The 115,343-nt window shown below is 40.5% G+C and carries 99 protein-coding genes and 1 other annotated feature (2 of these 100 running past the window's edge); of the genes, 51 read left to right on the forward strand and 48 right to left on the reverse strand.

Annotation, left to right across the window (positions count from 1 at the left end; genetic code table 11):
* The 3 genes in view from MTF64_RS02305 to MTF64_RS02315 are tightly spaced (at most 44 nt apart) and all read right to left on the reverse strand, a layout consistent with a single transcriptional unit that may run on beyond the window.
* Window positions 1-463: the 5' portion of a response regulator gene (locus MTF64_RS02305; protein ID WP_248450381.1), read on the reverse strand. The gene continues 65 nt to the left of window position 1, outside the view; only the first 463 of its 528 coding nucleotides appear in the window; its start codon is at window positions 461-463; the stop codon falls past the left edge of the window.
* A complete protein-coding gene (locus MTF64_RS02310; RefSeq protein ID WP_248450525.1) occupies window positions 460-1,701 on the reverse strand; it encodes an ATP-binding protein in 1,242 nt (413 codons plus the stop codon). Before MTF64_RS02310 ends, MTF64_RS02305 begins: the two co-directional genes overlap by 4 nt.
* Before the next feature lie 44 nt (window positions 1,702-1,745).
* Complete coding sequence (locus tag MTF64_RS02315) at window positions 1,746-2,150, reverse strand: nuclear transport factor 2 family protein (RefSeq protein WP_004588774.1); 405 nt, start codon at window positions 2,148-2,150, stop codon at window positions 1,746-1,748.
* A gap of 368 nt (window positions 2,151-2,518) precedes the next feature.
* Between MTF64_RS02315 and MTF64_RS02320 the strand changes: the two genes are divergently transcribed.
* Complete coding sequence (locus tag MTF64_RS02320; RefSeq protein WP_248450382.1) at window positions 2,519-3,598, forward strand: ketoacyl-ACP synthase III; 1,080 nt, start codon at window positions 2,519-2,521, stop codon at window positions 3,596-3,598.
* Window positions 3,599-3,680: 82 nt separating this feature from the next.
* Window positions 3,681-4,067 (forward strand): VOC family protein, encoded by a 387-nt coding sequence (locus MTF64_RS02325; protein WP_248450384.1) that lies wholly within the window; start codon window positions 3,681-3,683, stop codon window positions 4,065-4,067.
* Between the two features lie 17 nt (window positions 4,068-4,084).
* Here the strand turns inward: MTF64_RS02325 and MTF64_RS02330 are convergent, their stop codons facing one another.
* Together MTF64_RS02330 and MTF64_RS02335 are read right to left on the reverse strand one after the other, a co-directional pair.
* Window positions 4,085-5,446 (reverse strand): leucyl aminopeptidase family protein, encoded by a 1,362-nt coding sequence (locus tag MTF64_RS02330; RefSeq protein ID WP_126009088.1) that lies wholly within the window; start codon window positions 5,444-5,446, stop codon window positions 4,085-4,087.
* 82 nt (window positions 5,447-5,528) lie between these two features.
* Window positions 5,529-5,951, reverse strand: a complete 423-nt coding sequence (locus MTF64_RS02335; RefSeq protein WP_024031949.1) for a hypothetical protein — start codon at window positions 5,949-5,951, stop codon at window positions 5,529-5,531.
* Between the two features lie 104 nt (window positions 5,952-6,055).
* On the opposite strand from MTF64_RS02335, the gene MTF64_RS02340 reads away from it, so the two are divergent.
* The 3 genes from MTF64_RS02340 (at window position 6,056) to MTF64_RS02350 (ending at window position 10,642) form a co-directional block, all read left to right on the forward strand.
* Entirely contained in the window at window positions 6,056-6,223 is a 168-nt protein-coding gene (locus MTF64_RS02340; protein WP_096042878.1) for an oxidoreductase-like domain-containing protein, read from the forward strand.
* 325 nt (window positions 6,224-6,548) lie between these two features.
* Window positions 6,549-9,128 (forward strand): TonB-dependent receptor, encoded by a 2,580-nt coding sequence (locus MTF64_RS02345; RefSeq protein ID WP_024031950.1) that lies wholly within the window; start codon window positions 6,549-6,551, stop codon window positions 9,126-9,128.
* A gap of 86 nt (window positions 9,129-9,214) precedes the next feature.
* On the forward strand, window positions 9,215-10,642 hold the full coding sequence (locus MTF64_RS02350; RefSeq protein ID WP_248450386.1) for a sulfotransferase: 1,428 nt from the start codon (window positions 9,215-9,217) through the stop codon (window positions 10,640-10,642).
* A gap of 10 nt (window positions 10,643-10,652) precedes the next feature.
* On the opposite strand, the gene MTF64_RS02355 is transcribed toward MTF64_RS02350, so the two are convergent.
* Window positions 10,653-11,555, reverse strand: a complete 903-nt coding sequence (locus tag MTF64_RS02355; protein ID WP_248450388.1) for an alpha/beta fold hydrolase — start codon at window positions 11,553-11,555, stop codon at window positions 10,653-10,655.
* Window positions 11,556-11,683: 128 nt separating this feature from the next.
* On the opposite strand from MTF64_RS02355, the gene rlmF reads away from it, so the two are divergent.
* Together rlmF and ltaE are read left to right on the forward strand one after the other, a co-directional pair.
* Complete coding sequence (gene rlmF / locus MTF64_RS02360; protein WP_248450390.1) at window positions 11,684-12,616, forward strand: 23S rRNA (adenine(1618)-N(6))-methyltransferase RlmF; 933 nt, start codon at window positions 11,684-11,686, stop codon at window positions 12,614-12,616.
* Window positions 12,617-12,665: 49 nt separating this feature from the next.
* Window positions 12,666-13,670: a low-specificity L-threonine aldolase gene (ltaE, locus tag MTF64_RS02365; RefSeq protein WP_248450392.1), complete on the forward strand. Its 1,005-nt coding sequence runs from the start codon at window positions 12,666-12,668 to the stop codon at window positions 13,668-13,670.
* Here ltaE and MTF64_RS02370 read toward each other — a convergent pair.
* The 6 genes from MTF64_RS02370 to MTF64_RS02395 all read right to left on the reverse strand — a co-directional run bounded on the left by MTF64_RS02370 (window position 13,653) and on the right by MTF64_RS02395 (window position 22,405).
* Complete coding sequence (locus MTF64_RS02370; protein ID WP_248450394.1) at window positions 13,653-14,237, reverse strand: thymidine kinase; 585 nt, start codon at window positions 14,235-14,237, stop codon at window positions 13,653-13,655. The two genes, ltaE and MTF64_RS02370, sit on opposite strands and share 18 nt — an antisense overlap.
* A gap of 101 nt (window positions 14,238-14,338) precedes the next feature.
* Window positions 14,339-15,133 carry a hypothetical protein gene (locus tag MTF64_RS02375; RefSeq protein ID WP_055253902.1) on the reverse strand — a complete coding sequence of 265 codons (795 nt, stop codon included), beginning with the start codon at window positions 15,131-15,133 and terminating at the stop codon, window positions 14,339-14,341.
* A gap of 67 nt (window positions 15,134-15,200) precedes the next feature.
* Window positions 15,201-15,671: a methylated-DNA--[protein]-cysteine S-methyltransferase gene (locus MTF64_RS02380; protein WP_121638410.1), complete on the reverse strand. Its 471-nt coding sequence runs from the start codon at window positions 15,669-15,671 to the stop codon at window positions 15,201-15,203.
* On the reverse strand, window positions 15,668-17,023 hold the full coding sequence (locus MTF64_RS02385; RefSeq protein ID WP_121638409.1) for an AlkA N-terminal domain-containing protein: 1,356 nt from the start codon (window positions 17,021-17,023) through the stop codon (window positions 15,668-15,670). The genes MTF64_RS02380 and MTF64_RS02385 overlap by 4 nt, the downstream gene beginning before the upstream one ends.
* A 128-nt stretch (window positions 17,024-17,151) precedes the next feature.
* Entirely contained in the window at window positions 17,152-17,637 is a 486-nt protein-coding gene (locus tag MTF64_RS02390; RefSeq protein ID WP_054981801.1) for a GNAT family N-acetyltransferase, read from the reverse strand.
* A 10-nt stretch (window positions 17,638-17,647) separates the two neighbouring features.
* On the reverse strand, window positions 17,648-22,405 hold the full coding sequence (locus tag MTF64_RS02395; protein ID WP_248450396.1) for a PAS domain-containing protein: 4,758 nt from the start codon (window positions 22,403-22,405) through the stop codon (window positions 17,648-17,650).
* Between the two features lie 422 nt (window positions 22,406-22,827).
* On the opposite strand from MTF64_RS02395, the gene MTF64_RS02400 reads away from it, so the two are divergent.
* From MTF64_RS02400 to bfr (MTF64_RS02410), 3 genes are all read left to right on the forward strand, one after another.
* Complete coding sequence (locus MTF64_RS02400) at window positions 22,828-23,898, forward strand: PepSY-associated TM helix domain-containing protein (RefSeq protein ID WP_248450398.1); 1,071 nt, start codon at window positions 22,828-22,830, stop codon at window positions 23,896-23,898.
* 166 nt (window positions 23,899-24,064) lie between these two features.
* On the forward strand, window positions 24,065-24,538 hold the full coding sequence (gene bfr / locus MTF64_RS02405; RefSeq protein ID WP_024031963.1) for a bacterioferritin: 474 nt from the start codon (window positions 24,065-24,067) through the stop codon (window positions 24,536-24,538).
* Between the two features lie 12 nt (window positions 24,539-24,550).
* Window positions 24,551-25,015 (forward strand): bacterioferritin, encoded by a 465-nt coding sequence (gene bfr, locus MTF64_RS02410; RefSeq protein WP_004588793.1) that lies wholly within the window; start codon window positions 24,551-24,553, stop codon window positions 25,013-25,015.
* A 71-nt stretch (window positions 25,016-25,086) separates the two neighbouring features.
* Here the strand turns inward: bfr (MTF64_RS02410) and MTF64_RS02415 are convergent, their stop codons facing one another.
* Both MTF64_RS02415 and MTF64_RS02420 read right to left on the reverse strand, forming a co-directional pair.
* Window positions 25,087-25,281 carry a (2Fe-2S)-binding protein gene (locus tag MTF64_RS02415; protein WP_004588794.1) on the reverse strand — a complete coding sequence of 65 codons (195 nt, stop codon included), beginning with the start codon at window positions 25,279-25,281 and terminating at the stop codon, window positions 25,087-25,089.
* 811 nt (window positions 25,282-26,092) lie between these two features.
* Window positions 26,093-26,767, reverse strand: coding sequence for a hypothetical protein (locus MTF64_RS02420; protein ID WP_013463096.1), 675 nt, complete (start codon window positions 26,765-26,767; stop codon window positions 26,093-26,095).
* Window positions 26,768-27,187: 420 nt separating this feature from the next.
* Here MTF64_RS02420 and MTF64_RS02425 point away from each other — a divergent pair.
* The 3 genes from MTF64_RS02425 (at window position 27,188) to MTF64_RS02435 (ending at window position 29,638) form a co-directional block, all read left to right on the forward strand.
* A protein-coding gene (locus MTF64_RS02425) for an IS3 family transposase (protein WP_223230517.1) occupies window positions 27,188-28,407 on the forward strand; the annotation gives its coding sequence in 2 pieces (ribosomal slippage) (window positions 27,188-27,476 and window positions 27,476-28,407; 1,221 coding nt in all).
* Window positions 27,466-27,582: a sequence feature (AL1L pseudoknot), on the forward strand. Its footprint overlaps the gene before it by 117 nt.
* Before the next feature lie 172 nt (window positions 28,408-28,579).
* On the forward strand, window positions 28,580-28,960 hold the full coding sequence (locus MTF64_RS02430; protein WP_024606317.1) for a hypothetical protein: 381 nt from the start codon (window positions 28,580-28,582) through the stop codon (window positions 28,958-28,960).
* Window positions 28,961-29,200: 240 nt separating this feature from the next.
* On the forward strand, window positions 29,201-29,638 hold the full coding sequence (locus MTF64_RS02435; protein WP_013463093.1) for a hypothetical protein: 438 nt from the start codon (window positions 29,201-29,203) through the stop codon (window positions 29,636-29,638).
* A gap of 43 nt (window positions 29,639-29,681) precedes the next feature.
* On the opposite strand, the gene MTF64_RS02440 is transcribed toward MTF64_RS02435, so the two are convergent.
* The 8 genes from MTF64_RS02440 to MTF64_RS02475 form a co-directional block, all read right to left on the reverse strand.
* Window positions 29,682-30,194 carry a YolA family protein gene (locus MTF64_RS02440; protein ID WP_082423038.1) on the reverse strand — a complete coding sequence of 171 codons (513 nt, stop codon included), beginning with the start codon at window positions 30,192-30,194 and terminating at the stop codon, window positions 29,682-29,684.
* A gap of 123 nt (window positions 30,195-30,317) precedes the next feature.
* On the reverse strand, window positions 30,318-30,881 hold the full coding sequence (locus tag MTF64_RS02445; RefSeq protein WP_096042863.1) for a hypothetical protein: 564 nt from the start codon (window positions 30,879-30,881) through the stop codon (window positions 30,318-30,320).
* 146 nt (window positions 30,882-31,027) lie between these two features.
* Complete coding sequence (locus MTF64_RS02450; protein WP_096042862.1) at window positions 31,028-31,447, reverse strand: DUF4262 domain-containing protein; 420 nt, start codon at window positions 31,445-31,447, stop codon at window positions 31,028-31,030.
* Between the two features lie 114 nt (window positions 31,448-31,561).
* Window positions 31,562-32,047, reverse strand: coding sequence for a hypothetical protein (locus MTF64_RS02455; RefSeq protein WP_029772839.1), 486 nt, complete (start codon window positions 32,045-32,047; stop codon window positions 31,562-31,564).
* Window positions 32,048-32,154: 107 nt separating this feature from the next.
* Complete coding sequence (locus MTF64_RS02460) at window positions 32,155-32,550, reverse strand: hypothetical protein (protein WP_096042861.1); 396 nt, start codon at window positions 32,548-32,550, stop codon at window positions 32,155-32,157.
* Between the two features lie 774 nt (window positions 32,551-33,324).
* Window positions 33,325-33,843 (reverse strand): DUF6436 domain-containing protein, encoded by a 519-nt coding sequence (locus MTF64_RS02465; RefSeq protein WP_096042860.1) that lies wholly within the window; start codon window positions 33,841-33,843, stop codon window positions 33,325-33,327.
* On the reverse strand, window positions 33,827-35,293 hold the full coding sequence (locus MTF64_RS02470; RefSeq protein WP_248450400.1) for a methyl-accepting chemotaxis protein: 1,467 nt from the start codon (window positions 35,291-35,293) through the stop codon (window positions 33,827-33,829). The genes MTF64_RS02465 and MTF64_RS02470 overlap by 17 nt, the downstream gene beginning before the upstream one ends.
* A gap of 106 nt (window positions 35,294-35,399) precedes the next feature.
* The gene (locus MTF64_RS02475; protein ID WP_096042859.1) at window positions 35,400-35,954 is read right to left on the reverse strand and encodes a hydrolase; all 555 of its coding nucleotides are present in this window, start codon (window positions 35,952-35,954) and stop codon (window positions 35,400-35,402) included.
* 133 nt (window positions 35,955-36,087) lie between these two features.
* On the opposite strand from MTF64_RS02475, the gene MTF64_RS02480 reads away from it, so the two are divergent.
* Window positions 36,088-40,623 (forward strand): EAL domain-containing protein, encoded by a 4,536-nt coding sequence (locus tag MTF64_RS02480; RefSeq protein ID WP_167381773.1) that lies wholly within the window; start codon window positions 36,088-36,090, stop codon window positions 40,621-40,623.
* Here MTF64_RS02480 and MTF64_RS02485 read toward each other — a convergent pair.
* The gene (locus tag MTF64_RS02485) at window positions 40,620-41,516 is read right to left on the reverse strand and encodes a cation diffusion facilitator family transporter (RefSeq protein WP_248450402.1); all 897 of its coding nucleotides are present in this window, start codon (window positions 41,514-41,516) and stop codon (window positions 40,620-40,622) included. The genes MTF64_RS02480 and MTF64_RS02485 overlap by 4 nt on opposite strands.
* 198 nt (window positions 41,517-41,714) lie before the next feature.
* Between MTF64_RS02485 and MTF64_RS02490 the strand changes: the two genes are divergently transcribed.
* The 3 genes from MTF64_RS02490 (at window position 41,715) to MTF64_RS02500 (ending at window position 44,713) form a co-directional block, all read left to right on the forward strand.
* Entirely contained in the window at window positions 41,715-43,166 is a 1,452-nt protein-coding gene (locus MTF64_RS02490; RefSeq protein WP_096042857.1) for a diguanylate cyclase, read from the forward strand.
* Between the two features lie 106 nt (window positions 43,167-43,272).
* The gene (locus MTF64_RS02495; RefSeq protein ID WP_029774439.1) at window positions 43,273-44,229 is read left to right on the forward strand and encodes an SPFH domain-containing protein; all 957 of its coding nucleotides are present in this window, start codon (window positions 43,273-43,275) and stop codon (window positions 44,227-44,229) included.
* Between the two features lie 28 nt (window positions 44,230-44,257).
* Window positions 44,258-44,713: an NfeD family protein gene (locus MTF64_RS02500; protein ID WP_029774440.1), complete on the forward strand. Its 456-nt coding sequence runs from the start codon at window positions 44,258-44,260 to the stop codon at window positions 44,711-44,713.
* Between the two features lie 4 nt (window positions 44,714-44,717).
* Here MTF64_RS02500 and MTF64_RS02505 read toward each other — a convergent pair whose 3' ends face one another.
* Complete coding sequence (locus tag MTF64_RS02505; RefSeq protein WP_248450403.1) at window positions 44,718-45,590, reverse strand: SMP-30/gluconolactonase/LRE family protein; 873 nt, start codon at window positions 45,588-45,590, stop codon at window positions 44,718-44,720.
* Window positions 45,591-45,944: 354 nt separating this feature from the next.
* Between MTF64_RS02505 and MTF64_RS02510 the strand changes: the two genes are divergently transcribed.
* Window positions 45,945-46,781 carry a patatin family protein gene (locus tag MTF64_RS02510; RefSeq protein WP_138578589.1) on the forward strand — a complete coding sequence of 279 codons (837 nt, stop codon included), beginning with the start codon at window positions 45,945-45,947 and terminating at the stop codon, window positions 46,779-46,781.
* Here the strand turns inward: MTF64_RS02510 and MTF64_RS02515 are convergent.
* From MTF64_RS02515 to MTF64_RS02525, 3 genes are read right to left on the reverse strand one after another with little or no spacing between them, the layout of a single operon-like run.
* The gene (locus MTF64_RS02515; protein ID WP_248450404.1) at window positions 46,778-47,014 is read right to left on the reverse strand and encodes a hypothetical protein; all 237 of its coding nucleotides are present in this window, start codon (window positions 47,012-47,014) and stop codon (window positions 46,778-46,780) included. The two genes, MTF64_RS02510 and MTF64_RS02515, sit on opposite strands and share 4 nt — an antisense overlap.
* Entirely contained in the window at window positions 47,011-48,606 is a 1,596-nt protein-coding gene (locus MTF64_RS02520; RefSeq protein ID WP_248450406.1) for a PepSY-associated TM helix domain-containing protein, read from the reverse strand. Before MTF64_RS02520 ends, MTF64_RS02515 begins: the two co-directional genes overlap by 4 nt.
* Window positions 48,603-48,890, reverse strand: a complete 288-nt coding sequence (locus MTF64_RS02525) for a hypothetical protein (RefSeq protein ID WP_029774445.1) — start codon at window positions 48,888-48,890, stop codon at window positions 48,603-48,605. Before MTF64_RS02525 ends, MTF64_RS02520 begins: the two co-directional genes overlap by 4 nt.
* Before the next feature lie 448 nt (window positions 48,891-49,338).
* Here MTF64_RS02525 and MTF64_RS02530 point away from each other — a divergent pair, with 448 nt between their 5' ends.
* The 3 genes from MTF64_RS02530 (at window position 49,339) to MTF64_RS02540 (ending at window position 52,037) form a co-directional block, all read left to right on the forward strand.
* Entirely contained in the window at window positions 49,339-49,560 is a 222-nt protein-coding gene (locus MTF64_RS02530) for a hypothetical protein (RefSeq protein ID WP_024032720.1), read from the forward strand.
* 180 nt (window positions 49,561-49,740) lie between these two features.
* Window positions 49,741-51,768, forward strand: coding sequence for an ATP-binding protein (locus MTF64_RS02535; protein WP_248450408.1), 2,028 nt, complete (start codon window positions 49,741-49,743; stop codon window positions 51,766-51,768).
* A 17-nt stretch (window positions 51,769-51,785) separates the two neighbouring features.
* Window positions 51,786-52,037, forward strand: a complete 252-nt coding sequence (locus tag MTF64_RS02540) for a hypothetical protein (RefSeq protein WP_248450410.1) — start codon at window positions 51,786-51,788, stop codon at window positions 52,035-52,037.
* Between the two features lie 111 nt (window positions 52,038-52,148).
* Here MTF64_RS02540 and ahpF read toward each other — a convergent pair whose 3' ends face one another.
* Together ahpF and ahpC are read right to left on the reverse strand one after the other, a co-directional pair.
* On the reverse strand, window positions 52,149-53,732 hold the full coding sequence (ahpF, locus tag MTF64_RS02545; protein ID WP_248450412.1) for an alkyl hydroperoxide reductase subunit F: 1,584 nt from the start codon (window positions 53,730-53,732) through the stop codon (window positions 52,149-52,151).
* A gap of 156 nt (window positions 53,733-53,888) precedes the next feature.
* Complete coding sequence (gene ahpC / locus MTF64_RS02550) at window positions 53,889-54,458, reverse strand: alkyl hydroperoxide reductase subunit C (RefSeq protein WP_004587118.1); 570 nt, start codon at window positions 54,456-54,458, stop codon at window positions 53,889-53,891.
* Between the two features lie 254 nt (window positions 54,459-54,712).
* Between ahpC and MTF64_RS02555 the strand changes: the two genes are divergently transcribed.
* The 3 genes from MTF64_RS02555 to MTF64_RS02565 all read left to right on the forward strand — a co-directional run bounded on the left by MTF64_RS02555 (window position 54,713) and on the right by MTF64_RS02565 (window position 56,426).
* Entirely contained in the window at window positions 54,713-55,132 is a 420-nt protein-coding gene (locus tag MTF64_RS02555; RefSeq protein ID WP_054981772.1) for a DUF3429 domain-containing protein, read from the forward strand.
* A 67-nt stretch (window positions 55,133-55,199) separates the two neighbouring features.
* On the forward strand, window positions 55,200-55,598 hold the full coding sequence (locus MTF64_RS02560; protein ID WP_029774450.1) for a hypothetical protein: 399 nt from the start codon (window positions 55,200-55,202) through the stop codon (window positions 55,596-55,598).
* A gap of 3 nt (window positions 55,599-55,601) precedes the next feature.
* Window positions 55,602-56,426, forward strand: coding sequence for a class I SAM-dependent methyltransferase (locus MTF64_RS02565; RefSeq protein ID WP_248450414.1), 825 nt, complete (start codon window positions 55,602-55,604; stop codon window positions 56,424-56,426).
* On the opposite strand, the gene MTF64_RS02570 is transcribed toward MTF64_RS02565, so the two are convergent.
* Window positions 56,421-58,031, reverse strand: a complete 1,611-nt coding sequence (locus tag MTF64_RS02570) for a GMC family oxidoreductase N-terminal domain-containing protein (RefSeq protein ID WP_248450416.1) — start codon at window positions 58,029-58,031, stop codon at window positions 56,421-56,423. The two genes, MTF64_RS02565 and MTF64_RS02570, sit on opposite strands and share 6 nt — an antisense overlap.
* A 176-nt stretch (window positions 58,032-58,207) precedes the next feature.
* On the opposite strand from MTF64_RS02570, the gene MTF64_RS02575 reads away from it, so the two are divergent.
* The 4 genes from MTF64_RS02575 (at window position 58,208) to MTF64_RS02590 (ending at window position 62,853) form a co-directional block, all read left to right on the forward strand.
* Complete coding sequence (locus MTF64_RS02575) at window positions 58,208-59,224, forward strand: AraC family transcriptional regulator (protein ID WP_248450417.1); 1,017 nt, start codon at window positions 58,208-58,210, stop codon at window positions 59,222-59,224.
* Between the two features lie 288 nt (window positions 59,225-59,512).
* Complete coding sequence (locus tag MTF64_RS02580; RefSeq protein ID WP_248450419.1) at window positions 59,513-60,514, forward strand: Gfo/Idh/MocA family oxidoreductase; 1,002 nt, start codon at window positions 59,513-59,515, stop codon at window positions 60,512-60,514.
* Between the two features lie 512 nt (window positions 60,515-61,026).
* A complete protein-coding gene (locus MTF64_RS02585) occupies window positions 61,027-61,776 on the forward strand; it encodes a FadR/GntR family transcriptional regulator (RefSeq protein WP_248450421.1) in 750 nt (249 codons plus the stop codon).
* A gap of 219 nt (window positions 61,777-61,995) precedes the next feature.
* On the forward strand, window positions 61,996-62,853 hold the full coding sequence (locus MTF64_RS02590; RefSeq protein ID WP_055253837.1) for a DMT family transporter: 858 nt from the start codon (window positions 61,996-61,998) through the stop codon (window positions 62,851-62,853).
* A gap of 75 nt (window positions 62,854-62,928) precedes the next feature.
* Here MTF64_RS02590 and MTF64_RS02595 read toward each other — a convergent pair whose 3' ends face one another.
* A complete protein-coding gene (locus MTF64_RS02595) occupies window positions 62,929-64,107 on the reverse strand; it encodes an MFS transporter (protein WP_248450422.1) in 1,179 nt (392 codons plus the stop codon).
* Between the two features lie 79 nt (window positions 64,108-64,186).
* Window positions 64,187-65,281, reverse strand: a complete 1,095-nt coding sequence (locus MTF64_RS02600; protein ID WP_248450423.1) for an NADH:flavin oxidoreductase/NADH oxidase — start codon at window positions 65,279-65,281, stop codon at window positions 64,187-64,189.
* A gap of 415 nt (window positions 65,282-65,696) precedes the next feature.
* On the opposite strand from MTF64_RS02600, the gene MTF64_RS02605 reads away from it, so the two are divergent.
* From MTF64_RS02605 to MTF64_RS02630, 6 genes are all read left to right on the forward strand, one after another.
* Window positions 65,697-68,114, forward strand: coding sequence for a TonB-dependent receptor (locus MTF64_RS02605; protein ID WP_248450424.1), 2,418 nt, complete (start codon window positions 65,697-65,699; stop codon window positions 68,112-68,114).
* Between the two features lie 85 nt (window positions 68,115-68,199).
* Window positions 68,200-69,783, forward strand: a complete 1,584-nt coding sequence (locus MTF64_RS02610; protein WP_248450426.1) for a sulfotransferase — start codon at window positions 68,200-68,202, stop codon at window positions 69,781-69,783.
* 324 nt (window positions 69,784-70,107) lie between these two features.
* Window positions 70,108-71,355 carry a hypothetical protein gene (locus MTF64_RS02615; RefSeq protein WP_248450428.1) on the forward strand — a complete coding sequence of 416 codons (1,248 nt, stop codon included), beginning with the start codon at window positions 70,108-70,110 and terminating at the stop codon, window positions 71,353-71,355.
* A 288-nt stretch (window positions 71,356-71,643) separates the two neighbouring features.
* On the forward strand, window positions 71,644-73,497 hold the full coding sequence (locus MTF64_RS02620; protein ID WP_248450430.1) for a CIA30 family protein: 1,854 nt from the start codon (window positions 71,644-71,646) through the stop codon (window positions 73,495-73,497).
* 27 nt (window positions 73,498-73,524) lie between these two features.
* Window positions 73,525-74,565, forward strand: coding sequence for a histidine kinase (locus tag MTF64_RS02625; protein ID WP_348984469.1), 1,041 nt, complete (start codon window positions 73,525-73,527; stop codon window positions 74,563-74,565).
* A complete protein-coding gene (locus MTF64_RS02630; RefSeq protein ID WP_248450432.1) occupies window positions 74,562-75,350 on the forward strand; it encodes a LytTR family transcriptional regulator DNA-binding domain-containing protein in 789 nt (262 codons plus the stop codon). Before MTF64_RS02625 ends, MTF64_RS02630 begins: the two co-directional genes overlap by 4 nt.
* A 16-nt stretch (window positions 75,351-75,366) precedes the next feature.
* Here MTF64_RS02630 and MTF64_RS02635 read toward each other — a convergent pair whose 3' ends face one another.
* Complete coding sequence (locus MTF64_RS02635; RefSeq protein WP_248450433.1) at window positions 75,367-75,777, reverse strand: hypothetical protein; 411 nt, start codon at window positions 75,775-75,777, stop codon at window positions 75,367-75,369.
* A gap of 192 nt (window positions 75,778-75,969) precedes the next feature.
* On the opposite strand from MTF64_RS02635, the gene uvrA reads away from it, so the two are divergent.
* Window positions 75,970-78,531: an excinuclease ABC subunit UvrA gene (gene uvrA, locus MTF64_RS02640; RefSeq protein ID WP_248450435.1), complete on the forward strand. Its 2,562-nt coding sequence runs from the start codon at window positions 75,970-75,972 to the stop codon at window positions 78,529-78,531.
* Here uvrA and MTF64_RS02645 read toward each other — a convergent pair.
* The 3 genes from MTF64_RS02645 to MTF64_RS02655 all read right to left on the reverse strand — a co-directional run bounded on the left by MTF64_RS02645 (window position 78,528) and on the right by MTF64_RS02655 (window position 82,244).
* Window positions 78,528-79,019 carry a DUF2798 domain-containing protein gene (locus MTF64_RS02645; RefSeq protein ID WP_248450437.1) on the reverse strand — a complete coding sequence of 164 codons (492 nt, stop codon included), beginning with the start codon at window positions 79,017-79,019 and terminating at the stop codon, window positions 78,528-78,530. The genes uvrA and MTF64_RS02645 overlap by 4 nt on opposite strands.
* A gap of 76 nt (window positions 79,020-79,095) precedes the next feature.
* Window positions 79,096-79,713 (reverse strand): LysE family translocator, encoded by a 618-nt coding sequence (locus tag MTF64_RS02650; protein WP_248450439.1) that lies wholly within the window; start codon window positions 79,711-79,713, stop codon window positions 79,096-79,098.
* Between the two features lie 68 nt (window positions 79,714-79,781).
* Window positions 79,782-82,244, reverse strand: a complete 2,463-nt coding sequence (locus tag MTF64_RS02655; RefSeq protein WP_248450441.1) for a prolyl oligopeptidase family serine peptidase — start codon at window positions 82,242-82,244, stop codon at window positions 79,782-79,784.
* A gap of 165 nt (window positions 82,245-82,409) precedes the next feature.
* Between MTF64_RS02655 and MTF64_RS02660 the strand changes: the two genes are divergently transcribed.
* The 3 genes from MTF64_RS02660 (at window position 82,410) to MTF64_RS02670 (ending at window position 85,950) form a co-directional block, all read left to right on the forward strand.
* Complete coding sequence (locus MTF64_RS02660) at window positions 82,410-83,387, forward strand: LacI family DNA-binding transcriptional regulator (RefSeq protein WP_248450443.1); 978 nt, start codon at window positions 82,410-82,412, stop codon at window positions 83,385-83,387.
* Entirely contained in the window at window positions 83,387-84,616 is a 1,230-nt protein-coding gene (locus MTF64_RS02665) for a glycosyltransferase (RefSeq protein ID WP_248450445.1), read from the forward strand. Before MTF64_RS02660 ends, MTF64_RS02665 begins: the two co-directional genes overlap by 1 nt.
* Window positions 84,617-84,723: 107 nt before the next feature.
* Window positions 84,724-85,950, forward strand: a complete 1,227-nt coding sequence (locus MTF64_RS02670) for a threonine/serine exporter family protein (protein WP_248450447.1) — start codon at window positions 84,724-84,726, stop codon at window positions 85,948-85,950.
* Between the two features lie 56 nt (window positions 85,951-86,006).
* On the opposite strand, the gene MTF64_RS02675 is transcribed toward MTF64_RS02670, so the two are convergent.
* The 3 genes from MTF64_RS02675 to MTF64_RS02685 form a co-directional block, all read right to left on the reverse strand.
* Window positions 86,007-87,065, reverse strand: a complete 1,059-nt coding sequence (locus tag MTF64_RS02675) for an alcohol dehydrogenase family protein (protein WP_248450449.1) — start codon at window positions 87,063-87,065, stop codon at window positions 86,007-86,009.
* An 11-nt stretch (window positions 87,066-87,076) separates the two neighbouring features.
* On the reverse strand, window positions 87,077-87,583 hold the full coding sequence (locus tag MTF64_RS02680) for a TetR/AcrR family transcriptional regulator (protein WP_039972541.1): 507 nt from the start codon (window positions 87,581-87,583) through the stop codon (window positions 87,077-87,079).
* A 419-nt stretch (window positions 87,584-88,002) separates the two neighbouring features.
* Window positions 88,003-88,998 carry a transposase gene (locus MTF64_RS02685; RefSeq protein WP_248450451.1) on the reverse strand — a complete coding sequence of 332 codons (996 nt, stop codon included), beginning with the start codon at window positions 88,996-88,998 and terminating at the stop codon, window positions 88,003-88,005.
* Window positions 88,999-89,265: 267 nt separating this feature from the next.
* Here MTF64_RS02685 and MTF64_RS02690 point away from each other — a divergent pair, with 267 nt between their 5' ends.
* Window positions 89,266-91,173 carry a tetratricopeptide repeat-containing diguanylate cyclase gene (locus MTF64_RS02690; RefSeq protein WP_248450453.1) on the forward strand — a complete coding sequence of 636 codons (1,908 nt, stop codon included), beginning with the start codon at window positions 89,266-89,268 and terminating at the stop codon, window positions 91,171-91,173.
* Window positions 91,174-91,183: 10 nt separating this feature from the next.
* Here the strand turns inward: MTF64_RS02690 and MTF64_RS02695 are convergent, their stop codons facing one another.
* The 3 genes from MTF64_RS02695 to MTF64_RS02705 all read right to left on the reverse strand — a co-directional run bounded on the left by MTF64_RS02695 (window position 91,184) and on the right by MTF64_RS02705 (window position 91,994).
* Complete coding sequence (locus MTF64_RS02695) at window positions 91,184-91,402, reverse strand: DUF6500 family protein (protein WP_248450455.1); 219 nt, start codon at window positions 91,400-91,402, stop codon at window positions 91,184-91,186.
* A gap of 26 nt (window positions 91,403-91,428) precedes the next feature.
* Complete coding sequence (locus MTF64_RS02700; protein WP_248450457.1) at window positions 91,429-91,686, reverse strand: hypothetical protein; 258 nt, start codon at window positions 91,684-91,686, stop codon at window positions 91,429-91,431.
* A 68-nt stretch (window positions 91,687-91,754) separates the two neighbouring features.
* Window positions 91,755-91,994 (reverse strand): hypothetical protein, encoded by a 240-nt coding sequence (locus MTF64_RS02705; RefSeq protein ID WP_248450458.1) that lies wholly within the window; start codon window positions 91,992-91,994, stop codon window positions 91,755-91,757.
* Window positions 91,995-92,310: 316 nt separating this feature from the next.
* Here MTF64_RS02705 and MTF64_RS02710 point away from each other — a divergent pair, with 316 nt between their 5' ends.
* Entirely contained in the window at window positions 92,311-92,736 is a 426-nt protein-coding gene (locus MTF64_RS02710) for a hemerythrin domain-containing protein (protein ID WP_004589589.1), read from the forward strand.
* Window positions 92,737-92,821: 85 nt separating this feature from the next.
* On the opposite strand, the gene MTF64_RS02715 is transcribed toward MTF64_RS02710, so the two are convergent.
* Entirely contained in the window at window positions 92,822-93,235 is a 414-nt protein-coding gene (locus MTF64_RS02715) for a hypothetical protein (RefSeq protein WP_248450460.1), read from the reverse strand.
* 347 nt (window positions 93,236-93,582) lie between these two features.
* Between MTF64_RS02715 and MTF64_RS02720 the strand changes: the two genes are divergently transcribed.
* The 10 genes from MTF64_RS02720 (at window position 93,583) to MTF64_RS02765 (ending at window position 110,314) form a co-directional block, all read left to right on the forward strand.
* The gene (locus MTF64_RS02720; protein WP_248450462.1) at window positions 93,583-95,937 is read left to right on the forward strand and encodes a TonB-dependent receptor; all 2,355 of its coding nucleotides are present in this window, start codon (window positions 93,583-93,585) and stop codon (window positions 95,935-95,937) included.
* A gap of 16 nt (window positions 95,938-95,953) precedes the next feature.
* A complete protein-coding gene (locus tag MTF64_RS02725) occupies window positions 95,954-98,107 on the forward strand; it encodes a bifunctional TVP38/TMEM64 family protein/FAD-dependent oxidoreductase (RefSeq protein ID WP_248450464.1) in 2,154 nt (717 codons plus the stop codon).
* Between the two features lies 1 nt (window position 98,108).
* Window positions 98,109-98,927: a DUF547 domain-containing protein gene (locus MTF64_RS02730; protein ID WP_248450466.1), complete on the forward strand. Its 819-nt coding sequence runs from the start codon at window positions 98,109-98,111 to the stop codon at window positions 98,925-98,927.
* The gene (locus MTF64_RS02735) at window positions 98,914-100,191 is read left to right on the forward strand and encodes an ABC transporter substrate-binding protein (RefSeq protein ID WP_248450468.1); all 1,278 of its coding nucleotides are present in this window, start codon (window positions 98,914-98,916) and stop codon (window positions 100,189-100,191) included. The genes MTF64_RS02730 and MTF64_RS02735 overlap by 14 nt, the downstream gene beginning before the upstream one ends.
* Window positions 100,188-101,942 carry an ABC transporter permease subunit gene (locus MTF64_RS02740; RefSeq protein WP_248450470.1) on the forward strand — a complete coding sequence of 585 codons (1,755 nt, stop codon included), beginning with the start codon at window positions 100,188-100,190 and terminating at the stop codon, window positions 101,940-101,942. The genes MTF64_RS02735 and MTF64_RS02740 overlap by 4 nt, the downstream gene beginning before the upstream one ends.
* A 22-nt stretch (window positions 101,943-101,964) precedes the next feature.
* Window positions 101,965-102,603, forward strand: a complete 639-nt coding sequence (locus MTF64_RS02745; RefSeq protein WP_248450472.1) for an ATP-binding cassette domain-containing protein — start codon at window positions 101,965-101,967, stop codon at window positions 102,601-102,603.
* Between the two features lie 27 nt (window positions 102,604-102,630).
* Complete coding sequence (locus tag MTF64_RS02750) at window positions 102,631-103,275, forward strand: CDP-alcohol phosphatidyltransferase family protein (RefSeq protein WP_248450474.1); 645 nt, start codon at window positions 102,631-102,633, stop codon at window positions 103,273-103,275.
* Window positions 103,268-104,059, forward strand: a complete 792-nt coding sequence (locus MTF64_RS02755) for a sterol desaturase family protein (protein ID WP_248450476.1) — start codon at window positions 103,268-103,270, stop codon at window positions 104,057-104,059. Before MTF64_RS02750 ends, MTF64_RS02755 begins: the two co-directional genes overlap by 8 nt.
* A 594-nt stretch (window positions 104,060-104,653) precedes the next feature.
* Window positions 104,654-107,314 carry a glycoside hydrolase family 16 protein gene (locus tag MTF64_RS02760; RefSeq protein ID WP_248450478.1) on the forward strand — a complete coding sequence of 887 codons (2,661 nt, stop codon included), beginning with the start codon at window positions 104,654-104,656 and terminating at the stop codon, window positions 107,312-107,314.
* Between the two features lie 66 nt (window positions 107,315-107,380).
* Window positions 107,381-110,314 carry a TonB-dependent receptor gene (locus tag MTF64_RS02765; RefSeq protein ID WP_248450480.1) on the forward strand — a complete coding sequence of 978 codons (2,934 nt, stop codon included), beginning with the start codon at window positions 107,381-107,383 and terminating at the stop codon, window positions 110,312-110,314.
* 52 nt (window positions 110,315-110,366) lie between these two features.
* Here the strand turns inward: MTF64_RS02765 and MTF64_RS19875 are convergent, their stop codons facing one another.
* Both MTF64_RS19875 and MTF64_RS02770 read right to left on the reverse strand, forming a co-directional pair.
* Window positions 110,367-110,495, reverse strand: a complete 129-nt coding sequence (locus MTF64_RS19875) for a hypothetical protein (RefSeq protein ID WP_282446947.1) — start codon at window positions 110,493-110,495, stop codon at window positions 110,367-110,369.
* A 291-nt stretch (window positions 110,496-110,786) separates the two neighbouring features.
* Complete coding sequence (locus MTF64_RS02770; RefSeq protein WP_248450482.1) at window positions 110,787-111,797, reverse strand: alpha/beta hydrolase; 1,011 nt, start codon at window positions 111,795-111,797, stop codon at window positions 110,787-110,789.
* 265 nt (window positions 111,798-112,062) lie between these two features.
* Here MTF64_RS02770 and MTF64_RS02775 point away from each other — a divergent pair, with 265 nt between their 5' ends.
* On the forward strand, window positions 112,063-112,224 hold the full coding sequence (locus MTF64_RS02775) for a hypothetical protein (RefSeq protein ID WP_248450484.1): 162 nt from the start codon (window positions 112,063-112,065) through the stop codon (window positions 112,222-112,224).
* 52 nt (window positions 112,225-112,276) lie between these two features.
* On the opposite strand, the gene MTF64_RS02780 is transcribed toward MTF64_RS02775, so the two are convergent.
* The 3 genes from MTF64_RS02780 to MTF64_RS02790 form a co-directional block, all read right to left on the reverse strand.
* Window positions 112,277-113,749 carry a S41 family peptidase gene (locus MTF64_RS02780; RefSeq protein ID WP_248450486.1) on the reverse strand — a complete coding sequence of 491 codons (1,473 nt, stop codon included), beginning with the start codon at window positions 113,747-113,749 and terminating at the stop codon, window positions 112,277-112,279.
* A 229-nt stretch (window positions 113,750-113,978) separates the two neighbouring features.
* A complete protein-coding gene (locus MTF64_RS02785) occupies window positions 113,979-114,491 on the reverse strand; it encodes a YetF domain-containing protein (RefSeq protein ID WP_121638353.1) in 513 nt (170 codons plus the stop codon).
* Window positions 114,492-115,084: 593 nt separating this feature from the next.
* Window positions 115,085-115,343, reverse strand: the 3' portion of a protein-coding gene (locus MTF64_RS02790) for a hypothetical protein (protein ID WP_248450488.1). It continues 107 nt past the right edge of the window; the window shows 259 of its 366 coding nt (coding positions 108-366); the start codon falls outside the window, past its right edge; it ends in the stop codon at window positions 115,085-115,087.

Raw genomic sequence — 115,343 nt, forward strand, 5'->3', positions numbered from 1 at the left:
GCGCAGTGGCCGACACATTACCGTTATTACTATGTAGCACTTGCTGAATATGCTCCCACTCTAAACGCTCTGGTGACATAACTGGTGTGGCAACATCACTAACATTTTGTGTATTTAAATCTGCGTTTAGGGCCTTTAATAACGTGGCCATATCAACGGGTTTAGTAAGGTAGTCGTTAGCGCCTAAACGCATGGCCTCTACTGCGGTGGCAATGCTTGCAAACCCTGTTAATAATACAATATACGCCTGCGGTAATAAGCAGCGAAGTGGCTTAATTAAGGCAAGGCCGTTATCGTCACCTAGTTTCATATCGAGCAAAATAAAATCTGGTAAGTGTTTATGTGCACTGAGTAATGCATCACTTTGGTTATGCGCAACTTCACAACTAAAGCCTTGCTTTGTTAAACGCCGAGCAAGTGTACTGGCAAGGTTTATATCGTCTTCAATTATAAGTAATTTCATGTAAGTGATTGCTCATTATTTGCTATGGCTAATTTTACTTTAGCCACTGCCCCGCCACCAGCGTGATTATACAAAGTTAACGAGCCGTTTAGTCGCTCAAACGTTACATTAGAAAGTAAAACCGCAAGCCCCATACCTTGGCTGCTAGGCATAAGTTGCCCGCCAAGCTCTGCTAATTGTGATTGGCTAAAACCGCTACCAAAATCACGAATTAGCAAATATATACATTCACTGTGTTGATTATCTTGCTGCCAGCTTAGCTCTAACTGGGTTTGGTTATTTTTTTGATTAGCAATGCATGCATTTTGTAGCAAATTAAGTATGGCGGGCAATAGCATTGCATCACTTTTTAAGGTGGCTGCTATTGGCTCACTTAACCAATTAATGTGCTGATCAGGGTGTTGCAGTAATAATGTATCGATGATCTGCGTTTGTAGCTGGTTTACTTTAATGTGTTCGGTGGTATTTTTATTACGAAGCTGAGCAGAGAGCTTTCTAAAGTCATTTAATTGCCTAGCACATTGCTTGAGCGGTGTTTGCATTTGCACCACGACAGGGTTATTTGGCTGCTCTTCTAAAAGCTCTTCAAATAGTAATTGTAAGTTAGCGATAGGACTGGCTAGTTGATGGGTTATTTGCGCAGCTGCGCCATCTAGGGTTACCAGTTGCTCGTTGCGCAATTGCTGCTCGCGAGCTTTAGCTATTGTGCGCTCTCGCTCCTTTAATGCTCGGCTCATAGCACCAATAACCAAAGCGATAACACTTGCACTTAAAACAAAGTTAACCCACATGCCTATAAAATGCCCGCTCATATTCATTTGATGCATACTGTGATCGGGCATCCTAATGAGTAAAAAGCTATAAGCGGCAATTGCCAGTACGGCGATATAAGCGAGTCCTTTTTCACGAAGGGTGACCGCTGCAATCATGATAGGTAGCAATAATAGCGATACAAACGCATTGGTTGCGCCGCCACTTAATGAGAGCAAAATAGTTAAAAACAGGACATCCGCAGTGAGCTGCATTAACATCCCTATAGGGCGCGCTTGGCTAACATTTCGATAGGCGAATACGCTTACTAATTGAAATATCGCCTCTATGGCTATTACCACTAATAAAGGGAGTAACGCTATTTGGTGTTCTAATAAAAAATACACGCTTAGTACAGCAATTAACTGCACAGCAATAGCACCACTTCGCAGCATTAAAAGGCGGCTAATGGTCGGGTCGGTTTGCATAAACAAGGTGTGATATACCTATAAAATTTAATACGTTAAAAAAGTTAATCTTCATCCATTGATATAGTAAACAGCGCGCACGGGGTCCCTTGATGAAACACCATTTTCCATTGTTCATTACTTTTACGCCAAAGCGACATACGTAAGGAGTAATTAAACTCACTTCGGGCTGAGCGCCTATAAGCCGCTTGGTAACTAATTTGTGCAACATCATCGCTAAGCATTCGCCCTTTAAAGTGCTGATTATAAAACTGCGGAACAACCTCGGTAGGTAAACGTGTGAGTACGTGCTGCTTATCAAATACGGTGCCATTAGCTGCAATTTCAATAAACTCATCATCAAGTAAGGCATTTAATGCATGGCTTGATTGACGAACATCAGGGTCGAGCAACTGTCGTTCGGCCTCTATCAAGTGATTAAACAACGACACTTTTATTTTATTGCTCATGGGCTTCCTTATTATGTATGCAATTGCCACGTGTTTATGTGTTTATACGTTAAACGGGCAGTAATTAATAATATCGGCTTACTTTAATGCACTCAAGCTAACAGCTTGAACGCAGTGCCATAAACGCAAGCCACTTACGTTGAAGTAAAGCCGCAAAATCATGCACTATTCAATTATATGCTGTTTAACACATCACTACGTATAGTTTTAATACTTGCTTACTCTTTAAACAAGCTTTACGTTAAATTGCCCACAATTACTATTATTTACGAGACAAAACAGGTTAATAACTTCTCTTAAAGGGCAATTTTTGATATAACTCACCCATTAGCAATACACGTCAGACCACCTTTTTAAGAGAACACACTATGGCCTACGCACATATTACTGGTTGGGGTAAATGTATTCCACCAGCAAGCATTAGCAACGATGAAATTAGCGAAATAGTTGATACCAACGATGAGTGGATCACCACACGTACTGGTATTAAATCTCGTAGGGTTAGCCATGTAAGCACTGCAGAACTTGCAACCGTTGCCGCAAAGCACGCCATCGATTGTGCAGGGATTGACGCAAAAGATATCGATTTAGTTATTTTAGCAACGTGTACCCCTTCTACTGTAGTGGCCAATACCGCCTCTTTAGTACAGAAAAACATTGGTGCTACCGGCGCTGCAGCTATGGATACCAATGCTGCGTGTTCTGGTTTTTTATATGCTCTTCAGGCAGCTACCGCTCAAATTCAGGCGGGTATGATTAAAAAAGCCGTGGTTATTGCTGCAGAGCGCATGACCTGGTATGTAAACTGGTCACGCCGTGACAGCGCTGTATTATTTGGTGATGGTGCAGGCGCAGTAGTACTCGAAGCCGCAGACACACCAGCAGGCCTACTTGGTACTAAAACCGGTTGCGACAGCGAAGACAGAGACATTTTGCATATCACCAACTTTGGTAGTGATTTAAATAAATATGAGCCAATTGGCCCATCGGACTTACTGTTTGAAGGCCGTGAAATTTTCAAACGTGCCGTTAAAGGTATGAGCGAAGCGTGTGATGATGTATTAACGCAAGCCAACCTAAGCCTTGATGACATTAACGTATTAGTGCCACACCAAGCTAACTTACGTATTATTCAAGCAATTCAGCATCGTTTAAAAGTGCCGGATGAAAAAGTAATGGTAAACATTGCTGACTACGGTAATACCTCAGCCGCTACAATTGCAATTGCGTTATGTGAAGCCGTAGAGCAAGGCTTAATTAAGCCGCATTCAAATATTATGTCGGCAGCGTTTGGCGCAGGTTTAACGTGGGCAGCAAGCTATATAAAATGGGGCGAGCGTGTAACGCCGATTAAAGTAAGTGATGCAACTTTGCCACCGTGTGAGCTAACGGGCCTTGAGCTTGTAGCCCCCGCAGTTAAAGCCTGCAAAGACGCTGAGCCTAGCTAAACGTTTTTAAGCACATAAAAATTAAACGCACTTTTTAGTGCGTTTTTGTTTTTTAGAAGAACAAACTCATGGAGCTAATTACATGGAGCTATTAGGGATTCATCATGCTGCTATTATTTGCAGTGATTACGCCCGCTCTAAGCACTTTTATAGTAACGTACTTAAACTTAAAGTTATTAACGAGTATTTTAGGGCCGCGCGTAATTCGTATAAATTAGATTTAGCGATGCCTGATGGCAGCCAAATAGAGTTATTTTCGTTTGATGGAGCACCTGCAAGACCAAGCTACCCAGAAGCGCAAGGCTTAAGGCATTTAGCATTTAAAGTTAAAAACGTTGCCCAAGCAAAGCAGTATTTAGAGTCACAAAATATAACTGTGGAAGAGATAAGAGTGGATGAAATAACCGGCAAAAAATTCACCTTTTTTGCCGATCCAGATAACTTACCGCTTGAGTTATACGAGGTATAACCCTCGTATAACAAGGTTTATTTAAAGCGGCTTTGCAAGTAATTAAATACCGCACGAATACCTAACGCTTCGCCGCCGGTTGGGCGCCCAGGTAAAGCACGTAAATTCCACGCCATTACATCAAAATGTACCCAGGGTGTGGTTGGCTCTACAAACTCTTTTAAATAAAGCGCCGCGGTAATTGCACCACCAAATGGTGTGCTGGCACAGTTTGCCATATCGGCTACATCGCTCTTTAAAAAGCTTTTGTACTGATCAAATAAAGGCAATTGCCATACAGGGTCGCTTACATCCATACCGGCATCAATAATACCATTTGCTACATCGCGCTCTGTTGAGAAAAAGCCCGGCAGCTCAGTACCTAAAGCAACACGACAAGCACCGGTAAGGGTCGCAAAGTCAATAATTAGCTCAGGGTTATCGTTTTGTGCCTCGCTAAGCGCATCACACAATACTAAACGCCCTTCTGCGTCGGTATTGTCTATTTCTACCATAATGCCTTTACGCGTTTTAATTACATCACCTGGGCGAAATGCATTTCGCGATACCGCGTTTTCAACCGCAGGCACTAAAACACGCAGTCTAATTGGTAAATTAGCCGCCATAATTAGCTGCGCTAAAGCAATAACGTGCGCTGCCCCGCCCATGTCTTTTTTCATGTTACGCATGCCCGAGCTTGGTTTTAAATCAAGCCCGCCAGAGTCAAAACATACCCCTTTACCAACTAAGGTAATAAGTGGTGCGTTTTCATCGCCCCATTTTAAATCAAGTAATCGCGGTTTGTTTTCGCTGGCGCGCCCGACCATATGTATTGTTGGGTAATTTTGCTCAAGTAGCTCATCGCCAATCCACTGGGTAAATTCGCCGTTGTAATTATTGGCTAAATCTTCCATTACTTGCGATAAATGCTGCGGCATCATATCTACCGCAGGTGTGTTTACTAAATCACGCGCTAAATAAATGGCATCGGCTTGTTGCTTAATACGCTGATACAGCGCTTCATCGGCAATGGCTAATTGTGCTTTGGCCGTTGGTTTTTCTTTATATTCACTAAATTCATAGCCGCCTAACACAAAACCAAGCGCGACTTGCTCTATAAAGGCATCATCGCCTTGAATTTGATACGTGCCCAGGGGTAATTTATTGGCAAGCTCGCCTGCGGCCCAAAAATCATCTTGGCTTTGTAATAAACAATAAACGTGGCTTAGCTCACCGGTTTGCGCGTCAGGCACAAGCGCTAAACCTTGCTTTTCAAAGCCGCTATTTGTTAACCATGTTTGGATAAAAGCCGGTTGTTGTGATTGCCAGTCAGTTAACTCGTTTTTAAGAATAAAAGATAAAGGAATACCAGAAGAAGTATGACGAAGTAATGCACTCATTGAAAAGCTCATATAATAAAAAATGGTAGCTCAAAGCATACCAATAAGACCGGCTAAAAGGTATAGCTAATTTTAGCCAGATTTATTCTTTATTTGGCGCTTTAGTGTGTTGTTTTAAATCCTCTTTAACTATTTCAGCGTCTAGTTCTTTAACTGGTTTATTAATGTTAAACGAGCTGGGTAATACATCTACACCTACCATTCTGCCTAGCTTTACAACCAATGGAATAGTAATAGGGGCAAACGGCAGTACGGCAAATACACCTAATCCAAGCCCTTTTAAAATATCTACAAACTGCTCATTAGCACGCTTTAACTCTTCTTTGCTGGTTTGCCCTTGCGTGTAACGCCTATAAATGGTGAGCATTTCTATGGTTTCTTGCCTTTCTTGCGCAAGAGCAATTTTTAGCGCCACCATTGCACGACGAAAGCGAAGCTGTTGGCGCTTTTTACTAATTTTAACTACCCGCCAAGGCGCACGGTGAATAACTTTATATAATCGCATACCCTTTATTTTCACACATAAAGGGTTTTACACAAGAATAATTTACTTAATACGCCCTATACTTTACTCTTTTGCACCATAACAGTGCTCAAAAGCTCATTTTTATGCAAAACAAACAAATAATAGTACTCCTCAAACCCCAAAAACCACAGCCTGATGAATGCTGCGGCGGTGGTAGCTGTAGCCCTTGCGTGTGGGACGAATACAGACAAAAATATCGTGACTGGCAAGCGCAAAACACACCACCTGCCTCACCAAAAGAAACAAGTTGATAACATCCACTTACCCACTTCGCGCATTAAATCTTCGAAAAAGCGTTAAAATCGCACTTTATTAGTTCAAATTAGTTACATACTGCACCATTGTTGCAAATATATTTTATTTTGAACTTTTTGTTATTAAAGAGTTAATTATTAATTGCCCTGAAAGTTTTTTATGTATAGTCTGTACATAGGACTTCACATGAGGTGGGCTTTTAGCTTTAAGAAGTCGAGTAGGTTGACTTTTTATCCCCATGTGAACACGTCCAAAATTATAAATAAGTAATGTTAATTACTGCATTACGTACAAAATATATTCTAACTGGGGAAAATTAGAATGAAACTTAAAAGCAATGCGCTAAATCAAGCAATTAAATTTGCATTAGCAACAACAACCACCGCAGGTTTGTTTATTTCAGGTTCTGCTGTTGCAGCAGAAGAAAGTGAAACTAAAGTTAATAAAAATGTTGAAAAAATTGCCGTAGTGGGTACTCGCTCAGCGCCACGCTCTATTGGTGATTCACCGGTTCCTATTGATATTATTGGCGGTGAAGAGCTAGAAAAGTCTGGTAACACAGACATGCTAGAGCTACTTAAAGGCTCTGTTCCTTCTTTTAATGTTCACCAAAACCCAATCAGTGATGCCGCATCACTAGTACGTCCAGCTAACTTACGTGGCTTACCTTCAGACAGCACATTAATTCTTTTAAACGGTAAACGCCGTCACCGTGCTTCTGTTATTGCATTTTTAGGTGGTGGTATTAACGATGGTGCACAAGGCGCTGATATTTCAGTTATTCCTAGCATTGCACTTAAGCAAGTAGAAGTACTACGTGATGGCGCAGCAGCACAATACGGCTCAGATGCAATCGCAGGTGTAATGAACTTCCAACTTAAAGATGCCTCTGAAGGCGGTAAACTTGAAGTACGCCATGGTCAATACTACGAAGGCGACGGTGATACCACACAGATATCGGGTAACGTAGGCTTACCATTTACAGACAACGGTTTTGCTAACTTAAGTTTTCAATATAAAACAGCAGATGCGACAAGTCGCTCAGAGCAACGCCCTGATGCAGCCGCACTTTCTGCTGCAGGCGTACCAGAAGTGTCTTCGCTTGCGCAAGTTTGGGGTGCCCCAGAGGTTGATGACGACATTTCAATTTTTGGTAACTTTGGTTTAGAACTAACAAACGATTCAGAATTTTATATGTTTGGTAACTACTCTGAGCGTGATGTACGTGGTGGTTTTTACTACCGTAACCCGCACACTCGCCCAGGTGTATACTCAAACGATGGCGGTGAAACACTGCTTGTTGCCGATTTAACAGAAGACATGAGCGGTAACTGTCCAACTATCGCAATTGATGACAACGTACTAGATAACCCAGACTACATTAGCGGTGTTGCTAATAATCCTGATTGTTTTGCATTTAACGAAACCATTCCTGGCGGTTTTACACCTAACTTTGGTGGCAACATCACAGATACCTCTTTAACTATTGGTACAAAGGGTATGTTTACGGGTGGTTTCCTTAAAGATGCATTTTACGATTTAAGTGGTACGGTGGGTTTAAACGAATCTCGCTACTTTATTTACGACACGGTTAATGCGTCATTAGGTGCAGACAGCCCACGTGATTTTAGCCCAGGTAAATATGAGCAACTAGAGAAAAACTTTAACTTTGACCTTTCTAAAGGCTTTGATTTTGACCTAGCGTACGATGTAAATATTGCCGGTGGTTTAGAATGGCACGAAGAAACATTTACTGTAATTTCGGGTGATGAAGCATCATTCACTGCAGGTCCTTTAACTGAGCAAGGTTTTGGTATTGGCTCTAATGGTTTCCCTGGTTTCAAACCTTCTGATGCAGGCGAATATACACGCCGTAACTACGCAGCTTATGTAGATATTGAGGCACCATTTACAGAAGAATTCTTAATGGGCCTTGCGGTACGTTTTGAAGATTACGACAGCTTTGGTACAACAACAAACTACAAAGTAATGGCGCAGTACCACGTAACTGAAGATCTAAATATTCGTGGCTCAGTAAGCACAGGTTTCCGCGCTCCAACTGTTGGCCAAGCGAACGTAAGTAACGTACAAACAAACTTAAGTGATGGTGTATTACAAGATTCAGCACTTTTACCACCAACAAACCCAATTGCAGTGCAATTAGGTGGTACAGAGCTTGAGCCAGAAGAATCGCAAAGTTACACACTAGGTGCGGTTTACACTATTGGGGATTTATTTGTAACACTTGATTACTACAACATTGAAGTTGATGACCGTATCAGCCAATCAGAAAAAATTGTACTGAGCCAAGATGATAAAGACACGTTAGAAGCAGCAGGCGTACCAAATGCGCAAAGCTATGCACAAGTAAGCTTTTTCACAAATGACTTTGATACAACAACGCAAGGTATTGACTTAGTAGCAAACTACACAGCTGACATGCTAGGCGGAAGCTCTACATTTAGCCTTGCTTACAACTGGAATGAAACTGAGGTAACTAAGTTCAGCGACATTACCGGTGAGTTTAAAGTTAAGCGTTTAGAAGAAGATTTACCTAACCACCGTGCAACGCTTACTTGGGCACAGCAGTGGGAATCTTTTTCAATGTTTACCCGTGCTAATTACTACGGCGAATACCAAGGTGTTCACGTAGATTACGATGCAACAGCAAAAACAGCTGATGCAGCCGTGACCATTGACGCTGAAATAACGTACTTCTTAAATGAGTCTATTAGTTTCTCGGTAGGTGCACAAAACATCTTTGACCAAGACGCTGAAAAACTTGATTTTGAAGACCGTACGGGTATCCCTAACAATAACTGGGGCGGCCAATACTACGAAACGTCTCCATACGGTATTAACGGTGGCTTCTACTACGCGAAAGCAACCTATACTTTCTAATATTTTTTCATGATAAACCAAGGCGAAATGTTAAGACATTTCGCCTTTTTTATTTTATATTAATTAAAAAACAATAATGCCTCATCATGCTAATTAAAAAAGCCAATCAATTACTACAAGAAAATAAACTCAAAGAAGCCGAGTTTCATTTTAAAGCAATTTTAAATAGTAACCCGCAAAGCGGCGAAGCATTATTTGGTTTAGGCAGGATAGCACTTAGGTTAGAGCGCTTTGATGCAGCGGTATACTTATTACAAAAAGCATGCGAACGTTTACCCCATATGCTTGAGCCACTGCACGCCCTTGCCGATGCATTTAACGGTGTTAATTCCCCTAATGATGCGCTTAAAGTACTCGAATATGCTAAAAGCCTCGCAAGCCATAACCCAGAGCCTCATTATTATTTAGCTCAGCATTATTTAAGCTACGGCGAATTAGACAAAGCACACACCACATTTGCGCATGCGCTAAGCATGGGGCTTTACCCCGTAACTGCCTATATTTTATTTGAACTAGTACAATTAGGCCGTTTCAATAAAGAACATAATTATGTGAGCAACCTGCACCACTTTTTAACGCAAACGAATAACGTGCGTTTAAAAATGGTGTGTTACTACGCGTTAGGTAAAAGCTACGACAAACTAGAAGATACAGAGCAAGCATTTAACTACTATGTGCTTGCCAACAAACTTCAAAAAAAGCTTACTCACTTTAAAACCAGTGACTTAGTGCCTTTTTATGAAACAATTATAACGCATAATACACAACAGCTAATTGAATCTGCCGATCACACTTTTACCGGCACTATTACGCCTGTGTTTATTATTGGTATGCCCCGCAGCGGCTCAACCTTACTTGAGCAAATGATGGCCAGCCACTCACAGTTTGCCACATTAGGTGAAAACACCAGTATCGCTAACCAAGTGGTGGCATTTATAGAGCAGCAAACGCAAACCCCTTACCCGCAATGCTTAAGCGCACTTAGTAACGATTTAATCGCAAAAGCTCGCAATATTTATATTGAAGAATTAAAAAAAGCACAGCCTATACGCCCTTTCATTATTAATAAGCTACCGAGTAACTATCAGTCTATTGGCTTAATTTACTTGCTGTTCCCCAATGCTAAATTTATTAATTTAAGTAGGGATTTTAACGCCACTGCTTTTTCGGTGTTTAGTAACTATTTTGCCGAAAATGAGCCGTACTTTTGTGATTTAAAAGAATTTAAACTTTACCATTCGTTGTATGCAAAATTAATGGATCATTGGCGCAGCCTGCCCTCATTACCGCTATACGATATTCATTATGAGCAAATAGTTGCCGAGCCTGAGTCGCAGCTAAGTGCTTTATTTTCGTTTTTAGGGTGTGAGTATGAACCGCAATGCTTAGCATTTTATAAGCGTAAGGCTGCTGTTAGCACATTAAGCAAACAAGCCATTAGGCAGCCAATTAATACACAGGCACTCGCGCATTGGGAGCGCTATAAAACACCGCTTTTAAAACAATTTGAATGAGCCTAATTGCCTAACTGTGCTCGTTAAACCAGCTTACAACATCTTTAAATTGCTCATCCCGTGCCTGAGGGTGAGTTAGCATATTAATATGATCGTAATCCACACTATGACCATGGCGCTTGCCATAAATTTTAAGGGTTTGTTTTCCAGGTCCGGACTCTGCCATAAACTTTTTAATATCAATAGGCTGCGCAAGAGCCTTATCGTTTACAGCGCCAATATGCAGTGTAGGAGGCACCTGCACTTTAGCTAAGGCTTTTGCATAGTCAAAACCATCATCGCTATCTATCCATGGCCTTTTTTTAGCCCACTGCATGCTTTGATAATGCGACTTTTGCGATTCGTTATCGCTGCCCCACTTATAGCCTTTAGCGTTTAAGTATCCCTGTTTTTTAGCCAATATGGGCGCCATAAAGTACCAAATTACATTTGCTTGTAGTAACTTTTTAGGGTGATTGTTAAACAAAGAGCGTTTAGAGCCAAAATAAGCACACGCTTTAACCTCTTTTAAATACTCAGGAAAACGCGCAAAAACGCTATTCATTAAAACGCCCCCCCAAGAGTGAGCAACCCAATAGTCTGGCCTTTTACCCTCAAATTGTTCAATGTAATTAATAAAGGCGGGGATATCTTCTACTATTGCCTCTGTTTGACCATATTTAGCCTGCGGCGAAATAAGCGGCTTGCTCTCTCCACGTCCGCGCAGGTCTGCTACATAACAGCAGTAGCCTTGCTCAGCCAAATAAGGGGCTAGCCCTTTATTGCTATGAGTATAAAAAATTTTGCCATTTTCTACTGCGCCGTGCATAAAAAACACCACGGGGCCCGCTTGCTTGTCGTTTGCTATACGGCGTAAATGTAGCGTTTGCTGATTGCCTAGTTGAACAAAATGGGAGTGCTGTGTAATTGCCACAAATTTTCCTTTATTATTTTTAGCCACTCATCCTACCAGTACAGCTGTTAATTCTAAAGTAAATGGTTGCACTTTTTAGTGGGGCATTTGATACAATTACGCCATTATTTAATTGCTAAATTAATGCTATGAAATCAAAACAAGTCTCTAACAAGCTCCACCCACGCAATCAACATTTACATGGCTACGATTTAGACATGCTATGCGATAAGCACGATGCGTTAACCCCTTTCATCATCGTCACCCCTGCGGGGAGTAAGAGCATTGACTTTACCAATAACACAGCAGTAAAAACGCTTAATCAAGCGCTTTTAAAAGCGCATTATAAAATAGATTTTTGGGATATTCCTGAGCATAATCTTTGCCCTGCTATTCCTGGTCGCGTTGATTACATTCATTACTTGGCAGACTTATTAAGCGACGACAACCAACAAAATATTCCAACTGGCAGGCAAATTAAGGTGCTCGATATTGGCACAGGGGCCAATTTGGTCTACCCGTTAACGGGTAATCATGAATACAACTGGCACTTTACTGGTAGCGACATCGATGCAAATTCTATAAAAATAGCGAAGCAAATCGCCCAATTTAATGGTTTAAAAATAACCCTAAAACACCAAAAAAACGCATCATCTATTTTTGAAAACATTATAAATAAAAAAGATTTATTTCATTTAACCCTGTGTAACCCCCCGTTTCACGCAAGCGCAGAAGAGGCCAATAAAGGGTCGCAGCGCAAATGGAAAAACTTAGGAAAATCGCCTAAAAACACCCTTAATTTTGGCGGGCAAAATAATGAGCTATGGTGCGAGGGCGGCGAAGCACAGTTTATTAGCAATATGATTGCTCAAAGTGAGCAATTTGCAGAGCAAGTAATATGGTTTACTTCCTTGGTTTCAAAAAAAGAAACACTTAAAGTGTTAGAAAATAAATTAAGCACCCTCCCTATTGCCGAATATAAAATTATAGACATGGCACAAGGGCAAAAAGTAAGTCGCTTTATTGCCTGGAGTTATTTTGATAAAGCCACGCGTGAACAAATTTTTGAAGAGCTTGTTTAAACCCATAAAAACAATAAAGCCTGTAGTACTTAATAAAGGAATAACAACCATGATAGATTTTCGCTCAGACACGGTTACTAAACCTTCAAAAGCCATGCGCGATGTAATGTATAGCGCGCCAGTAGGCGATGATGTGTACGGGGATGATCCTAGCGTAAACCAGCTAGAAGCCTATGCAAGTGAGCGTTTTAGCTTTGAAGCCGCACTTTATTGTAGCTCTGGCACGCAAGCTAATTTACTTGCGCTTATGGCTCATTGCGAACGCGGAGATGAATATATTTGCGGGCAAAATGCCCATAACTATAAATTTGAAGGCGGTGGCGCTGCAGTATTAGGCTCTATTCAACCACAACCGATTGAGAATGAACCCGATGGCAGCCTCTGTTTTGATAAAATTGCCGCAGCAATAAAACCAGACGATAGCCATTTTGCCAACACCCGCTTACTTAGCCTTGAAAACACCATAGGCGGAAAAGTGCTCCCCCTTAGCTACTTAGCCAAAGCACGTCATTTTGTGAATGAGCACTCGTTAGCTCTGCACTTAGATGGCGCACGTGCATTTAATGCAGCAGTTGAATTAAACGTTGATATTACAGATATTACCCAGCACTTTGACTCTGTTTCAATTTGCTTATCAAAAGGGCTAGGTGCTCCCGTTGGCTCGCTATTACTAGGCACAAAGGCGCTTATCAAAAAAGCACGGCGCTGGAGAAAAGTACTCGGTGGTGGTATGCGCCAAGCCGGAATGCTGGCAGCCGCGGGGCAATACGCACTTAAAAATAACGTCTCTCGCTTAAAAGACGATCACGCTAATGCGCGTTATTTAGCAAGTAAGCTTAACGAACTCAATGGGTTTAGCGTTGATATGAATAACACCACCAACATGGTGTATGCGCGCTATTCAAGTGAGTTAAATATAACGCATATTAGCGAGCAATTAGCACAACAAGGCATATTAATTAGCCCAAGCAAACAGCTTAGGCTAGTCACTCATCTTGATATAAACCAAGATGATATAGATACTTTTATACGAGCCTTAGCTGCCCATATTTAACTCAGCCTTATAGTGCTTGCGGCACACCGACACATAACGGTCGTTGCCGCCAATTTCTACTTGGTTACCATCGGCAATGGCATTGCCGTTTTCATCTGTACGCAATACATGATTGGCTTTACGGCCGCAATGGCACACTGTTTTAAGCTCAACCAGTTTATCGGCCCATGCTAGCAAGTACTGAGAGCCAATAAATAACTCACCTCTAAAGTCGCTTCGCAGGCCATAACACAATACCGGAATACCAAGTTCATCAACCACATCAGTCAGCTGCATAACTTGTTCTTTAGATAAAAACTGGCATTCGTCAACCAATACACAGTGGCGCTTTTTTTCGTTTTGCAGATTTTGGATCAGCTCAAAAACATTTTTAGACGAATCAAATATATGCGCATCAGCTTGCAGTCCGATACGAGACGATACTTTTCCTACACCAGAGCGGTTATCAATTGCAGCCGTTAAAATAACTGGCTCCATACCGCGCTCACGATAGTTAAACGCAGATTGTAATAAGGTGGTTGATTTACCCGCATTCATCGCAGAGTAGTAAAAGTATAATTGAGCCATTGCCGTGCCTTAAGATAAAAAGTGCGCTTATGCTACCTTAATATGCGATTAATACCAATTTCATATCGCTATTTTAGTTAATAAGCGCTTTGATTTTCTTATTACTCAACAGCTTGCAAGTATTTTATATAAATTTGTGCACTGTCAAAGCGCGCTAACCATTGCCATATCTCTTTACTAAGCTGGCTATTTTGCTGGTAAAACTGCTTTGAAAAAATTAAATAACCGTCGGTTGTTTCATAAGGTGGGTAAAGGGGTTTTACATCGCTCCCTTTATGTTGATAGCTCGACACTTTTAAGTCATCTACTTGGCATAAATCAACACTTGCCTGTACCACTCCTTTATCAAGTAATTCAAAAGCTTTGTCTTTTGAAAAAGTATTATGGATGTAAAAAGGCTCTTCTTTTAGCGCGCTGTTTAAGCCATAGCCATTAGGAATGGCGATAGTGAACGCTTTATTTTGAAATACTTCACGTGTTTGCCATTGTTTATGAAAACGAGCTCGCCCTATTAAGCAGCTACTAAAACGACTCACTGCAAATTTTTCTAGCAACACCCCTTTTTCGTTTGTAGGGTACACAGCAAAACGTTCACGTCCATCACGATAGCTGGCAATAACGGCATTAACTCGGTTAAGCTCTAAATCGTTTAAGCATCTGCGCCATGGTTTTCTAACAAATGAAATAGCCACATTGGGTATATCGGCATCCAGTTGCTTTAAAATTTCAATTGAGGCGCCAGGGTTATCTATAGGTACCTCTTGCCCAATGCCCAAAAACATAGGTGCAACGTCTTTATCTTCGTAGCAAAATATAAGCGTTTGAGGGTTAGCAAACACTGCTGAAGAAAACATCAAACCAAATATAAATAAATAATTTAAGCTGCTGATACTCATAATAATTTTTATTAGTAAATAATGTAAATTGTAGCTTGTGATAACAAAGCTGCCAGTGCTGTAACAGTTAAATTATTCCTTCATGCTTTAGTAGCCAACTTTTTCTCTCAAGGCCACCAGCGTACCCAGTAAGCTTTGAGTTTGCACCAATAATTCGATGGCATGGCACAATAATACTAATGGGGTTTTTGCCATTTGCAGCCCCGACTGCTCTTACCGCCTTAGGGTTATTTAATTGTTTAGCTATATCGCCGTAGGTCATGGTTTTGCCAAAAGGGACGCTGAGCAACGCTTGCCACACACCATTTTGAAAAGGCGTACCTTGCGTATCTAATGGCACATTAAAGGTTTTGCGCTGACCATTAAAGTATTCGTTTAATTGCTTTACGCAGATTAAAACCGCTTCATTTGTTACTTGCGCAACGGGTGTATGGGCATAGTGTGTTTTTGGGTAAAAACCAACATAGCTCACCCCGTTTTCAGTCGCTTGAATAATAACATCGTCAATTGGGCTCGAAATTGCGGTCTGTATAATCATGAAAGTTGCTGCCATAGTTGAAACGTTAAGTACGAGCGAAATGGAGCGCTCAGCTCTGGGTTAAATTGCTTAGCATTGATCAGCGCCTTTTTTACCCCGAGATCGCCGGCTAATAGTATATCTGGGTTACTTTGCCCGCGCAGTTTAGCGTAGTTAACAGTCCATGGGCCTATGCCTTTTATATCGAGCCAATTATCCAAAACCCTGTTATCGGGGTTATCAGCGCAGTACTTAGATAAATTTTTTAATGCATTTTTGCGCGATTGCGGCATTTTAAAAAATTCAAAGTCGCATGTCGCTAATTCCTCAGGCTGTGGAAAATACACTTTATCTGCGTGTTTGTCGCCTCGTTCTGCGACCAGCTTTGTTACTAAAGTGTGCGCAGCCCCCACGCTAACTTGTTGGCCCAGTACAGCGCGGATCCCCGCTTCAAAGCTTGACCATATCCCAGGTAAGCGTAGCCCTTCACTTAATGTAAATGCCCCATTAATACTGTTTTTTAAGTGGCTTTCAATAGGGTTTATATCGGCATCTACATCAAGTACACGGCGTATATTATTAATTACTTTTTGTAAGTGCTCGGTATTATTTATTACTATTTCAACTTTAAAATGGTTATTTTGCGCCTTAAAGTGCGCATTAAAATAACCTACCGCCCCTTTTAGCTTAAATGTTCGCCCGTAACTGGTTGGGGTTATCCACTCCATAGGCTCTATTAACCGCTTTGACAAAAAGCTGTGCAAAGCCTGCCAATTGTAAGGAGGTCTAAAAGGGAGTGTTAATACAATCACTGGGGTTGCCTCTTTTTTTGATTTTCTGAGCTTTGATGGCGCTATATTTAATTGTTGTAAAAAAGCATCGTTAAAACGTCGCACACTTTTAAACCCAGCGGCAAATGCAATATCGGTTATAGGTAATGTGGTCTCTTGAATGAGCTTTTTAGCAAACTGACATTGGTTAAATAACCGATACTGAGTAACAGACACACCAAAGTGCTGATTAAATATACGTCGCAAATATCGACTGGTAATACCCAAACGAGTAGCTAGCATTTCGCAATTACAGCTATCACCTAAATCAATTAACTGCTTAGCTCTGAGCGCGGTCGTTTTTACCCCCTGCCAAGCAGCGCTGCCCGGAGCGCTATCGGGCCTGCAGCGTATGCACGGTCTAAAGCCTGCTTGCGCTGCGTTGTGCGCATATTGATAATACACCACATTTTTTTCTTGAGCGGTGGGCGCGGGGCAAATTGGCCGACAATAAATACCGGTGCTTTTTACCGCAACGTAAAATAAGCCATCAAATCGTGCATCGCGGCTTTGCCGTGCTTTTTGCCAATACTGATTATTCATGTAGGGTCTTAATCAATAAAACGTACCTCAGCATAACAATTTTTAAAGCAGATACTGGCCGTTTTCGGCACTCATCTGCTTTTAAAAAAGTATTATACCAACCCACTTAATTAAGCGTTTTAGTATCACTATTGCTCTGCAAAATCGAGCAAGTCTTGGCCTGCTAGGCGGTAGATTATCCATTCGTTTTGGGCTTTTGCCCCAATGCTATTATAAAAATCTATAGCGGGTTGATTCCAATCCAGTACTACCCACTCAAAACGTCCACAGTCGTTTTTTATGGCTTTATTAGCAAGGTGTTTCATTATTAGTTTGCCTGCACCATTGCCACGGCTATCGGGGCTTACGTATAAATCTTCCAGATATAAGCCATTTTTACCCAGCCAGGTAGAGTAATTATAAAAATACACAGCAAAACCAATAGGCTCATCATCTTCAAGGCAAATAACACTGTGTGCTGTTGCCCCCTCACTAAACAGCGTTTTTATAATTGCCTGCTCATCTGTTTTTACTGCATCGGGTTCTTTTTCGTAAATGGCCAGTTCGGTAATAAACTGTAAAATGGTTGGCGCATCGCTTTTTTTAGCGTCGCGTATTTGTATTTGCTTACTCATGTTATTAATCCTAAAAGTACTGCTCTATTTTTTCTTTTAAAATATCAAGCTGAATGGGTTTAGTTAAGTAATCGTCCATACCGGCATTAATACAACGTTCTTTATCTGAGTCCATTGCATTGGCGGTTAGGGCAATTATCTTTATTGCTTTGTGCTCATCCCCTGCCATACCGTCTCGTATATTAGCGGTGGCGTCAAAGCCATCCATTACCGGCATTTGGCAATCCATTAACACTAAATCAAAATACCCTTCGTTATGCTCGCTTAAGGTATTTATGGCTGCTTGACCATTTTGCGCCAGTATTACTTCGCAATTTAGCTTTTTAAGCATCAGTGTAGAAACATGCTGATTAACGGGGTTATCCTCAACTAATAAAATTTTTGCAGGTGTGTCTGATTTTTCTTTTCTGAGTGACGAAATATACCCTGGGGTCACCAAAGGAAGGGGCTCGGTGCTGTCTGAGCTTGTAATAACCGATAACGCAGAAATTAAATCGGCGGTTGTAACCGGCTTAGGAAAATAAGCCTGAAAACCAATTTTTGAGTAGCGCTGAGCGCCTTCCATACCTGCAATACTGGTCATCATTACTAATGGCATGGCTTTATAGTCATCATGTGCTTTAAGCACTTTACACAGCTCCATTCCATCCATTTCTGGCATTTGCATGTCTAGCACGGCAATATCAAACATAGGCTGATCATTTTCTATGCGCTGTGCACATAGTTCAAGCGCCTGTTTTGCACTACTAGCAAGCGTAACATTAGCCCCCCAATGCCCTAATTGCTGAGAGATAACTAAGCGGTTTGTCTCGTTATCATCAACCACTAATACATTTAACGAACTCATATTTATATTAGGGATAGTACGTTCTTTTTCGATGCCTTCAGCCACTTGCATGGTTGCAGTAAATTCGCTGCCTTTGCCAGGTTCGCTCGCCAGTGAAATTTTACCATTCATTAGCTCACATAACTGTTTACATATAGCAAGCCCCAGCCCCGTGCCTCCGTATTCTCGCGTGGTAGATGCATCCACTTGCGAAAAAGGGGTAAATAATTGCTGTTGTTTTGCTTCGGTTATGCCTATTCCTGAGTCTTTTACTTTTATATTTAGCAGTAGGTCTTGGTCGGTTTTTTCTATAGATGCGCTCACCACCACTTCACCCTGACTGGTAAATTTAACCGCATTACTAATTAAGTTGGTTACCACTTGGCGTATGCGCCCGGGGTCGCCCATTAAATGTGAAGACTCCAAGGAGACTAAATCTAAAATAATCTCAATGCCTTTTTCTTGTGCGGTAAAGGCCTGTGCCTCGGCTATTTCGCCAATTAAGTCGCGCGCATTAAAATGTATATGCTCAAGCTCAACTTTGCCTGCTTCCGCCTTAGAAAAATCTAAAATATCGTTAATAACGCCAAGTAAAGAATGAGCACTGCTTTTAGCAATAGCGACCTTTTTTTCTATTGGTTTACTTAATGGCTCTAACTCTACCAGCTCTAACATACCTAGTACGCCATTCATCGGTGTACGAATTTCGTGGCTCATGGTTGCTAAAAACTGGCTTTTTGCTACAGCAGCATCTTGTGCTTGCACTAAAGCAATCTTTAGCTTTTCAGCGGTTTCTTTACGCTTTTGCGAGACCAAGGTACTACCGACTAACGTAGCCAAAGAGCGCAAGTAGGTTTCTTCGCTTTGCGTCCAAATGTGCTTAGCCCCTACAGTTTCTGCGCATAAAATACCTAAATTTCCATCGCCTGATGAAATAACCGCATCCAGCATCGACTGAATATTTAATGGTTGAGTATAACTTTGCGTAAATTCCATGGTTGCTTTATGCGTATATACATCTTCAATTGCCACTAGGTTTTGCTCAAAAATAGCCTCATAGTAGCTTGGAAAATCAGCCTTTTTAAGAACGCCGTCAAAATCTACAAATCCATCTTGTCGAGTATATAAACCATGGCACGCCATTTCGTCGCACTGCTTGTTAAGTATCCAAATAGAGGCACGCTCAACATTTAATACCTCTACCATCGACTTTATCGTCAGCTTTTTAACTTGCGCAACGTCGCTATTTTGTACCTCAGGCGAAACCGTTAATGACGCTAAATTTTTGTTATAGGCGTTTGCTTTTTCGCTTTCTAACTCTAGGCGTTTATGTGCATCAATACTTTGGAACGAGCCAAAGACACGCACACATTTGCCGTCTTTAAACTCTGCCTGCCCCATCGACTTAACCCAGCGCTCTTTACCGGTATAAGTTAAAATTATCAGCTCAACACTCCAGCTTTCGCCTAAAGTCACCGCACATTCAAACAACGTGCTAATTTTATCGCGGTGCTCTCCTGGCTTATAAAAGTTAATGGCAGTATCAATGCTAGGTTCAAACCCGTCGGGAACTTCGTGTATTACTTTTACTTCGTCTGACCAATACATGGTTTGGTTTTCAAGGTTTATTTCCCATGCGCCAATTTGGCCTTGTTTACTCATTGCTTCAAGCAGGTATTGTTGGCGGGTAATTTCTACTTGAGTATTATGGCGCTCAGTAATGTCTAAAATAAAGCCATCTAAATAAAGAACTTCGTTGTCATCGCCATAAATTGCTTGGCCTTTTTCGTGTACCCAACGAATACTGCCATCATTTCTTTTTACTCTGTATTCAATAGACCAAGGCAGTTTTTGTGCAATACAGGTACTTACTTGCAGCTCAACATCTTGATCGCCATCGTGAATAATAGCGGCAAAGCTTAGTGTTTTATTATTAATAAAGTCATCAGGCGTATAACCTGTTATGTCTTTTACTTGGTCACTCATGTACAACATGGTCCAAGCTTTATCGAACTTACATCGATAAATAACCCCTGGAATATTTTCCACCAAAGAAGCAAAGCGATCGCGGCTATACTGTAGCTCAGACTCTATTTGCTTGCGCTCGGTAATATCTAAATGTGTTCCAATCATGCGACGAGGCGACCCATCTAGGTTCCTGTCGACTACTTTTGCAGTATCAAGTACCCAAACCCAGTGGCCATCTTTGTGTTTCATTCGCGCTTCGCTGACATAGTAATCAGTGTCACCATTAAAGTGCGCTTTTAACTTTTGCTCTGAAACAACCAAATCATCGGGGTGTGCAAACTTATACCAAGTATTAATAGTGGTAGGTTCTAACTCGCTGAGTTTATAGCCTATTATTTCTGCCCAGCGATTATTAAAAGTCACTTTGCTGGTATCTATAAACCAATCCCATATTCCTACGGCGGTGGTATCTATGACTAACTGAAGCTGGGTTTTGTGCTGCTCAAGTTCAAGCTCTTGTAATTTTAATGGCGTGACATCAGTACGAATGGCTATATAGCTTTGCGGTTTTCCGTGCTCATCAAAAAATGGCGCTATGGTGGTGTCTACCCAATAAAAGCCACCATGTTTTGCTTTATTACATATTTGGCCGTTCCATACTTCACCCCGTTTAAGGGTTTTATACATGCTTTTAAAAAAGCCTTTGTCGTGCCTTCCTGAATTAAGTAAACGGTGATTTTGACCTATAAGCTCATGTTCTTCATAGCCGCTAATTTCACAAAACTTCTTATTTACAAAGGTGATGGTGCCCGCTAAATCTGTTACCGCTACAATGGCATGCTCATCAAGGGCACTTTTTTGCTCATCCAATTGTTTAAACGCAGTTTGCAAAGCAGAGCGCTGCTTTTGCAATATGCTCTGCTGCTCTTCTTTAAATGCCACCATTTTTTGAAGATCTACTGATAATCTATTTAACTCGTGGCTATCAGTTAAAGTAGGTACCTTTACTTTCTCGCCATCGGTAATTCGGGCCATTACTGAGGTAAGCTGAATTAAAGGCTTAGATAAGCGCCGGCTAAACCACCACGCTGCGCATAAAATGAGAAGTAAAGAAACTGCATTTGTAAAAATAGCCAACTGCTTATAATAAGTAGAGTCTTTGAGCATAATGTGCAAAGGTTTTGCTGCTAAAAGTTGCCACCCTTGCACACCTAAAAAATTTAAATCACTAATATATGCATGGTATGTCGTGCCGTTGGCACTGGCGTAATCAAACACTTGCTTACTGGTGAGTGCCGTTTGCGAAAAAACAGGCGCCTCATCTGCATTTGTTACTGAAGAGCGCTCTATTTTATTATTATGTAGTACAAAAAAACTCACTTCGTTGTGCATGTTGTGAATGGTGTTTAAGCTTTTTAAAAGGCCATTAATATTTACTTCTGTGAGAATTACACCCTCTAGTTGTTGCGTCGAATTAAGCAAAGGCATAGCCACAATATTAAACTGTTTGCCATTTAACATAACAGAGCCAAAAGCGGCTGGCGTTGAGGTATTAACCGAATTTATAAGCGTACTAAGCTCACCTTTGTTTATCTGCCCGTAAGGCGAGATAATGGGCTGCTTAAGTGCCGATGCAGCGATAATTTCTATACTGTTTACAAAGTCATATTGATTAACAAAATGATTTATTAATTTGCTTTGTTCAAGCGGGAAGTTAGAAAGCTGATTTTTAAAGGTATATAAATCAGTAAGGTGATCATCAAACCATAAATTAGCAAACTCTGAGGCGATAGAGCTTAATTCATGAAGCTCTGCATTTGCATTTTTTTGCAAGGTATTATTAACGTGCTGTAAGCTAAACCAGGTCAGCAAGCAAAGTGGAACAATAGCAATAACTAAAAAAGTAATGATCAGCTTACTACGCACAGACTGAGCTGTGCCATTTAGCAGCCCATACTTTTTTCCTTCAACCATGCTATATATCCAATAACTGTAATTGTTTTATTTATTACCTATATTAATGCACTAAAACCTAAAAGACGCAAGTTTTAGCCCGCAAAGCGTTTAAAATACATCACATAATTACAGTTTAAACATCAATAAGTTGCAATTAAAATTTACACGTAAAAATAAGCAAGAACGCAAACCGTGCATATTTTAATTTTTAGCTGGTATTTATTTCATTATTATAAAAATTAAAGCGCATTACTCATACGAACTTTTACTGACTTAAAGCCACTAAATTTTTAAACTTTATTTAAGGGTCTAAAGCTTAGCGTGCTGTTCGCGGTTTTATATACAGTAGTTTGCTTACACAAAGGGTCACATTTTATAAATTGATAAACACCTGTTCTATCACTTACAATCGCTGTAACTGCTTATTATAGAGATTACTTTTGAAAATCTGGTTACGTCGAATTCACTTATACCTTGCCTTACTAAGTGGCCTTTTTTTGTTAATACTCAGTATTAGCGGCGCCATTTTACTTTATGCAAATGACATACAATATTATATTCAGCCCGATAAATGGCAAGTAGAACCACAAACCAAAACGCTTAGCCACGCAGAGTTAATCCGCGCAGTACAGCAGCAAACAGATAAAAAAATCACCCGCTTTATGCCCCTTAGTAACCCTAATGCCAGCTGGCAATTTAGATTAGGTGATGGCAGTAACGCCAGTGTGAACCCGTATACAGGCAAAGTAATTTTTCAATACCAAACAAATGACACGCTGTATGGTTTTACCCTTGCTTTGCATCGCTGGCTATTATTTGAAACAGACTCTGGTGAAAAACCGCTAAAAAACGTGGTCTCTGTATGCGCCCTATTATTAATAATAAATGTGTTAGTGGGTTTTTATTTATGGGTAAAGCCTAAAAACCGCCTAAAACGACTGGCGATTAAACCTAAAGCCAAATTTAAAGTACTTATGTATCAGCTACACACCGTGATGGGTGTTTATGTTTTATTACCGCTATTGCTTATAGCCTTTACAGGTATCACCTTTAATTGGAAAAGCGCGACCAAAACATTAGTAGAAACCGTGGCATTTTCTCAAGTACAAAATAGGCCTAAAGCGCCCACAGTGATAGCAAAATCAACAGCAAGTATTAACTACGACCAAGCAATAAATAAAGCCCTTGATGTATTTCCTGAGGGGATTTTGTATCGTATTTACTTACCTAAAAAGCACAATGACCCAATCGCTTTACGCCTACAAAACCCAGGAGAAAGCCATGCTTATAGCTGGGTGTGGGTAAATCCATACAACGCTAAAGTGCTTAGCGCGTATGATGCCAGTAAAGCAAATGCAGTCACCCATGTATGGAACTTTAAATATGTGTTTCATACTGGCGCATTTGCAGGGCCGATTGTAAAATTTGTATGGCTTTTAATATCACTGTCGTTAGCATTTTTTATACTCAGTGGTGTTTATTTATGGTGTAAACGGCACAAGTGGGTATAGCATTACCCGTTAAATGAAAATGCAAAACTGTACATAAACCAAGCAATAACGCAAACTTAAATAAGAATCAAAACCAATTGTAAATTAATGATTTTTATAGAAAAACTTGCAAAATACGCAAATTTAACTACACTGTGCACAATTAAAATAGTTAAGGTGATTTATCATGAAAGGTAATCAAAAAGTAATCGATGCATTTAATACTTTGCTAGCCAATGAGTTAGCCGCAATTGACCAGTATTTTATTCATTCACGCATGTATGATGACTGGGGTTTAGATAAATTATATGTACGCCTTAACCATGAAATGGAAGAAGAAAAAGATCATGCTGATTGGCTAATCAAACGCATCTTGTTCTTAGAAGGCGTGCCTAACATGACTAAACGCCGTGACCTTTTAATTGGTAACGATGTAAAAAGCATGATGCAAAACGACTTAACATTGGAGCTTGAAGTAGTTGCATGTGTTAAAGAGGTAATTGCTATTTGTGAAGAGCAGCAAGATTATCAGTCTCGCGAAGTGTTAGAAAAGCTATTATTTGATACCGAAGAAGATCACGTTTATTGGTTAGAGCAACAACTTGGTCTAATTGATAAAATTGGTACGCAAAACTACCACCAAGCACAAATGGGCGAGTAAGGAGCATAAAGTATGAAAGGCGATAAAGACGTTATAGCAGCTTTAAATAAAGTACTCGCTAATGAGCTTGTGGGTATTAACCAATACTTTTTGCATGCCCGCATGTTTAAAGATTTTGGTTTTAGCCAGCTTGATAAAGCAGACTACAAAGTTTCAATTCAAAAAATGAAAAACGCCGATCGTTTAATCGAACGTATTTTATTTTTAGAAGGCTTACCTAACTTACAAGACCTAGGCCGTTTACGCATTGGCGAAAACAGCGAAGAAATGATTGCCGCAAATATGAGCTTTGAGCTTGATACAATTGATGATTTGCGCAGTGCAATTAAATTAGCTGAAAACAAAAAAGATTATATTAGCCGTGAAGCACTCGACAATATTTTGAACGAGCAGGAAGAACAAATTGACTGGCTAGAAACCCAGCAATTACTTATTCAAAATACGGGGCTTGAAAATTACTTACAGTCTCAACTGTAAGGTAAATTTAGGTCATAAAAAAAGCAGCTTTATAAGCTGCTTTTTTTGTATTTGAATTTTGTAATAACGAATTAAGCGACTTGATCGGTAATATCTGCAATCTCAATAAGTTTGCGATTTAGGATCTTTTTAGTACAACAACAACACTTACCGCATTGGCTGCCTACTTTAAGCTCTTTAGTTAATTCACGCATGGTAGTTGCACCATCGTCAATTGTTTGCTCAATTTTTTTATCAGTCACCCCGTGACAAAGACAAATATACATGAATACAAACTACTCTCAATTTCATTTAGTAGGTGCATATTAATCTAAACAATAATGGTTATCAATTGTTTGTGGGATAAAAATTAGTTATTTTTAAAAAAAATGATCAGTGCCACTTAAATCGAGAATTCACGGCGCGTTGAGAACTTATTGATTTATAATGAAATATGGCACTTAAATTGAGATTTATTAACTAAATTACACTCTAAAAATAATTATGTTTTTTTTAGGTAAATTTCACAAACAACGAGAAATCGCTTACAAACATCTATTAAAGTAAGTGCTTTGAAGTGATAATTTGACTATCTATTATACGAAAACTAATCGGGTTTACTTCAAGGTAAAGTTTATTTAGGCCGATGCTTTGCGGAGTAGCAACAGCGCATCTTTATTTTTCATCACATAAAGAACTTCTATTCTTGCTCAGTTATAGCCGTGGATTGCATCACTCAATAATTACCGGCGGTCTGCTCTGTGCCATAAGCTGACTATCAGCCGTAACTCGTTTCTGCCCCAAAACGTGTTAAAGCAATTATTCTATAGGTCGGCTTTGAGCGATAACCGGACACTGAAAAAGTTAAATTTATTCCTGTGTTTTAAGTAGAAATCTAATTTTGTCCAATAACATTATTAAACGCCGTTTTGGGGCAAAATAACATGCTTAATTCCTAGCTGTTTTAATTACTTGTTTACAAAGGTAATTATTGGTGAAATTATCAGGGTATGTAATATACGCCGTTTCGGTGTGTTATAAACCACCAAAATGGTGTTCAATAAGCTGTTAGCTGTTTTGCTATGTTCTAGGCTTTTTTCAAATAAAAACATCGACTTTCTTTTTGTCGGTTAACAATAAAGCAGCCTTTTCTTGATATAAATCAAAAGTATCGTCTGATATAAATTTATCAAACGTATTAATTATTTCTTTCATGTAAGAGGCTCTTACTTGATAAGTCTGACGTTCAGGATATTCTTTAGCAAGTCCATCTAATTTCTCTGAACTATTAGAAAAATACTCCATAACATTAATTTTTTTATCAGGATCTACATCCCCTCCACCATAAGAAAGGATCCTAAGTTTAGACTCTAAACTATTCATATCTTCTCTTTTTTTGGATATTATGGGGTTTCCTGACTTACCTAATCTAACTGGTTCATCACTATCGTATTTTTGTGTGTATTCTCGTTCCATTTCATTCACATTTTTAACAATACTATGAAGTTCTTTTATACTCATATTAGAAAAGTTGAGCTCTTCTTTTTTAAATACTTTTTCATATGCACTTCCCTCAATTAATGATGAATCAAAAGCATTATTGTCTTTTTTTTCTTTAACTTTAGGATCAAGGTGAGTTGTGTTTATATTAATTTTTAAGCCACTTTCGCTTGTTTTAGTAGAAAAGCTTTTTATTTTTTCATCATCACTGTTTGTAAAAATAGATATTTTACTTTCAAATAGAGTAGGTAGTAGATTGGTGCTGATTTTCATAAAAATCCTTTTTCATATGTCGTTTTCTTTTATCGACATAATTTTATAAAACTTAAGCTTTTATTTTAGATTGTTTTCTATTAACGACTCATAGGGCTGAGTCGTTAATAGAAAGTTTAACTAGCCACCAGATCTTACTTCATAAGTAATTCCACCATAAGTAGATCCAGTTGTTGTTTTATTTTCAACTTCCCAATAATAAGTGCCTGCATTAAAGATAGAAGTGGAAACTGCTACGCTATATCCGCCAGCAACTCTATCTCCATTGCTATCAACCAAAGTCACTTTGAAATCATGTCCGTCATAGTTTCTTAAAATTGCAAAACCGTATCTACGGCAATTACCACCATCATAAGTAAAGCTTGCAATATGAATCGCCCCGTGTTTGCCAGAGACTCAATAACTTGAGAAACTGGAACTATGAAAAAATCAAATCGCTATACATCAGAATTTCGTGAACGTGCAATTAGGCTTGTTACCACACAACAGCATGAATACCCTTCTCTTTGGGCTGCGCTAGTATCGATTTCAGATAAACTGGGATGTACCCCAGAAACACTTAGAGCATGGGTCAAGAAATCTCAAGCTCAACCGTCTAAACCCTCTTCTAATACGCAATCAACTGAAGAACGCCTTGCCGTCTTAGAGCGCGAGAATAAAGAGCTCAAGCGAACGAATGATATCCTGAGGCAAGCTGCCGCTTTTTTCGCCCAAGCGGAGCTCGACCGCAAACAGAAGTAATAGTGGATTTTATTGATGCTTGCAGAGAGCATTACGGTGTCGAGTCAATTTGCAAGGAATTGCCGATTGCACCATCAACGTATTATTCTCATAAACAGATACAAAGAGAGCCTGAGCGACTGTCTAACCGCAAAAAGCGTGATGCTGAGCTGATAATACTCATTCGCGAAGTGTGGGAGGATAATATGTCAGTTTATGGTGCAAGAAAAATATGGAAGCAGCTACAGCTTGACGACCATCAAGTCGCCCGCTGTACAGTCGAACGATTGATGCGAGTTATGGGAATTCAAGGTGTTCGTCGGGGTAAAGCACATAAGACAACGATACCTGACGAGCAACAAGATAAGCCACTTGATTTAGTTAATCGTCAATTTACTGCTGAGCAGCCAAATCAACTTTGGGTAGCTGACATCACCTATGTTGCCACATGGAGTGGGTTTGTTTATGTCGCTTTCGTGATAGATGTTTTTTCACGATACATTGTAGGTTGGCGTGTATCAACGACAATGCACACAGAGCTTATTCTTGATGCGTTAGAGCAAGCTATTTGGCATCGTGGCAACCCCGAAGGGTTAATTCACCACAGCGACAGAGGCAGCCAATATTTGTCTATACGATACACTGAGCGACTTGCTGAAGCTGGAATTCAAGCGTCTGTAGGCAGTGTGGGTGACTCTTATGACAATGCATTGGCTGAAACAATAAATGGATTATTTAAAACAGAGATTATTCGCAGAAATGGCCCGTGGAAGAATGTTGATGCTGTTGAATACGCAACGTTAGAGTGGGTCAATTGGTTTAATAATCAACGCTTATTATCTTCAATTGGGTATATTTCACCAGCTCAATATGAAACAGACTACTATGATAATTTAAACGAGTCAGGTAAAGTGGCCTGACTTAAACAAACTGGTCTCCGATGAACTCGGGGCGATTCATTTGTATACATTCGACAGCGTGCCTATTATCTCATTTTGTCATACACAGTTTTCATCTAAAATAACCTGTTGCGCCTTTAAAAATAGGCGTATACGCTTTGTTTACACCCGTATACATCAGAGGTATTTTAGAATGGCTATTCTAAGCATCCGAATTGACGATAAATTAAAAGAGTCTTTAAGTAGTGAGGCGCAAAAGGAAGGTATTTCTTTATCTGAATATGTGAAGAAATCACTGGAAATTAAGAGCGTTGATACTCATATACTAGCAACAGAGAAAAACTTAAAAAGCTCTGTTGATAGTATTAAAGATTTAGCGCTCGTCTCTCAGGAGACTGTACACGAAGTTGAACTAAATATTCAGCGGCTAAATGAATCGCTTAAAAATGCAAATCACTTAAAAGAAATCAAAAAATTGAAATGGATATTGATTTCTATATCCCTCATCTTTGTATCAATCTCGATCCCAATATTTCACTTTAATATTGCTTATTTCAAAACCTTCTTTTATTAGGCTTTATCCTGAATAATTTAAGGCCTATGAGCCAAGCCTATTAGTAAATATTCCAGTTACCGGAAAGCCTTTGCCGTCCAACACCTCTGTATTAAGCTTTTCACTTTACGATGAATTACCTTCAACAACTTAATTTAAATAAACTTTTTAAAGGCGTTTTCAAAAGACTATAAGTGTATAATTATGGCGCAGGTTTTGCAGTTAATATCACTCATACGATCATACTAAGGAAAAGAACCTATGCGAGTTGATGCAAACGTACATTATTTTAATGGGAACCAGCGTACCAAGCCTTCAACAGAGGCCTCAACGTCATTTTCGGCTGCATTAACAGCAGCACAAACAGACAATGATAAGACTGACAGCAGCACAAAACAGGCGGATTTCACTAGTATGACCCGGCAAGAAATGCGGGACTGGGCCAACACTCAAATCCGCAATGGAGAAATGTCTCTCGATGACGGCAGGCCTTTCATGGCTATGACTATGAAAATACCCGTAAATGGAGGCGAACTGGCAGGTGCACACAGTGATGAAACACGATATAACTTCATTCAAAAAACGCGTGATGGCATCCAAGGCGCACTGTCACGCAATGACGAGACTACTTTGAAGATGTTAGAATCAGCTATGTCTATCATGCAAGACAAAAGTACTGGTGTTAACATTCGTATTTAGAAATATAAAAAGGCCAGAATGTCTGGCCTACATCATTAATAAATCAAAGAATACTGATCTGGACTGACATAGTATTCCATGGCGAATTAGTCGAAGTATTTTGGTATTTGAATAATCCGTTTTGATGACCATCGACATTGTATTCATTGAGGAAACCCACGACAGTTTGCCCAGCGGTACAAGGCCATGTGTAATTACTACCAGTCACACAAACAGGCGTACTTGAGTACATTGTGGAACTCGGAAGTAACCCACCGTTCATCCAAGCAATATGATTATAACCATAACCAATTTCTAAAACAGCAGTACGCAGCTGCTCTCCCCCATGATCACATGCAGTTGTTGTCATACCAACAGTGGACTCCCACCCACAATCAGTTGAACCAACAGCATATACCCACATTGAAGATAGCGGCGGAGCTGATGCTCGAGCCATTAATTCAGACTCCATGCGGATGTTTTTGATTTCGGCAGGAGCTGGAGCATTCTGACTAGTGAGTACAGGAAGGGAGGTAATTACTTGTTGACTGCGCGGAACTTCCTCAGCATAACTCATATTACTTACACCAGTTGCTATGACTACAGATAGGAGGCTAAGTAATGGTTGGCTAAAATTGTGTAGCGAAACGAAACGTAGCCAACTGTTACGTTTCTTTGCGAATTTTCTTGTTAGGCTAAACTACTGCGGTTGAGCCATAACAACTTTAATAAATCGCAAAGCGAATGGTTTTATACATGCGTGAGCAAACAATGAAATTGCTCCTATTATTAATATGCCTATAAGTGGAATTATTGCGCCAGTAAAAATTATTGAACCACATACATAGCCAAAAATACATTCCGATCTGTATATGGGGAGGAACAACCCGACTACTAGCAAGCCTAAAGACAAGTATATTGCAACGTTTTCGTAGCCGACACTAAAGCTGAATGACTGTACAAAACTTAAAATCAGCATGCCGAAAAAACCAATAAGTATTCCGCTTGAAATTTTTTCTTTTACTGGTGAATCACCAGATTGAAAAATTGTACGTTTTTCTATGCGCGCTATAGAAAGCCACGCTAAGAATGGGAGAATTAATAGCCCCCACCAGTTTGATATTGCAGGATAATCAGAATGGTGCATTAAGTGATGGCTCAATATTCCACCATTTAAATGCTCCCACCACAGGTGTCCACCTACGAATAATACGGTAATTGCAATCACGTAGTATTTCAATTTTTTTAACTGATTTTCAGTCATGTTTATCCTCGGAGTACGATGGTCGAAATATATAGCCTAACTTTTAAATAAGGGGCGCAGGCATGTGGGGCATAATGGCGAAGCCGCCCCGCATGTATGCGTCCCAGCGAACGAAGTGAGTGACTTAATTTTTTTGTTATACGCAATCACAATAAGACCTCTTGAGCGGTGTTACTTTCTTCTTGAAATTTACCTTCTTTATCAGGCCAAATACATTGAAGAGCGTCAAACTTTTCAATGCTATAAATACTAACAGCCGCCCTTAAGTATTCCTCTTTGTTGAGTTCGCTAATTTTACTAAATTTGACCGGATAGCCTTTTATAACTTCTTCACTTGATTGGTTATTGGTAAATCGTTGACCGTTCTTGATTAACTGTCCAATATCGTTGATAAGCGAGTGCATCAATGAGGTATCCAACCCAGATATGATGATTTCAGGATGATCAAGCGTTTCAGTAAAACCTATTGAATATGAAAAGCTCGGAGCATCCTTGCTAAAAACAGAAAGAACATGCCAACCATGTTTCTTAATGTCATCTTCTACTTTTTCCATTACATCTGACATATTCACAGATTCCTAGTTTGCGTATAACGCCTCAATCAAAGGCAAAAAATAGTTGGTTAAAATTAGCGACGCAGGAGCAAAACCAACTGTTTTTTGTCCCGCTGAATTGACTTGTTAGAGGCACGGATCTTCAGAGCTTAAAATCTCTGCGTACCACTTTTCTTTGTAGAGAGCTTCAATTGCACCACACTCGAGTTCATCATTTAAATAAACAGGAAATTTTTCCCAGTAACTAATTTCAAGACCTCCACCAGATACTGCAATACCTCTCCTGTTTATCAATATACTCGCAACAAAATTTCCATCATCGAATGTATGCGCAACAGCTAGAACAACACCAAGGCTTGTTATCTTACTTTGTATTTCTTTTATTTTGGTTTCTTGAGACGAACTGTTTTCACAGTTTTGACTGATATATTTCATTGAGCCGAGTTCAACTCTACGTAAACATTTGTCGCTCTTAAATAATTCAACGATAGAAGTTATTTCAGTTTCATTTACCTTAAACCAGTCATCAACATCACTGATTTCCATATCAACACCTTCTGTACCACATCCTGATAGCAAGAATAGGGCTAGAAAAATGGTTGCTAACTTCATAGTGCCTCTAACTTTTAAATAAGGGGCGCAGGCATGTGGGGCATAATGGCGAAGCCGCCCCACGTGTATGCGTCCCAGCGAACGAAGTGAGTGACTTAATTTTTTTGTTAGGTGCCATAATACCGCCGAACTTCATTGAATGAAAAAAGATAGACCGCAGCGGCAACAGGAACAATTAAGAAAAATACTAATGCGTAAAAATCTCTTTCTTCTACCGCTGGCATAGAAACTGCGATAGCTAAGGCGAAGCAATAGAAATGTCGAGAGTATTTTTGTTTTAAAAGAATCGATACGCCAGAGAGTGGTACTAAAAGACCGATTATAATTAACGGCACGCCAAAACCACGCTTCCATATTTCATTAAATTCTAGAACTTCACCATTGTACGTGAAAGTACCAAACATTCCGGGAACCGTGGCTTTCAAAAAAAGAAATATAAAGAAAATTGCCATTCCCGTTAAAAATTTTAAAACAGGCGGCATTTCTTTAAATGATGCATACATACTTTGGCACCTAACAATTTAATAGTGCGCTCATCGCGCATATTTGTGCCGACTTAACGCTCATTTATCTACTTTATTTAGTTTTAACAAATAACCTAAAGCATTACTACCACTAAGTTTTTTAAAGCTTTAAAGTAAAGTTTAATAGAACAATATGCGCGCGTCGCTTATTTTCATGAATATACGCGCAAAGAGCAGTTTGACCAACCAAGTAACTACGATTTTTAGCCAACCTCAACGTCTGCTGATCGCTCAAATAAGACCCCGAAAAGTGGCCCATATAGCTATCTAGGTTAACGCTTTCAAAAAACAGAAGTATATTTCCGATAACTACCTTTGAAGTCCTAGAAACGGAAGTTTACTTCCGTTTTGTAAGTTTATAAGCTGGTGTCTAGTGAAAGCTGGGAAGTCCAGTGATAATTTTGCTAGTTGTCTAAACCCATGTGCTAATAGTTAAAGCATGAGCAAACATTGATACAGTTCAAATGCTATTTAGTAATTGAGCAGGACGCTTTCAAGAAAGCAGGAAAATAAGCGGCTAGAGTTAAATAAGCGTTATTATAGAAATAACTATATTTAAGTACTTTTAAATTTCACTTGCTGTGATTTTACTAACAGTAGGATTCATCAAAATTTGTTGTTTATAACCGTATTCTAAAACCGTATATGTAGCGCTTACTCGTATTTGAGCCACAAACCTACCAGTCTAATATTCTTAATATTATGCAGGTGGCGTTTTTAATACCTATAAAAGGCTAATCAGTAATAGCGCTATTAAGCAGTGCAGTAACAACCACTGGTTTTATTAAGTAACAGTTCGCTGTTAAATCCAGCTACAAGATTATTTATAACCGTTTCAACAAAACCACTGCCCTGCGCGCAGCCAAGCCCTTGAGAAAGTGGGCCGGCATAAACAAAGTCACCTTTATCGTTAATCACCACGGCAGCTGGTGTAGCAGGGAGCAGTATTTGTAAAGAGGCTGTTTGCTCAATATTGATAAGCGTAATATTTTGCGCTTTAGAAAACGCAGCCAACTGTTTTAAATGGGGCTGGGCTTGCTTGTTGCAGCCACAGTCAGGGTCAGTAACGATAATCAACGAATTATGCTTTGCTGCTGTAAACCCTATGTGTTGTTTAAATTTAGTAAACCACCCTGGTTGCTCAAGCACGCCATAACTGTCAAAAACGCGCAACTGATTATATTGATAATAAACTAAACCAGAAACCGTCAATACTAACCACAGAGCAATCACTGCACTCGTTTTAATAGATGAGTTACTTAAATTTAGCAATGCTTTGCTCTAATACCGCAATACTTACGTCGATCATTTGTACTTTAGCGGTTAGCTTTTCTACCACTTTGGTATCTTGATATTGGCTTTGCTGCATTTGTTCTGTGCTTGAGGCTATTTGTTTTGTGTTTACAGCTTGCTCAGCAACAACTTGCGCTACAGAGTGACTACTCTGGCTGACAGCTTTTATTTGCTCACTCATGGCGCTTATGTTTTCTTTCATGGTGGTGCTGATATGCGTTAAATCAACAACAAAATCGACACACTGGCTCATAGATTGGGTTGACGTTTTACTGTTTGTAACTAAATCTTTTAATGTTAAAGCAATTTTATCTGTCGTGGCTTTACTGCTTGTAGCAAGCGTTCTGACTTCATCGGCTACAACTGCAAACCCGCGGCCATGCTCACCCGCTCTTGCGGCTTCAATGGCCGCATTAAGCGCAAGTAAGTTAGTTTGCTCTGCAATGCCTGATATTTCATTTAACAACCCTGATATTACATCGCCAGCGGCCACTAAATGATTTATTTGCTCTTCTGTATGATTAAGTAAATTAAGTAGCTCCGTGCTTTTAGTGTCTGTTTGCATAACGTCATTTAAGGCGCTATTGGCAGCTTGAGTAATGTTATCTACTTGCTGCTTTAATACTTCGCTTTCATGCTCAACTAAGCTAAAACCCTGTGCAACTTGAGCACCAGAGTCAGCTATATCATTAGTTTGTTGCTTTCTTTGCTCTGCCCCGCTTGCTAGCTCATCGTGTACGTTTATTAATTGCTGCGAATTTTGCTGCAGTGAAAGAGACTGCGTTTGCACTTGTCTAATTACATCTGATAAATAACCCAATAAAGTATTAAAGCCCGCTACTGCATTGCTATTTTTATCATCGGCCCTAAGCGAAAGCTGTATATGCTCAGGGTCTTGCATAATGGCTTCGGTCGCTTTGGTTAAAGACACGCCAGCTCTGCGCTCTTGTTGTAGTGTTTTAGCAATATAGCCTGCTACAAACACTTCTACTATTGCATAACCGGCATGTATAAGCACCGTAGTAAACGCCAGTCTGTCAGGGTCAAATACATAAAAACCGGTGTTTTGTGTTTGTAAAAAGTAAAAGCTTAAATGATGAACGGCCACAAAAATAATGGCCGTAATAAACACCTGCCACTGTACAAACATAATCAACATGGCCATTAAGATGAATATTTCGAAGTGTATTTCTATTAACCCAAAGGCTTGTTGTATGTGCAAAAAAGAAAACATCATAATTGCCGCAGCAACAACATGACCTGTAATTGGGTTATTTTTCTGAGTTTTAAGTAACCATATAGGCATTAAACTTAAAGGTAGGCCGACTATGAATGCTTGTGTAAGTGTCCCAAAGTACAAGCCTAGGGCGATAGACTCTACAAACAAAAAAATGAATATTATGGTGAATAAACGACTTACACTATTCATAAATACCTTTAATTATTAAAATTTTTTTAAACAAAATCAGGGGTTGTACGTATTAGCTAATAATTACGACCACATTTAATTATCAATATAGCCTAGCTTGCCAACTTTACTTAATAATTGATAAAACCGCTTTAAACTCAGGTAATGCTGCGTTTTTTGTCCACTGAAAAATGATACTTTCTACGCTTGTAATTATTGCCCCTGCCTGTTGTAACTGCTCTAGAGCTAGCGATTTATGCATCGTATTTCGTGAACCCACAGCATCTGCCGCTACATGCACCTCAAATCCTTGGGCTATTAAATCTAAGCAGGTTTGTAACACACATACATGCGCCTCTGTGCCTATTACTATAATTTGTGAACGCGTAAGCTTTGTAAACACAGCATTAAATGCAGGCTCATTACACGCACTAAAATGTGTTTTTTCAACAGTCTGTGCGTTTATAAGGGTGTTTTTTAAAAGCCTGTTTGTACCACCAAGCCCTTGAGGATATTGCTCAGTCACTATGCTAGGAATTTTAAAAAGGGCGCTTACTTTGGCAATTTTTATTGCCCACTCTAGTAAATCAGAAAATTCGCTAATAGCGGGAGAAAGCTTATCTTGAATATCTATCACTAATAACACGCTGTTATTTGCAGATAAATTTTTGTGACTAACCATAACACCCCGTTTTTAAGTAATTATAATTAGTAAGCGTAGCTTAAATGGTTATAAATAACTAAACTAGTGCTTTAATTTAGTTGTTATAAGTTGTAATCCACATTTTAAAAAATGTGCTATATTTAACTTTTATATGTATATCCCCTGCCCTAGAGCGAGTTTATTAGTGCGATTGAGTATTTTGTTTTTTCTCTTCACCACTGTATGTTTTCTTTGTATTACTAGCGTATCGGCCTCCACAAATTATGCTCAACAACTACAACGAATATCTACCGATGAAGGTTTATCCCAAAATTACGTAACTAAAATTTTGCAAGACGATTTAGGTTATATTTGGATAGCTACAGCGCAAGGGCTTAATCGATTTGACGGCTACACGGTAACCCCTTTTGATGGCGGATTTACCCTTAACGAAAACTTCATCACTACACTATTTAAAACGCATGCAGGCAATATAATTGTTTCTACTGAGCTTGCCGGTGCCTATTTAGTTAATCCAAAAACGTTAACTACTCGTAATATATTTTCGGGCAATCTTGCAGGTAATACAGCTAGTTTCGCTTCTATTGAAGCGATAGCCCAACACCAAGATACCTTTTACCTTGCCATTTTAAACAACGTGTATTCACTTAACTCTAAAACAAATTCACTTACTTTAGAGTTTACTATAGGCAATGAAAACAGCGTGGTGCGCGCATTAAAATATTACAAAAACACGCTATTTATAGGCACACAAACGGGTTTATTTAGCTACGACCTAAAAACAGAGTCATTAACCCCTCTTAATTTACATACTCCCGATAAACAAACAGTCGATAACAGTAATGTTAAGTTTTTATCTGTAGACCCCGCGCTAGGATTATTAGTTGGCACCGTTGAGGGCATGTACGCGTTAAGTTTAAATAGCTCAGCAGGAGCAGCTGCAGATAAAAGCACTAAAAGCGTGATTGCTGATTACAATATTTGGGATTACAGCAATACACCCTATGGCGAATTTATTGCCACAGAGCATGGCTTGTTCGAATTTAACCGAGAAAAGGGCACCACTGAGTTAATTCTTAGCTTTGATCAAAGTAAATTTAATATTACCGAAAATACTATTAACGATTTAATGGTCGACTCAAGTGGCGTGTTTTGGCTGGCGTCCCGCACTCAAGGCGTGCTTACTTGGTCAATAAACACACGGCGCTTTAACAAAATCACCCTACCCGAAAACAACTATATAAACAGTATTTACCAAGACGATGATTTAACTATGTGGTACGGCACCGACAATGGCCTTGCTCATGTAAATGCTAAACACAAAACAACCTACTACCTTACTTCGCAAGACCCTAAAGCGGTTTATGGTGAATACGCTATTTTTGCAATTAATAAAGCGCATTTAGATTCCACTTCGCGGTATTTATGGCTAACGGGGTACTACAATTTAATTTTATTTGACAAAGAAACAGGCACAGCCGTTGCTAAAAAAGATTTAAATAACGCACTGTCTGAAGGTGCGGTTATTTATGGTTTGTCTGAGGTAGCCCCCGACACATTCGCTTTTTATAATGATCACAGTTTTTATGTTTATAATGGTAAAACAGGCTTAACGCGCGAAATTAACGGGTTAAAACAACATGTAAACCCTTTAGAGGCCTATACTTTTCATCGACCTTTTGATGATTACCCAAATGAATTTGTATTAAGTACAACTACCCACTTCTACCGGTTTAACGAGCAAACAAACACCCTTACCACTATTTATAAAACCAGCAAAAAAGACAGCCAAAATTACCACACAGTCGAAAACTGGTTAACCGATAAAAATAACATTTTATGGTTAGCAACAACCAGCGAAGGCCTAGTGGGTATTGATGCGCAGAGCTTTGAAAAAAAGCACCACTTTAACGTAAGTAACGCCTTAAAAACGCAGTCTATTTATTCGCTTATTAGCGATGAGTATGACTATTTATGGTTTAGCAGTAAAAATGGTTTGTACCGCTTAAATACCGATACGTTAAGACTGCGAGTTTTTACGGTAAAAGATGGTTTATCGGTTAATTTATTTAGCACTTTAGGGGCAATTACGCTTAAAAATAACACTGTAATGTTTGGCAGCAGTTATGGTGCGATTTCGTTTAACCCCGCTGAGTTTTTACAGCAAAGCACGCAAACAGCAACCTCAATAACCGATATTACATTAATGTCGCGCGATTTAGACTATCAGCCAAATCAGTTTGCCACCTCTGCATTGCAATTAACACATGAAGATATGGGTTTGGAGGTCAGCTTTTCTAATTTTGATTTTCAAAATAGCGCGGAAACACGTTACAAAATTACGCTTCAAGGACCTACTTCGCTAGAGTATGATGATTTAAAAGCAAACAAAATATTTTTTACAAAGCTCCCACCAGGTAATTATCAATTAAAGGCCAGCGCGTATAATTTTAATAGTGCGACTGAATCAAAGCCAGCGCTGTTAAATTTTAATGTGGCATACGCGCCGTGGAAGTCTCCTTATGCGTATGCGGCTTATATTTTAATTATTATAACTGTGCTGTGTTTACTGTTTTGGCAATACAGAAGCAGACAACTAGCCATAGCTAATGCGCAAAAAGCGACAATACACTCGCAAAAACAAACGGAGCTTGCGCTCAGTAACAATAAAAGTGGCATTTGGGATTACCATTACAACGACGATTCGGTAAATACAAACCGAGGGAGTGAGCTTGGGTATACTAATTTGCCAAACCGTATTCCATTAAAACATTATTTAGCTTTAATTCACCCTGAAGACAAACCTCGGGTTATTTCGCACTGGTTAAATTTTACCAAACAAAAAAAGCATGAGCATTGGCAAGCAACTTACCGGTTAAAGCATAAGCTTGGCCATTGGTTGTGGTATCAAGATTTAGGGCAAATTATTTATGACGAACAAACAAATAAACCGGTATCTGTATCTGGCATATATACCAACATAACAGAGCAACGTGCCAATGAGCAGCAAGCCAACATTTTAGGTGAGGCGTTTGGGCAAATAAACGACTGGCTGCTTATTTTAGATAATAATTTGGTGCCGGTTTCTGCAAATAACAGTTTTATAAAAACCTTTTCGCAAACTCATAAACATCCGCTTAGCTTAAAAGTGTTTGTTAATGCGATAGGTAAAACACAATGTAAAAGCTATGCCAGCACATTAAAAAGCTTAACAGCAAAACAAAATTGGCGAACTGATGCCGTTATTAAAACTGCAACTAACCCGCACCACCCCATACATATAAGTGCCACTGCAATCGCTAAAGATACACATAGCATAAGTTACTATGTGATTGTTATTTCGGATTTAACCGAGCAAAAAAAGGCAGAAGACGAGCTGCGTTATTTAGCCAACTTCGATCCCCTTACACAATTGCCTAACCGCAGTTTAATGCATCAAAAAATTGGTAAATCGATTAAAAAAGCTCATCAGCAGCTCACTCAAAGCGCTTTACTATTTATAGATTTAGACAAATTTAAACCGGTAAACGACACATTTGGTCACGCAGTGGGAGATCAACTACTGTGTAATATTACCCAAAGAGTGAGCGCTATGTTGCCAAGTAATGCCACACTTGGCCGCCAAAGCGGTGACGAATTTTTAGTGCTTATTGATAACGTAGAAGACATAGCCGCACTTAATAACATAGTCAAAAGTATCAGCTCAGAACTTGCCAATAAGGTCATTATCGAAGATTTTTCTATTAATATATCAGCCAGTATTGGCGTGGCTTTATACCCATTTGATGCCAGCTCGACCGATTTACTGATCAGAAACGCCGATGTAGCCATGATGCATGCAAAGCAAGCAGGCAGAAACGGGTTTAAGTTTTTTAACGACTCGATGAACGAGCAAATAAAACAAAAGCTCATCCTCGAAAACGATTTAAAAGACGCCGCGAAAGATAATCTATTATTTAATCACTACCAACCCATAATAGACACGCACGCACAAACAATAAATGGGGTTGAGTTACTTATGCGCTGGGAAAATAACGGCCAATTTGTCTCGCCGGCATTATTTATCCCTATTGCTGAAGAAACAGGCCTGATAGAAGCATTAACTGAGCAAGCTTTAGAGCGCGCGCTAACTGAGCTAGCCCCTACATTGGCCAGCAACCCATTGTTTTATATTTCACTTAACTTGTCGCCAAAGCACATTTTAAGGACGAATATAGCAACCAAGCTGACCAATATATTAAAACAGCATCAAATGAGCCCAGTGCAACTGCGCCTAGAAATAACAGAAAACATACTGCTAGAAGACAAGCAAAAAGCCGCAAAGCAACTACAAAAGTTAAAATCGGCTGGTTTTAAGCTGTTACTCGATGATTTTGGCACCGGCTACTCATCACTTACTTATTTGAGCCAGTTCCCTATTGATGTCATTAAAATAGATCAAAGCTTTGTGAATAGTATTGGGATTGATAAAAGTGATGAGTCGATCATCAAAACCATTTACACTTTGGCTCAAAACTTAGAGCTTTATTGCATAGCCGAAGGCGTTGAAACTAAGCAACAAAAAGCCTTTTTAGAAGGGTTAGGTTGTCATGTTTTACAAGGTTATTATTTTGCAAAACCAATGCGTGCAGAGCAATTACAAAACCCCGAAACACATGAGCATATTCACACTTTAATAAAAAGTTAGCTATGAATATGCTGGCATTCGTGGCTTTCTATTTGCAGTACGCTGCTTTTAACATTAAAACGCGCAGCGAGGAGTTTTTCTATTTTTAAGCGGCAGGCTTCATCGTGCTTTTCAATTGTACAATGCTCTTTTAACACCACGTGAGCGCCGACAATAATATCGCTGTCTTTGCGCGACACCGTCACATTATGTACGTTATGCACATGCTTTAAATCGGTAATTGACTGCTCAATATCCTTCACTTTAGGCAACTTAGCGTTATTAAAGAACAGCCCTTTAATACAGCTCGTGATCACTTTACCACCGGTAAATAACACAAACGAGGCAATTAGCATGCTCGATAAAATATCAATAATGCTCCAGCCCGTAAAATAAATAAGTACGCCAGCTATAAACGTAGAAATGGTCGATATAATGTCAAAAAACGAATGTAAAAATACAGCGTACACATTAATGCTTGCTTTGCGGCCTTTATAAAGTACCCACGCCGCAGCACCATGAAATAAAAACCCTACAGAGGCAATACTCGACATTAAAAAGCTGTTTATTGCTAAATCATGGCCATCGTTATGATGGGAAATTCTCTCTACACCTTCATATAAAATAACGGAGCTTATCGCCAAATACAGTAAACCATTAATTAAACCACCAATGAGCTCAGCGCGTTGATAGCCATCGTTATAGGTTTTAGCAAAATGAATTGCTAAGCTTGAGGCAATAAGGGCAATAAATAGCGAGCTATTATGCACAAATAAATGCCCTGCATCGGCAAGTACAGCAAGCGAATTAGCGTAATAAGCGCCAATTACCTGAATTACCATAAATGAACATGTTATCGCTAAAGCGATAAGTAACCGACGACGAGACGCCTGGTGTGTAGTGATTTCTGTCATGAAATGCTTGAAAAACCTATACTTAAAATGCAAATAAGCCGTCAGGTGGCTTAGAGTAGAAAAGGGTAATGATATACAGTAGCAATTGTAATACGAAGCCCTCTTAAACGCACTAAAAACTTAGCAAAATAGCTAAAGTTGTACTAAATAACATAGTAGGAACAATTAAATTGTATGTAAAATCAACGGGAGCAATGAGTGGGCTTAAAACCAATCGAAGATATGTGGAGTACTATAAAGCTTATTCCGTTTGCCGTTGTACTTTATGATGCTAAAACACAAGCCTATAAAGCAAACATTCAAGCGCAGAGTATATTTGATTTACCCTCACAGCCAACTTTAAAAGATGCAGACTTTAAGCACCTCACGCTAAGTAGTCCAGAAAGTAAAAAACAATTTACTGTTGATCAATTGTTTGAAAAATACTTAGTTATAAATACTAACTGCCACGTATTTTTACAAAAACAAACGCAAGGCCTATTACTAAACGCCAAACTTGCCTCGCTAAATAGTCACTTATACATTGCTACGTTTGAGATAATTGAACACAACGAAGATGCGCAATATAACTTTGATAAAATTATTTCAAAAATTTCTACCGACTTAATAGATATTCAAATTGACGATATTGATACTCATATAGAGTTTGCGCTTAAAGCCATTGGCACTGTATGCCATGCCGATAGAAGCTACTTATTTAAATTTTCTGAAGATGGTAAATCAATGCGCAACACCCATGAATGGGTTAACCAAGGTATTCAGCCATTTAAAGATCAACTACAGCACATACCAAAAAACTCACTCCCCTACTTTGCTAATTTAATGGGCACCACACACTTATTTAAAGTAAATGATGTTGCCAGCCTCCCAGTAAAAGCGACTAAAGAAAAACAAGAACTTGAGCGTGAAGGTATTCAATCGGTACTGTGTATTGGCCTTCGCTACGATAAGGAGCTAGTAGGCTTTATTGGTTGTGATTGTGTAAAGCAAAAACGTGAGTGGACAGACTTAGACTTAATTAGGTTAAAACTAGTAGGTGAAATAATCGCTAATGCGTTTAAAAACTTAAACTACAAGCAAGAGCTTCAGCATATTCAACAACAGCTAATTACCGCAAATCAAAAGCTTAACCACCTTGTAAATACTGACAGCCTCACCACAATTGCAAATAGACGTTGTTTTGACAAAGCACTAGAGAGCGAAATTAAACGCTGCGCACGTGCAAAGCAGCCCGTTAGCTTAATTATGTGCGATATAGATTTCTTTAAAAATTACAACGACAGCTACGGCCATCAACAAGGCGATGAAGCCTTAGTTAAGGTGGCAGCAGCGCTTAAGTCGCGATGCCGACGCGAAAGCGATTTAGCCGCGCGCTATGGCGGTGAAGAATTTGCCGTCATTTTACCGGCAACTAATGAGCAAGACTGCCAACAATTTACCCGCTTAATTCAACAAGCAATTAAAGCGGCAGGCATAAAACACAATAATTCTACCGTAAGTGAGTACTTAACATTAAGTATCGGTTTTTATTCAGCCACGCCTGATAAAAATAGCACGCCACAGTGCTTTATAAGTAAAGCCGATCAAGCACTCTATACCGCAAAAGAAACAGGCCGTAATAAGGTATGCCAATTTAAACCCACTCACTAAAAGCTTGTTTTTGTGGTGCATAAATTCAAGTAGTGATAGTCTATACACGCTGAAATTATAAACAATACAACAACTCAGCAACTCCACTCTCATAAGGAATTTTTAAATGGATCCAATCAATCAAATACTAAATATGGTATTTACTGTTGAAGCATTTTTACTTGTTTTTGTAATTGTACTTCTAAAAAGTAGTGTTAAGTTTGTACCTCAAAACCGAGCATGGTTAATAGAGCGCTTTGGAAAATACCAATCAACTAAAGAAGCCGGCCTCAATTTTATTGTGCCATTTATAGACCGCATCGCTGCAGACCGTAGTTTGAAAGAACAAGCTCAAGATGTTCCCTCACAGTCAGCCATCACAAAAGATAATATCTCCCTAATTGTTGACGGTGTATTGTACTTTCGAGTACTTGACCCTTACAAAGCAACATACGGCGTGGATGACTATGTATTTGCTGTTACTCAATTATCGCAAACAACTATGCGTTCAGAGTTAGGTAAAATGGAACTAGATAAAACATTTGAAGAACGTGACTTATTAAATACCAACATTGTGGCAGCTATTAACCAAGCAGCTGAGCCATGGGGTATACAGGTTTTACGCTATGAAATAAAAGATATTGTGCCGCCTCAATCAGTTATGGAAGCAATGGAAGCACAAATGAAAGCTGAGCGTGTAAAACGCGCGCAAATATTAGAATCCGAAGGTGACAGACAAGCAAATATTAATGTTGCAGAGGGTAAAAAGCAGGCGCAGGTACTTGCCGCAGAAGCAGAAAAAGCAGAACAAATACTCAGAGCAGAAGGTGAAGCAAAAGCCATTATTGCGGTAGCTGAAGCACAAGCAGATGCTCTGCGTGAAGTAGGTGCAGCAGCAGATACAGAACAAGGACAAAAAGCTATCCAATTAGACCTTGCAACTAAGGCTATCGCTGCAAAAGAGGCCATAGCTAAAGAGTCATCGGTCGTTTTACTTCCCGATAACGCCACCGATGCTAGCTCGCTCGTAGCGCAAGGTATGTCTATTATCAATACATTAAATAAAACGCAAAAGCTGCAATAAAGCCTATTAGCTTAATTTAGGAGAATATATGGACCTAATTTCGCAAAACTTACCACAAGCTTTAATGGTTATAGGTATTATTGCATTAATAATAGAAGTCACCGTTTTAGGGCTATCTACTATTATTCTGCTTTTCTTGGGGTTGTCTTTGCTAACTTCTGGGCTGTTAATGGTTGCAGGAGTACTACCCGAAACTATTACAGCGGCACTTTGGAGCAATACCATCATTACCGCTGTTTTGGCACTACTTTTATGGAAACCCATGAAACGTATGCAAGAAAATGTAGATTCTAAGCAAATAAATAGCGATTTCGCCGATCTTACTTTTGTATTAGCAAAAGATGTTTCAGATAAAGAAATAACAACACATCAATATTCAGGCATAAGCTGGCAACTCAAAAGCACACAACCCATTAGTGCTGGCACCAAAGTAATAGTGGTTAAAAAAGAGGTAGGTGTTATGTGGGTTGCCCCTGCCCCGTAACGTTTTATATTATTACGGGCGGCTCTAGCTGCCCGTTTTTTATACCTGATATTTCAAATACATTACCTTGTAATGACTGGTTAGTTTTTACATTACTGTCATCTGCAGAAGTTACAAATAGCCACTGTGCGTTATTGCCACCAAACGCAACGCTTGTAGGTTTTGTTGCAGCAAGCGACAGTGTGTTTAAAACCTCCCCATCTGGCGATAAACACATAACGCAGCCCATATCCCATACCGCAAGCCATAAGTTGCCAAGGGCATCAATCACACAGCCATCTGGGTCTACTTGGGTATTTTTAAATTGATAAAAAACTTGGGCGGGTAATATAGGCTCGCCGCTGTCTGGGTTTACATTTAAAGTAAAAATACAGCTGGCTTTTGAGTCGCAGTAATAAGCACGTGAGCGCGCTTTATCAAAACATAACCCGTTGGGAATGGTTAAACCTTGCACCACGCAATTAAGCGAATTTTGATAAAAACGGTAAATCTTACCTTCGCCTGAGCGGGCGTTTGTATCCATAGTGCTTAGCCAAAACCCACCCCAAGGGTCTGCCCGACCATCGTTAGAGCGCCGTGTGGACTGGGTATTTTCTAAAAATGTGAGCGTTTGGCGCACCCCAGAAGCTATATGGTATTTATATATACCCGTACTGGTGCCAATAATAAGGTGTGCTTTATCAAGCCACGCTAAAGCCGAAACCGTATCTTGCATTTCAACTTGTGTTAGTGAGTCAGGCTTTGTTAAACACTTACTTAGCAGGAGATTTTTTTCTATATCTACCCAAAATAGCGTTTCAAGCAAAGGGTGCCAAAGCGGGCTTTCACCTAACTTATTTTGCAAGTTACTAAATACGGTCACACTTGAGTCAGTCATAAATAACGATTCTTTAATATTAACAAAGCCTTGTATTAATAAATACTTTATCAGAAATACCCAACACTTACGATTAAACAAAACATATTAGCAACTAAATGCTTTTGCTAAGCCAAACAGTGCACTAATACCAAATAGCTTAATTAAGTGATTTAGTTTTAAATACTAAACCATGTTGATTACAGGATAAAAGCTTCGTTATTGCTCTGTTTATATCAAAATTTTTAGCGCCGTTAGCGCCAAGTTTAATCCCTTAAGTGAATTAAGTAATGTGGCAAATGGGTATAATTATTTCAGCATTTTATCGCGCTTTACTTGGTTAGTTGGTAATATCATCAAAAGGGAGGTAATAGTATGATTAATAATAACAATAAACATTCTTTAGTGGTTGAGGGAGGTGCAATGCGCGGTATTTTTGCCGCCGGAGTGCTGGATGAGTTTTTAGCGCAGCGCTATCAACCTTTTACTAATTACTTTGGGGTTTCTGCTGGCGCTACCAATATAGCCGCTTATTTATGCCAACAACCTAAACGTAACTACCATGTTATTACCGATTTTTCGTGTCGGCCTGAATTTATTAACTTAGCGCGCTTTATCAAAGGCGGCCACTTATTTGATTTAGATTGGCTGTGGCAAGCAACCATTAAAGAGATCCCCCTCAATACAGAAGCCTTTGCAAAGGCGGCTCACGAATTTTATATCGTCTCTACAGCTATCACCACAGGGCAGCCCCATTACCTCAAAGCAAGTAGTGATGCGATGGTAGAGCAACTTAAGGCATCGTGCGCGATTCCAATTGCGTATCGTAACTACCCTATAATTAATGATATTGCGATGACCGATGGCGGCGTAGCAGACTCTATTCCCGTAATAAAAGCATACGAAATGGGCGCTCAAGAAATAACCGTGGTGCTTTCTCAGCCACTAGGCTATAGAAAAAAGCCAAGTAAATCGCAGTGGTTAACTAAAAAACTTTATAAAAACTACCCTGCTTTAGTAAAAAGCACGATTAACAGAGCGCATGTTTATAACAGCAGCATAGATTTTATTAATAATCCGCCTGAAGATTGCAAAATCAATATTATTGCTCCACCGCCTCAATTTAGAGTGGGCCGTACAACCAAAAATGTTAAACGCCTTAACGATGGGTACAAAATGGGAATTGATACAGCCAAAGCCTTTTTAAGCTAAGTGTGTTGTTTCCCTTTAGATAGCGCAACCAGTATGCCCATTACAGTAAACGCTGCAATGGTGCATACAATCCCCGCTAGCACAGCGTAAACATGTATAAAGCACGCTAAGGCAATAGCTATTAAAGCACTACAATACAGCCACTTATAGGCTACTTTGCAGTGCTTACTTCTCATTAATAATAAAGCGGCCAGTAAACACGCTAGTGCAATAACTATCATAACAGTGTTCATGCTGCTTTTACCTCTGCAATTGCTATGGCATCAGGTTTTGTTTTTAAGTATCCCCATAAAAACGCCAGTCCAACAATTAAAAAGCTAATATCTGTAAATGCCACTAGGGTACTGTTTGCGTTAATAATATTATTAACGCCCAATATACTATTAAGTGGTAAAACACTTATTAAGAATAAGGCGCAAAGCAACAAGGTTGCTCTAAAGTAGTTTTTATAGTTTTGCCAAAATGCTGCAATTACTAGCCATACTAACCACGCATAAAAAAATACCGGCCCAAAGTATGCATTGTGCTCAACACCAGCCACGGCATAGTTTAAAAGTACTTGCACAGGGAATAACACACAACAAGCAAGCACTAAACCACCGCAACTGCCTATAATAAAGCGGTTCCACCTTGCATACGCGCCAGCGCTAAGCGTTGGTGTGCTGCCTCTGGTACGCTTTGCTAACCACATCATCATGCCTGAAAGTGGCATTAAGGCACATGCTAAGCCAAGCATTACCCAAAGTAACTTGACAAATAAGCCAGCAAAATTACCAAAATGGAGTGGGAAGAGTATTTCAATAATTTTAATTGATACCCCAGCTATATCGCCAAAACTACTCATTGAAGTGATGTACTCCCCTTGCCCATTGTAATGCAATAACTGAGAAGCCACGGCTTCGCCTCCTAAAAGGCGTAAATACACTTGTGCGTTAGCATCGTTATGCGCCATTACCGTGGCATCTAAAATAACTGCATGTGGGTAGCGTTGCTGCGCATCACTTAAAATAGCGGTTATGTTAGTTGGCTGATTTACATAACTAATTATTGGCTCAGGAATAGCTGTAAAAGTTTCTATCAACTTATCTTGGTCGCCTCCAAAGCTAACAAAGGCTGCTGCAGGTAGTAAAATTACGGTTGCGAGCCCTAAAAATGCGCCGCTAAAGCCAATTACAATATTAAAAATACTGCCCCAAATGCCCATTACTTTGTGGCCGTCACTTATGGTTACATCAAAGCCTTTAAGCCACCTAAAGGTGAACAGCTCTTTAATTAATTTACGATGTATAAATAAGCCAGTTACCGTACTTACTAATAATGTTAAACCTAAAAACCCAGTTAAAATAAGCCCTATAGGTCGCCCTAAATGTAAGTCAGCGTGAAACTCACCAATGTAGCTGGCTGCATCTGTTTTTCTATTGGCATAATATTGCTTACTGGGGCCATAGTAGGTATTTACCAACGCTAAGCTTGCTGGGTCAAATTCAAATGCCCGAAGTACTTCTTGCTGGTAATTTTCATCACCATGGTGCGATTCAAATACTAAAGCCAGTAAGTGAAAATTATGCCCTGTTGGCATAAACACATGAATGTTTTCACCAAACTCTTTGGGCACTTGAGCGTGGTATGTATTAACTAATGTGCTTATTTCGCTATTAGGAATATGTTGAGTTTGCTGCAGTGATTGGTTGGCCCAAATTTTTAGCTCAGGCCTGGCAAGTACTGCTAACGCGCCGGTAAATGCCACAACAAACAATAAAACGGCGGTTACTACGCCCACCCAACTATGTAATAAAAATAGCTTTTTTAAAGTAATTGATTTCATCCTTGCCCCTGCATTAATGCAAAATAACTTAAAATTCCATGCACTAAACACAAAGTGATCATGAGTAAAAATGGCTGCCATGCTTTTTCGCTAATGTAGGCATATATAAAAAGCCCAACCCAAATAATTGGAAACAGTAAAATAGGCAGTAAAATTTGTTCACTCATTTGTAAGGGCAAATAGGTAGTCATCCCGGTGATCATCACCGTAGCGGTTACCAATGCCAATACGCACGCCATTAAATGGCGACGCTTTGTAGCGCTAAAGGTTTTTTTATTATTCATTTTTAGCTCATTTAATAAATAGCAGGCGCGCACATCTGCACATGCAAATAACAACTATTTGCATTATATTGCGCATTTGTAAATTTATGCAACATATTATCGTTACTTAATAAGCTAACAAGCTCCTTTTTATTCGCACAATCAATGCCTGTTTATTTATAAAATTACATTTTTTGAGCATACTTGGTATTTAGGTAGGCAAATATGATGAGCTAAAACTGTTTTTAAATAATCCCAAAAACAACTGCGTTATCATACTGATCAGTGCTTAACTGCTTAGCCCATTAAAATAAGGACTAAACAGGCAAATTTTTAACTTTAACAGTCAACAAACTCTATAATTATTGTTATTTTGTTAAGGCATATGCAAAAAGCTAATTGTCCCTAGGCAGGCTCTTTTAGCAGCTGTTAAACAAATCACTATACATTGAGAAAATGAGAGAAATTTATGAGCGATAAAATCAATCCAGACGCGTTACACGCACTAAAAATTGCATTTACTTACATGCCGCAAGCAATTGAAGTAACAAAGTACGAATATGGCGAGCGCTATCAAACTGTGCTTGATCATATTGAAGCCGTGCGCGAAGTGTTGCTTATAAACGATGTAGATCCAGAAGAAGTAGGCGGCGACATAAACCCAGAATACACGCCTAATTCTACCTATTAATGGGAAAAGTTTGCTAATTGAGCAAAACAATTAAGTTCGCGTGTTGATAGCCTAACACCCATTACTCAATATATTGCTCAACGGTTTACGCCTGTTGGTATAAACTGTTAAAAACATATAAATAAATGTGCCTATCTGCCGATACGCATAACGATATAAAATACAATTAAGGTAATTGCGGTGAACTTTTTAAGGCGTTTTCACGATATAGTCTCAGACCAAACTCTGGATTTTAATTCTAAAATTAAAAACCTACTCGCGTTTGGCCTAGAAGTGTTCAGCCTTGATGTAGCAATAATTAGTAAAATTGATGCTAATACGTACACAGTATTACATGCTATAACACCCGATAACGCCTTATTACCCGGTACACAATTTGAGCTAGATGGCACCTATTGCGTCCATACGTTATCTGCGGGCTCGGCGCTTTCGTTTCATAAAGCTTCACAAAGTACGATTGCAACTCACCCTTGTTACATAAATTTTCAACTTGAGTCCTACATTGGCGCACCTATAAAAGTAGCCGATAAAACCTTTGGCACTGTTAACTTTTCATCACCTAACGAGTCAACTGCATTTAGCGACGAAGCCTACGATTACATTGAGCTATTTGCTCAGTGGTTAGGATCTGAATTTGCAAAAATAGACACTAAAGAGCAACTTTTAAAAAATAGCTACACCCTGTCAAAGCTCGAAAACATCGCGAATATCGGCACTTGGGAGGTCGATTTAATCGAGAACAAAGTTTATTGGAGTAAGCAAACTAAACGCATTCATCAGGTAGCCGATGACTATCAGCCAATAGTTGATAACGCGATTGAGTTTTACAAAGAGGGCGCCAGCAGAGAAGCCATAAATAAAGCGGTAGAAAACGCCATAAACAAAGGTGAAAAATGGGATTTAGAGCTTGAGGTTATTACTGCACAAAACCAAGAAATTTGGATTTCGACTTTTGGAGAAGCCGAGTTTCACGAAGGTAATTGCATAAGGCTATTTGGTACATTTCAAGACATTACCGAATCAATCTTACTTAGAGAAGCGCTAAAAAAGAAAAAAGCCGAAGCAGAGCATATGTTAGAAGATAGAAGTATGCTATTTGCTAAAATTAGCCACGAGTTACGCACCCCCCTAAATGGCATAACCGGCATGCTCACCACCCTAATAGATGAAAAAGACACTGAAAAACGAGACGAAAAAATAAAAATAGCGCTACGCAGCGCTGATATTTTACTAAACATTATCAACGAAGTACTCGATTTTTCTAAAATTAATCATGGTGAATTAAAACTAGAGCCAACCGACGTACTGCTTAAAACCATATTTAGTGATTTAGCCTCTTTATATACCCCGTTATTTAAAGAAACCCATGTTGAATTAATCATAGATAATACAATTGATGATAGCTGCTGGGCCTTTTGCGACAGTACACGCCTGAGCCAAATTACCTCTAACTTATTAAGTAACGCATTAAAATTTACCGAGCAAGGCCATGTAAAACTTAAAACACAGCTCATAAATAATAACGATGCGCTATCTCTTGGTATCACTGTTTCTGACACTGGTCGCGGAATGACCCCTGCCTTTTTAGAGTCTTTATTTTCGCCGTTTACACAAGAGGTTGACGCTAAAAATAATAAAGGGGGCACAGGGCTTGGCCTAGCAATTATAAAAGAGCTTGTAGAATACATGGGCGGCACAATAAAGGTGACAAGTGAGCTACAAAAAGGCTCAACGTTTAGCATTAATATTCCGCTAGAGCTTGGTAAAGAGCAAGTAATAGACGATATTAAATCAAAAATTGAGTTAAACAGCCATTCGCTCAGTGTACTTATTGTTGATGACAACGATATAAACCGCCGTGTGCTTGATGCCTCTCTTGATAAGTTAAACGTAAAAGCCGACTGTGCCATTGATGGCCAAGACGCTATTTTTAAGTGTAAGCAAAAGCATTACGACCTTATTTTCATGGATTGCATTATGCCAATCCTGGATGGTTTTGAAGCCACTAAAACGCTGAGAGCGCAACGTATTTGCCCTAGCGAAAGCACCTACATTGTAGCGCTAACTGCTAATACATCGTCGCAAGATAAACTAGCTTGCCAGCAAGCAGGCATGGATATGTTTGTCTCTAAGCCGTTTAAGCTGCCGCACATAGAAAAAGCGCTTTCTAATGCCTTAGAACATACAGCTAAAGTAAATTCGCTTTAATTTAGTAAGGACATACTATGAGAAATATAATAAGAACATTACTTTTTACTGTACTGTGTTTAGCCATATTTAAAGGCATTTCTACAGGGCAATGGGGTTCATCAATAATCGTTGTTATTGTATCAAGCGTATTGCTATTAGTTACGTTTATCAGTGGTAAGGCATCACAAGGCCGTTCAACTTATACAAGCACTGACTCTTCAATTTATGCTAGTAATAACTCACACTCTAATAACGATTGCGGTGGGGATTCTGGTGGCTGTGATTAATAGAGATATTGTTATAAGCATTAAAAAAGCCGCCTTTGGAGAGGGCGGCTTGGGTTAACAAACAGCTTTTGGGTGTACCTATTGCTGTTACATCAAGAGAAGGTTTGCCTATTAAGCTGCATTTTGGTCTTGGTTGCTTTGCTCGCTATGGCGAATTAAGTAATCAAACGCCCCTAAGCTTGCTGTTGCACCACTACCCATTGCAATAATGATTTGCTTAAACGGCGTATTTGTCGCGTCACCCGCACCGTAAACGCCCGGTAATGAGGTTGCGCCTTTAGCGTCAATTTCTATCTCGCCAAACTTGCTTAGTGTAAGGTCGCTCTCTTTTAACCATTCGGTATTAGGGATCAAACCTATTTGTACAAAAATACCTGCAAGTGCTAATGATTTTTCCTCACCTGTTACACGGTCAGTGTAATTAAGTCCGGTTACTTTTTTACCATCGCCTACTACTTCAGTGGTTTGCGCATTTTTAATAATAGTGATGTTGCTTAAGCTATTCGCTTTACGAATAAGGACTTCGTCAGCGCGCAGCGTATCAGCAAACTCAAGTACCGTTACATGCTCTACAATGTTAGCTAAGTCGATAGCCGCCTCTATACCCGAGTTACCACCACCAATAACAGCCACAGGCTTACCCTTAAATAGCGGACCATCACAGTGTGGGCAGTAAGCTACGCCATGGCCGCGATATTCTTGCTCACCAGGTACGTTCATTTCACGCCAGCGTGCACCGGTTGCTAAAACAAGCGATTTAGCTTTTAAAGTAGCCCCGTTTTCAAGGGTAATTTCATAACCATTACTACCGCGACCAAGCCCTGCTGCGCGTTGGTTATGCATTACATCTACATCGTATTCTTTAACATGCTCTTCAAGCTGAGCAACAAGCTTTGGACCTTCAGTGGCTTTAATCGAAATAAAGTTTTCGATAGCCAACGTATCGGCAACCTGGCCACCAAATCTATCGGCAACTATACCGGTGTTTAACCCTTTACGAGCAGAGTAAATAGCGGCTGAGGCACCCGCAGGTCCGCCACCGACTACTAATACATCAAACTCGTCTTTTTCGCTTAGTGCTGCAGCTTGCTTAGCAGCGCCTTTAGTGTCTACTTTATTTAAAATGTCGGTCAGGCTTAATGCACCTTGGCTAAATGGTTCGCCATTTAAGTACACAGCTGGTACTGCTAAAATATTGCGCTCTTCTACTTCGTCTTGAAAGAGTGCGCCGTCAATCATTGTTGCTTTAATTTTGCTGTTTGTTGCTGCCATTGTATTTAGCGCCTGCACTACTTGCGGGCATGTTTGGCAACTTAAGCTTATGTATACTTCAAAATTAAGTTCTTGATTGAGTGATTCTATTTGTTCAATGTCTTCGCTTTTTGCTTTACTTGCGTGTCCGCCAGTGTGTAAAAGCGCTAACACTAAACTTGTAAATTCGTGACCCATAGGTACGCCAGCAAACGTAATGTGGGTGTTTTTTTCAGGTGAATGCACAACCATAGATGGGCGACGTGCGCTCGAATCGGGGTTGCCCACTACCGTAAACTTATCGCTTAGCGAGGCTAAATCGTTTGCTAAGCTTTCTACTTCTGCTGATTTTTTGCTGTCATCCAAGGCAATAAGCAGCTCAACAGGTTGAGTAAGCGATTCAAAATGGCTTTTTAATTGATTTTTAATGTTGTTATCTAACATGGCTTAACCCTTTTTAGGAAAATTTAAACAGCAAGCCTCCCACGCCAACCAATGCATGTGCTAATGAGTCCGGGTTGAGATAGGAGGCACCAACAAACGAAATGATGTTGGTTTAAGGGCAGTTACCTGCCCTCATAAAAGTGGGTAAACCTATATTTAGATTTTACCAACTAGGTCTAGTGAAGGAGCAAGTGTGTCTTCACCTGGCTGCCAAGATGCAGGGCAAACTTCACCGTCGTGAGTTGCAATGTATTGAGCAGCTTGTACTTTACGTACTAACTCTTTAGCGCTACGGCCAATACCTAAATCGTGAGTTTCGATTACTTTAATTTCGCCCTCTGGGTTCATTACAAAAGTACCGCGAAGTGCAAGGCCGTCATCTTCAATCATAACGCCAAAGCTGCGAGTAATACGGCCAGTTGGGTCGCCAATCATTGGAAATTTAATTTTACCAATAGTGTCTGACGTGTCATGCCATGCTTTATGCGTGAAGTGAGTATCAGTTGATACTGAGTAAACTTCTACACCCATTTCTTGTAGCTGCTCGTAGTAATCAGCAACATCGCCAAGCTCAGTAGGACATACAAACGTGAAATCTGCAGGGTAAAAGAAGAAGATTGACCACTTACCTAGTACGTCTTTTTCAGACACTTCTACAAAGTCACCATTGTGGTATGCAGTTGCGTTAAAAGGTTGAATTTTTGTGTTGATCAATGAAGTGCTCATAGTATTCCTCATTTATATTTAAAGTGTTTTAAAGTTACTCAACGCAGCCAAAATATGTGGCCTTTCGCGTTGGCTTGATTAATACAATAAGCCCATTGGTAAACTAAATAAAATTGATTGTTTAGATTAAAACAATCGATTTTTAAGATTGAACTATCTAGCTCTTCTATTCGTAAACGATTTATTACCTGTAAGTGCTAAGAATACTGCTACAATAGCCGCGCTAAAAAACACACAACATAAGGCATGCTGTAATGGAAAAATTTGTTAATCATATTCAACTTGGCTATTTGGGGTTACTACCCTTTTTGGGCTGTGTAGCGTGGCCGCTTATGTTTGGCAGTAATAGCGTTAACTTGGAGTTTTTTACTTTTTACAGCATTGCCATACTGGCATTTATGGCGGGCAATTTATGGCGCGCTGGGATGCAAAGCTACAGCGATGCAATTAAAGCGGTTGTGCCTGTTATACCCGTACCATTTTTATCGTTTATTCCGCTGGAGTGGGCGCTTGCCTGGTTAGGGGCTAGTTTTTGGTTAGTTCTTATCTTTGAAAAAGCCACACCACAATGGCAAACCTACCATCGCGATTATCAAAAAATGCGCTTTATTCTTACCTCAGTAGTATTTGTGTGTCACATACTCACCATTGGTATGAGCCTTTACCCAAAATAACCTTGCGCTGCTTAACCTACTAGGCGTAATAGTGTAACATCCGCGCACTGCTATTTAAGGACGCACCATGATTGATACATTACGCCAGCAGCTTAACGAGCTTGGCGAAAACTACGTAGAAAAAAACGCCGCTTTTAAAATTAAAGTTATTCCGTTTTTTTGCGCTATTAGTATTAAAAAAGATCACAAAAATGAAGGCCGGCTCAGCTTTTACTCAAACCAATTAATAGAAATACTGTTAGTGGTGTTATTTATGTTGTTTGGGCTTACGCTTTATAACCCAGAGGCGGGTTTTACACATGGACCTATTCATATTGTGTTTGCTATTTTAATTACCTTTAATTTAATTTTAAAACAAATAGCCATTGAAGGGCTTAAAACACGCCTTGCGTTTCACCGTTTGCATGGTGCTAATACAGCGCAAAATACTCAAAGTGCAGATCAAAACACTCACAAATCTAATTAAGTTATGTATTTAAATCCTAATTGGCGAATTCTCACCGTAGGCGATGGCGATCTATCGTTCTCTAATGCGGTGGTTAATCATATAAAACCGGCAAAGTTAGTCGCATCTACTTATGATAGCGCCAAAACCATAGAGCAAAAATACCAACACAATGCGCTAAGTAGTTTAAAAAAGTGTCATGTAGAAGTTATTAATTGCTTTGATGTAACGGACCCTTTATGTTGGCAAAAATTAGCTGCCCACCAGCACAGCTTTGATGTAGTTATTTTTCAGTTTCCGCTTATTCCAGCCTTTGTAGGGCGCGAAGCATTTGAAAGCAACACCCAAAAAACCAGCATGAACGTGCTTAATCGCGCGTTACTACATCAATTTATTAAATACGCTAACAATTACGCGCTCGACAAAAGCGGCCCTATGCTTTGCTACATAACCTCAAAAGATGTAAAACCCTATCGCGAGTGGAACATTGAAGGCAGCTTAAGTAATGGCCTTGAGGCTAAGTACGCGGGCCAAATGCCTTTTGATATTAACCAGTTTGATGGTTACAAAATAAGAAACGTAGACCGTGACAAACACGTAAAAGACACCAGTGGCATCACTTATGTGTTTACGCCTAAAGCAATCTCGGCGCAATCTGACGAACTAAGCACGCACCTTACAAAGCCTGCGTATTTAGGTGAAAATCATTGCTCGCTTTGTCGGGTAGGCCCTTTTATTGCCACCGAAGATGAAAACAAACATCTTAACGCTAAAAAGCACCAACAAATGCTTAAGCTAGAAGATGACTGGCAGGCGTGGCTTACTCACTTTTACAACCGCAACTTATAACCCTGTTTTATAGCTCAATTTAATTAAATCAGCGGCCTTTTCAGCAATAGCAATAACAGGTGCGTTTGTGTTACCTGTTACTATGGTTGGCATAATTGAGGCGTCAATAACCCTTAAGCTGCGTATCCCGTGTACTTGTAGTTTGCTATTAACCACCGCCATATTGTCGGTGCCCATTTTACAGGTGCCCACAGGGTGATATTCGGTATCGGCAGTTTGGCGAATAAATTCAATAAGCTGGGAATCGTTATTTACATCAAGCGGGTAAACAAAGTTACCACGAATTTTATCAAAGGCGGGGCTTTGCATAATGCGCAGCGCTTTTTTAAGCCCTGCAAGCATAAGCGATAAATCATCAGGGTGGCTTAAATAATTAGGGTCGATAAATGGCGCACTGCGTGGATTGCTATTGGCAAGCCTTATTGTCCCTCGGCTTTTGGGACGCATAATACTACTGTGAATACTATAGCCATGGCCAAGGTGAACTTTGCGACTATGATCGTCCACCAACCCAATTACAAACTCAAGTTGAATATCCGGCGCAGGCGAATTATCCAACACATTAATAAACGCATGTGACTCAGCAAAATTACTGGTTAATATTCCGCTGCGTTTACTAAACCACTGCGCACACCCTTTAATAATACTTGCAGCGCCTTTTACACTTACCCCAAAGGTGCCTTTTGCTGTATTTGCTTTACACAAAGGCACCACGGTTAAGTGATCTTGTAAATTACCCCCTACTCCTTCCAGTGCATGTTCCAGTGGTATGTTATGCGCTGCTAAATGCGCTTTAGGGCCAATTCCTGAAAGCATTAACACCTGCGGAGAGTTAATTGCTCCGGCGCTTAAAAGCACCTCCTTTTTGGCCATTAATGTAATAATTTTACCGCCGCGCTCAAGCTCTACGCCGTGGGCGACCTTATTTTTGATTATAATTTTATTAACGTGGCTGTGGGTAAACACACTAAGGTTAGGCCTGTTTAAGTGCGGTGTTAAATACGCTTTTGCAGCACTACAGCGCTCACCATTATGTTGCGTAACCTGCGAAAGCCGTGCTCCATGTTGCTCAGCGCCATTTATATCGTCATTTAACTGTATTCCTTGCTCAACACACGCCTTTAAAAAGCAAGTGTTTAGCGCACTTGGCTTAGTCAGCTCTTGCACATGCAATGGCCCTTTTGTGCCATGTAACGCGTTATTAAACGTTTTATTGTTTTCGGCTTTTATAAAATAGGGTAATAAACTGTTGTAGTCCCACCCAAGGTTGCCATTTTGTGCCCAGTTATCGTAATCGTATTTATTACCGCGAATATACACCATGGCATTAGTAGAGCTTGACCCACCAAGCACTTTGCCCCGCGGTACAAAGCCACATCGGTTATTAAGTGCCTTTTGCGGTACCGTGTTGTAATGCCAACTATTTATGCCATATGGCACACTGGCCGCAATACCCGCAGGCATTTGAATTAAAGCGCTATTATCGCTACCGCCCGACTCTATTAAGCACACACTTATATGCTGATCTTCTGATAAACGCGCAGCCAGTACACAACCCGCACTGCCTGCGCCAATAATAATATAATCAAACGTGTGGTTACTCATAGGTGCCTTTGCATCATCACTATTTAGGTGTTATTGGTAGCTGCTTCTGCTTTGTGCATCCATGCAGTTGTAAATAAGCAGTTTTATTGCAGCGTGCTATTCGCTCTATAGTGCATAGATTAAATCCTAAAAACTTGATATTTTTAGACACCCTCTTTAATTTACAGCGCCAGTGTATGAGCAGCCCAATACGTGCCACCTCTTTATATTCAATAGACTCGTTAATTAAAGAGCTTGGCGCAGATCCAGCAAGCGTAATGAAAACCTGTAAGGTCAATGTCGACTTTAATAACCTTGAAAACCAATATTTACCCTATTTGAGCTATGCAAATTTATTAGAGTACTGCAGCCACACGCTTAACTGCCCAAGCTTTGGGCTTAAATTAGCAAATAAACAAAACTTTGATATTTTAGGCCACATAGCAATAGCCGCTAAAAGTGGGACTAATTTAGAAGAAGCGCTTAGCTGGGTGGTTAAATATTTACACTTACACAGCCCCGCATTGTGCTTAACAACGCACTCATTAGATAATGACGAGAGCTTATTTTTATCGTTTGAATTTAACCTAAAGCCCCTGCCACAAATAAACCAAGCCATAGAGCTCACGCTTGGCTTAGCCATGAGCATAATAAAAAAATTAAGTAATAATCAGTGCAAGCCTCGCACTGTGTTTTTACCGCAAAAGCTGGCAACTAATACACTCGCATACAAAACCTATTTTGGCTGTAAAGTAATAGAGCACCGCAACAGTGCGGGCATTGTAATAAACAAAGCCGACTTATCGATAAAGCTTAACCACAATAACCTTAATAAAACCGACGCGGCCTTTAATTTTTTAGCTAAACGCAACGAACATAGTCAGTCATTACCTGCCCAAGTAAGCGCACTAATAAGGCCAATGCTGCCTATTTATCAGTGTTCAAACCAAACTATTGCCGAGGCACTTAATATGCACCCGCGTACCTTGCACCGTGAATTGGCTAAACATAACACCAGCTTTGTAAAACTTAAAGACACCACACGTCGGGCGCTGGCAGCGCATTACTTGCTTCAAAAACAATACTCTATCAGCACTATTTCAATGCTTTTAGGCTATCACGAACAGGCAACCTTATGCGCAAGTGTTAAACGCTGGTTTGGGTATTCTCCTAGGGCGTGTCGAACTTTGTGGATTGAAATTTATTCAATCTAGGGGCGATTTAATCGCGGCGCGAGGTTTGTAACCTAGTGGGCTAAGTAAAAATCGAGCAACAAAGAGTCAATCGTCCCTAGAAAGAACCCATAGGGCAGCGCATGTTTGGTCTTTATGCTGCGTTATCGCCTATTTATGGGGAATAACCACACTACATAGGCTCTGCTTTGCCTGAAAACCAAACATACTGCTGTAAATTCAACCACCAAAGGTCAACACGCCCTAAAGCATACAGGGCAAAAAAAATGTTAAAGTAACAGCTCTTATTATTTAAGCTAAGGAGCAGGCATGAACTTTGTCATTGTCGGTACAAATTTTATTAGTGATACCCTATTAAGCGCAGCAAATACGTTACCTGCATTTAATTTATACGGTGTGTGCTCACGCAAGCAATCAAGCGGCGAAGCCTTTTTATCTAATCACCCCAATACCGATGTAAAAATTTTCACCTCAATTGAGCAGGTATGCCAAGACCCCAATGTTGATGCGGTGTATATTGCAGCGCCAAATAGCCTACACAAGCAATATGCAGTAATGTGCCTTGAAGCAGGCAAACATGTACTAGGCGAAAAACCTTCAGCCGCTAATAGCCAAGAGCTAAATGCTATTTTAACTGCAGCTAATGTCAATAAACGCCTATACATGGAAGCAATGATGACCACGCATTTGCCAAACTTTGCGCGACTTAAAAATGCGCTGAGTAAAATTGGTAAACCCCGTAAGTTTATTGGCCAATACAGTCAGTACTCATCACGTTACGATAAATACAAAAACGGCGAACGCCCAAATACCTTTTTACCGGAATTTGCCAATGGCGCTTTGCTCGATTTAGGTGTGTATCCGCTTTACCTACTTATAGCACTTTGGGGCGCTCCACAGCGCGTGAGTGCCAGTGGGGTACTATTAGATACAGGCGTAGATGGCGCAGGCGACGTATTATTAAATTACGATGATAAACAAGCCGTTATTAGCTACTCTAAAATTTCTCAAGGCGATAACATCACCGAAATACAAGGTGAGCGCGGACGCTTACGAATACACGCCGTGTCGCAGTTAAAACACATAGAGTTTGTTGCCAATAACGGGGAGGTTGAGGTTATTTCAGATAAATTTGATGAGCACTTTATGAAATACGAAGTTGCGCACTTTATGCAAACCATAAACGCGCAAAAGCGAGAGTCAGATGTGAATACACATCAGCTTGCCCGCGACGTAATGAACGTACTTGATACCGCAAGAAAACAGCTTGGGGTAGTTTACCCTAATGATAAAAACGCAGCAGCGGACTAAAGTTGACCCCCATCCGTGGGCAATCAAGGCAAGAGCCTAGTTGTAATTATGCGCTTACTTATTTTTTATTAGGTACAGCTAAATTACACAGGCTCTTTATCAAAGCGTGTAGATTTTTAATGGTTTAATTTGCATAAATCTATTCACCATTCAACCAAGGCAGCGCCAGTTATTAGGCGAACTAGGTTACTCACCTCGCACCACCATTAACCCGCGACTAGATTGCACACATTTCAATCCATTAAAGTTAGCTTGCTCTAAGCACGCTTATATAAATGAGCAAAGTTAACTTAGCACACAAAAACATGACCAATCAAGCTAGCCAATTATTAAAATTTATACTAAATTGGTAACATAAATAGGTTAACACTGATTTATAATATTATATGACCGTTACATCACTTTAGAATTTTGACATAATAGTGAATTTTGGGGTAACCTCTGCTAATAACAGTAGGTTTAGGCTATTTGAGCCTATTAGCCGCTATTCCTTAAGGTAATAAAGGTAGAATATGGGAAACCGTCGCTTATTTTGGCGCATTGTTGATAAAGTTGAAGCTTTGATAAACCAAGGAGAGTTTTCTGCTGGGAGTCGTTTACCACCAGAGCGAGAACTTGCCGACATGTTTGACGTAAGCCGCCCAACAATTCGTGAAGCTATTATTGCATTAGAAGTACGAGGCCGCGTAGAGGTCAAAACCGGCTCAGGCGTTTATGTAATAGAACAACAAGAAACATCTGTAAAAACTAAAGAGATCAGCGCTTTTGAGCTAACACAAGCTCGCGCACTCATTGAAGGTGAAATAGCCGCACTTGCCGCTCAATCAATCACCGATGAAGAACTAGCTCAATTAAAGCAAACGCTAATAGCCATGGAAAAAGGCTTATATGTAGAACAAGCAGACCGCGAGTTTCATGAAATTATAGCGCGTGCTACACGTAACAAAGCCCTTGAGTATGCAGTGGCAAATTTATGGGATTTACGTTTAAACAATTCACAAATTGTGGCTGATTATGGCAGTGTGTGTAAAAACAATAACGATTGCGTAATGGATGAGCACACCGCTATTTATAACGCGCTACAAACACACGATGCAAGCGCCGCACGTACCGCAATGCATAAACACTTTAACCGTTTAATTAATGCATTATTTGACGCTGTTGAAGCGCGTGCGCTTGAAGAAATCAAACGTAAAAATGATGAAAAACGTGGCCTTTATTCTTTAGATGGCCTAGTTAAAAGTGCTAGCAAAACACGCTAAAACGACCTAAACGTTTATGAGCCAGCGATCTATTCGCTGGCTTTTTTATTTTAAGGCACTCAGCGTTTGCCTTTAGCTATGCATAAGCAGTTACGCTAATTCATCGCACATATTAGTCACTCCCTCCCAAATTTAATGTGTATGCCATACAAGCTATTACTTAGCCAATAAAAAACAGATACACTGCGCAAAACTAGACGATTGTTACCAAGGAAAACAATGCAATCATCCACTAAAGACTTTTTGCTCGCGCTTGTGTGCGTTATTTTAGCAATGATCACAATTCAATCTGGCGCCTCATTTGCTAAGCAGTTATTTCCTGTTGTTGGCCCCGAAGGCACTACTGCACTTAGGCTTGGCTTTTCTGCACTTATTTTGTGTTTAATATTTAAACCGTGGAAACACCTACCAGCTAAAGGTAATCGGTTATCAATTGTGGTATACGGTTTAAGCCTAGGCGGAATGAACATTTTATTTTATTACGCCATTGAACGTATCCCTTTAGGGATTGGTGTTGCGCTTGAATTTACCGGTCCATTAGCGGTGGCGTTATTTAGCTCACGCGCTAAGCGCGACTTATTTTGGGTGGCGTGTGCAATTGCGGGTATTTTACTGTTACTGCCCGATATGAGCAGCCAAGAAAGCCTAGACCCAATTGGCGTAATACTCGCGCTAGGTGCCGGTGCTTGCTGGGCAGCCTATATTTTATTTGGCAAAAAAACCGGCACGCAAAGCTCAGGCGGCGCAACGGTCGCACTCGGCATGACCGTAGCAGCCATTGTACTTGTACCTTATGGCGGCATATTACAAAGCAATGCGTTTACATGGAGTGTTATACCGCTGGGCATAGGCATTGCTATTTTATCAAGCGCACTGCCCTATACACTAGAAATGGTTGCACTGCGTAATATGCCCGCTCAAGGGTTTAGTATTATGCTAAGTTTAGAGCCTGCATTTGCGGCCCTTGCTGGGTTTATTATTCTTGGCGAGTTATTAACCTTGTGGCAATGGTTGGCTATTTTATTGGTGATTATAGCTTCGGTGGGTAGTTCATTTTCGAGTGTTAAAAAACAATAATCGCCTCTATAAAAAGGCCAGCACATAACTGCGCTGGCCTTTTAAATAACAAAATTTTATATAACTTGTATCGCGCTACTTTTTACTTGTCATTAAATAGCCAACTAGTGATATTACTGGCATACCCGCTGCCACTAACGCCACGCTTTCCCAGCCACCAGCTTCGTATAGTGGGCTTGCCATTAACGAGCCAAGCGCTCCGCCAACAAAAATACTGGTCATGTATATGGCGTTTAAGCGAGCTCGGCTTTGCGGCTCTAATGAATATACCACCCGCTGGCCCAGCACCATATTTGCCTGCACAGCAAAATCAATAAACATGCCCGTTAGCGCTAAAATAATAATACCGTGTGGAAGCTCAAATATACTGGGTAAAAAGCACGCAGCAGCAATCACTTTAGCAAGTAACGATAACTGATGCGTGTAACCTTTGTCGGCTAAACGCCCAACAATAGGGGCTGCAATAGCACCAGCTGCGCCTACTAAAGCAAATAAGGCGATTTGCGATTGCGATAAGCCATATTCTCTGGCTAATACAACCGGTACGCTGGTCCAAAATAAGCTAAAAGAGGCAAACATAAGCGCCTGATACAATGCCCGCTGACGCAGCACTGGCTGCTGTATTATTAGCTGCTTAAGCGATTTTAATAACTTAAAGTACGTTGTATTGTGTGCCGGTTGCCTGCTCGGTATAGCAAAATATATAACACTAGCTATAAATGCCATACAGCCTGCGGCAAAGTAAAATACGGCTCGCCAACCAAAGTGATCGGCTATTAAGCTTGCAACTGGCCTGGCTAATAAAATACCCAGTAACAACCCCGCCATAATATTGCCCAGTACTTGCCCACGTTTTTCATCAGACGATAGATGCGCAGCAAGCGGTATTAATACTTGCACCGATACAGAGCTCGCCCCCACCAATAAGCATAATAGCAACATTACACTTGGGCTTTGCGCTAAGCCTGCGCCTATTAAACTTAAAAATGTTATGGCTAAGGTAATGAGCATTAAGCGTTTGTTTTCGACTAAATCAGCCAATGGCACTAAAAAAAACAGTCCCATTGCATAGCCAATTTGTGTAAGCGACACAATAAAACTGGCGCTGTGCGCACTTAAACCCACATCGGGCGCTAATAACTCAATAATAGGTTGGGCATAATAAATATTTGCCACAATAAGGCCACAGCACAGAGCAATAATGCTCACTAAGGTATTACTTATTTGCACTGGCTGTGCACGTGATTGTTTCATAAATAACTCTAATTTATAAATAATAAAACCCACTGCATATAAATGCAGTGGGTAGCCATGGTAAATGTAAAAATGTAAGTTACTTAATAGGTGAAGGCTGCCCATGCGGGCTAGATCGCAAGTACTGTTTAGGCGCATTAACGGTTGCACCAAGCTGCGCTGCAGCATGCCAAGGCCAATGCGGGTTATACAAAATACCTCGCGCTAGTGCTACGCCATCGGCTTGCTGCTCGCTAATAATATCTTCGGCTTGTTGTGGCTCAGTGATTAAACCTACGGCTATTACCGGCATACTTACGACCTCTTTAATAGCAGTTGCAAATGGTACCTGAAAGTTAGGTTTAACCGGTATTTGTTGCTCTGGGCTTAGCCCTGCTGTACTTACGTGAATAAAATCGCAGCCAAGCTTGTCTAATGCTTTAGCAAGCTCAATAGATTGTGCTAAATCCCAGCCACCTTCTACCCAATCAGTAGCAGAGATTCGAATGCCTACCGGTTTATGGCTTGCAAATTCAGCTCTTAGTGCTTTAAAAACCTCAAGCACAAGGCGCATACGGTTTTGCAAACTGCCCCCGTATTCATCATCACGCTTGTTTGAAAGAGGTGATAAAAACTGGTGTAACAAATAACCATGCGCACCATGTAGCTCAATTAAATCAAGCCCTAGCTCATCAGCGCGTTTTGCTGCGCTTACAAAATCGTTTATTAGCTGGGTTATATCCGCTTTTGTCATAGCCTTTGGTTGATAGGCGCTGTCATCGTAGGCTATGGCAGAAGGCGCAAGTGTTTGCCAGCCGTTTTCATCGCTAGGTGCAATTGCACCACCGCCATCCCATGGTTTTTCAGTAGATGCTTTTCGCCCTGCATGCGCAAGCTGAACGCCAATAGGCATAGGACTGTATTGCCTAAGCGCTTTTAAGCTTTTGCCCAGTGCTTGCTGGGTTTCGTTATTCCAAAGCCCTAAATCGGCGTAACTAATCCGCCCCTCTGGGCTTACCGCGGTGGCCTCTAAAATTAATAGCCCTGCACCACTTAAGCTCAATTGGCCTAAATGAATAGTGTGCCAATCACTGGCAGCTCCCTGATTTGCTGAGTACTGGCACATAGGCGCAATAATAATGCGGTTGTCTAAAGTGAGTTCACCGAGCTTTAAAGGTGAGAATAATTGGCTCATAAATATTCCTTAAATACGCGTACTTTAGTACGAAATGCTATAGCTTACGGTATGAAGGGTTAATGGGGATCAAACTTCACTTTTATAGTGTCAAAACGAGAATAAATACCGTTGAGCAAAACATTCAACAGGGTCTTATAGGTTTTTTAACCGTATTAATACATTCAGGTAATTAACCAATATGAATGGCTATTTACATTTGCTCAACGAGTAAAATATGATTCCTTGTACCTTAATTAGCCAATTACTTGGATGTTATACATATTTATATAAATTTTTGTTGTGTAACTAGCTATATTTATTCCAAAAAAGTGAATTAAAATTCAATTTTAATATTCCCACCACTTTAACTCCCTGATAAACTGGTTAACTTATATTAACTGGTGTTAAATTTTGAATCTGGGGATCACTTTTTATGTTTAAACCAAGCTTGCTAACCTTGGCTATTTCGAGCGCTGTATCTAGCGCATTTTTATTTTCTAACTCGGCTGTGGCACAACAAGAAACCACCGCTAAAAACAAATCACTCGAAGTAATCGAAGTTACAGCAACAAGACGCAGCGGATCTGTACAAAATGCACCGCTAAACATTACCGCACTTGATGCCGATGTAATGAAAGATCAAAACATTGGCGAACTAGCCGATGTAGCGCGTTGGGTACCTGGTTTAACAATTACCGATCAAGGTGGTCGCTCAGGCTCACCAATTATAGTTCGTGGTTTAAACACTAACTCGTCGGGTCCATCATCAGATGGCGGCACCGTAGCCACATACGTTAACGAAATTCCAGTGTCAGTTGATATGCGTTTAGTCGACATAGAGCGTGTTGAAGTACTTATTGGGCCACAAGGTACCCTTTATGGTGCGGGCACATTAGGCGGCGCAATTCGTTACATGCTTAAAGAGCCAGAGCTTGATTTTACAACGGTAGAAATATTTGGCGATATGTTTCAAACTCAAGAAAGTGACTCGTTAGGCGGCGAAGGCGGCTTTATAGTAAACCTGCCACTTATTGAAGATGAACTTGCAGTACGTGCAAGCTTAAACGTATACGAAGACCCAGGCTTTATTGATTATGCTTACACAGTGCGTGAGCCAGGTGTATCGCTACCGGACCCTGATTGGAGCAACGCCGACGAAGTAAACAACAATATTAAAAATGTTGAAGATGCTAACGGCGAAACAACTACCACAGGCCGTATTTCTGTACGTTGGAAACCAAGCGAAACATTTGAAGGGACACTTAATTACTTTTACCAAAACCAAGACAGCGAAGGCCGTTCAATTGTTCATTACAACAGCCTAAACGATGATAACGGTTTAAGCGATATTGTAGGTAAATACGAGTCGGCTTATCGTTATGAAGAGCCTCGCGAAAAAGAAGATCAACTACTAAGCCTTGAGCTAAAAGCCGACCTAGGTTTTGCAGAGCTTGTATCGGCAACCGGTATTTCAAGCTTTGATGCCGACGGCCAGCGTGATCAAACAGATTTACTTATCCGCCTAGATTACGGTTATGAAGAGTTCCCTGCGTTTTCATCATACACACGTGAAATTGACGAAGAAGATACCTTCACTCAAGAAATTCGCTTAGTGTCTCAAAGCGACAGCGACTTTAACTGGATTGTAGGCGCGTTTTACAACAAAACAGAAACCGAAGCATCAAGTAGAGAGTTTACGCCTGGGTTTGACCAATTCGCTATCGATAACTTTGGTGGCGCTCAGCTAAGACCTGACTCATTAGAATACTTAGAGCTTACAAAAAGTAAGGTCACTGAGTCTGCGCTATTCGGCGAAGTTGGCTACCAAGTTACCGAAAAATTAGATATTACCATTGGCGCACGTTTTTACGAATACGATGTAGAGGCGCAAGCAGCATTTGACTTCCCGCTTGCAAATACACTTTATGGCGATGCAGACCCTGATGCAATCACCGTTGCTTACGAAAAAGACGAAGCAGGCGATAACGGTAACTTATTCAAATTTAATGCTAAATACCAGTTTACTAATTCAGTAATGGGTTATGTAACAGTAAGTGAAGGCTTTAGAATTGGCGGTTCCAACCTTCTAGCTGTTTGCCCTGATCCTATCCCTGAAAACCAGCAAACAGGGTGTGGTAACGCTGACGAAAGGCTTTTTGATGCAGATACCACAACAAACTACGAGCTAGGCCTTAAAAGCACCTGGTTTAGAAGCCAATTACACTTTAACGCCGCTTTATTTAATGTAGATTGGGAAGATGCGCAAATTGCAGGCGCAACAGATGTAGGCCAATTACCGTACTTATCTAACGCAGGCTCTGCCAACGCAAAAGGTATTGAGCTATCTACCCGTGCTATTTTATCTGACTCGTTTACCGTGTACGCAACATACGCATACACTAAAGCAGAGCTAACCTCAGACGCCCCATTTTTATTTAATGCTGATGGCACCGATGGCGCAGAAGACGGCGACCGCTTACCGGGCTCGCCAGAGCATCAGTTCTCAATGGGTGTAAACTATCAAACAGATGTGTTTAACGACAAAACCCTTGATATTAACTACGGTTTAACCGCACAAAGTGATGTAATTTCAAAAGTAGGTTTGCATGACAATGGCGAAACCCTGCCAGGTTACAGCTTAAGTAATATTTCTGCTAAGCTAACGGCTGATGAGTGGTCTACTACTTTATACATTGATAACGTATTTAATAAATACGCCGTTACATCAGTACGTCGTTCAGATGCCGATATAACAACTGCAAACGGTGCCGACATACAACGTAACTACGGCCACTATATAAATCGCCCACTTACGGTAGGCGTTAAATTTAACTACAAATTTGAAATATAATTTATAGTCACTTTTAAACAATGTTATAAGGCTCAAATTTATTTGAGCCTTTTTTCTTTATTAACACATAAATAAAACAAACATCATGCAGCCAAACTTAAAGCACCTTCATCAAAGCGCCATTGAGTATTTAAACCAAGGTAATATACAACGTGCCCATAAAGCCCTCGTTGAATTAGTAACGCAAAAAAATGACTTTGCTGATGGCTACTTTTTACTGGCCATGGTTAATTTACGCGTAGGGCAAATTCACAAAGCCATAAAGCTAATAGAAAAAGCCCTTAGCCTTGGTAAAAGCATTGAATACAGCGCGCAGCTTGCAAAGTGTTACGCATTAATAGGTGAGCTTACCAAAGCCAAAAACACCGCTTTAGCGATACCCGTTGAGCAAATAAAAAAGAGTCTTGATGCAGACACCCTAGGTGTTGCACTTACACAAGCAGGCCTGCACAAAGAGGCACTAAACTATTTTAACTGCGCAATTGAACTGGCTAACCATGCAAATAAACCGCAACCTCAGTTTTATTATAATTTAGGGGTAAGCGCTAAATTTTTAGGCCAATTTGAACAAGCCAAAAATGCCTTTGAAAGCGCCATTGCGGTAAATTCACTGCACCACGCAAGCCATTTCGCATTAAGTGATTTAACCAAAGCGACGCTGCAAAATAACCATATTGAACGCTTAAAAAACGTCTTTGAGCAAGTAACACACCCCGATGCAAAATTACACATTGGCCACGCACTTGCAAAAGAGTACCAAGACATAGGCAAGTTTGATGATGCGTTTAACAGCCTAGAGCAAGGAAAAGCCACTAAACGCGCTATACAGCCGTTTGATCATAAAAGCTCAGCCGCATTATTTGCACACATTAAACATTTAAGTGAGCAGCATAAACACGCGCTAACACACGGCAACCCAACGCAAGAGCCTATTTTTGTATTAGGTATGCCCCGCTCTGGCACCACATTGGTTGAGCGTATTTTATCGAGCCACAGCGACGTACAATCAGCCGGTGAATTACAAGACTTTGGCCTAAGCGTTAAAAAATTAAGCCAAACTCAAACACCGCATGTACTCGATACTCAAACACTCACTAAAGCATACGAGCTTGATTTTAAACAGCTTGGGACAACATATTTAAATGCCACTCGCGTAACCACCGGCAGCCATAAGCACTTTATAGATAAACTCCCGTTTAACTTTTTTTATATCGACTTAATAACTAAAGCCCTACCAAACGCGAAAATTATTTGCATGCTGCGCGACCCAATGGACACTTGCATTGGTAACTATCGCCAGTTATTTACCATTAATAACCCCTACTACGCATACTCGCTCGATTTACTCGACACAGCCAAATTTTACAGCCGCTTTTATAAACTCATGCAGCACTTTAGCGCCCTGCATAGCAATATAAAATTAGTAAAATACGAAGAACTAGTCGCCCAGCCCGAGCAGCAAATTAAAGAGTTAGTCAGCTTTTGTAATTTAGAGTGGCAAGCACAGTGTATAGACTTTCACTTAAACACCGCTCCGGTCTCTACGGCTAGTAAAGTACAAGTACGCCAACCACTTAACAACAAAGCAATTGGCCGTTGGAAGGCGTTTAAGCCCCATACTAATGCAGCAGTGGAGTACCTTTTAAGCCAAGGTATTAGTGTTGAATGAGCGTTTTATTTTGAGCAGGGCAGAATCCAAATAAGTGACTTGTGTAAGTGTAGGTCGGATAAGCGAAGCGCCATCCGACACAGTAAAATACCTTGCCAATTATTATCACATTTTATGTTGTCGAGTGGCTTAAGAGTGCCCTGAGCGGACCTTCACACGAAACTCGTTTCTGCCCCAAAACAACTTAGCTCGAGATTCCTAACCACTTTCTCATGCCTGTTCTTGACCAGCTTTCCCAAATAACAGACTATAAGCTTAGTTGAGCATTCACGACTATACAGACAAATTCTGCTAAAAAGACACTGTTATATCCTAAGGAAAGTTATGATAATTAGAAACTTGGTGAGGTGTAATTCATGCAAAGAAACGCAGTGGTTAAGAGTTGACCGCCCTGAATTAAAGAAGGATACATATCTCTATTCTTGCCCAACGTGTTCAACTGAAATATTTATAGATACGAAAAAAACAAGCAAAGGAATATCTATTGAATCGGATGAATGTGAAACAATAGATTTTGATGAATATCATAATCAAAATCTACCAACAGGAATAGTTACATTATCTTCGCATTACCCCATCTTTACGGATGTTCACCACAAAGAATTGCTCGAAGGTGGATCACCTAAATTATATTACTTTTCAAGAGACATACGTGGTGCTAAAAAATATGATGATGTAATTACTTTTTTCTCTTTGATAAAAGAGCATATGTATGGTGAGCACTCTAGGGTACTAAATGCACTTGAGTCAGGTAATCTTAGCTTAGTTAGAGAACTTTTATCTGCTTCTAAGTTTGAGGCTAACTCAGATATTTTAAAGTCAAACAACGCACAATTAATTTATGAGGTTTACTCGTATTTATCAGTAATATTTTTTACATCTCTAGAAATTGATGATAGGCAAAAAGTCTATTCTGAGTATTATGATGAATTAAATAACTGTATCGATAAAAGCTTAGTCAAATATTCTGGATTGTTAATGGACCTTCATCATAAACATGAATATCTAGAAAATAGGTCGAAATTATTTAACTTGCACAAGCGTTTATTTCGCCAAATTGAATCATATATGGCAGGTTTTATATATGAGTATGCATCAGATGATTTTAAAAATGACATTGATAAGTGTCGACTTTATAGAGCTGACTTTGATACTGTAAAATCCCTATATGTTGATATATTTGAATTAATCTCCAAAACATCTACTTATATTGTTCTGATTGCGAACCTTTCAAAACGAGGTGACGTTAATCTATTTTCAGATGGTTCTATGTCAGTCAGTAAATTCAAAAAGCTAACTTCTTTTAAAAAACTTCAGTTTCTTAGTGAGTTGCCGCTAGTTAGTTCCCTATTTCAATCCGTTAGCAGAAAAATGAGAAATGAAATAGGACACTTTAGTGCGAGATATGATGTTAAAAGTGGCAATGTGATTTTTGACTCAGGAAAAACTGAAAACTACTTAATATTTTTAAACAACTTACTTCAAGCTATAAAGGCATTAAAAATCGTTTATACGATTTATTCCAAGGTGGATTTGGATATGGTGCAGTACAAAAGCCTAACAAACGATTAAGGAATCCACATACTTGTCCTAATTTGACAGTAACTTATTAGACCATCAGATCTAACACGTTTTTGTCCAAAAACGAGTTTACTCGACCGTCTGCTTCTCGCTCATAGCGGCCCTTTAAAAACTTAATTTAGTTAGCCCGAGCACCCCACCACAACGCTTATTTACTTTTGTGTCGGTTCAACTGCAAATAATGTCGATTCAGATAAACATTAATGAAGCAGGTTAAAAAGCTCGCTAAATTTCTTATCAACAAAACGCCAAATACCTATTTTGATAAGGAATATAGTCATGAACATTATTACAAAAACAGTTATAGCACTGAGTTTAGCAAGCCACTTTAGTGCGTATGCCATTGACCTGCGGGTCGATAACATTCGTTTATACCAAAGCAGTTCGCAAAGCTTTTCTGCGCCAAGTTCGCTGTACATTGATGAGGGTAAAATAGTAAGTATTACTAAAGCGACTGATCCACTACAAAACGCAGATAAAACAATTAACGCCAACAACCAATATGCAATACCTGGTTTAATTGATTTACATGTACATTTAGGCTCATCGGGTAGTAACTTTACTGAGTTTCAGTATTTGCCGGTTAAATCGCACTTTAATTCTAATTTGTATTTAGGCGTAACTAATATTGTTGATTTGTTTTCGTTTGAGCAAACCCTAAACGAAGCCGCTCAATTAAAAGAAGCCCAACTAACCCCTAACCTTTTTTATGCGGGGACTTTGTTTACCAACCCTGGCGGACACGGCACGCAGTTTGGCGGCCACGCATACGAAATTGCAAAAGATGAAGACATAGCAGCACTATGGCAAAAACATATAAGCACTAAGCCACATGTAACTAAAGCGGTTATTGAAACCTTTGGCGGTGTGGGTAAATCGTTAACTGATAGCCAATTAAGCGAGCTAGGTAAACGCTCTAAAGCGGCTAATTTACCGTATTTTGTGCATGTTTCTACATTAAATGATGCTAAACGCGCTATTAAAGCCGGTGCAACGGCTTTAGCGCACGGTATTAATAGCGAAGCGATTGACGATGAATTTATTACGCTAATGAAACAGCATAATGTAACCTACATTCCTACCCTTGCGGTGTATCATAACCATAGCGATGAAAGGCATAACCATACTATTAGCTCACAAAGCGAGTTACTAAAAACCATTCCCGAAAAGCTACAAGGGTGTTTGTTTGATAACGTGCCTGCACCTTCAAAATGGAAAGAGCACGCGTGGGAGGAGCGAAAAACCGCTTATGCAAATATACAAAAGCTACATAAAGCTAATATTACTATTGGTACAGGCTCTGATGCCGGAAACCCTTACACGCTACACGGTACTGGGTTACACAACGAGGTAGATGCCCTTAAAAAAGCAGGCTTAACAAATGGTGAAATAATTAATGCGGCAACTGTTAACGGCGCAAAAGCGATTAATAAAGCCGAGAGCATTGGCAAGCTGGCTAATGGCTTTGAGGCAAGCTTTGTACTGCTTAAACAAAACCCGCTTGATGATTTAAACCACATTCACACTATCTCAGAGGTTTATAAAGCAGGTATACAAGTAGACCGCCCAGCCTTAATTGCGCAAAACAAGGCTATAACACCACAAGGCCCCACTTGTAATGAAGAAGTTAAAAGCCGCCAAGCGCAGCATGTTATTGATGATTTTACCGGTGATACACCATGGCAAGCCTTGAGCGACTCGGTAATGGGTGGTCAGTCTGTGGCAACACTTACCACAAATAAAAACAGCTTAACTATTGATACAACCATTACAAAGCCAACCAGCTTTGGCGCATGGGCAGGCGCTGAAATAAAATTTACATCGCCGGCTGATGCCTCATCATTTAAAGGTATTCGACTAACTTATAAAGGTTCAAGCACGCCTTTTGCCTTGTCTGTTTATCATCGTGATGTAAAAGATTGGGATCACTTTAGTGTACTTTTAAAACCGCGCGATGAATGGACAACGCTTGATATTCCTTTCACTACATTTAAACAATTTGGCTTTGGTAGCCCCGTTACGTGGTCGGCCACTCAATTAACTGGAGTAAACTTAATGTGGCGTAAAATGCCAGGCGCAAGCAATGAGCCATTAAAAAATACACTACAAATCAAAGAGCTAACTTACTTTTAAAAGAGTAGCGGTCAAAACACAAACTCTTTGGGTTTTGACTGTTTTTTGTTATGGTTTAATCAATTACAAAAAGAAGCACCTATTATGCTCAAACATCCTTTTTATAAATACAGCTTTTTTATTTTACTTGTTGTAGATATCGCTTATGCCCTTGGGCTCATAATTGCTAACTCTGCGCCCTTTACTGCGGGTAGTGCACTCGCTGCTACGGTGTGGTTTGTTACTTTTTACTGGGTTCCTGTTTGGAGTGCGGCAGCGGTTATTTTTTACCTGCGCAATAAACACATTAACAAAATAGCGTTTGAATGGTTAATTGCAGTTGTATTTATGGCACTTGGTAATGTGCTTACCGATATAGTACTCACACAGCTTTTTGATGGGCACAAATCGATGGGGGTGTTTGTTGTTTTTAACGGCTTACTTTGGGGCTCGTGTATTTACTTTACCAGTATTTTTATTGAAAACAAAAAACGCGCAACAGCCGAAAAACACGCGCTTAAACAAGCCCAACTTGCTACATTGCGCTACCAACTAAACCCACATTTTATGTTTAATAGCTTAAATACAATTTCGGCTTATATTCATACAAACCCCGATTTAGCCGATGAAGTACTGCATGAACTGGCTGACATTTTAAGGTACTCCCTCGACACGGCAGAGCAACAACAAATACCTTTACAGCAAGAGCTTACAATAATAGAAAAGTACCTAAATATTGAAAAAGCCCGCTTTGGCGATAAACTTCAGGTTAATTACCACATTCCCAATACGCTTAAAAACATATCGCTGCCCCCGCTACTTATTCAACCAATTATTGAAAACGCCATTAAACATAACGCCCAACAAACGTCGTTGATACTTAATATAACGCTTAGTGAGCTACCTAACGGCGTTAAAATACAAATTAGCGATAACGGTAAGGGTTTTTCGAGCGAGGTAATAAAACACGGCCATGGCAGTGGTGTAGGAATGAAAAACATACTAAAACGCGTTAAACAACTTGGTAAAGGTAAGGTACTACTGAGCAATAATAATGGTGCAGTGGTTACGTTGGAGCTAACACTATGAGCAGCAAAAACCAGCCAAATACAGTAACTAAAATGCGCGTATTATTTGCCGATGACGAGCTTCCCGCTCGCGAAAAATTAAGTCATCAATTGAGTTTAATGGAGCATGTTGAAGTAGTGGGTATGGCCACAAATGGCAAAGAGGCCATATCATTAATTAATGAGCTGACTCCGGATGTGGTATTACTTGATATACAAATGCCTGAAATTAACGGCTTAGAGCTTATTGATTTACTTAACTACCAGCCCATTATTATTTACACAACCGCGTATGACCAATTTGCGATTGAAGCTTTTGAGCACGCCTCAACTGACTACTTACTCAAACCTTTTCCTATTGCTCGATTAAAAAAAGCTCTCGCCAAAGCGCAGCAACAACTAGAGCAACAACGTGCACATACGCTAGTCAATCACGAACCCAACGAGCAAACGTTTACATTAACCAAAAACACTATAAATAAGCTCATTAGTAAAAACGGTGAACGTATATTTTTACTCTCCCCAAGTGACATTAAATTTATTAAATCGGAGCAAGGCAATAGTTTGGCGTGGAATGGCGATACATTTCATCATTTAAGCGATACGCTCGATCAACTTGAGCATGCTTTAGAAGCACATAATTTTGTACGAATTCATCGAAGTTATTTGGTTAACGTTGACCACATTAAAGAAATACAGCGTTGGTTTAACGGCAAGCTAATGGTGATTGTAAATGATGATATTAAATCTGAGCTAAGCACCAGCAGAGCCGGTGCCGATAAACTAAAGCAATTACTACATATTTAACTTATCTAAAAACATGTTACTGATCATTACTGGTATACACACTTAAAATAGGAAACGTATGCTCAGCAAACGATACAGTTACCGACTGTGTTTGATTGCCATTAAAGCCTAGTTTAAATTCACTTGGTGTTAGCCTGCTGCCATCTGCAAACAGCGCTAACACGTGTTCTTGATTAAGCTCTCGCTTGCCAGAGGCTAAATTAGTAAGGGTTATAACCGCCCAACGCTCCCCTTCTTCGTTACTCATAAGTACATAGTTTAAAATTGAAAAGTCAGACTTTTTAGGCGTTATATTATTATCGTTTGGGAACGACAAGTGCATGCTATTTGGTATGGCTCGGTCAACGTTTAGTACATTATTTTGCGCTGCACACACATTGGCGCAAAGTACCAATAAAAATAAAAAGCTAACTACAATTTTTGCCACAATTAAACGTCCTTTTAAATTTAGATGTGTGAATACTTGATTGAAATTTATACTCGCAGTTTTTACCTATTATGTAAACACTCTATTAAAAGCTTAGCAAACTAACTAAGCGCTCATTCAGTGACGCCCCATTAGTATTAGTACTTTGCGGCACGTTAATAAACACATGGTTATTAAACAGGAGTAAATTACATGGCAACCACACCTAAAAAGTTACATGAGCTTAGTAATGCGCAATCGGCTTTATTAAACCCTGAGCACAGCATTCAAGTACGAGGCGCGCGTGTTCATAACTTAAAAAATGTGGATGTAAACTTGCCCCGTAATTCACTTGTTGTTTTTACTGGTATATCGGGCTCGGGTAAATCATCGCTCGCCTTTGGAACATTATTTGCCGAATCACAGCATCGTTATCTTGATTCGGTATCCCCTTATGCACGCAGATTAATAGACCAAGTAGATGAGCCCGATGTAGATTCGATTGAAGGGCTGCCACCCGCGGTAGCATTACAACAACAGCGTGGTGCACCCTCGGTACGCTCATCGGTGGGTAGCGTAACCACTATTTCTAACGCGCTGCGAATGCTTTACTCACGCGCGGGCGAATACCCCAAAGGGCAAGGTATACTGTATGCCGATGCGTTTTCGCCTAACACGCCACAAGGTGCCTGCCCAGAGTGCCATGGTATTGGCCGCGTATTTAACGTAACCGAAGAGCTGTTAGTGCCCGACCCTACTAAATCAATTAAAGAGCGCGCCATTGCAGCATGGCCGCCGGCTTGGCAAGGTAAAAACCTAAGCCGCATTCTTACTTCTTTAGGTTACGATATTAATAAACCGTGGAATACCCTGCCTAAAAAAGCCCGTGATTGGATTTTGTTTACCGACGACACGCCCACAGTACCCGTGTTTCCCGAGTACACGCTTGAGCAAACCCAAGCGGCTATTAAAAATGAAGAAAGCCCCAGCTACATGGGTACATTTATAAGTGCTAAACGCTTTGTTTTACAATCGTTTGCCAGTACCCAAAGCCCACGCACAAAAAAGCGCGTGTCGCAATATATGCAAATATCACAATGCCCGCAGTGCGAAGGCAAAAAACTTAAAAAAGAGTCGTTATCGGTTAAAGTAGCAGGCCTTGATATAGGCGAAATTTCGCAATTAACACTTGGCGAACTGGCAGAAAAACTCAGCATTGCTGCCAATAACCCCGCTAAAAGTAACGCAGCCAACCCCGAAAAAGCCATTGTGGCAAAGCGCATCACAAGCGACATTATCAAACGCGTTGAAGCACTCACTAAACTTGGTTTAGGGTATTTATCGCTTGAGCGTACTACGCCATCGTTATCAGCTGGGGAATTACAACGCTTACGGCTTGCAACGCAAATTCGCTCAAAATTATTTGGTGTTGTGTATGTGCTAGATGAACCTTCGGCAGGTTTACACCCAGCCGATACGCAAGCACTTTTAAGCGCCCTAGATGAACTAATAGCGGCTGGTAACTCAGTATTTGTGGTCGAGCACGATACAAGTGTAATTCGCCACGCCAATTGGGTGGTTGATGTAGGGCCAAATGCGGGTTCGCATGGTGGTAATATTGTTTACAGCGGCCCTGTTGAAGGCTTAGAGCAAGTGAGCAACTCACATACAAGTCGGCATCTTTTTAAGCATAACAATAACGCAAAGCCAAATCATCAAACACAACGTACTCCAGCAGACTGGCTTAAGCTAAGTGGTATTGAGCGTAACAATTTACACAACATCAGTGCCGAATTTCCGCTTGGAGTTATTACAAGTGTTACGGGGGTTTCTGGCTCAGGTAAATCAAGCTTAGTAAGCCAAGCCTTAGTCGAGCTTATTCAAGATGCTTTAGGGCAAAAAACGCCGCCGCCAATGCCTACCGATGAAGCCGACTTGCTTGAACAAGAACTCCAAACACCAACCCATGGCAAAATTACCGAGGGCCTTGAGCATATAAAGCGCCTAATAACGGTTGATCAAAAAGCCATTGGCCGCACGCCTCGCTCAAACCTTGCTACTTACACTGGTTTGTTCGATCACGTACGTAAATTGTTTGCCAATACCAAAGAGGCAAAAGCGCGTAAATACGATGCAGGTCGTTTTTCGTTTAATGTGAAAAAAGGCCGCTGCGACAACTGCGAAGGCGTAGGTTTTGTAAGTATTGAGCTGTTATTTTTACCTAGCGTGTATTCGCCGTGCCCTGTGTGTAACGCCAAGCGCTATAACCAAAAAACACTCGACATTACCTATAAAGATAAAACCATTGCCGATGTGCTTAATTTAACGGTGGAGTCAGCGCATACATTTTTTGCCGATGAACCCGCTATTTTACGTGCGCTAAATGCGCTCTTACAAGTAGGCCTTGGCTATTTACGTTTAGGGCAACCGGCTACTGAGCTTTCGGGCGGAGAGGCCCAGCGCATAAAGCTTGCCACAGAGCTGCAACGTGCGCAGCGCGGCGATACGCTGTATATTTTAGATGAACCAACCACCGGCCTACACCCTAAAGATGTAGCCATGTTGATGAAGCAGTTAAATGGCTTAGTTGATGCGGGCAACACCGTTATTATGGTTGAGCACGATATGCAAGTAGCCAGTAACAGCGATTGGGTTATTGATATTGGCCCAGGAGCCGGGGACGAAGGCGGCTTAATTGTTGCTCAAGGTAAACCAGAAAATGTGGCTCAATCTGAGCATAGCCGCACGGCAACGTTTTTAAAAAGCGCAATTTAGCTTTTTAAAAATCGCTCTAATTTAGGTTTTACAGTAACCGACATAACAAGCATTAATGTTAAACCAATGGGTAGCGCGGCTAATAACCCCTCTACCCACGCGGTATAAAATAAGCGCATATCGGCAAAACCTATATTGTTAGTAGCGGTTACAAACGCCATTAGCGACTCCATGGTAAGCGCCATAAAAACACTAATCACTAAATTACGTTTTAGCTCACTTGCTTTTGGTAATAACTTAGCCGCCAAGGCATTCATAAGGGCTGTCATTGCTAACCCCACAGGAGCCATAACCAACACCGCACTTAAAAACGAGGTAAACCAATCTATATAAAAATGCTCAGTTATACCTACATTTGTGTAAGTCATAATGCCTGTTAAGCTGCCGCCTACAAAAACAATAATACTTACCATCACCATTATTTTATAAATGATCGGTGTTTTTTTAGGCTCTACGAGCGCAGAATTTACTAAAGCAGGCGTATTCATTAAACAGGTATTTCTCTTAAGATAGATGACAAAATCAACTATATCAAATTAATTGATAATATCAACTGTTATTTAATTACCCTAATGCCAGCCATATGCCTACTAGCACCATAAGGCTGCCTGCAATTCGGTTCATCCATTTTATATTATCGCCACGGCTTAAAAATAAACGTAGGCTTTTACCGCCTGTGGCGTACGCTAACATGCAGATAAATTCGCTTATCATAATAACTAAAACAAGCACTAACAGTTGCGGGGCGAGTGCGTGTTCAACGCTAATAAATGGCGGTAGTAAAGAGATCATAAACGCCCAGCCCTTTGGGTTAGCAATGGCAGTCACAAAGCCTTGCGTAAATAGCGACTGGCGGCTTACATCACTTGAGCTATGTGTATCAATCGACATTTTACTTTTTGCGCGCCACATATTTATACCTATATAAATTAAGTATGCACCGCCTACCCATTTTAAAATATCGAACGCATTAGGGTAATTTAGCATTACGCTTGCAACACCTAATACCGCAGCAATAGCAACACTTGCGACCCCTAACAGCTCACCTATCATCATCCATAATGTGCGCCTTACACCTATGCTCATACCTAATGTCATGGCAAGGGTCATACACATACCCGGTGTGATAGATACAAAAAAGAAGGTAGGAATAAAAACGGCAAGCGCTGCAACATCAATCATTTTTTCTCTCTATATTAAAAGCAAAAAACGCGGCTAAAGTAGCCGCGCTATTGGTTACCTATTATCTACTATTGTTCAGTACTTGCCACTGGCTGAGTAATGACCTCTACTGGCTTTGCGGTATCACTCAATAAATACTTATCTAGCCATTGCTCTTGTTCCCACAGTACGTGTAATAAGCTTTTACGTGCGCGGTAGCCATGTGCCTCGTAAGGGAGCATTACTAAGCGAGCATCTTTACCTAAGCCTTTTAGGGCGGCGTACATGCGCTCACTTTGCATTGGGAAAGTTCCAGAGTTAGGATCTTCTTGACCGTGGATCATTAGCATTGGCTCGTTAATTTTTTCAGCATGGAAAAACGGCGACATGTTAGCGTACACACTTTGTGCTTGCCAAAAATCACGCTCTTCACCCTGAAAACCAAACGGCGTTAAGGTACGGTTGTAAGCACCACTGCGAGCAATACCGGTTTTAAATAAATCGCTATGCGCTAATAGGTTTGCCACCATAAATGCACCGTACGAGTGCCCTGCTATAGCAATGTTGTTTTTATCGGCAATGCCTTTTTTAACCAGCACATCAACCGCAGCTTGCGCACTTGAAACTAGCTGCTTTCTAAAGTTATCGTTTGGCTCGCTGCCATCAATACCTACAATAGGCATTTTAGGGTCGTCAAATACGGCAATACCTTTAGCAAGGTAAGGCATAGGGCCCCAATAACCAATGTAAGTAAATTCGTATGGCGATTCGCGCACTTGTGATGCTACGGCTTTATCTTTGTATTCAAGTGGATACGCCCACATAAGTACTGGTAACGGGCCTTGGGTTACGTCGTAGCCTGGTGGTAAATAAAGTGTACCTGAAAGATCTACGCCGTCATCGCGTTTGTAACGTAATTGCTCTTTTGTCACCCCTTTAAATGCAGGGTATGGGTGAGCAAAATTAGTTAATTGGGTAAGCGTATCATTATCTAAATCACGAATAAAAAAGTTAGGCTGCTCAGTTTTAGACTCTCGCACAGTTATAAAACGCTCGCCTTCATCGTCAAGCAATGCACGAACACGCTCGTAGTATGGCGCTTGTGATTGCCATAAACGCTTGCTGCTATTTGTTTTTACATCGTACTGGTCTAAAAACGGAATATTACCTTGCTCTGATGCGCCGTTACCGCGCAGGTACATATAGCGTCCGCCAACAATTTTAATAACGTTAGCGCCTAAATCGTTGCGCTCGTAAATAAAGCTACCTGGGTCTTTATACGCATCGTTATAGCTTCGCTCTGAAAACAGCACGCGGTTTTTATCGGCATTACGCGGTTGAATAACAAATGTGCGTACTTGGCGGTCGCTAAAGCGCCAATCAACAAGCATGGCAACATTTTGGTTCCCCCACTCAATACCTGCAAAACGGCGCTCTACTTTAGCAAATAATTTAGGCTCGCGTTTAAATGGCGCACGTAAGCTGTAAATATAATCATGGTGCTTAACATCGGTTTTCATGTCGCCGCCATCTTGCGCCTCGGCCCAAATAACTTCAGCGCCTTGATCCGCGCGCCATTCAAAGTTGCGTCGGCCAGTGCGAACACTGTCATAGCCTTGTGGAATGTTATCGGCAAGCGGTTGTTTTACAAGTTCGGCTAATGCGTAACCGCGCATTCCCCATATTTGCCACGTACTGGCAAAACGGCTGTAAGGTACTTGATACGAAAACGGCTCGTTTATCGCAGCAACTAATATATTGGTTGAATCTGGCGATACCGAAAACGATTTAAATAACGCTGGGCTACCAATAGCTTGTGTATTGCCATCAAGCGTTACATAAGCTAATTGCCCTTGGCCGTAAAATTTAAACTGTGCTTCGTCAAACGGGCTGGTTAATAAGTTTTGATAGGTACGCGCGGGGGCTTTTTCGCCGGTACTTTGCTGTATAACCGGCACTACATTTTGACTGCTGTTTTTTAACGCGGGTTTATCTATATTAACTGCTAAATTTGCCACAAGTGCGCTGCTATCGGGTAGCCATTGGTAAGGCGTAGCGGTAATAACCGAGTTAAGCGCTGCGTTTGAGAGCATTTTTGCTTGTTTTGTTTCTACACTGTAAAGCCATAAATTTGCTTGGCTTTGTTGCTCTACAACAAACGCTAAATATTTACTATTAGATGACCATTTAGGCGAGCGAATAATACCGTTTGGTAAATTGTTAATATTAATAACGGTGCCGCTTTGCACATGCTTTAGCTCAACAGCGCTGTATTTAGCACTTACACGCGAACGTGAAAAATTAGCAGGATTAAGCTTTATACCTGCAAGTTTAAGCTCATCTTTGGCAAGCTCATCTAGTGTTACTACACGCTTACGTTCAAACAGAGCCAGCCATTGGCCATCGCTCGATAAAAAACTTGTAGGTGCTAATTTGGCATCTACCACGGCAGCAAGCTCTGGCGAAGGTGTTTGATAACCTTGCTCAGCATAGCTGTTTGGCATTATTACAACACAACAAATAAAGGCAACTAACAGCCTAAATGCGTTCATGTTTTTATCCTTTTGTTATTTTTAAGATTATAAAAGGTATATAAACATGTTTTGACCTGTTCATAAAGTATTAAGCTTTAAATTACAGCGCTAAAAGATGACTTAATTGCATTATATACGCTACACTACGCAGCTATTTACTCATTACTGCGCGCTTAAAATACCATGCCTGACAAAGCTAAATCGGTCACTATTTTTGATGTTGCTCACCGTGCGGGTGTGTCTAAATCGACCGTGTCGTTAGTGCTTACACAAAGCAATAAAGTAGCCGCTAAAAGCAAACAAAAAGTGTTAAACGCAATTAATGAGCTAGGTTATGTTTATAACCGTGATGCTGCAGCAATGCGCTCTGGTCGTTCAAACTTAGTGGCTGTTGTAATTGATGATTTAACAAACCCGCTTATGGCATTACTTGCTAAAAATATAGAGCAAGTATTAAGCGAGGCTTTTTTTCAAGCCATTATTGTTAGTAGTAACAACAGCGTAGATCGCCAAACGCAGCTAATAAATAATTTAAAAGAATACAAAGTAGCTGCATTTATAATGTGCCCTGTGGCTAACACCTGTGCGCAGTGGCTCGACAACCTTGCAGCCACCCACCCCGTTATTAGCCTAATGCACGAAGTACCTTACAGCTCAGCTCCATGTGTTTTACCCGACTACACTAAAGCAAGCCATGTAGTTACATTACAGCTAATAAATGAGTCGCCTAAAAACATACTGTTTATGGGTGATGAAAGCTTATCGACAGAGGATTTATTAAGCGGCTTTAATAGTGCGTGTAAAAAACACAATATAATCCCCGAGCCAGCTATTACGTGCACAAAAAACACCCCATTACATGCAAAGCAAGTATTTAATAACACATTACTTAATAAGCCGAGTATTGATGCGGTTGTATGCGCTAACAATATAATTGCGTATGGCGTTTTAGCCGCCGCCCCGCATTTAAAAAACAATATAGTAAGTTGCTTGCATATTCCTGATATTACCGAAATGCAACCGCGCTTTACTTGCGCCAGTATAAACACCCAAGAGCTTGCTAAGCGCAGTATTTTAGTGCTGCAAGAGCAACTACAAACACACACTGCGCCAGTAAAAACACTGGTAAATGTAAACCTACAAATTAGAGAAACACCGTAATGAAAAAAGTGCTGGTAATTGGTTACGTATGGCCAGAGCCAAATTCGTCTGCTGCGGGTACGCACATGATGTCGTTATTAAACGCGTTTAAAGCGCAAAATTGGCAAGTAGAATTTGCCACCCCAGCACAACGCACCGAGCACATGGTAAACCTAGATCACTTTGGTATAACCAGTCAAAGCATTGCTCTTAACTGCGAAAGTTTTGATGAGTACGCTAAAGCGTACAACCCAGACATAGTGATGTTTGACCGCTTTATGATGGAAGAGCAATTTGGCTGGCGTGTAGATAAACACTGCCCGAATGCCATTAAAATCCTCGATACCGAAGATTTACAATGTTTACGCAATGCGCGCCACGAAGCGCACAAAGGCGAGCGTGAATTTACCACCAGCGATTTACATTCAGACATAGCCAAGCGCGAAATAGCCGCTATTTTGCGCTGCGACCTCAGCTTAATTATTTCAAGCTTCGAAATGGAGTTACTCAATAGTGTATTTAAGGTCGAACCAAGCTTATTACACCATTTACCGTTTATGGTCGATTTAAGTGCATTACCTAAAACCACTAAGCGCTTTGATGAACGCGCACACTTTATGACCATAGGTAACTTTAGACACGCCCCAAACTGGGATGCGGTTCTTTACTTACAAAAAATATGGCCATTAATTCGTAAGCAATTACCAAAAGCCGAGCTACACATTTATGGCTCTTACCCGCCACCAAAAGCAACCGCACTTAATAACCCTAAAACGGGGTTTTTAATAAAAGGCTGGGCCGATGACGCCTATGAGGTAATGCAAAGCGCACGCGTGTGTTTAGCGCCCCTTCGTTTTGGCGCGGGTATAAAAGGCAAGTTACTTGAAGCCATGATAATGCAAACGCCCAGCGTTACCACTAATATTGGCGCAGAGGGAATGCACAACGATTTACCATGGCCTGGTAAAGTGGCTAATAATACTGAGGACTTTGCAAATGCAGCCGTTGAGCTTTACACCAATCAAGCCGGTTTTAAACACGCGCAGCAAGCTGGCAATACGCTACTTAATAACTTGTACGATAAAGTAAAATTAAGCGCGGCGTTAATTAATAAAATTGACTCTATAAGCAACGATTTAAAAGCGCATAGGGAAAAAAACTTCACCGGACAAATGTTAAAACACCATACTATGCGCAGTACGCAATATATGGCGCAATGGATTGCTGAAAAAAATAAAAAATTAGATTAAAAATGACTAGACTCCTACAGATTTGTGTTTAAAATCGCGCCCATTACAAATGGGCGTTTTAGCCTATACTTTTAGCTAATTTATTTACACACTGGTCCATACAAGATTTGAAAACTGCAACCTTTACTGAAAAACGCAAATTTATCGTTAAATTAGGTAAAATGCTTCATAAGTACGGCACCCCTGCGTACCGCCTAGAAGCACACTTAATGGAAGTGGCCACTTACTTAGGACTTAAATCGTCTTTTGTTATGTCGCCTACTTCAGTAACGTTTGTAATTTGGACTGATGGCCACGAAGACGAATACACCCACGTGGCACGTGTAGACCCAGGCGATCACGACTTAGGCTCACTTGCCGATACCGACGACTTAGTAAATCAGATGCTTGACGGCAAGCTCACATTACAAGAAGTAGATGCGCAGCTTGATGCCATTTACGACATGCCAAACCCTTACAATAAACTTGTAACCGGTATAGCTTTTGCAACATCGGGTGGTGCATTTGCCATGCTAATGGGCACCAGCTGGACAGACGTTATTTGGTCAGCGTTACTCACTTTAGTGGTGTATGCGTTTGTGCTGTGGTCAAACCGCTCTAAGCGAGTTGCTCACATGCTAGAGCCTCTTGTTGCTATAGTATCGGCTGTGTTGGCTTGTGCGGTAAGTGTGTATATTTCGCCCGATATAAATATACGGTTAGTGGTGCTTTCAGCCATTATTGTGTTTATACCCGGTTTAGCACTAGCCCTTGGTTTAGCAGAGCTTGCCGCTAGGCATTTGGTGTCGGGTACGGCGCGGGTTATGGACTCGTTCATGCTGTTATTTAAACTGTACTTTGGCGCCTTTATTGGCATAGGCATTGGCTTTGCCCTGTTTGGCCAAACCGACTTTGTACAGCCCGAGCCACTTCCGCGTTGGACTGCGTGGTTGGCTATATTTTTACTTTGTAGCAGCTTAATAGTGATATTTAGAACCAAACTTAAACATGCTGGATGGTCTATCGCATCAGGTTTTATAGCCTATGGCACGAGTATTGGTTCGGCTATGTACCTTGACTACACGTTAGGCACGTTTGTTGGTGCGCTTTCGGTTGGAGTGTTTAGTAACTTATTTAACCGCGTTGCAAATGCGCCAGCTTCCATTGTTGCCATGCAAGGCTTAATTGTACTGGTACCCGGCAGTAAAACGTATATTGGCTTAAACTCGCTTATTGAAGGCCAAGACTTTGTTTACGCCGAGCATATAGGCCAGCAAACGTTTTTAATATTTATGTCGCTTGTAGCAGGGCTCATATTTGCCAACGTGGCTTTACCGCCTAAAAAAAGCTTATAAGCTTGTTACCATTAAAAAGCCCGTTTACTTTGTAACGGGCTTTGTTGTTTAACGTACTATTCGCTATGGGGAATAGTGAGTACAATTTTTCCTACGTGTTGTTTTTGTGCAAACACTTTTTGCGCTGTAACAATTTCGCTCAGTGGGAATGTTTGCGCCACAATAGGCTTTATTTTTTCTTGTTCAATAAAGTTAACTAAGCTTTTAAATACCTCAGGCTCTATAACTGTACAGCCAAAAAAAGTTAAATCTTTTAAGTACAAAGTACGTATATCAAGCTCGACTAATGCCCCGCCAATAGCGCCCGACACCGCATAACGCCCCTTTGGTTTTAATACCTCCAGCAGTGCAGGCCATTGCTCGCCGGCAACAAGGTCAATGACTACATCAACACTGTTTTTACCTAAGGCTTGAATTAAATCATCTTCACGAAATATAACTTTATCGGCACCTAACTCTTTAAGCTGCTGCGCCTTACTTTTACTCGTAATGGCAATAACAAAAGCGCCACGTGCTTTAGCTAATTGCACTGCCGCTGAGCCAACACCACCAGAAGCGCCTGTAATTAAAACAGTTTGCCCTTGCTGTGGGTTTGAGCGAAACAGCATGTTTTCGGCCGTAGAATATGAGCACGGAAATGATGCCAGCTCTTCATCACTATAGTTACTATTAATTTTATAAGCGTGAATAGAGTCAACGCGGGTAAACTGTGCAAAGCCACCATCGCACTCAGAGCCAAAATACCATGGCGATTTAAGCGTTTCGCCATTAGCTTTAATCAAACATGGCTCAACAATAACGCGCTCACCAATACGGCTTTGATCTACGTTTTTACCAACAGCCACAATTACGCCGCACACATCTGCCCCTTGAATACGAGGAAAAACAAACGCATCACCAGACCAACTTGCATCGTCTTTACAGCTTTGTTTTTTAGCGTACCACGCCGTGCGGGTATTAAGATCTGTGTTATTAACACCTGCTGCCATGACTTTTATAAGTACATCGGTTTGTGCAAGCGCTGGCAACGGTAAGTTAGTTGCATACTTTAATACATCAAAATCGCCATGCTCGTTAAGCTGTACAGCGTGCATTGTGCTAGGTAAATTTGCCATTGGTTGCTCCATTATATTAATTTAAGAATACTGTTTTTTGCTGATGTAACCGCCTCATCGCCCATAACTGGCCATGCACTCGACACTCCCTCGTGCAGCAAAAACAAGCTACTAGCCAACGATGAATTTAAACCTTGCTCACCTAGCAGTTTTTTTACGTCATTTTTATGTGTTTGCACCGCAAGGCTAATAGCTTCATCTTCAGGGAACGCCGACAACGCATTAATAGATAAACAGCCATTAGGCGCAAATTGCACCATCCACGCTTTTAGTTGATCAAACATGTGTAAAACCGCCTCAACTCCCGGAGCAGGTGCATCTTTAAGTAAAAAATTAATATAGCGATTATGGCGGTACTCAAGCGCAGCAATGATCATTGCCTGCTTTGACGGGTAATATTTATAAAGGGTGCGCAAACTAACGCCACTGAGTTTTTGCAGCTTAGCCACACTAGGCTCAGCAAAACCATGTTGACTAAAGGCCACCTCAAGCGCAGCAGCTATATCTTGTTTTAGCAAAGTGTTTAACCCATGTAGAATGAATGCTCTACCCAACATAGTAGAGCATTCATTCTACATGTCAACCAATACAGATTTATATAAAATAATAACTATGACACCCATCTTAAAATTAACAAACGAGGTAAGCCCTCGAGTTCAAAATATATGAGGATAGTGATAGATATGGCATCCCTTTAATCTTTCTTAGTCGTAATAAAGCCATAACTATGGCACCCTCTCTAATTATTTATAAATTAACAATGTAGTTAGAAATATATGGTTAGATTTATATGTTGATTTGAGATGTTGAGTGGTAATGGAGATGTTTGAGTTTATATACTTAAGCTTTTTATAATAATCTTATGGCCAATAAGAAACTTCAGGCACAATAAAAGCTCAGCAAAGCTAAGTGACATACTATTTATTTAACGGTTTTATTAGGCTAATAATTTTTTACTATTTGAATAGCTAGGCCTTCGCTTAATAGCTTGGTGTTTACAATAACTATCTAATGAACTTACACGCCCCACCGCTCCATGAAAAACATTGCCAAATTCGGTTGTAAGTTTTAACCAGTTCTCTGGCGCTATATTCAGACGTATCAATAATTCAGGTGTTGAATGCGCAATAAAGCCTATTTTATCAGCGCGAATACATCTGCCTGTTAATTCCACTAACTCTAAATACGTTTTTAATTCGAATGGTAAACCTTTTGGCGCGTATTTTTTAGGCTTTCCTGCAAAGCGTAATAACTGTTTTGGCTGCTTAACTTTTAACGCCTGGTTGCTTTTAAGTGCAATTGATTTTATGCGTTGTTTTACGCTCGTAAAGTGCGAATCCTCAGGTGTTTCAGCCGCTTTGGCGCGTATTGGATTTAAATCTACATATGCCATGCACGCCAACAAAGCAGCTTCATCTAGTAACGCTTGAGATTTAAATCGCCCTTCCCAAAATCGCCCTGTGCAGCCATCTTCTTTATTAGCTCGCCTTGCAATATTTTCGTTCAATGCTCGCATAAACCAGCTAATACTACTTAAGCGTTCTCGATACTGCTTTATGCTCTCATTTAAAAACCAATGTTCGGTAGCCGATAACTTCTCACCGCGTATAAATTTATGCGTGATAGCGGTGCCTTTAAAAAGCTTATGCCAACGAATTGCTATTGCTTTGTCGTTTAACCTATTAGCTTTTTTATCATCTACATACAACACAATATGTGTATGATTACTCATAACTGCGTATGCACAAACATCTATACAAAATACCTTTGCAAGGCTGATAAGCTTATCCTCTACCCACCCTCTTCTATGCGCGTAATTTTGTCCTGTAAAAGGGTCTTCACCACACAAATATGCCCGGCGAACACAGCGTGAAATACAGTGATAATATTTTGTATCTGCCAAACTTATTTGGCGCTTACGAGCAATAGCCATTACACAACTCTGTTTGTTATTTAAGCTAAAGCGTAGTCCGAGCTTGTGTTTTATACAACTATTTAGATGGGTGTCATGGTTATGTTTTAGATGGGTGTCAGGATTATTTTAATAATACTTTTCATACTTATTTACTAGAAAGTGCAGTTTTCAAAGGAATGTGGTGGTGTATTCCCTGATCTTCACCCAATAAAGTATTAACTTGTTATTTACAAGCAATGCTATAGTTAGTTATATCGTTTTAGGTGTTGATTCAGTAAAAAATAAATGACGAACAATATAATAATAAAAATCAATATGGTGTGGTTTCGCTTTTTTGCGCTCCTGTTATTTTTACTAACAAGTAGTGCTACATTTGCCAGTAGCTCTTCACTAACTTCCTCTGATATAAAATCAATCCAAAGCCTGCTTAGTGATATTAAAGCCAACAAGCTAGATTACCTTTTACACCAAAAACAACTAACCCACGCTTATAATGTCACTAAACATACAAAGCATAAACAGTTGCACCTTGAAGCGGCTGCCTTATTTTCAGAGCTACTTTTTCGACAAGAACAATACACCGCGCTAAGTACCCATTTGCTAATGTATTTAAAGAGTACTGAGCTTGTAACACATAAAAACAGTCACCTACTATTTTTAGAGGCTCAGCTTAAGCTTTTCGCAATTAACAAAGAGCTAAGTAATGCGCAATCGCTTGCTAATCAACTGCAAACGCAGCTAAAACAGCTTTCTCCAAACGAACAAATCATTGTTTTTCGGGCTATAGCCTATTACTACACCGAAACCGACGAACTTAAAAAAACGCTAAGTGCGGCATTAACAGGTTTAGAGCTTGCTATAAAAGAAGAAGACATAGCCTCGCAGGGCTACTTTTTTAGAAAAATTGCCGACGCTTACAACTACCTCTACAAAGATGATAAAGAAAAAGCCATTTATTACGCCCAAAAAGCGGTAGATGCCTACGAGCAAACAAACGACGGCCTATTTACGGCAAAAGCTTATTGGAGTTTAGGAAACGTATTACTTGAGGTCGGTCAGCCTAAAAACGCGCTTGTATACTTAAATAAAGCGCTGGCTTATTTTAGCAAAGTTAATATGAAAAAAGGTTTAGCCTTCGCTCAATATTCTATTGCAAATATTCAATACCTGCAGGGTAATTACGATACAGCTTTAATGCTTACAAACAAAAATATTGCACTTGCAAGCTCTGCCGGCATTAACGACATGCATTTAGCATCAATGATTTTATTATCAGACATCTACACAAAGCAAAATTTATTAAATAAAGCCAACCAAGTAAACGACGAAGTATTTTTAAACCTAGATAAATTTAGCCGCAGCATTTATAAGGCTGATTTTTTAAGCAAACGCTATAAATTAAAGCGCCAGCTTAACTTCACCGAAGATGCATTTAAAGCTATTGAAGATGAGCTTGCTTATACAATAAAACACTACGAAGCCACCAGCGAAACCAATATAAAAACCTTACAAGTTAAATTTGAAGTAAAAGAAAAAGAAGACAAAATTTTACAGCTAGAATACGAAAAAGACATAAACAAACTGCAGGCAACAGAAGAACACCAGCAAAAAATAATTTGGCGCTTAAGTGCTTCAATTGCCTTTATTTTAGTCATCGTGTCGCTGTTTTTATTTTACCGCCAAATGCGCCAACGTAAAAAATACCATGCTATAGCATTAACCGACTACCTAACTAACAGCTTAAACCGACGTGGCATTTTGCAAAAAGCAAATGAGTGTTTATCCCAGCAGAGCCTAGCAATAGCCATCGTTGATTTAGATTACTTTAAAGCTATTAACGACAAATTTGGCCACGATATAGGAGATTTAGTACTTATAAAATTTGCTCAAGCAGCAAAAGACACACTAAGTACTAACGATAAGTTTGGGCGCTATGGCGGCGAAGAGTGGCTATTTGTTTTAAAAACGCAAAATCGCGATAAAATAAACAACTTTTTTGAAAATCTTGAAAATAAGTTAGCGCAGTACTGCAGTCATATTGAGGCATTGCCAAGTAAAACGCACGTTACCTTTAGTGCTGGCGTGGCAATAAGTCATGCTAAAAGCGACTCACTCAGCGAGCTAATTAAACGTGCAGACCAACAACTTTATAAAGCAAAAGAAAATGGCAGAAACCAAATAGCAATCGCGTAAATATACGTTATTAGTCACCTTCAATAATCATTTGTTTTATTTTTATCGCTTTTTCAAAGTGATCTAACTTATGGATGTGTATCCACCACGTAGCGGCTTGCATCAGCAGCTCTGGATTGTCGTTTTTATTTGCAAAAAAAGCGTAAAAAGAAAGCCCTACGTTTTCGCCTTTGGCTGCTATTTTTTTATCGCATACAGCTATAATTTTTGCTTTTAGTTCTGCCTGCATACATACCTTATTTAATTGTATTTTAATTATCTAAATATACCGTTTAAAAAACTAACAATTAGCTGTAAAAGACTTCTATCAACAATACTATGATTCTCAAACTCTTTATTAGGCGTATTTACTTTTACAGCTTTGCATTCATTATTTAGCGGCTCATTTTTATGTATATTGGTTTTATAAGCTATATCAGCTTGCTTCATACATTGTGCAGAGCCCGCATAAGGCTTTGCCGCACAGCCAGTTAAAAATATACACAATGAAAATACAATTAAAAACGCTTTCATATTCAATCCTATTTTACGCACCCTTGTGCTTTAAATTATAGCTGTAAGTTTGCTTACTTAGTCGGCTATTAAAACAAGTAGATCAATAAAAACACACCAACTTCATCAAAAACAGTGTCGCCTTTAGCATCCTTTTTTATTTGAGCGCTTACACATTCATTGTAAACCTTTGAGCTTATTTTAGCGCCATTTAGCTCAGTCATTTCTGCCTCTTGTATGCATACACGTCGTTCAGAATGCTCGGCTGTACTACATGCACTTAATAACGCGCACAGTAATAATGCTATAGTGGGGCTTTTTAAGTTCATCCTTAAACTATCTTAATATCTAAAGTTTTATAAGAATATAGGTAAGGCAAGTATGTACAGCTTGTACCCAAATAATGCGCTACTTTACCACCTCAATAAAATACCCAACCAGTAAAAATATGTAAGCTTATGTAGCGTCAAAAGCAATCACCTCTTTTAATCTGAAAAAATTGCAGCTGTTTGTGTGTAAAAGTTACAGAGCAACGCCATCCAAACCAGCCAAAAGTACATTAAAGTCAACTATATCAACATATTAAAATCTGGCACTGCGCTTGCTTTTAAAAGTCTATAAAGCAATTACAGCAAGGAAAGAGTTATGAATATTTTTGAAGCGCTACGTCACGACCACGATAAACAACGCGAGTTAGTAGATGCCCTTATTCAAACGCACGGCGATACGCAGCAGCGCCACAAGCTAATGGACGAGCTAAAGACCGAATTAGAAGATCACGCAAAATTTGAAGAGCGTTATTTTTATAACCCACTTATGTTTGACGATTTAACGCACGAAAAAGCACGCCACAGTGTTGCAGAACACCATGAAATTGACGAATTAATTGAACAACTTGAAGACACCGAAATGAGCTCATCGGCATGGTTAGTTGCTGCTAAAAAATTGCACCATTTAGTGCATCATCATTTAAGCGAAGAAGAACATGAAGTATTTCAATTAGCGGGTAAAGCCCTAACCGAAGGGCAAAAAGAAAGCCTAGCTAAACAGTACAACGATGCCATGCATTAGTTATTAATTAAACCGACTTCCATACACTCCCTTGTGTACTTATTGGTTATAAGCCGTATGGCTTATAACCATTTTTTTTGCTGCGCTACTTAATGGTAAATTTAACGTCTTGCTCGCGTAACACATAAAGTGCAAAACACGCTGCCCACATTGGCCACGCTGTAAAAAACAATAAGTTATTAAAGCCATCAATATACTGATTATAAGATGAAAGCGTTGATAGGCCGTGCATTACAAATATAACGCCATAAGTAAGGCGCTTTTTAATACCCACTAAAAAAGCCAACACTAAAATAAGCTGTAACGCCCCCAGTACATAAGCAACCACATCTGTAGAGCCGCTAATACCATAAAAATGCTCAAAAATTCGTGCGCTATGCCTAGGGTTAACAAACTTATCAAACGTCCACATAATCATTACAATAAATACGCCTAGGCGTAGCGAAAAAAGCGACCACTGCAAACGATTTTGAAAGTCAGTACCTGTTGTACCAGTCATAAAATTTCCTTAAAACTAAATAATTTAATGTTGAAACTAGCAAGACCGCTCAACACATATTTTATTTCATCTTAATGTATAATTTTTTAATAAATTCTGTGCCCTGCTTTTGGTTTGTTTGCGTATAAAACCGCTATTTATAAATTAAGACCTATTATGGCAATAACTAACTACAGTATTTGTAAAACAAAAACATAGTGCCTAAAACTGAATAACGCTTTTGAGCAATGTGCTAAACTTTTAACGTTTCATTCTAAAAAACAAAAAGAATTAATATTTACTGAAAGTTATTCACAAAGCTGCAGGTCTTTATTGCCACATTCACACTAACCAAAATGAGAACCCTTTTGAAACATTCATATTTGGCACTTTTTATAGCCGCTTCACTCACACCTAATTTTTATGCTCATGCGGCACAATCTGCAGCTAATACCGACTCAATTGAACGTATTGAAGTAGCAGGCCAAACGATTAAATCTCAAGGGCTTTCTGTAAAAGATGCCACTATTAACGGCCCCTTCGGCGACAACCTTGCACTGCAAGACATAGCACGCTCAGTAACGCCTATTTCAAGCGAGTTAATAGAGCAACTAAATATTACTACCCTACAAGACGTACTAGCCGTGAGCCCAAACACTTACTCTGCAAGTGGCTTTGGTGCGCCAAGTTTACCTACTATTCGTGGCCAACTGGGTGAGCTTTTTCAAGATGGTACACGCCGCCAAGCAGGTAATAATGGCTTTGGCGTGCCGTTATCGTTCAATTCTGTAGAACAAATAGACGTAGTAAAAGGTGCACCACCTGTTTTATTTGGTTCAAGCCAACGTAACGGTGGTTTTGTAAATTTACACTCTAAAGCTGCCTCTACAGATGAAAGTAAAGGTAAAGTTAAACTCTCAGCCGGGCGATGGGATCAGTACAGTGCCCAGGTAGATTACACTGCCCCCATTATAAAAGATAAAGTGGGCCTTAGAGTAAGTTACGAGCACCTTGATGAAGGCAGCTACTACGATTACTCAGGCACTAAAAGCGACAGTTTATTTGCAGCACTACGCATATTGCCCGATGATAAAAGCAGTTGGGATATTAACTTTGAGCTATACCAAGTTGAATTTACCGATAACGCCGGTATTAACCGCCCTATCCAAGCCTTAATTGATGATGGCCTTTATATTACCGGCCAAGGCGTGCAAGCAAATGGCAGTACCGTACCAGCAGCGGGTTCAATTGTATCGCCTACTGGGCAAGTAAAAATAGATCGTAGCACCGTACTTACCGACCCTGATAACCAAAACGAAGCAACCACTTATTTAATTCACAGTATTTATAAGCGCGAGCTAAGTGCTAATGCCTCACTTAAAAACATCACGTATTTTCAGCATTTACAGCGTGAAGAAATAGCCCAAAACAGCTTCGTAGAAATTATAGACGGCGCCGATACAGCGCAAAACCGCACTGAGCTTACCTACCGTTGGAATAGCGACCAACAAACAATTTTTGCTTTTGACGTACGCTACAACAAAGTACTTGGCTACAGCCAATTTACTACCGAAGCCGATTTACCTATTGATTTAACTGGCCCACTTTCAAACCGCCGCATTCCCTTAACCGATGCACAAAAAGCACGTTTAGTAGAGCTAAGCCCAGGTGTATTTGTATCACCTGGCGGCCAATACGATTTAGATAACGATGGCAGCGGCGACTTTAACCTATCAGACACCACCGACTCACGCTCATGGCAAACGGGGTTTGCTATCCAGCAAGACTCAGATTGGGGTGATAAGCTTCATACTAGTGTGGGTTACCGCGTTGACTTTTACGATGTAGAAGCAAACGACCCTATTGCACCACAAGGTCAAGTGGCCGCAAGCGACAGCATTAATGAAACCCTGCATTCTGGCCAAGTTAGCTTTAATTACAAATTAAATAGTGATTACACCACCTATGGTGCAGCAAGTTATAACGAAGCAACATCAAACAGTATGGCGGGCGGTACATCGCTTGGCGGCGATAACACAATTAGCGCACAAAGTTTTGCAACCGAAAACACCTTAGTTGAGTTTGGCTTAAAGTACGCCCCAACCGACAGCGACTGGTACGCTGATGGCGCGGTATTTAGCCAGCGCCGTAGTTTACGTAATCGCGACGGCAGCAATACAGGTATTCGTACTACAGGTTTTGAAAGCCAAGTATTTTACGATGCCTACCCTTATTGGCTAAGTGCGGGCTACAGCTATATTGATGCTCGCTACGACAACTCTGCAAGCAGTCAAGATTCTGCTCAAGTAATCGATGCGTTTGACAATTCACGCCCAGATATTATTGCCGGTACCGGCGTTGGCGCACCAAGTTTTACCGCGTTTGCACCTTCAAACCGCCAAGTTCAGGGCATTCCTGAGCAGTCGTTCAGTTTTAATGGAAATTATTCAATTAATTCGAAATGGCAAATGGGTTTTTCAGGTCTATATACAAAGAGTTACCCATTAGACTTTTTAGCAACAGTTAAAATTCGTGATCAATACACGCTAAACGTTAATACTAGCTACGCATTTACGCCTAGCACTAAGTTGCGATTAGATGTAAACAATGTCACTAATCAAAAAAACTGGCGCCCAGTATTTGAAGGGGGTTACTTTGGTGCAACATTGGCATTCCCTGAACTGCCAATAAACGCAAAATTAACACTAACCCATAATTTTTAAGAGCGGTTGAGAGAACATGATTAAAAAACTATTTTTGGTATTGATTGCAGCAGCGGCTATAGGCTTGTTCTTTCACTTTAATTTACACCAGTTACTTACGCTTGAAGGCTTAAAAGGCTCGATGGATCAATTTAGCCAATATAAAGAGCAATCGCCATTATTGGTTTTTGGTGGCTTCTTTTTATTATACGTAGTGGTAACGGCTCTCTCATTACCGGGGGCGGCTATATTAACACTGGCTGCAGGTGCGTTATTTGGCTTAGTTGAAGGCTTACTAGTAGCCTCTTTTGCCTCTACGGTAGGTGCTACTCTTGCCTTTTTAGTATCGCGTTACTTATTGCGCGATACAATTAAACAACGTTTTCCTGAGCGCTTAGACGCTATTGACGCAGGCGTTGAAAAAGAAGGTGGCTTTTACTTATTTACGCTTAGATTAGTACCCGTATTTCCGTTCTTTTTAATTAACTTATTGATGGGTGTTACCGCCATTAAAGCATGGACCTTTTACTGGGTAAGCCAAATAGGCATGCTGACGGGTACATTTGTATTTGTAAACGCAGGTACGCAACTTGCGCAAATTGAGAGCTTATCAGGCATTTTATCACTCGATCTTATTTTATCGTTCGCTTTATTGGGTGTGTTCCCTTTTATTGCTAAAGGAATCTTAAACGTGTTTAAAAAACGTCGCGTATACAAAAATTACACTAAACCTAAAAAGTTTGACCGTAACATGATTGTTATTGGCGCAGGTGCTGGCGGCTTAGTGACAAGCTACATTGCAGCAGCAGTTAAAGCCAAAGTAACCCTAATTGAAGCCGGCGAAATGGGCGGCGATTGTTTAAACTACGGGTGTGTGCCAAGTAAAGCCATTATTAAAAGCGCTAAAATTGCTGAGCAAATTCGCCATGGCGAACACTACGGCCTTGAAAACGCGACACCGCAGTTTTCGTTTAAAAAAGTAATGGCACGTGTACACCAAGTAATTGCCGACGTAGCCCCACACGACAGCGTTGAGCGCTACACAAACCTAGGGGTAGATGTAGTTAAAGGCTACGGTAAATTATTAGACCCGTGGACTGTAGAAATTAAGCTTAACGACGGTGGCACGCAAACGTTAACGGCTCGCACGATTGTTATTGCCACAGGCGCACGCCCATTTGTACCGCCACTTCCTGGAATTGAAGAAACAGGCTATGTAACAAGCGATACTTTATGGACTAAATTTGCTGAACTTGAAGAAGCCCCTAAAAAGCTTGTTGTACTTGGCGGCGGCCCAATTGGTAGCGAACTTGCACAAAGTTTTGCACGCTTAGGCTCAAATGTTACGCAAATTGAAATGGCAGAGCGTATTATGATCAAAGAAGACTTAGAGGTGTCTACCTTTGCCCACGAAGCGCTTATTGAAAGCGGCGTAAACATTTTAACCTCGCATCAAGCACTGCGCTGTGAAGCCCGCGACGGTAAAAAATTCATTGTGGTAAAACATAACGATACCGAAATCGATATTGAATACGATGAACTACTATGTGCTGTGGGCCGAAGCGCTCGCCTTAAAGGTTACGGCCTTGAAGAACTCGGTATTGAAACTAATCGTACTGTAGTCACTAACGAATACCTAGAAACGCTTTACCCTAACATTTTTGCCGCTGGCGATATTGTAGGTCCGTATCAGTTTACGCACGTAGCCGCTCATCAGGGCTGGTACGCAGCGGTAAATGGCTTATTTGGTAATCTTAAAAAGTTTAAAGTAGATTACCGTGTTATTCCGTGGACTACGTTTATTGACCCAGAAGTAGCACGTGTTGGCTTAAACGAGCAAGACGCTATTGATAAAGGCATTGACTATGAAATCACTCGCTTTGAATTTGAAGAGCTAGACCGCGCCATTACCGACAGCGCCACCAAAGGCTTTATTAAAGTAATTACACCAAAAGGCAAAGACAAAATACTCGGTGTTACTGTGGTGTCTGAGCACGCTGGCGATTTAATTGCTGAGTTTGTACTGGCAATGAAACACGGTTTAGGCCTTAACAAAATACTAGGCACAATTCACAGCTACCCTACTTGGGCTGAAGGTAACAAGTACGCAGCAGGCGAGTGGAAACGCGCTCACGCACCTGAAAAAGTACTTAACATGCTTGAAAAATACCACACATGGCGCAGAGGCTAATATGTTTAAAACACCTTTAAAAGCGCTCTTGTTAGGTAGTGCTTTGCTTGCAACACCGTTTGCAACGTCATTTTCGGCCCAAGCTCAAAACATGCACGAGAGCTGGAACGCATTATTAAACAACCATGTTGTAGCTATTAATCATGGCCACAGCACAGAGGTTGATTATGCAGCAATTAAAGCTAAGCACAGTGAACTTAAAACCTATTTAGATTCGCTATCGGCTGTTACGCAAAATGAGTTTGATACATGGGAAAAACCAAAGCAGCTGGCGTTTTTAATCAACGCATATAACGCCTTTACTGTTGAGCTAATATTAACAAAATACCCAAACCTTAAATCAATTAAAGATTTAGGCAGCTTTTTTAGCTCACCATGGAGCAAAGAGTTTGTGCCATTACTTGGTAAAACGCGCAGCCTTGATGATATAGAGCATGGTTTAATACGTGGCAGTGGTAAATACAACGACCCACGTATTCACTTTGCTGTAAATTGCGCAAGTATTGGCTGCCCAGCCCTACGTGAAGAAGCGTATACTGCTGATACATTAGAAGCACAATTGCAAGCGCAAACGGTGCGTTTTTTATCAGATACAACCCGCAATATAGCGCAAGATAACACGCTAAGTGTATCTTCAATATTTAAGTGGTACGGCGAGGATTTTGAACAAGGTTTTAAAGGCGCCAACACGCTGCAGCAGTTTTTTTTGCAATACCCTAAAGCACTAAAACTGGTGCCCGCTCAGCAAAAAGCGCTTAAAAATAACAACATGAAAGTTAAGTTTTTAGACTACAACTGGGATTTAAATGCTCGCCAATAAATGTTGGCAAACATTATCGCGATACAGCTTTTGCTGTGTCGCGTTTTGCATTTGCCTTGTTATTAGCTTTAAAAGCCTAGCAAGTACACAATTACAAAGCCGTTGGCAACAAATAGAAAGCTTAGGTAAAAACCAAAGCGTATATTTTTATGCGTGGGGCGGCGATGCGCAAATAAATGCATATATTCAATGGGCTGCGCAGCAAGTAAAAGCCAAATACAACATTAACTTAGTACATGTAAAACTCAGTGATACCAGCGAAGCCGTTAGCCGGGTACTTGCCGAAAAATCAGCAAACAATAACGTTAAAGGCAGCGTAGATTTAATTTGGATAAACGGTGCTAACTTTGCCACCATGAGCGAGCACTCATTATTACTTAAACAATGGGCTAATAAGCTGCCTAATTTTAGCTACACCGACCCTAGCAATAACCCCGCTGTTAATTTTGATTTTGGAATACCCACCAACGGGATGGAAGCACCTTGGGGCCAAGCATCGCTCACCTTTTACTACGACAGTTTAGCAATTGACGGCACTGCAAATAACACACTACCAACAACCCTAAACCAATTACTTAGCTGGAGCGCACAAAATCCAGGGCGCTTTAGCTACCCAAAGCCACCTGATTTTTTAGGCATGAGCTTTTTAAAATACGCGCTTGTTATGCTACATCAGCAAAGTGATGACATACTTAAAGCGCAGTTAAATCAGCCAGCTACTGCACAAAACACAGCCCAAGTATTAAACCCATTATGGGACTTTTTAAATAAACTGCACCCAACACTTTGGCGCGATGGCAGCCACTTTATGCAAAGTGGTGCACAAATGCGCCGTTTAATCGGCGACACCGAGCTAAGCATAGCGTTTACGTTTTCAGCACCCGAAGTGCCCGCAGCCGTTAAACGCTATGATTTACCAAAAAGCATTCGCAGTTATGCCATGCAAGATGGCAGTTTAAGTAACACCCACTTTGTAGCCATACCTTATAATGCAAGCCATGCACAAAGTGCGCAGTTAGTGGCTAATTTTTTATTAAGTCCAGAGGCGCAAGCTCAAAAACAAAAAGCGTCTATATGGGGCGATAAAAGCGTACTTATTCAATCAACGCTAGCTCCACAGCAACAAGCTTTATTTAAAACAACGCAACCGCATCCAAGTGCCCTGCCTTTGAATAGTATTAAACGCACGCTAAGTGAGCCACACCCAAGCTGGGTAAACGCTATTGTGCAAGGGTGGCAAACACGTTTTGGAGTAAGCCAATGAGTGTTGTTTCAAATAAGTTAGCAGCAAGCCCAACGCTTAAACCACATAAAAGCGCCGATATGTTTAGTAAATTAGTTACATTAAGTCCACGCTTTTTACTGGCATTGCTTATTTTACCTGTAATAGGCGGCTTAATTAGCGTGCTATTGCCCGCTTTTGGTTATGCGCCGGTACTTGAGCATACTACACTTGGCCTACATGGCTTTACTATGCTCATGCAAACACCCGGCCTAACACACATGGTTATGCTTAGTGTTGGCAGCGGATTAATAAGTACCTTACTAGCCTTTACCATTACATTAATGATTTTAGCGGCATTTTTTAATAGCCCGTGGCTTAACCGTATTCAGCGTTTATTGAGCCCGATACTGGTAATTCCCCACGCGGCAGCGGCTATTGCGGTTGGTTTTTTAATTGCGCCTTCGGGAATGATCTCGCGTTTAGTATCGCCTTGGTTTAGTGGATGGGAACTTGCGCCTAACGGCATGTTTCCGCATGACGCGTTTGGAATTAGTATAATTTTAGGCTTAACGCTTAAAGAGCTGCCTTTTTTACTGTTAATGGCGCTAGGTGTGCTTGCCCAACCTGAGCTTGGCAAAAAGCTGCGCCAGCAACATAAAGTAGCGCTTAATTTAGGCTACTGCCCTATGACTGCTTTTTTTAAAGTAGTATTACCAAGCCTTTACTCATTACTGCGCCTACCCATTTTAGCCGTATTGGCTTATGCCAGTGCAAGTGTAGAAATGCCACTTATTCTGGGGCCAAATACCCCGCCAACGCTTGCTGTTGCTATAATGCACTGGTTCAACGATGTAGATTTAAACCTGCGTATTAAAGCCTCTGCGGGGGCACTATTACAGCTTGTCCTTACTGGCGGTTTGCTAGCACTTTGGCTTGGCGGCGAAAAAGCGATAAAAGCATTATTTAGTAATTTACTCACCAATGGCGAGCGAGAATATGGCGGCGTTTATTGGCAAAAAATAACAACCGTATTAACAGTATTTGTGATTGGCTTTATTTTGCTCTCGTTAATTGGCTTAATTATGTGGTCGGTTGCCGGATTTTGGCGTTTTCCGGCGGCACTGCCCGAGCAGCTCACGCTACTTCACTTTAAAAGTGCGCTAATGCAAATGCAAAACCCGCTTTTTAATACCCTTGCTATAGGGTTAGTTACTACGTTATTTGCCATTATTATTACGCTTTTGTGCTTAGAGTCAGAGCAATTAAGTGCCAAACCCATGTCGCGCTTTACCAGCTTAATTATTTATTTACCGCTGCTTGTACCAAGTATTGCGTTTTTATTTGGCCTAGTGTGGCTGCAACAACTAGTAAATAACCAGGCCGCGTTTTTTAATGTGGTATTTACCCATTTATTGTTTGTACTACCGTATGTGTTTTTATCACTTTCGAGCAGTTATAGGCGCTTAGACCCTCGCTTTGCTAATGTAGCAGCAAGCCTTGGCGCAACGCCCTGCAAAGTATTTTTACAAGTGAAATTACCCCAGTTATTTGCTCCTATTTTAATTGCGGCGGCACTTGGTTTAGCCATTAGCTTTGGCCAATATTTACCTACACTTTTAGCCGGTGGCGGGCGCATAGCAACCATAACAACCGAAGCGGTTACCCTTGCTAATGGCGCAAGTAGGCGCACCAGTGCGGTGTATGCCATTATGCAAATGGCATTGCCACTCATTGGCTTTATACTGGCGTGGGTGTTACCTAAGTACTTTTTTAAAAGCGCCCATCGCTAACCCATAAATTAAAAGGTTTTTAATGCAGTCATCTTTAGAGATTAAAAATTGTGAGCTTTATCGTCAAAACCAACAATTACTTAGCTTAAACGAGCAGGTAAAAGGCGGCGAAATACTCACTGTTATGGGGCCATCAGGCAGTGGTAAATCAAGTTTATTAAATTGGCTTACCGGCACATTACCCAGTGGTTTTAGCGCAAATGGCGAAGTGTGGCTTAACGGCGAAAATATTAATAACTTACCCGCACATTTACGCCACATAGGCGTGCTTTATCAAGATGCGTTATTATTTTCGCATTTATCGGTAAGCGGTAACATTGCCTTTGCTATGCCTAAAGGCAATAAAAAACAGCGCCTTGAAAAAATAGAGCACGCCCTTGAACTAGTTGGATTAAAAGGCATGGCTAATCGCCACCCCGACAACCTCTCTGGTGGGCAACAAGCCCGCGTTGCTTTATTGCGTATGCTATTGAGCGAGCCAAAAGCTATTTTACTTGATGAGCCCTTTAGCAAGCTCGACACCCAATTAAGAGTAGATACCCGCGAGCTGGTATTTAGCCAAATACGTGAGCATAAACTGCCCGCTATTATGGTAACCCACGATCATAGCGATGCAGAGGCCGCAAACGGCAAACTGATCACCTTAAATTTAGCCAAATAAACGCACAAAAAGTACAAGGCACCAAGCATGTTAGACAAATACATCACCCCAGTAATAAAGCCACTGTTAACCCCCGTTGTAGCGTTAATGCACAAGCGCGGCATAACGCCCGATCAACTTACTGTGGCAGGCTTTTTAATAGGCCTATTAGCTGTGCCATTAATTGCGTATGAAATGTGGTACGCAGCGTTAACGGCTATTGCTTTAAATCGTATTTTAGATGGGCTAGATGGTGCATTAGCACGCCTTGCAAATTTAAGTTCAAGCGCTGGCGGCTTTTTAGATATTACTCTCGACTTTTTATTCTATGCGGCAATTCCGCTTGGCTTTATTTTGGCAAACCCCGAGCAAAACGCCATTGCAGGTAGCATATTACTGGCCACCTTTATAGGCACTGGCTCAAGCTTTTTAGCCTTTGCCATAGCCGCCGAAAAATTTAAGCTCGAAAAACCCCAGTTTAAATACAAAAGTTTTTACTATTTAAATGGTTTAACCGAAGGCACAGAAACCATCGCGCTGTTTATTGCCTTTTGTATTTGGCCGCAGCACTTTGCCCTAATGGCGAGTATTTTTGCCACTGCGTGCGCTATTACTATTTTTACACGTATACATGGTGGTTATAACACGTTAAAACTCCAAGAAGCTGATGAGGTTACACAAGCCAATGAGTAATGAAATTTGGTGGCGATTAGGGTTCTTTTTTAGCATCTTGGTTATTATGATGCTACTAGAATCGCGTATGCCCGCACGCAAATCGCCGATAAAGAGTACCACCCGGTGGTTGGCCAATTTTGGACTGGTGTTTGCTGCCTCTGTAATTGCTCGCTTAAGTGTACCAATAGGCTTAACTGCCGTAGCGCTTTATAACCAAGAGCACGGTATCGGTTTATTTAATCAAATAGCCACACCAAGTAGTGTTGCTATTATTTTAAGCATATTACTGCTTGATATACTTATTTATTGGCAGCACCGGCTTTTTCATCAAGTGCCTATTTTGTGGCGCTTGCACCGTGTTCACCACGCCGATGCCCATGTAGATACCAGCACAGGTTTGCGTTTTCACCCTATCGAAATTGTGCTCAGCATACTTATAAAATTGATTGCCGTTACCGCTTTAGGAGTACCTGCTATTGCAGTATTAATATTTGAAATAGCACTTAATGGATTAGCGCTGTTTAACCACGCCAATATACGTTTACCCAATGCAATAGAAAAACCACTTCGGCTCATATTAATGACCCAAATACTGCACCGTATTCATCATAGCCAGCGCGTGAGCGAAACCAATTCAAACTATGGATTTAGCGTTATTTGGTGGGATAAACTGTTTGGTAGTTACAAAAATGAAGCGCAAAAAGCCGATAACGACATAGATATAGGCTTAAAAGAATACCCTAACCCGCAGCAAAACGCCTCGCTGTGGGGCTTACTAATTATGCCGTTTAAACGTAAATAAGCTGCCATTTCAAGTGGCTACAATACTATTAAAATAAACAATAAATTAAGAGGTAAATGCGTATTTAAATTTACACATTTACCTTATTAAACCCCGCCAAAGCCTTACCCCCTATAATTTAACCTTTACAAGCTAAGCGCTTTAAAGGGTTTACTAACCTATTGAATGCTATACCACTTTCACTTTTTTAAGTTTCGTTTTTTGTAAAAAAGCAAAATTACACGCCATATAGTTAGCCTAGTACGGGTAAATCATCGCAATTAGCGCTAAACGTAATTGCTGCAGGTCACTTTAATATTTACCAATTAAGTAAAATATTAATACATGTATTAAAAATGCAACATTACAAATAATGTAAGCTGTTAAATTTATTAGCGATTTAGTTAATAACTCCAATTGGTAAACTGGTCTTACCGTAAACTAAATGTAAATAAAACACACAAATATGTTGACCATTTACGTAGTGCGCAATATTATTTGTAAGCGCTTACAAAAACACATGGTAAATGTAAGCGCTTACAAAAATAAATATGGTTCTTTTTAACAAGTTTAAACACACATTCTGACAACAATCTGTGAAACCGGGGTTCAGCTATGAACATTGAAAAAACACACATTGCTCGCTTACTGGCTGCTATTTCGTTAGCGTCTTTAGCTGGCTGTGGTGGCGACTCAGCCACAACATCTAATTTTGAAAATATCGACGCTTCTGAGCCAGTTTCAGATTGGCAACTAGTATGGAGCGACGAGTTTGAAGACTCAGCCATTGATACTAATAAGTGGAACTTTGAATTAAACTGCGATGGCGGTGGTAACAACGAAAAACAATGTTACACCGATAACGAAGAAAACGCCTTTATACAAGACGGTGTGTTAAACATTGTTGCCCTACCCGCGACAGAAGGCGCTGAAAAGCCCTACACTTCTGCGCGTTTAAATACCCGTTACAATGCTGACTTTACTTATGGCCGCTTTGAAGTGCGTGCAAAGCTCCCTTCGGGGCAAGGCAGCTGGCCTGCGTTTTGGATGCTACCAACCGATGAAGAATACGGTACATGGCCACGCTCAGGCGAAATTGATGTTTTAGAATCAGTAAACCTAAAAACCGCTGACGAAGATGGCGGTGTTGAATCAAGCATTCATGGCACATTGCATTACGGCCGCGCTTGGCCAGATAACAGCTACACAGGCCAAGAGTACAAATTTCCTGAAGATAGCAACCCAGCAGATGACTTTCATACTTACGCAGTAGAGTGGCAAGAAGGTGAAATACGCTGGTACGTTGATGGCTACCTATATGCCACACAGCGCCAATCAGAAGTATTATATAATTCCAAAGGCGAAGCCGCAGGTTTGAAACATCGCGGTTGGTTTGCAGAGTATTTTGAACAAGGTTCTGGCGAGCTAGAAACTCATTGGGATAGCGCTCCTTACGATAAAGACTTTCACTTACTGTTAAATTTAGCAGTAGGCGGCGACTGGCCTGAAAACGTAAATGAGCTAGGCATAGATGCCAGCGCATTTGAAAACGGCCAAACGTTTGCAATTGACTACGTACGCGTTTATCAATGTGCATCAAACCCAGATACCGGCAAAGGGTGTGAAACTATTCGCCCAGGTTACGATAGCCTAGACGATGCCCTGCTAGAGGGCGAAGCGCCTATTCCTAGCCCGCCATCTACAGGTATTGCTACACCGTTAACTATTTTTGGCGACAGCTTTAACCCTAACTGGCCAGCATGGGATTGTTGTGGTGGCTCTACACCTGCAATTGTAAGTGATGAAGAGCAAGGCGACGTTGTTGAATTTACAATAGGCAGCGAGCCTACAGTGGTTGGTTTTATTAGCCGCGATGCATTTATTACTGACGAAAACGGCGCTGCAACGCCTTTTGATGCATCACCTATGCTAGAAGAAGGCTACGTACGCTTTAAAATGAAAGTAACCAGCGCACCAAGCGTGCCAGACACACCTTGGTTTGTAAAACTTGAAAGCACAGAAGCCTCAACCGATGCTGATATGCCGCTTACAAGTAGCGTTGAAGGCCAAGCACCTGTAGTAGGTGAGTGGCAAACCTATACGTTTTTGCTTTCTGACCTTGCTGACTTAGATTTAGATATCAGCGCAATTGACGTACTTATGGTATTTCCTGAGTGGGGCACGGGCGAAGGCGCAACCTTTTTAATTGACGACGTTGAAATTACACAAGACAACCTAGGCGCATCACCAGAGCTGACTATTTTTGAAGATGAGCAAAACCTAGCATGGCCAATGTGGGATTGTTGTGGTGGCTCAACGCCTATCGAAGTGGTAGATGATGAAGCGCACGGTGTAACCGCTGAATTTAGTATTGGTGCAGAGCCTACAGTAATGGGCTTTAACAGCCGTGTTGAAGTAGGTGGTGCAGGTGAGTCATTTGATGCAAGCAGCATTTTAGATGAAGGCGTTATACAGTTTGACTTAAAAGTAACGTCTACTCCTAGCGACCCGTCAACTGCGTGGTTATTTAAAGTAGAGGCAAATGGTGCAACTTCATTTGCAGAACTTGAACTAACGCAAAGTGTTGAAGGTGTAGCGCCAGTGACTGGCGAGTGGCAAACTTATACATTTAAGTTATCAGATCTCGCAGGTGCAGGCCTTGATGTAAGTGCAATTGATGTACTTATGATTTTTCCGGCATGGGGCGCAGGTGAAGGCGCGGTTTACCGTGTAGATAACGTTAAAATTTACAACCCTAATGCAGCGCCCGTTGCCTCTGGTGAGCTAAACGTATTTACAGATACAGTCGCCGATCAGTGGAGCATATGGGATTGCTGTGGTGGTTCAACACCTACTACAGAAACCGACGATGATCAGCACGGCGCAGTGGCTCAGTTTAGCATTGGTGCAACACCTACTGTAATGGGCTTTTTAGCCGATGAAGACGTATCGTTTGATGCATCAGCCCTGTTAGAAAATGGCGTTGTACAGTTTGATTTAAAAGTAATAACAGCACCCTCAAACGTGGATGCACAATGGTTATTTAAAATTGAATCAATTGGCGCTTCAAGCGCAGTAGAGCTGGCATTAACGCAAAGCAATGAAGGGCAAACACCTGTTACAGGTGAGTGGCAAACATATACCTTCCCTATTGGGCAACTATTTGATGCGGGCTTAGATATTAGCGCTATAAACGTGCTCATGGTATTTCCTACGTGGGATATGGGCAACGGCGCACTATACCGCATAGATAACGTGATTATCGCGAATCCATAAAAACACACTACAATAGGCGCATGGCGCCTATTGCTACACAACAACATTTTATAAAGCAGAGCTATTATGAACACATTCAATTTTAAAAAGAGCCAACTTGCGGCTTCTGTGTCTCTTATCATTGCTGCAAGCACGTTAAATACGGCCATTGCTGCCGAGGCAGACACTGCAGCATCTCCTGATGTAGAAGTTATTGAAGTAAAAGGTATTCGTGGTTCACTTATTCGTTCTATGGATATGAAACGTGATTCATCGGGCGTAGTAGATGCCATTTCAGCAGAAGAAATGGGGAAATTTCCAGATACCAATTTAGCAGAATCATTACAGCGCATTACCGGTGTATCGGTGAGCCGTGCAAACGGTGAAGGTAGCCAAATTACCGTACGTGGTTTTGGCCCAGAGTTTAACTTAATTACGTTAAACGGCCGCCAAATGCCAGGCACAGGTTATACGCGTTCGTACAATCTTGAAAACATTGCCTCAGAGGGCGTAAGTGCGCTAGAAGTATTTAAAACAGCGCGCGCCGATGTACCAAGCGGTGGTTTAGGTGCTACGGTAAACATTTCTACTGCGCGCCCTTTTCAAAAGCCTGGTCAAAATTTTTCAGCCACGGTTAAAGCAAATCATGACTCATCAAACGAAGCCGGTGATGATGTAACCCCAGAGCTTTCTGCTGTTTATAGCAACACATTTGCAGATGACAGATTTGGTTTTGGTTTTTCGTTTTCGCACCAAGAACGCGACTTTCAAAAACAACGCGCCAATATTCAAGGTTGGCAAGCCAATGTTGATTTACCTGAATTAGATAGCAGTAATGTTGTTGATAACCGTACTGACCCATCAGGTAACTACTACTTCCCTAAAGACATGAACTACTCTATTGAAGATGTAGAGCGTGAACGTACTAACGGCCAAGTTACTTTTCAATTTGAACCGGTTGATGGCTTTGTAGCCACCTTAGATTACACAGCAAGTAAAGCGGTTACGGGCTCTGAAAGTATTGGTTGGGGTATCTGGAACGACTTTGGTAGCAATATTAATGGCTACGAGCTTGATGAAAACGGCACCGCTGTTTATGCCGATATTAGCGGAAACGATGCCTCGTTTACAGCCAACAAAGGCACCACAGAAGTAAAAGCACGCTCTATTGGTTTAAACCTAGAGTGGGAAATTAACGACACGTGGCACGTAGAGCTTGATTACCATGACTCTAAAAATGAAACCGATAACGGCGCCGATGATGGGCTAGGCAGTACTGGCCAAGTGATTTTAGGCTCTGATCAGCTAGCAAACAAAATTTACGATTACCGCACAAGCGAAATCCCAAGTGCTCAAGTTAACTGGTTAAACGGCACAAGCGAATTAACGCCAGGCGAAATTGACTCTAACTTTAGCCAGTTTACGCACTCGCCGGGTGAATCAAACATTGAGCAATTACAATTACATACCACTTGGTATAACGAAAACTTTGATATTGGCCTAGTTAAAGTAAAATTTGGTGCATCGCGCACTGAGCAAAACACCGGTGGTTACACTGCATGGAGTGGCTTAGTGGGTGGCCCTGGTTTTAACCCATCGTACACAGAAATATTCCCAGATAGCATGTTTACTCGCCACGATACGTCGGGCCTTTTAGATCAATTTGATGGTGGCGGCAGCAACTTACAACCAGGTTACTACTACACCTACGATTTTGACGAAGCAGTGGCTCGCCAAATGGCTTACCTAACTTCTGATGTAACCGGTGGTGATGCATACGCAGCCAATGCTTACATGGATGGTATTGATAGCGAAAGCTACGTAGAAGAAATTACAAACAGCTTTTATATTCAATCAAGCTGGGAGTTTGATGTAAGCGATTACTACGTAAAAGTAAACGCAGGCCTGCGCTACGAGCAAACAGATGTAACCAGCACAGTACGCCAACGTGTTGAAGAACAAGTAAACTGGATCAGCGCCTCAGAGTGGATAATGCAATATGCAGCCGGCGGCGATGATAACTTCTTAGAGCAGCAAGGCGATTACGACATATTATTACCGTCAATCGATGTAAGTGTTGATTTAACCGAAGACGTTGTAGCCCGTGTTTCATGGGGTAAAACTATGTCGCGTGCACCACTGGGTGATTTAGCCGGTGGCCGTAGTTTAACAGGCAGCCCAAAACCTGGCTCGCGCACGGGTAGCCAAGGTAATACAAATTTATTGCCGTTTGAATCAACCAATCTCGACTTATCATTAGAGTATTACTACGCAGAAGGCAGCTACGCCTCTGTTGGTTACTTTAAAAAAGACGTAGATAACTTTATTCAAACTACCATTACGCAAACCACGATTGAAGGCCTATACGACATTTTAAACGGCCCGCGTTACTTACAAGCAGTTAGCGATATTGAATCGCGCGGCGAGCAAGCAACCACCGATGCTATTTTTGCGCAAATGATTAGCAATGGTTATGGCAATGCGAATGGCATCATTGAGCCAAATAGCGATGACCCACTTATGGTATGGAACATAAGCCAACCACAAAACACCGACAGCAAATCGGTAGATGGTTTTGAAGTGGCTGTTCAGCACTTAATTGGCGAAACTGGTTTTGGTGTAGGTGTTAACGCCACGTTTGTAGATGGCGATGTAGAATTTGATAGCGAAAGCCTAGACCAACAAGCTCCGCTTACAGGTTTAAGTGACTCTGCTAACTTTCAAGGCTTTTACGAAAAAGACGGCCTATCGGTTAAAATTACTTACGCATGGCGCGACTCGTACTTAATTGGTGTTGGACAAGCACAAGGCTCAGCCGATGCACCACCGCAATATGCTAAAGCCTACGGCCAATGGGATATGAGCGTTAACTACGATGTAAACGAAAACGTAACCGTATTTTTTGATGGCATAAACTTAAATAATGCCACCGAAGAAGGCTACGGCCGTTACGAAGAGCAGTTTTTATTTGCTAATCAGTACGGCCCACGCTACTCAATTGGTGCCCGTTACACGTTTTAAACTATTCCCTAGTTAGAATAGTTAAGCCGCTTGTTTTAACAAGCGGCTTTTTTTATAACGTTTTTATTTGCTCAAGCAATACATTGGTTGTCCAATCAATGCCGTTATATGCCACATCGGGCTTATAAAAATCCCCTGCCCCTCGCGCTCTGTTTACGTATACTTTGTTAGGTACAATCACTTTACCTATTCTTTTTAAAAGTTACCGCTGCTTTATTTTATTAAAGTACTGACATCCATTAGGTGTATTACAAACTTTGGAAAGCCTAAATAAAGTAACAAAGGAGTAATTCACTGTCCTAAAAACACGTTTAAACCAACGAGAAAATGTTAATACTTTAAAAATTTAATTTTGCCAAATTAAGGCATGACACTCTTAATATCTGAAAATAACATTATTTATTTGAGCTAATAGTTAATCAAATTTTGATGTGGTTTTAGTAAAATTCCCCTTAAGCCAATCCATGAAAAATTAATTAGCTAAAAAATCTAATATCGTGCGATTTACTTGGTCAGCTTGATCAACGGTTAAAAAATGCCCTGCGTCTTGAAGTTTCATAGTCTGTACTTTATCTAACATTCTTTTTGCACGCTCAAGGCTATCTTGATTGTTCATTATGTCTTTGTCGCCGATCATCACCAATGTAGGCAGGGTAATTTTCTGTAGCTGTAAATCTGAAAATGGTTGCATTTCGGTAATTAAATCTGGTATTGGGTTGCTATCAAGCGCCGCCACGTATTGGTCCAAGTAAATAGAATTAATCATGTGTGCTTTGGTAGATAAAGATTTCAAGCTCTCATGAGCCTCATCCCGCACAGGGTTTAACGTAAACAAAATACTCGACAGTAAGTCACCGCTAAGTTCAATCCAACTGAACGTTTGTGCAGGGCTAAGTAGTACTAACCTTTGAATACGCGATAATTCATTATTTGATTCAGCCAATGCAATAGCAACCGCCTGCCAACCTCCTCGCGAGGCGCCAACTAGATTGAGCGAGTCCAATTGCAATAGATCAAATAATTCTTGGTACCAACTTACCACTTGATCTATTCCAGAGATATTTGCTTGAGTATGTGAAGCACCCGAGCCAAGAAAATCGTCAATAGCATAAACTCGATAGCGCTCGGAAAGAGCCGCTATATTAGGGTACCACATAGCCGAGTTCGCTTGCATACCATGCAATAGAACGATAACTTCTGCATCTAGAGGCCCTGCAACAATTACTCGAGCCTGACCAAATGAAGTAGGGATACTTAGCTCACGATAAGCTACTGGCCACAAACTTAAAGCACGACGATAAAGCTGTTCATTTGATAAATTTTCTGCCGATAATTTTTGCAGCTCCGCATTTTCTAAATGACGTCCAGGTATTAGATAAGCCTGCTGTTTAGAAGTCACTTTTACCTTATCGCTAAACAAATCGCTCACAACCAGTAATGATAGTATGGTAAGTATTGATAATATGCCTATCCAGATTTTCATTCGTACTCCTGTATATCAGATGCATTGATATTTTTAATACCTCAGCTAGACCTGAGACCCAGTATCGACAAGAGACATAGTACTTTACAATTTTTTTAGTTTAAATGCCTTTGAGCTGAAATTACCATCTTCACTATGCCTTCTTACCTTTTTGCAATCAACTTAATACACTATAATACTGCTGGCGCATAACTAAAATCCAAAACTGATTCTCGATGGTTTGGTACAGCGTTCATCGGTGGAAAAAGCCTACGGCCAATGAGATATGAGCGTTAACTACGATGTAAACGAAAACGTAACCGTATTTTTTGATGGCATAAACTTAAATAATGCCACCGAAGAAGGCTACGGCCGTTACGAAGAGCAGTTTTTATTTGCTAATCAGTACGGCCCACGCTACTCAATTGGTGCCCGTTACACGTTTTAAACTATTCCCTAGTTAGAATAGTTAAGCCGCTTGTTTCAACAAGCGGCTTTTTTTATAACGTTTTTATTTGCTCAAGCAATACATTAGTTGTCCAATCAATGCCGTTATACGCAATATCTGGCTTGTAGTAAGCCCCTGCTCCTCGCGCTCTGTTTACGTATACTTTGTTAGGTACAATCACTTTCCCCAACCCTGAAGGTAAATCAGCTAAGCGTACTTCCATATACATAGAATCAGCACTACTTGGCGCACCGAATAACGTGGTATTTTCAAAAAGCTTAAACTTATCAAGCGCATCTAAACAAGCACTGGCGCACTGCGGCGGAACAATAACAAACACCTTGGTTTTAAAGTCACTAGTTAAAGGCTTTTGTGGTATGTTATTTAGCGTATTAGTTTCTTGCTCTACATAAAATGGATCACCACTTTTAAGTGATAAAGCCATACCCGCAGCTGTGATTTTAAATATTTTCAATAATTCAGGCTGATTTTTTACAACCTCTATTAAAGACACTACATGGTCGGTATTATCCTTTGATGCTCTCCACCACACTTGCGTGTTTTGAGAAGTATTATTTACTTTTTGTTCTACTATTTTTTTGCCCCATAGTTCTTTGGCTACTTGTGAGCTCCAATAAGATGAGCCACCTTGGTTATGGCGCAAATCTAACACCACGGCTTTTGCAGTAAGTAACTTGCTACGCTGCTGTTGTATTTTTTCAAACACTTTATTGTAGGCAGCAGTTTGCTTTTCGGTTGATGAAAAGCTAGGCATAGCAATCCACGCAATATTTTTTTCAGGCCAGGTTAAATCAATGGGGAGTTCATCACCGTTGTAGGCATTTTCTAAATGCTTACTGGCTGACTTAGGCCTTACAGACCAATTTAATACGTGTGTATAGGTATCGCCATTGGCTTTAACAAATTCGCATTCTTTTAAAGGAGTTAAAAATGGATTGCCCTCGTCAATGAGTAACCGCCAACCTTGCTGCCACCAATGGCCAGGTTGTGCAACTTCACCATGAAACTTAAACACTCTCTCACGTATTAAGGTCTCGGTGCTTTGCCCATCACATTGGCTTACAACGTCGCCTTTGCTAATATTTTTGTTTTCACTGTAATACACTTTTAGCGCATCACCTCGCCACACAGTTCTAAAGCCCGGCCAGCGGCGCGCGGGTCTATCTACGCTTGAAAACGCACCGGCGTGGCCATCTTGTAAAATAGTGCTAAAACGAGAAATTGCCGCTGCATGAACCTGCGGCCCACTCGCTTGAGCCGACAATGTAAGTGCTTCTGCTTTTGCTTTTTTTAATAAGTCAGGGAACGTTGGATTATTAACATCAAACATACCGGGATGATTATGTGCGGTAATGCTATATGCTGCCTCAATATCGCGCTCTGTTATACTGCGCCACTGCTCAGGTGTAGTAGGTATAATCGGCTCTTGTGCAGCATTTACAACTACTGGTAGTAGGAATATTGGGAGCAATACATAATTGGTTATTTTTGTTTTTATAGTCATGAAAATCCATTTAAGCTAAAAATAAATTACTGGTACGTTATTGTTCATTAACAATACTAATAAAGCGATTTAAGGTACATAAGTAAATACATACCTGGCACCTAAGTTAAAAACTTAAGAATCGTCCAACCTTATTTAGTAGGTGAGCAATGTGTCTGATGCAGTAAAAAAGCCATGCCAATTAATTTTGGTGCTTGAAGGTAATCTTCGGCCGCTAAAAATTGTCCAATTAATCCCGGGGATTTCTTAACTTCATAATCAGTTGATCATAGTTTTCACTTTTCGGCACAATACTTAATTCACCATCGGCCTCGAAAACCACCGCCATAACTGTGCTTAAATCACCAAAACCGGCTTTTCGAACACTCGCTTCCACCTCGGTGCTGGTGAGACGAGTGTCTTTCATAGCAGCCTCTATATATTCACCGTCGAAAAAGACTAATTGTGGAGAGGTTTTGACTACTTTGTCGAACGTCGAAAAATGGGCGCTGATCCAAGTGAGTAAATATTGTAAAAATAGGAGCAAGCTTACCGCGACTAAAACCTCAACTATAACCACGTCTTTCAATAAGATAGCAGAACCTAAGATGGAGCCTGCCGCTACGGTGATTATCCAGTCAAAGTTATTCATTTTAGCAAATGAGCGTTTACCTAATAAATGCGTCGCTAGGATTAAAAAGGGATAAATAATCAAGGTTGTGGTAACAATGCGCGCTATTTCACTCCACGATTCAAAAAACATATTTCCCTCTACTTAAGGTGCTGAATATACTAATAATCATATAAACTAAACAGCCACCTGAATCACACAAACTAGGCAGTCACCTTAATAAAACAAACAACACTGTGCAACTAAATCTGCCATACAGATTCAGGATTTATCTTTTATTAATGGGTCTTTTACGGATGGTTTTTAATTTATGTCAGGACATCAAATTATAATTGGACTTAACAAATTATGATGGGACCCACTTTATTTAGCCAATTAGAATCTAGGCTTTTTAAAGAGCAAAGTTTAAGATGGGAGTTTTGTTAATTCTTTCTCTGAATTTTTTTAACTAAATGCACTATCGCTAAAGCTAGCAATACGGCAAGAAAAAAGCCCACAAACGTATTACCAAACACCCATCTAAAAAAGATTCCTGAAAGAGACAAAACAAAAGCTGACCAAAGCCATGGATTTATATTCTGCATACTATCTAGAGCACCTCATAACCCCCTGCTTAGGGGCGGAAACACATGGGCTATAATTTGGTTCGAAGCGACGCAGTCCACGTGTATGCATCCCAGCGAACGAAGTGAGTGTGTTGATTAGGTTGTTAGGTGCGTGCATATTTAAACTACTACCCTAGGGGCTTTACCATGAAAGCCCAAGTATAGTTTTTTGAGATTATCTGGCACGAGAGGCCAGCCACGCTCAATACCTTCTTTTGTACATTTCCAGAATAAGTGCTCTGTATAATATACATCTATGTATTCGAATTCTGCTTTGGTTGCAGTATCTAGTTTTTCGCTCATGTACTGCAACTGTTCTAATGCTTCTTCTAAATTACCTTGGTTAAACAAAATGGTTGTCAAATTTGCGAACTCTTCC

This window comes from Pseudoalteromonas sp. 2CM41L (assembly GCF_023161905.1).
Taxonomy (GTDB): Bacteria; Pseudomonadota; Gammaproteobacteria; order Enterobacterales; family Alteromonadaceae; genus Pseudoalteromonas; species Pseudoalteromonas atlantica.

Excerpts from the sequence above, each read along its gene's own strand:
- MTF64_RS02320 (WP_248450382.1), top strand. The coding sequence starts at position 2,519 with ATGGCCTACGCACATATTACTGGTTGGGGTAAATGTATTCCACCAGCA.
- uvrA (WP_248450435.1), top strand. The coding sequence starts at position 75,970 with ATGGCAACCACACCTAAAAAGTTACATGAGCTTAGTAATGCGCAATCG.
- MTF64_RS02620 (WP_248450430.1), top strand. The coding sequence starts at position 71,644 with ATGAACATTATTACAAAAACAGTTATAGCACTGAGTTTAGCAAGCCAC.
- MTF64_RS02580 (WP_248450419.1), top strand. The coding sequence starts at position 59,513 with ATGAACTTTGTCATTGTCGGTACAAATTTTATTAGTGATACCCTATTA.
- MTF64_RS02740 (WP_248450470.1), top strand. The coding sequence starts at position 100,188 with ATGAGTGTTGTTTCAAATAAGTTAGCAGCAAGCCCAACGCTTAAACCA.
- MTF64_RS02725 (WP_248450464.1), top strand. The coding sequence starts at position 95,954 with ATGATTAAAAAACTATTTTTGGTATTGATTGCAGCAGCGGCTATAGGC.
- MTF64_RS02450 (WP_096042862.1), bottom strand. The coding sequence starts at position 31,447 with ATGTCAGATGTAATGGAAAAAGTAGAAGATGACATTAAGAAACATGGT.
- MTF64_RS02395 (WP_248450396.1), bottom strand. The coding sequence starts at position 22,405 with ATGGTTGAAGGAAAAAAGTATGGGCTGCTAAATGGCACAGCTCAGTCT.
- MTF64_RS02510 (WP_138578589.1), top strand. The coding sequence starts at position 45,945 with ATGATTAATAATAACAATAAACATTCTTTAGTGGTTGAGGGAGGTGCA.
- MTF64_RS02390 (WP_054981801.1), bottom strand. The coding sequence starts at position 17,637 with ATGAGTAAGCAAATACAAATACGCGACGCTAAAAAAAGCGATGCGCCA.
- MTF64_RS02585 (WP_248450421.1), top strand. The coding sequence starts at position 61,027 with ATGGGAAACCGTCGCTTATTTTGGCGCATTGTTGATAAAGTTGAAGCT.
- MTF64_RS02665 (WP_248450445.1), top strand. The coding sequence starts at position 83,387 with ATGAAAAAAGTGCTGGTAATTGGTTACGTATGGCCAGAGCCAAATTCG.
- MTF64_RS02770 (WP_248450482.1), bottom strand. The coding sequence starts at position 111,797 with ATGAAAATCTGGATAGGCATATTATCAATACTTACCATACTATCATTA.
- MTF64_RS02540 (WP_248450410.1), top strand. The coding sequence starts at position 51,786 with ATGAGAAATATAATAAGAACATTACTTTTTACTGTACTGTGTTTAGCC.
- MTF64_RS02730 (WP_248450466.1), top strand. The coding sequence starts at position 98,109 with ATGTTTAAAACACCTTTAAAAGCGCTCTTGTTAGGTAGTGCTTTGCTT.
- MTF64_RS02650 (WP_248450439.1), bottom strand. The coding sequence starts at position 79,713 with ATGATTGATGTTGCAGCGCTTGCCGTTTTTATTCCTACCTTCTTTTTT.
- MTF64_RS02700 (WP_248450457.1), bottom strand. The coding sequence starts at position 91,686 with ATGAAAGCGTTTTTAATTGTATTTTCATTGTGTATATTTTTAACTGGC.
- MTF64_RS02340 (WP_096042878.1), top strand. The coding sequence starts at position 6,056 with ATGCAAAACAAACAAATAATAGTACTCCTCAAACCCCAAAAACCACAG.
- rlmF (WP_248450390.1), top strand. The coding sequence starts at position 11,684 with ATGAAATCAAAACAAGTCTCTAACAAGCTCCACCCACGCAATCAACAT.
- MTF64_RS02500 (WP_029774440.1), top strand. The coding sequence starts at position 44,258 with ATGGACCTAATTTCGCAAAACTTACCACAAGCTTTAATGGTTATAGGT.
- MTF64_RS02675 (WP_248450449.1), bottom strand. The coding sequence starts at position 87,065 with ATGGCAAATTTACCTAGCACAATGCACGCTGTACAGCTTAACGAGCAT.
- MTF64_RS02480 (WP_167381773.1), top strand. The coding sequence starts at position 36,088 with ATGTATATCCCCTGCCCTAGAGCGAGTTTATTAGTGCGATTGAGTATT.
- MTF64_RS02475 (WP_096042859.1), bottom strand. The coding sequence starts at position 35,954 with ATGGTTAGTCACAAAAATTTATCTGCAAATAACAGCGTGTTATTAGTG.
- MTF64_RS02335 (WP_024031949.1), bottom strand. The coding sequence starts at position 5,951 with ATGCGATTATATAAAGTTATTCACCGTGCGCCTTGGCGGGTAGTTAAA.
- MTF64_RS02420 (WP_013463096.1), bottom strand. The coding sequence starts at position 26,767 with ATGAAAATCAGCACCAATCTACTACCTACTCTATTTGAAAGTAAAATA.
- MTF64_RS02600 (WP_248450423.1), bottom strand. The coding sequence starts at position 65,281 with ATGAGCCAATTATTCTCACCTTTAAAGCTCGGTGAACTCACTTTAGAC.
- MTF64_RS02380 (WP_121638410.1), bottom strand. The coding sequence starts at position 15,671 with ATGATTATACAGACCGCAATTTCGAGCCCAATTGACGATGTTATTATT.
- MTF64_RS02370 (WP_248450394.1), bottom strand. The coding sequence starts at position 14,237 with ATGGCTCAATTATACTTTTACTACTCTGCGATGAATGCGGGTAAATCA.
- MTF64_RS02435 (WP_013463093.1), top strand. The coding sequence starts at position 29,201 with ATGCGAGTTGATGCAAACGTACATTATTTTAATGGGAACCAGCGTACC.
- MTF64_RS02610 (WP_248450426.1), top strand. The coding sequence starts at position 68,200 with ATGCAGCCAAACTTAAAGCACCTTCATCAAAGCGCCATTGAGTATTTA.
- bfr (WP_004588793.1), top strand. The coding sequence starts at position 24,551 with ATGAAAGGCGATAAAGACGTTATAGCAGCTTTAAATAAAGTACTCGCT.
- ahpF (WP_248450412.1), bottom strand. The coding sequence starts at position 53,732 with ATGTTAGATAACAACATTAAAAATCAATTAAAAAGCCATTTTGAATCG.
- MTF64_RS02570 (WP_248450416.1), bottom strand. The coding sequence starts at position 58,031 with ATGAGTAACCACACGTTTGATTATATTATTATTGGCGCAGGCAGTGCG.
- MTF64_RS02765 (WP_248450480.1), top strand. The coding sequence starts at position 107,381 with ATGAACACATTCAATTTTAAAAAGAGCCAACTTGCGGCTTCTGTGTCT.
- MTF64_RS02745 (WP_248450472.1), top strand. The coding sequence starts at position 101,965 with ATGCAGTCATCTTTAGAGATTAAAAATTGTGAGCTTTATCGTCAAAAC.
- MTF64_RS02735 (WP_248450468.1), top strand. The coding sequence starts at position 98,914 with ATGCTCGCCAATAAATGTTGGCAAACATTATCGCGATACAGCTTTTGC.
- MTF64_RS02315 (WP_004588774.1), bottom strand. The coding sequence starts at position 2,150 with ATGAGCAATAAAATAAAAGTGTCGTTGTTTAATCACTTGATAGAGGCC.
- MTF64_RS02760 (WP_248450478.1), top strand. The coding sequence starts at position 104,654 with ATGAACATTGAAAAAACACACATTGCTCGCTTACTGGCTGCTATTTCG.
- MTF64_RS02590 (WP_055253837.1), top strand. The coding sequence starts at position 61,996 with ATGCAATCATCCACTAAAGACTTTTTGCTCGCGCTTGTGTGCGTTATT.
- MTF64_RS02655 (WP_248450441.1), bottom strand. The coding sequence starts at position 82,244 with ATGAACGCATTTAGGCTGTTAGTTGCCTTTATTTGTTGTGTTGTAATA.
- MTF64_RS02780 (WP_248450486.1), bottom strand. The coding sequence starts at position 113,749 with ATGACTATAAAAACAAAAATAACCAATTATGTATTGCTCCCAATATTC.
- MTF64_RS02440 (WP_082423038.1), bottom strand. The coding sequence starts at position 30,194 with ATGAGTTATGCTGAGGAAGTTCCGCGCAGTCAACAAGTAATTACCTCC.
- MTF64_RS02785 (WP_121638353.1), bottom strand. The coding sequence starts at position 114,491 with ATGTTTTTTGAATCGTGGAGTGAAATAGCGCGCATTGTTACCACAACC.
- MTF64_RS02470 (WP_248450400.1), bottom strand. The coding sequence starts at position 35,293 with ATGAATAGTGTAAGTCGTTTATTCACCATAATATTCATTTTTTTGTTT.
- MTF64_RS02755 (WP_248450476.1), top strand. The coding sequence starts at position 103,268 with ATGAGTAATGAAATTTGGTGGCGATTAGGGTTCTTTTTTAGCATCTTG.
- MTF64_RS02495 (WP_029774439.1), top strand. The coding sequence starts at position 43,273 with ATGGATCCAATCAATCAAATACTAAATATGGTATTTACTGTTGAAGCA.
- MTF64_RS02350 (WP_248450386.1), top strand. The coding sequence starts at position 9,215 with ATGCTAATTAAAAAAGCCAATCAATTACTACAAGAAAATAAACTCAAA.
- MTF64_RS02560 (WP_029774450.1), top strand. The coding sequence starts at position 55,200 with ATGATTGATACATTACGCCAGCAGCTTAACGAGCTTGGCGAAAACTAC.
- MTF64_RS02485 (WP_248450402.1), bottom strand. The coding sequence starts at position 41,516 with ATGACAGAAATCACTACACACCAGGCGTCTCGTCGTCGGTTACTTATC.
- MTF64_RS02330 (WP_126009088.1), bottom strand. The coding sequence starts at position 5,446 with ATGAGTGCATTACTTCGTCATACTTCTTCTGGTATTCCTTTATCTTTT.
- MTF64_RS02430 (WP_024606317.1), top strand. The coding sequence starts at position 28,580 with ATGGCTATTCTAAGCATCCGAATTGACGATAAATTAAAAGAGTCTTTA.
- bfr (WP_024031963.1), top strand. The coding sequence starts at position 24,065 with ATGAAAGGTAATCAAAAAGTAATCGATGCATTTAATACTTTGCTAGCC.
- MTF64_RS02325 (WP_248450384.1), top strand. The coding sequence starts at position 3,681 with ATGGAGCTATTAGGGATTCATCATGCTGCTATTATTTGCAGTGATTAC.
- MTF64_RS02575 (WP_248450417.1), top strand. The coding sequence starts at position 58,208 with ATGAGCAGCCCAATACGTGCCACCTCTTTATATTCAATAGACTCGTTA.
- MTF64_RS02525 (WP_029774445.1), bottom strand. The coding sequence starts at position 48,890 with ATGAATAATAAAAAAACCTTTAGCGCTACAAAGCGTCGCCATTTAATG.
- MTF64_RS02565 (WP_248450414.1), top strand. The coding sequence starts at position 55,602 with ATGTATTTAAATCCTAATTGGCGAATTCTCACCGTAGGCGATGGCGAT.
- MTF64_RS02615 (WP_248450428.1), top strand. The coding sequence starts at position 70,108 with ATGATAATTAGAAACTTGGTGAGGTGTAATTCATGCAAAGAAACGCAG.
- MTF64_RS02530 (WP_024032720.1), top strand. The coding sequence starts at position 49,339 with ATGAGCGATAAAATCAATCCAGACGCGTTACACGCACTAAAAATTGCA.
- MTF64_RS02455 (WP_029772839.1), bottom strand. The coding sequence starts at position 32,047 with ATGAAGTTAGCAACCATTTTTCTAGCCCTATTCTTGCTATCAGGATGT.
- MTF64_RS02520 (WP_248450406.1), bottom strand. The coding sequence starts at position 48,606 with ATGAAATCAATTACTTTAAAAAAGCTATTTTTATTACATAGTTGGGTG.
- MTF64_RS02555 (WP_054981772.1), top strand. The coding sequence starts at position 54,713 with ATGGAAAAATTTGTTAATCATATTCAACTTGGCTATTTGGGGTTACTA.
- MTF64_RS02750 (WP_248450474.1), top strand. The coding sequence starts at position 102,631 with ATGTTAGACAAATACATCACCCCAGTAATAAAGCCACTGTTAACCCCC.
- MTF64_RS02630 (WP_248450432.1), top strand. The coding sequence starts at position 74,562 with ATGAGCAGCAAAAACCAGCCAAATACAGTAACTAAAATGCGCGTATTA.
- MTF64_RS02715 (WP_248450460.1), bottom strand. The coding sequence starts at position 93,235 with ATGACTGGTACAACAGGTACTGACTTTCAAAATCGTTTGCAGTGGTCG.
- MTF64_RS02595 (WP_248450422.1), bottom strand. The coding sequence starts at position 64,107 with ATGAAACAATCACGTGCACAGCCAGTGCAAATAAGTAATACCTTAGTG.
- MTF64_RS02705 (WP_248450458.1), bottom strand. The coding sequence starts at position 91,994 with ATGAACTTAAAAAGCCCCACTATAGCATTATTACTGTGCGCGTTATTA.
- MTF64_RS02775 (WP_248450484.1), top strand. The coding sequence starts at position 112,063 with ATGAGCGTTAACTACGATGTAAACGAAAACGTAACCGTATTTTTTGAT.
- MTF64_RS02695 (WP_248450455.1), bottom strand. The coding sequence starts at position 91,402 with ATGCAGGCAGAACTAAAAGCAAAAATTATAGCTGTATGCGATAAAAAA.
- MTF64_RS02375 (WP_055253902.1), bottom strand. The coding sequence starts at position 15,133 with ATGAGTATCAGCAGCTTAAATTATTTATTTATATTTGGTTTGATGTTT.
- MTF64_RS02690 (WP_248450453.1), top strand. The coding sequence starts at position 89,266 with ATGACGAACAATATAATAATAAAAATCAATATGGTGTGGTTTCGCTTT.
- MTF64_RS02710 (WP_004589589.1), top strand. The coding sequence starts at position 92,311 with ATGAATATTTTTGAAGCGCTACGTCACGACCACGATAAACAACGCGAG.
- MTF64_RS02685 (WP_248450451.1), bottom strand. The coding sequence starts at position 88,998 with ATGGCTATTGCTCGTAAGCGCCAAATAAGTTTGGCAGATACAAAATAT.
- MTF64_RS02445 (WP_096042863.1), bottom strand. The coding sequence starts at position 30,881 with ATGACTGAAAATCAGTTAAAAAAATTGAAATACTACGTGATTGCAATT.
- MTF64_RS02310 (WP_248450525.1), bottom strand. The coding sequence starts at position 1,701 with ATGCAAACCGACCCGACCATTAGCCGCCTTTTAATGCTGCGAAGTGGT.
- MTF64_RS02345 (WP_024031950.1), top strand. The coding sequence starts at position 6,549 with ATGAAACTTAAAAGCAATGCGCTAAATCAAGCAATTAAATTTGCATTA.
- MTF64_RS02505 (WP_248450403.1), bottom strand. The coding sequence starts at position 45,590 with ATGACTGACTCAAGTGTGACCGTATTTAGTAACTTGCAAAATAAGTTA.
- MTF64_RS02605 (WP_248450424.1), top strand. The coding sequence starts at position 65,697 with ATGTTTAAACCAAGCTTGCTAACCTTGGCTATTTCGAGCGCTGTATCT.
- ahpC (WP_004587118.1), bottom strand. The coding sequence starts at position 54,458 with ATGAGCACTTCATTGATCAACACAAAAATTCAACCTTTTAACGCAACT.
- MTF64_RS02415 (WP_004588794.1), bottom strand. The coding sequence starts at position 25,281 with ATGTATATTTGTCTTTGTCACGGGGTGACTGATAAAAAAATTGAGCAA.
- MTF64_RS02645 (WP_248450437.1), bottom strand. The coding sequence starts at position 79,019 with ATGAATACGCCTGCTTTAGTAAATTCTGCGCTCGTAGAGCCTAAAAAA.
- MTF64_RS02515 (WP_248450404.1), bottom strand. The coding sequence starts at position 47,014 with ATGAACACTGTTATGATAGTTATTGCACTAGCGTGTTTACTGGCCGCT.
- MTF64_RS02660 (WP_248450443.1), top strand. The coding sequence starts at position 82,410 with ATGCCTGACAAAGCTAAATCGGTCACTATTTTTGATGTTGCTCACCGT.
- MTF64_RS02385 (WP_121638409.1), bottom strand. The coding sequence starts at position 17,023 with ATGAATAATCAGTATTGGCAAAAAGCACGGCAAAGCCGCGATGCACGA.
- ltaE (WP_248450392.1), top strand. The coding sequence starts at position 12,666 with ATGATAGATTTTCGCTCAGACACGGTTACTAAACCTTCAAAAGCCATG.
- MTF64_RS02460 (WP_096042861.1), bottom strand. The coding sequence starts at position 32,550 with ATGTATGCATCATTTAAAGAAATGCCGCCTGTTTTAAAATTTTTAACG.